Origin of the sequence: Rhizobium sp. SEMIA4064 (assembly GCF_003025035.1) — a bacterium.
Classification (GTDB): domain Bacteria; phylum Pseudomonadota; class Alphaproteobacteria; order Rhizobiales; family Rhizobiaceae; genus Rhizobium; species Rhizobium paranaense.
In genome coordinates this window covers 1-114,144 of sequence record NZ_PYJN01000019.1, presented here as the reverse complement: position 1 = coordinate 114,144, position 114,144 = coordinate 1, and the positions used below count along the sequence as shown (strand labels likewise).

General features: G+C 59.8%; 112 protein-coding genes and 1 pseudogene (1 of these 113 only partly in view). 60 read left to right on the top strand and 53 right to left on the bottom strand.

Annotation, left to right across the window (positions count from 1 at the left end):
* The 7 genes from C9E91_RS14300 to C9E91_RS14270 form a co-directional block, all read left to right on the top strand.
* Positions 1-435, top strand: partial view of a GcvT family protein gene (locus tag C9E91_RS14300; protein WP_107108966.1) — the end only. 1,992 nt of this gene lie to the left of the window's left edge; the window shows 435 of its 2,427 coding nt (coding positions 1,993-2,427); its start codon lies beyond the left edge, outside the window; it ends in the stop codon at positions 433-435.
* Between the two features lie 305 nt (positions 436-740).
* Positions 741-1,643: a branched-chain amino acid ABC transporter permease gene (locus tag C9E91_RS14295; RefSeq protein ID WP_107108965.1), complete on the top strand. Its 903-nt coding sequence runs from the start codon at positions 741-743 to the stop codon at positions 1,641-1,643.
* Between the two features lie 4 nt (positions 1,644-1,647).
* On the top strand, positions 1,648-3,039 hold the full coding sequence (gene livM, locus C9E91_RS14290; RefSeq protein ID WP_107108964.1) for a high-affinity branched-chain amino acid ABC transporter permease LivM: 1,392 nt from the start codon (positions 1,648-1,650) through the stop codon (positions 3,037-3,039).
* Positions 3,039-3,914, top strand: a complete 876-nt coding sequence (locus tag C9E91_RS14285) for an ABC transporter ATP-binding protein (protein ID WP_107108963.1) — start codon at positions 3,039-3,041, stop codon at positions 3,912-3,914. The genes livM and C9E91_RS14285 overlap by 1 nt, the downstream gene beginning before the upstream one ends.
* Entirely contained in the window at positions 3,911-4,639 is a 729-nt protein-coding gene (locus C9E91_RS14280) for an ABC transporter ATP-binding protein (RefSeq protein WP_107108962.1), read from the top strand. The genes C9E91_RS14285 and C9E91_RS14280 overlap by 4 nt, the downstream gene beginning before the upstream one ends.
* Before the next feature lie 24 nt (positions 4,640-4,663).
* Positions 4,664-5,017, top strand: a complete 354-nt coding sequence (locus C9E91_RS14275; protein ID WP_107108961.1) for a DUF6867 family protein — start codon at positions 4,664-4,666, stop codon at positions 5,015-5,017.
* Positions 5,018-5,198: 181 nt separating this feature from the next.
* Entirely contained in the window at positions 5,199-6,320 is a 1,122-nt protein-coding gene (locus tag C9E91_RS14270) for a branched-chain amino acid ABC transporter substrate-binding protein (RefSeq protein WP_107108960.1), read from the top strand.
* Between the two features lie 176 nt (positions 6,321-6,496).
* On the opposite strand, the gene C9E91_RS14265 is transcribed toward C9E91_RS14270, so the two are convergent.
* Positions 6,497-7,414 (bottom strand): response regulator transcription factor, encoded by a 918-nt coding sequence (locus C9E91_RS14265; protein ID WP_107108959.1) that lies wholly within the window; start codon positions 7,412-7,414, stop codon positions 6,497-6,499.
* Entirely contained in the window at positions 7,407-10,796 is a 3,390-nt protein-coding gene (locus tag C9E91_RS14260; RefSeq protein WP_107109437.1) for a hybrid sensor histidine kinase/response regulator, read from the bottom strand. The genes C9E91_RS14265 and C9E91_RS14260 overlap by 8 nt, the downstream gene beginning before the upstream one ends.
* Before the next feature lie 218 nt (positions 10,797-11,014).
* Between C9E91_RS14260 and urtA the strand changes: the two genes are divergently transcribed.
* From urtA to ureG, 15 genes are all read left to right on the top strand, one after another.
* Entirely contained in the window at positions 11,015-12,304 is a 1,290-nt protein-coding gene (gene urtA, locus C9E91_RS14255; protein WP_107108958.1) for an urea ABC transporter substrate-binding protein, read from the top strand.
* Between the two features lie 68 nt (positions 12,305-12,372).
* The gene (gene urtB / locus C9E91_RS14250; RefSeq protein WP_107108957.1) at positions 12,373-13,998 is read left to right on the top strand and encodes an urea ABC transporter permease subunit UrtB; all 1,626 of its coding nucleotides are present in this window, start codon (positions 12,373-12,375) and stop codon (positions 13,996-13,998) included.
* A complete protein-coding gene (gene urtC, locus C9E91_RS14245; protein WP_107108956.1) occupies positions 13,995-15,158 on the top strand; it encodes an urea ABC transporter permease subunit UrtC in 1,164 nt (387 codons plus the stop codon). The genes urtB and urtC overlap by 4 nt, the downstream gene beginning before the upstream one ends.
* Before the next feature lie 4 nt (positions 15,159-15,162).
* Positions 15,163-15,918, top strand: coding sequence for an urea ABC transporter ATP-binding protein UrtD (gene urtD, locus C9E91_RS14240; protein WP_107108955.1), 756 nt, complete (start codon positions 15,163-15,165; stop codon positions 15,916-15,918).
* Between the two features lies 1 nt (position 15,919).
* Positions 15,920-16,615, top strand: coding sequence for an urea ABC transporter ATP-binding subunit UrtE (gene urtE, locus C9E91_RS14235; protein ID WP_107108954.1), 696 nt, complete (start codon positions 15,920-15,922; stop codon positions 16,613-16,615).
* Positions 16,616-16,779: 164 nt separating this feature from the next.
* Positions 16,780-17,601, top strand: coding sequence for an urease accessory protein UreD (locus C9E91_RS14230; RefSeq protein ID WP_107108953.1), 822 nt, complete (start codon positions 16,780-16,782; stop codon positions 17,599-17,601).
* Positions 17,602-17,631: 30 nt separating this feature from the next.
* The gene (locus C9E91_RS14225; protein ID WP_028751899.1) at positions 17,632-17,934 is read left to right on the top strand and encodes an urease subunit gamma; all 303 of its coding nucleotides are present in this window, start codon (positions 17,632-17,634) and stop codon (positions 17,932-17,934) included.
* A 21-nt stretch (positions 17,935-17,955) separates the two neighbouring features.
* On the top strand, positions 17,956-18,261 hold the full coding sequence (locus tag C9E91_RS14220; RefSeq protein WP_107108952.1) for an urease subunit beta: 306 nt from the start codon (positions 17,956-17,958) through the stop codon (positions 18,259-18,261).
* Positions 18,262-18,278: 17 nt separating this feature from the next.
* Entirely contained in the window at positions 18,279-18,716 is a 438-nt protein-coding gene (locus C9E91_RS14215; RefSeq protein WP_107108951.1) for a lysozyme inhibitor LprI family protein, read from the top strand.
* Positions 18,717-18,733: 17 nt separating this feature from the next.
* On the top strand, positions 18,734-19,357 hold the full coding sequence (locus tag C9E91_RS14210) for a Urease operon accessory protein (protein ID WP_107108950.1): 624 nt from the start codon (positions 18,734-18,736) through the stop codon (positions 19,355-19,357).
* Positions 19,358-19,360: 3 nt separating this feature from the next.
* Complete coding sequence (ureC, locus tag C9E91_RS14205) at positions 19,361-21,073, top strand: urease subunit alpha (protein ID WP_107108949.1); 1,713 nt, start codon at positions 19,361-19,363, stop codon at positions 21,071-21,073.
* Between the two features lie 277 nt (positions 21,074-21,350).
* On the top strand, positions 21,351-22,211 hold the full coding sequence (locus C9E91_RS14200) for a GGDEF domain-containing protein (protein ID WP_107108948.1): 861 nt from the start codon (positions 21,351-21,353) through the stop codon (positions 22,209-22,211).
* A gap of 79 nt (positions 22,212-22,290) precedes the next feature.
* The gene (gene ureE, locus C9E91_RS14195; RefSeq protein ID WP_107108947.1) at positions 22,291-22,776 is read left to right on the top strand and encodes an urease accessory protein UreE; all 486 of its coding nucleotides are present in this window, start codon (positions 22,291-22,293) and stop codon (positions 22,774-22,776) included.
* A 5-nt stretch (positions 22,777-22,781) separates the two neighbouring features.
* Entirely contained in the window at positions 22,782-23,468 is a 687-nt protein-coding gene (locus C9E91_RS14190) for an urease accessory protein UreF (RefSeq protein ID WP_107108946.1), read from the top strand.
* Between the two features lie 95 nt (positions 23,469-23,563).
* Positions 23,564-24,175, top strand: a complete 612-nt coding sequence (ureG, locus tag C9E91_RS14185) for an urease accessory protein UreG (RefSeq protein ID WP_107108945.1) — start codon at positions 23,564-23,566, stop codon at positions 24,173-24,175.
* Positions 24,176-24,215: 40 nt separating this feature from the next.
* Here the strand turns inward: ureG and C9E91_RS14180 are convergent, their stop codons facing one another.
* The 7 genes from C9E91_RS14180 to C9E91_RS14150 form a co-directional block, all read right to left on the bottom strand.
* Positions 24,216-27,542 carry an efflux RND transporter permease subunit gene (locus C9E91_RS14180; RefSeq protein WP_107108944.1) on the bottom strand — a complete coding sequence of 1,109 codons (3,327 nt, stop codon included), beginning with the start codon at positions 27,540-27,542 and terminating at the stop codon, positions 24,216-24,218.
* 14 nt (positions 27,543-27,556) lie between these two features.
* Entirely contained in the window at positions 27,557-28,747 is a 1,191-nt protein-coding gene (locus tag C9E91_RS14175) for an efflux RND transporter periplasmic adaptor subunit (protein WP_107108943.1), read from the bottom strand.
* A gap of 397 nt (positions 28,748-29,144) precedes the next feature.
* Positions 29,145-30,113, bottom strand: coding sequence for an ABC transporter substrate-binding protein (locus C9E91_RS14170; protein ID WP_107108942.1), 969 nt, complete (start codon positions 30,111-30,113; stop codon positions 29,145-29,147).
* A gap of 56 nt (positions 30,114-30,169) precedes the next feature.
* Positions 30,170-31,303: an ABC transporter permease gene (locus tag C9E91_RS14165; protein ID WP_107108941.1), complete on the bottom strand. Its 1,134-nt coding sequence runs from the start codon at positions 31,301-31,303 to the stop codon at positions 30,170-30,172.
* Entirely contained in the window at positions 31,300-32,187 is an 888-nt protein-coding gene (locus C9E91_RS14160; RefSeq protein WP_107108940.1) for an ABC transporter permease, read from the bottom strand. The genes C9E91_RS14165 and C9E91_RS14160 overlap by 4 nt, the downstream gene beginning before the upstream one ends.
* A gap of 2 nt (positions 32,188-32,189) precedes the next feature.
* Entirely contained in the window at positions 32,190-32,525 is a 336-nt protein-coding gene (locus C9E91_RS14155; RefSeq protein WP_107108939.1) for a hypothetical protein, read from the bottom strand.
* A gap of 9 nt (positions 32,526-32,534) precedes the next feature.
* On the bottom strand, positions 32,535-33,326 hold the full coding sequence (locus tag C9E91_RS14150; protein ID WP_107108938.1) for an ABC transporter ATP-binding protein: 792 nt from the start codon (positions 33,324-33,326) through the stop codon (positions 32,535-32,537).
* A gap of 124 nt (positions 33,327-33,450) precedes the next feature.
* Here C9E91_RS14150 and C9E91_RS14145 point away from each other — a divergent pair, with 124 nt between their 5' ends.
* Positions 33,451-33,864 (top strand): cupin domain-containing protein, encoded by a 414-nt coding sequence (locus C9E91_RS14145; RefSeq protein WP_107108937.1) that lies wholly within the window; start codon positions 33,451-33,453, stop codon positions 33,862-33,864.
* 30 nt (positions 33,865-33,894) lie between these two features.
* Here C9E91_RS14145 and hydA read toward each other — a convergent pair whose 3' ends face one another.
* Entirely contained in the window at positions 33,895-35,349 is a 1,455-nt protein-coding gene (gene hydA, locus C9E91_RS14140; RefSeq protein WP_107108936.1) for a dihydropyrimidinase, read from the bottom strand.
* 49 nt (positions 35,350-35,398) lie between these two features.
* Complete coding sequence (locus C9E91_RS14135; RefSeq protein ID WP_107108935.1) at positions 35,399-36,652, bottom strand: Zn-dependent hydrolase; 1,254 nt, start codon at positions 36,650-36,652, stop codon at positions 35,399-35,401.
* 299 nt (positions 36,653-36,951) lie between these two features.
* Here C9E91_RS14135 and rutR point away from each other — a divergent pair, with 299 nt between their 5' ends.
* Positions 36,952-37,596: an HTH-type transcriptional regulator RutR gene (gene rutR / locus C9E91_RS14130; RefSeq protein WP_028751882.1), complete on the top strand. Its 645-nt coding sequence runs from the start codon at positions 36,952-36,954 to the stop codon at positions 37,594-37,596.
* A 95-nt stretch (positions 37,597-37,691) separates the two neighbouring features.
* On the opposite strand, the gene C9E91_RS20000 is transcribed toward rutR, so the two are convergent.
* From C9E91_RS20000 to C9E91_RS14105, 5 genes are all read right to left on the bottom strand, one after another.
* Complete coding sequence (locus C9E91_RS20000; RefSeq protein ID WP_245276515.1) at positions 37,692-37,778, bottom strand: SEC-C metal-binding domain-containing protein; 87 nt, start codon at positions 37,776-37,778, stop codon at positions 37,692-37,694.
* A gap of 306 nt (positions 37,779-38,084) precedes the next feature.
* Positions 38,085-39,398 carry an NAD-dependent dihydropyrimidine dehydrogenase subunit PreA gene (preA, locus tag C9E91_RS14120; protein ID WP_107108934.1) on the bottom strand — a complete coding sequence of 438 codons (1,314 nt, stop codon included), beginning with the start codon at positions 39,396-39,398 and terminating at the stop codon, positions 38,085-38,087.
* 13 nt (positions 39,399-39,411) lie between these two features.
* Positions 39,412-40,770: an NAD(P)-dependent oxidoreductase gene (locus C9E91_RS14115; RefSeq protein ID WP_107108933.1), complete on the bottom strand. Its 1,359-nt coding sequence runs from the start codon at positions 40,768-40,770 to the stop codon at positions 39,412-39,414.
* 544 nt (positions 40,771-41,314) lie between these two features.
* A complete protein-coding gene (locus C9E91_RS14110) occupies positions 41,315-42,271 on the bottom strand; it encodes a sensor histidine kinase (protein ID WP_181316102.1) in 957 nt (318 codons plus the stop codon).
* 225 nt (positions 42,272-42,496) lie between these two features.
* Positions 42,497-43,291, bottom strand: coding sequence for a response regulator (locus C9E91_RS14105; protein ID WP_107108931.1), 795 nt, complete (start codon positions 43,289-43,291; stop codon positions 42,497-42,499).
* 266 nt (positions 43,292-43,557) lie between these two features.
* Here C9E91_RS14105 and C9E91_RS14100 point away from each other — a divergent pair, with 266 nt between their 5' ends.
* Positions 43,558-43,764 carry a NepR family anti-sigma factor gene (locus C9E91_RS14100; RefSeq protein WP_107108930.1) on the top strand — a complete coding sequence of 69 codons (207 nt, stop codon included), beginning with the start codon at positions 43,558-43,560 and terminating at the stop codon, positions 43,762-43,764.
* A gap of 12 nt (positions 43,765-43,776) precedes the next feature.
* Complete coding sequence (locus C9E91_RS14095; RefSeq protein ID WP_107108929.1) at positions 43,777-44,328, top strand: RNA polymerase sigma factor; 552 nt, start codon at positions 43,777-43,779, stop codon at positions 44,326-44,328.
* 134 nt (positions 44,329-44,462) lie between these two features.
* Here C9E91_RS14095 and C9E91_RS14090 read toward each other — a convergent pair whose 3' ends face one another.
* From C9E91_RS14090 to hemP, 7 genes are all read right to left on the bottom strand, one after another.
* The gene (locus C9E91_RS14090) at positions 44,463-44,867 is read right to left on the bottom strand and encodes a hypothetical protein (protein WP_107108928.1); all 405 of its coding nucleotides are present in this window, start codon (positions 44,865-44,867) and stop codon (positions 44,463-44,465) included.
* A 9-nt stretch (positions 44,868-44,876) separates the two neighbouring features.
* Positions 44,877-45,227 (bottom strand): DUF883 family protein, encoded by a 351-nt coding sequence (locus C9E91_RS14085; RefSeq protein WP_107109436.1) that lies wholly within the window; start codon positions 45,225-45,227, stop codon positions 44,877-44,879.
* Between the two features lie 179 nt (positions 45,228-45,406).
* Positions 45,407-46,198, bottom strand: a complete 792-nt coding sequence (locus C9E91_RS14080; RefSeq protein ID WP_107108927.1) for a heme ABC transporter ATP-binding protein — start codon at positions 46,196-46,198, stop codon at positions 45,407-45,409.
* A gap of 7 nt (positions 46,199-46,205) precedes the next feature.
* Positions 46,206-47,297: a FecCD family ABC transporter permease gene (locus C9E91_RS14075; RefSeq protein ID WP_414124142.1), complete on the bottom strand. Its 1,092-nt coding sequence runs from the start codon at positions 47,295-47,297 to the stop codon at positions 46,206-46,208.
* 20 nt (positions 47,298-47,317) lie between these two features.
* Positions 47,318-48,250, bottom strand: a complete 933-nt coding sequence (locus C9E91_RS14070) for a heme/hemin ABC transporter substrate-binding protein (RefSeq protein WP_107108926.1) — start codon at positions 48,248-48,250, stop codon at positions 47,318-47,320.
* Between the two features lie 10 nt (positions 48,251-48,260).
* On the bottom strand, positions 48,261-49,328 hold the full coding sequence (locus C9E91_RS14065; protein WP_107108925.1) for a hemin-degrading factor: 1,068 nt from the start codon (positions 49,326-49,328) through the stop codon (positions 48,261-48,263).
* Between the two features lie 9 nt (positions 49,329-49,337).
* Entirely contained in the window at positions 49,338-49,511 is a 174-nt protein-coding gene (gene hemP, locus C9E91_RS14060; protein ID WP_107109434.1) for a hemin uptake protein HemP, read from the bottom strand.
* Positions 49,512-49,697: 186 nt separating this feature from the next.
* Between hemP and C9E91_RS14055 the strand changes: the two genes are divergently transcribed.
* The 5 genes from C9E91_RS14055 to hmuQ all read left to right on the top strand — a co-directional run bounded on the left by C9E91_RS14055 (position 49,698) and on the right by hmuQ (position 52,561).
* Positions 49,698-50,144: a hypothetical protein gene (locus C9E91_RS14055; RefSeq protein ID WP_107108924.1), complete on the top strand. Its 447-nt coding sequence runs from the start codon at positions 49,698-49,700 to the stop codon at positions 50,142-50,144.
* A gap of 4 nt (positions 50,145-50,148) precedes the next feature.
* Positions 50,149-51,432 (top strand): energy transducer TonB, encoded by a 1,284-nt coding sequence (locus C9E91_RS14050; protein WP_107108923.1) that lies wholly within the window; start codon positions 50,149-50,151, stop codon positions 51,430-51,432.
* Positions 51,433-51,554: 122 nt separating this feature from the next.
* Positions 51,555-51,953 carry a DUF2325 domain-containing protein gene (locus tag C9E91_RS14045; protein WP_107108922.1) on the top strand — a complete coding sequence of 133 codons (399 nt, stop codon included), beginning with the start codon at positions 51,555-51,557 and terminating at the stop codon, positions 51,951-51,953.
* Complete coding sequence (locus tag C9E91_RS14040; RefSeq protein ID WP_107108921.1) at positions 51,950-52,228, top strand: hypothetical protein; 279 nt, start codon at positions 51,950-51,952, stop codon at positions 52,226-52,228. Before C9E91_RS14045 ends, C9E91_RS14040 begins: the two co-directional genes overlap by 4 nt.
* Positions 52,229-52,246: 18 nt before the next feature.
* Positions 52,247-52,561: a heme-degrading protein HmuQ gene (gene hmuQ, locus C9E91_RS14035; protein WP_107108920.1), complete on the top strand. Its 315-nt coding sequence runs from the start codon at positions 52,247-52,249 to the stop codon at positions 52,559-52,561.
* 44 nt (positions 52,562-52,605) lie between these two features.
* Here hmuQ and C9E91_RS14030 read toward each other — a convergent pair whose 3' ends face one another.
* From C9E91_RS14030 to C9E91_RS14020, 3 genes are all read right to left on the bottom strand, one after another.
* On the bottom strand, positions 52,606-52,983 hold the full coding sequence (locus tag C9E91_RS14030; protein WP_107109433.1) for a DUF423 domain-containing protein: 378 nt from the start codon (positions 52,981-52,983) through the stop codon (positions 52,606-52,608).
* An 8-nt stretch (positions 52,984-52,991) separates the two neighbouring features.
* Positions 52,992-53,381: a group II truncated hemoglobin gene (locus C9E91_RS14025; RefSeq protein WP_107108919.1), complete on the bottom strand. Its 390-nt coding sequence runs from the start codon at positions 53,379-53,381 to the stop codon at positions 52,992-52,994.
* 90 nt (positions 53,382-53,471) lie between these two features.
* Positions 53,472-54,515, bottom strand: coding sequence for a substrate-binding domain-containing protein (locus tag C9E91_RS14020; RefSeq protein ID WP_107108918.1), 1,044 nt, complete (start codon positions 54,513-54,515; stop codon positions 53,472-53,474).
* A gap of 133 nt (positions 54,516-54,648) precedes the next feature.
* Here C9E91_RS14020 and C9E91_RS14015 point away from each other — a divergent pair, with 133 nt between their 5' ends.
* From C9E91_RS14015 to olsC, 16 genes and pseudogenes are all read left to right on the top strand, one after another.
* Complete coding sequence (locus C9E91_RS14015; RefSeq protein ID WP_107108917.1) at positions 54,649-55,683, top strand: Gfo/Idh/MocA family protein; 1,035 nt, start codon at positions 54,649-54,651, stop codon at positions 55,681-55,683.
* Positions 55,684-55,696: 13 nt separating this feature from the next.
* A complete protein-coding gene (locus C9E91_RS14010) occupies positions 55,697-56,590 on the top strand; it encodes a sugar phosphate isomerase/epimerase family protein (protein WP_107108916.1) in 894 nt (297 codons plus the stop codon).
* 248 nt (positions 56,591-56,838) lie between these two features.
* The gene (locus C9E91_RS14005) at positions 56,839-58,107 is read left to right on the top strand and encodes an ABC transporter substrate-binding protein (protein WP_107108915.1); all 1,269 of its coding nucleotides are present in this window, start codon (positions 56,839-56,841) and stop codon (positions 58,105-58,107) included.
* Positions 58,108-58,179: 72 nt separating this feature from the next.
* A complete protein-coding gene (locus tag C9E91_RS14000; protein WP_107108914.1) occupies positions 58,180-59,082 on the top strand; it encodes a carbohydrate ABC transporter permease in 903 nt (300 codons plus the stop codon).
* 1 nt (position 59,083) lies between these two features.
* Complete coding sequence (locus C9E91_RS13995; protein WP_107108913.1) at positions 59,084-59,968, top strand: carbohydrate ABC transporter permease; 885 nt, start codon at positions 59,084-59,086, stop codon at positions 59,966-59,968.
* 53 nt (positions 59,969-60,021) lie between these two features.
* Positions 60,022-61,122, top strand: a complete 1,101-nt coding sequence (locus C9E91_RS13990) for an ABC transporter ATP-binding protein (protein ID WP_107108912.1) — start codon at positions 60,022-60,024, stop codon at positions 61,120-61,122.
* A gap of 78 nt (positions 61,123-61,200) precedes the next feature.
* Positions 61,201-61,764 (top strand): TetR/AcrR family transcriptional regulator, encoded by a 564-nt coding sequence (locus C9E91_RS13985; RefSeq protein WP_107108911.1) that lies wholly within the window; start codon positions 61,201-61,203, stop codon positions 61,762-61,764.
* A gap of 18 nt (positions 61,765-61,782) precedes the next feature.
* Complete coding sequence (locus tag C9E91_RS13980) at positions 61,783-62,124, top strand: SMR family transporter (RefSeq protein WP_107108910.1); 342 nt, start codon at positions 61,783-61,785, stop codon at positions 62,122-62,124.
* A 75-nt stretch (positions 62,125-62,199) separates the two neighbouring features.
* Positions 62,200-62,885, top strand: a pseudogene (locus C9E91_RS13975) (IS5 family transposase); the annotation flags it as partial.
* A gap of 284 nt (positions 62,886-63,169) precedes the next feature.
* Positions 63,170-63,955: a ThuA domain-containing protein gene (locus C9E91_RS13970; RefSeq protein ID WP_107108909.1), complete on the top strand. Its 786-nt coding sequence runs from the start codon at positions 63,170-63,172 to the stop codon at positions 63,953-63,955.
* An 8-nt stretch (positions 63,956-63,963) separates the two neighbouring features.
* A complete protein-coding gene (locus C9E91_RS13965) occupies positions 63,964-65,007 on the top strand; it encodes a Gfo/Idh/MocA family protein (RefSeq protein ID WP_107108908.1) in 1,044 nt (347 codons plus the stop codon).
* 379 nt (positions 65,008-65,386) lie between these two features.
* Complete coding sequence (locus C9E91_RS13960; protein ID WP_181316088.1) at positions 65,387-66,406, top strand: helix-turn-helix transcriptional regulator; 1,020 nt, start codon at positions 65,387-65,389, stop codon at positions 66,404-66,406.
* A gap of 149 nt (positions 66,407-66,555) precedes the next feature.
* On the top strand, positions 66,556-67,380 hold the full coding sequence (locus C9E91_RS13955; RefSeq protein ID WP_107108906.1) for a class I SAM-dependent methyltransferase: 825 nt from the start codon (positions 66,556-66,558) through the stop codon (positions 67,378-67,380).
* Between the two features lie 258 nt (positions 67,381-67,638).
* Entirely contained in the window at positions 67,639-69,042 is a 1,404-nt protein-coding gene (locus tag C9E91_RS13950; RefSeq protein ID WP_107108905.1) for a voltage-gated chloride channel family protein, read from the top strand.
* Between the two features lie 132 nt (positions 69,043-69,174).
* Entirely contained in the window at positions 69,175-69,564 is a 390-nt protein-coding gene (gene crcB, locus C9E91_RS13945) for a fluoride efflux transporter CrcB (protein ID WP_107108904.1), read from the top strand.
* Between the two features lie 363 nt (positions 69,565-69,927).
* Positions 69,928-70,773, top strand: coding sequence for an ornithine lipid ester-linked acyl 2-hydroxylase OlsC (gene olsC, locus C9E91_RS13940; RefSeq protein WP_107108903.1), 846 nt, complete (start codon positions 69,928-69,930; stop codon positions 70,771-70,773).
* Between the two features lie 87 nt (positions 70,774-70,860).
* On the opposite strand, the gene C9E91_RS13935 is transcribed toward olsC, so the two are convergent.
* The 4 genes from C9E91_RS13935 to C9E91_RS13920 all read right to left on the bottom strand — a co-directional run bounded on the left by C9E91_RS13935 (position 70,861) and on the right by C9E91_RS13920 (position 77,078).
* Entirely contained in the window at positions 70,861-74,184 is a 3,324-nt protein-coding gene (locus tag C9E91_RS13935) for a thiamine pyrophosphate-dependent enzyme (RefSeq protein WP_107108902.1), read from the bottom strand.
* Positions 74,185-74,443: 259 nt separating this feature from the next.
* A complete protein-coding gene (gene olsE, locus C9E91_RS13930) occupies positions 74,444-75,445 on the bottom strand; it encodes an ornithine lipid hydroxylase OlsE (protein WP_107108901.1) in 1,002 nt (333 codons plus the stop codon).
* A gap of 251 nt (positions 75,446-75,696) precedes the next feature.
* Entirely contained in the window at positions 75,697-76,359 is a 663-nt protein-coding gene (locus tag C9E91_RS13925; RefSeq protein ID WP_107108900.1) for a GNAT family N-acetyltransferase, read from the bottom strand.
* 35 nt (positions 76,360-76,394) lie between these two features.
* On the bottom strand, positions 76,395-77,078 hold the full coding sequence (locus tag C9E91_RS13920) for a pyridoxamine 5'-phosphate oxidase family protein (RefSeq protein ID WP_107108899.1): 684 nt from the start codon (positions 77,076-77,078) through the stop codon (positions 76,395-76,397).
* 94 nt (positions 77,079-77,172) lie between these two features.
* On the opposite strand from C9E91_RS13920, the gene pdxR reads away from it, so the two are divergent.
* Positions 77,173-78,600 (top strand): MocR-like pyridoxine biosynthesis transcription factor PdxR, encoded by a 1,428-nt coding sequence (gene pdxR, locus C9E91_RS13915; RefSeq protein ID WP_107108898.1) that lies wholly within the window; start codon positions 77,173-77,175, stop codon positions 78,598-78,600.
* Here pdxR and C9E91_RS13910 read toward each other — a convergent pair.
* The 3 genes from C9E91_RS13910 to C9E91_RS13900 all read right to left on the bottom strand — a co-directional run bounded on the left by C9E91_RS13910 (position 78,575) and on the right by C9E91_RS13900 (position 80,213).
* On the bottom strand, positions 78,575-79,156 hold the full coding sequence (locus C9E91_RS13910; RefSeq protein WP_107108897.1) for a histidine phosphatase family protein: 582 nt from the start codon (positions 79,154-79,156) through the stop codon (positions 78,575-78,577). The genes pdxR and C9E91_RS13910 overlap by 26 nt on opposite strands.
* Before the next feature lie 98 nt (positions 79,157-79,254).
* Entirely contained in the window at positions 79,255-79,461 is a 207-nt protein-coding gene (locus tag C9E91_RS13905; protein WP_107108896.1) for a hypothetical protein, read from the bottom strand.
* The gene (locus tag C9E91_RS13900) at positions 79,458-80,213 is read right to left on the bottom strand and encodes a COG4280 domain-containing protein (protein ID WP_107108895.1); all 756 of its coding nucleotides are present in this window, start codon (positions 80,211-80,213) and stop codon (positions 79,458-79,460) included. The genes C9E91_RS13905 and C9E91_RS13900 overlap by 4 nt, the downstream gene beginning before the upstream one ends.
* A 203-nt stretch (positions 80,214-80,416) precedes the next feature.
* Here C9E91_RS13900 and msrB point away from each other — a divergent pair, with 203 nt between their 5' ends.
* Positions 80,417-80,905, top strand: a complete 489-nt coding sequence (msrB, locus tag C9E91_RS13895) for a peptide-methionine (R)-S-oxide reductase MsrB (protein ID WP_107108894.1) — start codon at positions 80,417-80,419, stop codon at positions 80,903-80,905.
* A gap of 37 nt (positions 80,906-80,942) precedes the next feature.
* Here msrB and C9E91_RS13890 read toward each other — a convergent pair whose 3' ends face one another.
* Positions 80,943-81,983 (bottom strand): LLM class flavin-dependent oxidoreductase, encoded by a 1,041-nt coding sequence (locus tag C9E91_RS13890; RefSeq protein ID WP_107108893.1) that lies wholly within the window; start codon positions 81,981-81,983, stop codon positions 80,943-80,945.
* Between the two features lie 211 nt (positions 81,984-82,194).
* On the opposite strand from C9E91_RS13890, the gene C9E91_RS13885 reads away from it, so the two are divergent.
* Complete coding sequence (locus C9E91_RS13885; RefSeq protein ID WP_107108892.1) at positions 82,195-82,572, top strand: cupin domain-containing protein; 378 nt, start codon at positions 82,195-82,197, stop codon at positions 82,570-82,572.
* Positions 82,573-82,638: 66 nt separating this feature from the next.
* On the opposite strand, the gene C9E91_RS13880 is transcribed toward C9E91_RS13885, so the two are convergent.
* Positions 82,639-84,300, bottom strand: coding sequence for a phosphoethanolamine transferase (locus C9E91_RS13880; protein WP_107108891.1), 1,662 nt, complete (start codon positions 84,298-84,300; stop codon positions 82,639-82,641).
* Between the two features lie 256 nt (positions 84,301-84,556).
* On the opposite strand from C9E91_RS13880, the gene C9E91_RS13875 reads away from it, so the two are divergent.
* Positions 84,557-84,967 (top strand): response regulator, encoded by a 411-nt coding sequence (locus C9E91_RS13875; RefSeq protein ID WP_107108890.1) that lies wholly within the window; start codon positions 84,557-84,559, stop codon positions 84,965-84,967.
* Positions 84,968-84,990: 23 nt separating this feature from the next.
* Here C9E91_RS13875 and C9E91_RS13870 read toward each other — a convergent pair whose 3' ends face one another.
* A complete protein-coding gene (locus C9E91_RS13870) occupies positions 84,991-85,755 on the bottom strand; it encodes a phosphatase PAP2 family protein (protein ID WP_107108889.1) in 765 nt (254 codons plus the stop codon).
* A 188-nt stretch (positions 85,756-85,943) separates the two neighbouring features.
* The gene (locus C9E91_RS13865; RefSeq protein ID WP_107108888.1) at positions 85,944-86,321 is read right to left on the bottom strand and encodes a VOC family protein; all 378 of its coding nucleotides are present in this window, start codon (positions 86,319-86,321) and stop codon (positions 85,944-85,946) included.
* 430 nt (positions 86,322-86,751) lie between these two features.
* Here C9E91_RS13865 and C9E91_RS13860 point away from each other — a divergent pair, with 430 nt between their 5' ends.
* On the top strand, positions 86,752-87,147 hold the full coding sequence (locus C9E91_RS13860) for a YciI family protein (protein WP_107108887.1): 396 nt from the start codon (positions 86,752-86,754) through the stop codon (positions 87,145-87,147).
* A 31-nt stretch (positions 87,148-87,178) separates the two neighbouring features.
* Positions 87,179-88,447, top strand: a complete 1,269-nt coding sequence (locus C9E91_RS13855; protein ID WP_107108886.1) for an RNA polymerase sigma factor — start codon at positions 87,179-87,181, stop codon at positions 88,445-88,447.
* A 92-nt stretch (positions 88,448-88,539) separates the two neighbouring features.
* On the opposite strand, the gene C9E91_RS13850 is transcribed toward C9E91_RS13855, so the two are convergent.
* Positions 88,540-89,940, bottom strand: coding sequence for an MFS transporter (locus C9E91_RS13850; RefSeq protein WP_107108885.1), 1,401 nt, complete (start codon positions 89,938-89,940; stop codon positions 88,540-88,542).
* Positions 89,941-90,061: 121 nt separating this feature from the next.
* On the opposite strand from C9E91_RS13850, the gene C9E91_RS13845 reads away from it, so the two are divergent.
* From C9E91_RS13845 to C9E91_RS19835, 7 genes are all read left to right on the top strand, one after another.
* Complete coding sequence (locus tag C9E91_RS13845; protein WP_107108884.1) at positions 90,062-91,057, top strand: LysR family transcriptional regulator; 996 nt, start codon at positions 90,062-90,064, stop codon at positions 91,055-91,057.
* A 20-nt stretch (positions 91,058-91,077) separates the two neighbouring features.
* A complete protein-coding gene (locus C9E91_RS13840) occupies positions 91,078-91,596 on the top strand; it encodes a GNAT family N-acetyltransferase (protein ID WP_107108883.1) in 519 nt (172 codons plus the stop codon).
* A 128-nt stretch (positions 91,597-91,724) separates the two neighbouring features.
* Positions 91,725-92,831 carry a hypothetical protein gene (locus C9E91_RS13835; protein ID WP_107108882.1) on the top strand — a complete coding sequence of 369 codons (1,107 nt, stop codon included), beginning with the start codon at positions 91,725-91,727 and terminating at the stop codon, positions 92,829-92,831.
* 396 nt (positions 92,832-93,227) lie between these two features.
* Positions 93,228-93,800, top strand: coding sequence for a PE-PGRS family protein (locus C9E91_RS13830; protein WP_107108881.1), 573 nt, complete (start codon positions 93,228-93,230; stop codon positions 93,798-93,800).
* 125 nt (positions 93,801-93,925) lie between these two features.
* Positions 93,926-95,671, top strand: a complete 1,746-nt coding sequence (locus C9E91_RS13825; RefSeq protein ID WP_107108880.1) for a type I secretion system permease/ATPase — start codon at positions 93,926-93,928, stop codon at positions 95,669-95,671.
* Entirely contained in the window at positions 95,668-97,110 is a 1,443-nt protein-coding gene (locus C9E91_RS13820) for an HlyD family type I secretion periplasmic adaptor subunit (RefSeq protein ID WP_107108879.1), read from the top strand. Before C9E91_RS13825 ends, C9E91_RS13820 begins: the two co-directional genes overlap by 4 nt.
* 115 nt (positions 97,111-97,225) lie before the next feature.
* Complete coding sequence (locus tag C9E91_RS19835) at positions 97,226-97,504, top strand: transposase (protein ID WP_028751823.1); 279 nt, start codon at positions 97,226-97,228, stop codon at positions 97,502-97,504.
* 1 nt (position 97,505) lies between these two features.
* Here C9E91_RS19835 and C9E91_RS13810 read toward each other — a convergent pair whose 3' ends face one another.
* The 15 genes from C9E91_RS13810 to C9E91_RS13745 form a co-directional block, all read right to left on the bottom strand.
* The gene (locus C9E91_RS13810) at positions 97,506-98,243 is read right to left on the bottom strand and encodes a LuxR C-terminal-related transcriptional regulator (protein WP_107108877.1); all 738 of its coding nucleotides are present in this window, start codon (positions 98,241-98,243) and stop codon (positions 97,506-97,508) included.
* Between the two features lie 755 nt (positions 98,244-98,998).
* Positions 98,999-101,416: a phosphoketolase family protein gene (locus C9E91_RS13805; protein ID WP_107108876.1), complete on the bottom strand. Its 2,418-nt coding sequence runs from the start codon at positions 101,414-101,416 to the stop codon at positions 98,999-99,001.
* Positions 101,417-101,486: 70 nt separating this feature from the next.
* Positions 101,487-102,671, bottom strand: a complete 1,185-nt coding sequence (locus C9E91_RS13800) for an acetate/propionate family kinase (protein ID WP_107108875.1) — start codon at positions 102,669-102,671, stop codon at positions 101,487-101,489.
* A gap of 190 nt (positions 102,672-102,861) precedes the next feature.
* The gene (cydX, locus tag C9E91_RS13795) at positions 102,862-102,987 is read right to left on the bottom strand and encodes a cytochrome bd-I oxidase subunit CydX (RefSeq protein WP_107108874.1); all 126 of its coding nucleotides are present in this window, start codon (positions 102,985-102,987) and stop codon (positions 102,862-102,864) included.
* A gap of 20 nt (positions 102,988-103,007) precedes the next feature.
* On the bottom strand, positions 103,008-104,162 hold the full coding sequence (cydB, locus tag C9E91_RS13790; protein WP_107108873.1) for a cytochrome d ubiquinol oxidase subunit II: 1,155 nt from the start codon (positions 104,160-104,162) through the stop codon (positions 103,008-103,010).
* Between the two features lie 5 nt (positions 104,163-104,167).
* Positions 104,168-105,769 (bottom strand): cytochrome ubiquinol oxidase subunit I, encoded by a 1,602-nt coding sequence (locus C9E91_RS13785; protein WP_107108872.1) that lies wholly within the window; start codon positions 105,767-105,769, stop codon positions 104,168-104,170.
* A gap of 80 nt (positions 105,770-105,849) precedes the next feature.
* A complete protein-coding gene (cydC, locus tag C9E91_RS13780) occupies positions 105,850-107,541 on the bottom strand; it encodes a thiol reductant ABC exporter subunit CydC (protein ID WP_107108871.1) in 1,692 nt (563 codons plus the stop codon).
* Positions 107,538-109,292 carry a thiol reductant ABC exporter subunit CydD gene (gene cydD, locus C9E91_RS13775; protein WP_107108870.1) on the bottom strand — a complete coding sequence of 585 codons (1,755 nt, stop codon included), beginning with the start codon at positions 109,290-109,292 and terminating at the stop codon, positions 107,538-107,540. The genes cydC and cydD overlap by 4 nt, the downstream gene beginning before the upstream one ends.
* Before the next feature lie 3 nt (positions 109,293-109,295).
* Entirely contained in the window at positions 109,296-109,871 is a 576-nt protein-coding gene (locus C9E91_RS13770) for a GbsR/MarR family transcriptional regulator (protein ID WP_107108869.1), read from the bottom strand.
* A gap of 147 nt (positions 109,872-110,018) precedes the next feature.
* Positions 110,019-110,540: an arsenate reductase ArsC gene (locus tag C9E91_RS13765; RefSeq protein ID WP_107108868.1), complete on the bottom strand. Its 522-nt coding sequence runs from the start codon at positions 110,538-110,540 to the stop codon at positions 110,019-110,021.
* Positions 110,541-110,714: 174 nt separating this feature from the next.
* Complete coding sequence (locus C9E91_RS13760; RefSeq protein WP_107108867.1) at positions 110,715-111,128, bottom strand: DoxX family protein; 414 nt, start codon at positions 111,126-111,128, stop codon at positions 110,715-110,717.
* A gap of 177 nt (positions 111,129-111,305) precedes the next feature.
* Positions 111,306-112,100, bottom strand: coding sequence for a polysaccharide deacetylase family protein (locus C9E91_RS13755; RefSeq protein ID WP_107108866.1), 795 nt, complete (start codon positions 112,098-112,100; stop codon positions 111,306-111,308).
* 184 nt (positions 112,101-112,284) lie between these two features.
* Positions 112,285-112,446: a hypothetical protein gene (locus C9E91_RS19830; RefSeq protein ID WP_181316086.1), complete on the bottom strand. Its 162-nt coding sequence runs from the start codon at positions 112,444-112,446 to the stop codon at positions 112,285-112,287.
* Positions 112,447-112,827: 381 nt separating this feature from the next.
* Positions 112,828-113,415 (bottom strand): hypothetical protein, encoded by a 588-nt coding sequence (locus C9E91_RS13750; RefSeq protein ID WP_107108865.1) that lies wholly within the window; start codon positions 113,413-113,415, stop codon positions 112,828-112,830.
* A complete protein-coding gene (locus C9E91_RS13745) occupies positions 113,405-114,010 on the bottom strand; it encodes an AAA family ATPase (protein WP_107108864.1) in 606 nt (201 codons plus the stop codon). The genes C9E91_RS13750 and C9E91_RS13745 overlap by 11 nt, the downstream gene beginning before the upstream one ends.
* Between the last annotated feature and the right edge of the window lie 134 nt (positions 114,011-114,144).

The window sequence follows — 114,144 nt, the reverse complement described above, 5'->3', positions numbered from 1 at the left end:
GCATTGAACGCGCTACGCCTCGACAAATCCTATGGCAGTTGGGCACGCGAATACCGCCCGCTTTATGGGCCGCTGGAGGCGGGGCTTGGCCGATTCGTGGCGCTATCCAAGGAGGCCGATTTCATCGGCAAATCGGTGGCGGCCAGGGAGAAGGCGGAGGGAGGGGCCTTGCGGCTGCGCACGTTTATTCTCGCAGCGAAAGATGCCGATGTTATCGGTGATGAGCCGATCTATCACAACGGCGCCGTCTGCGGCTGGGTGACCTCGGGCGGCTATGCGCACGCCTCCGGCGTCTCGGTCGCCGTTGGTTACGTGCCGAAAGAGATTGCCGACGAGACGCAGGGATGGTCGATCGAACTGCTCGGCGAAATACTGCCTGCGACATTGCAGTCGCAGCCGTTGTTCGATGCCGAAGGTGCGCGCATGCGCTCCTGACCGTCAGGTCTGAAGGGAAGAGAGCGGGCTTCTCAGGAGCCCGTTTCTGAAGAGATTTTTTTGACCGAAATACACAGGCGGATTGTCTTGGCTATTTTTGAGCCAGAGAATGCTGTTTTTCTATCTTTTCTGGCTCGAATTGCGTCATTGCGCCGCCTTTTGAAAAGATTTTGTCAATTTCCTGCCTTTTTGGCTTCACATTTCCTTCGAAAACAGTATGGAATCGCCCCTACGGGCCCTCTTGAAGGAAACCCTAACCAATAAGAGATGCGGTCGATGAACTCCGCATCCAGGGGAAATGACATATGGATTATTTTATCCAGCAGCTCCTTAACGGGCTGACTCTCGGGTCAATTTACGGCCTGATCGCCATTGGCTATACCATGGTTTACGGCATCATCGGCATGATCAACTTTGCTCATGGCGACGTGTTCATGCTCGGCGGATTCGCCGCTCTTATCACTTACCTGGTTCTCGTATCGCTGTTTGCAGGACTGCCGGTGGCAATCATGCTTCTGGTGATGCTCATCGTCGCCATGTTGATGACGAGCCTGTGGAATTGGGTGATCGAGCGTGTCGCTTATCGGCCGCTGCGCGGTTCGTTCCGCCTGGCGCCGCTGATCACCGCGATCGGCATGTCGATCGTGCTGTCGAACTTCATCCAGGTCGCACAGGGCCCGCGCAACAAGCCGATCCCGACGCTGGTGGGCGATGTCTACAACATCGGCGGCGTATCGCTGTCGTTGAAGCAGATCATCATCTTCATCTGCACGGTCGTTCTGCTCGCTGCTTTCTGGTATCTGGTCAACAAGACCGCGCTTGGCCGCGCCCAGCGCGCCACGGAGCAGGATCGCAAGATGGCGGCACTGCTTGGCATCAATGTCGACCGCACCATTTCCGTCACCTTCATCATGGGCGCAGCGCTCGCCGCTGTCGCTGGCACGATGTACCTGATGTATTATGGTGTCGCCAACTTTACCGATGGCTTCGTTCCCGGTGTCAAGGCGTTCACCGCGGCCGTTCTCGGAGGCATCGGCTCGTTGCCGGGTGCCGTTCTCGGCGGACTGATGATCGGTTTCATCGAGTCGTTCTGGTCGGGCAATTTCGCTATCGCGTACAAGGATGTCGCGACCTACGGCATCTTGGCCTACGTGTTGATCTTCAAGCCGACGGGTATTCTCGGACGGCCGGAAGTCGAAAAGGTATAACGCCATGGCAAGTTCAAATTTCGTTCCAGGCAAGACCGCGCCCGGCCTTGTCCAGAAAGGGCTTACCGACGCCCTTTGGACAGCGCTCATCGCATTCGGCATGTTCGTGCTCTATATCGGCCTGAAGACCGAGCAGAATATCGACAACCAGTTGATCATCATTCAGCGCTGGGGCCTGTTGGCATCCATCGTCGCGATCGCTGCAGTCGGCCGTTTCGTCATGACGGTGTTCGTACAGCCCAATCTGGCGGCCATGAAAGCCGCCAAGGCGAAGGCTCCGCCCGTCGAAGCCGAACCCGGCTTCATCTCGAAGAACTTTAACGCGATAGCGCTGGTCTTCCTGCTCGTCTATCCGCTGTTGGCGCTGGCGCTTTTCGGTGCGCAGGGATCGTTGACCTATGTCGACAATTTCGGCATCCAGATCCTGATCTATGTGATGCTTGCCTGGGGCCTGAACATCGTCGTCGGTCTCGCCGGCCTGCTCGACCTCGGTTACGTCGCCTTCTATGCGGTCGGAGCTTATTCCTACGCGCTTCTGTCGACGCATTTCGGCCTGTCCTTCTGGATCCTGCTGCCGTTGTCTGGCATCTTCGCCGGGTTGTGGGGCATGATCCTCGGCTTCCCGGTGCTGCGCCTGCGCGGCGACTATCTGGCCATCGTGACGCTGGCTTTCGGTGAAATCATCCGGATCGTCATCACCAACTGGACGGATCTTACCCGCGGCAGTTTCGGCATTTCCAACATCACCAAGGCCTCGCTGTTCGGATTTTATACCTTCGATCTCAAGGATCCGCACAACGTCATCAAGACTTTCGGCCTGCCGATCTCGTCGGCCTGGTACAAGATCTTCCTGTTCTACGTCATCCTGGCGCTCTGCATGCTGACCGCCTATGTGACGATCCGGCTGCGGCGGATGCCGATCGGCCGCGCCTGGGAAGCCTTGCGCGAAGACGAAATCGCCTGCCGCTCGCTCGGCATCAATACGGTGACGACGAAGCTGACGGCATTCGCCACCGGCGCGATGTTTGGCGGCTTCGCCGGCTCGTTCTTTGCCGCGCGTCAGGGCTTCGTCTCGCCGGAATCCTTCGTGTTCCTCGAATCGGCTGTCATCCTGGCTATCGTCGTGCTTGGCGGCATGGGTTCGCTGAAGGGCATCGCCATCGCCGCGATCGCCATGGTGGGCGGCACGGAATTGCTGCGCGACATGGGCTTCCTCAAGATAATTTTCGGTGCTGATTTCACCCCGGAACTCTACCGTATGCTGATTTTCGGGCTCGCCATGGTGGTCGTGATGATCATCAAGCCGCGCGGCTTCGTCGGCACGCGCGAGCCGACCGCCTTCCTCAAGGAGCGGAAAGCGGTCTCCGGCAGCTTTACAAAGGAGGGCCACGGCTGATGAACGCTGTGACCGCAATCCCCGACGACATCCTGCTGAAGGTCGATCACCTGTCGATGAAGTTCGGCGGCCTGATGGCGATCAACGACTTCTCATTCGAGGCCAAGCGCGGCGATATTACCGCGCTGATCGGACCGAACGGCGCCGGCAAGACCACTGTGTTCAACTGCATCACCGGTTTCTACAAGCCGACGATGGGGATGATTACGCTCAATCAGAAGAGTGGCAAGCAGTTCCTCCTGGAGCGGCTGCCGGATTTCCGGATCACGCGCGAAGCCAAGGTGGCGCGCACATTCCAGAACATCCGCCTGTTCTCGGGCCTGACCGTGCTTGAAAACCTGCTGGTCGCGCAACACAACAAGCTCATGCGCGCGTCCGGCTTTACCGTGCTTGGTCTGCTCGGCATCGGCAAATATCGCGCCGAGGCCAAGAATGCCATCGAGCTGGCACGCTTCTGGCTGGAGAAGGCCGATCTTGTCGATCGCGCCGACGATCCGGCCGGCGATCTTCCGTACGGCGCGCAACGTCGTCTGGAAATTGCCCGTGCCATGTGTACTGGCCCCGAACTCCTATGCCTGGACGAGCCGGCCGCCGGTCTCAACCCGCGCGAGTCGCTGGTGCTCAACGAATTCCTGCGCAGCATTCGCAAGGATGCCGATACGTCGATCCTTCTGATCGAACACGACATGTCCGTGGTGATGGAAATCTCCGACCATGTCGTCGTGCTGGAATACGGACAGAAGATTGCCGATGGTACGCCGGATGAGGTCAAGAACGATCCGAGAGTGATCGCGGCCTATCTGGGTGTCGAAGATGAAGAAGTGGAAGAGGTGATTGCCGAAGTCGAGCACCTCCAAGAGGGCGAACATCGATGACGGGGCAACCGCTTCTGAAAGTTGAAGGCGTCGAAACCTATTACGGCAATATCCGCGCCCTTGCCGGCGTAAATGTTGAAGTCAACAGCGGCGAAATCGTCAGCCTGATCGGCGCCAACGGTGCCGGCAAGTCGACATTGATGATGACGATTTGCGGCAGCCCGCAAGCCCGCACTGGTTCGGTGACCTTCGACGGCCGCGACATTACCCACATGCCGACCCATGAGATCGCCCGGCTGCGTATCGCGCAGTCACCCGAGGGGCGGCGCATCTTCCCGCGCATGACGGTCTATGAAAACCTGCAGATGGGTGCGAGCCTCGACAAGCTCAAATATTTCAATGAGGACGTCGAGAAGATCTTCACCCTGTTTCCACGCTTGAAGGAGCGTCAGTCGCAGCGTGGTGGTACGCTGTCGGGCGGCGAGCAGCAGATGCTGTCGATCGGCCGTGCGCTGATGGCGCGCCCGAAGCTGCTTCTGCTCGACGAGCCGTCGCTCGGCCTCGCGCCGCTGATCGTCAAGGGCATTTTCGAAGCCATCAAGGTTCTGAACAAGAGCCAGGGGCTCACCGTCTTCCTGGTCGAGCAGAACGCTTTTGCGGCCCTGAAGCTTTCCGACCGCGCCTATGTCATGGTCAACGGCCGGGTGACGATGAGCGGCTCCGGCCAGGAACTGCTCGCCAATCCGGAAGTGCGTTCCGCCTATCTCGAAGGCGGTCACCATTGAGCCCCGTTCTGCGGAGAATTTGATATGCAAGGACTTTTCTTCGAAAGCGATAGCGGCGGGCGCCTCGTCATTCGTGCCATTATCGTTTTTTTGGGTTTCTGGACGGCATGGCGTGCCGGCCGCGCTGTGGCGAGCAACTGGAACTCGTATCCGCTGGCGGTGATCTATACGTTCCTGATCGGCCTCGGGCTGCAATTCCTGCATCATGCGCTGTTCAACGGTCCGGTTTTCGACCTCGGCAACTATATCCTCGATGTGGTTCTTCTCCTTATTTTCTCGACGGCTGGGTATCGTTATCGCCGCACCTACCAGATGGTGAACAACTACTATTGGCTGTATGAAAAAACTTCTGCCTTCTCGTGGAAGAAGAAGAATTGACAGTGCGCCGAAACTAGGCTCAGTCTGAACACAAGGTGGGCTTGATCCTATCCAAAACAGCTCGACACTTTCGGGATCATGCCCTCCAGACTTCGAAATACAAGCTTACCGGCGCGATGATTGGTGGGTATTGCGCACGGCAAATCAAACGGAACCCGCTCAAAAAATTGGGAGTAACAATATGAAGAAGTATCTTCTGTCGGCCGTGGCTCTGTCGGCGATGATCGCGCTTAGCGGCGTTGCGAAGGCTGACATCATCGTTGGCGTTGCAGGGCCTCTGACGGGTGCAAACGCGGCTTTCGGCGCTCAGCTCCAGAAGGGTGCTGAACAGGCGGTTGCCGACATCAACGCGGCCGGCGGCATCAACGGTGAAAAGATCAAGCTCGAACTCGGCGACGACGTTTCCGACGCCAAGCAGGGCGTTTCGGTTGCCAACAAGTTCGTCGCTGATGGCGTGAAGTTCGTTGTCGGTCACTTCAACTCGGGCGTTTCCATCCCGGCTTCTGAAGTTTACGCCGAAAACGGCATCCTGCAGATCACCCCGGCTTCCACCAACCCGGTTTTCACCGAACGCGGCCTGTGGAACACCTTCCGTACCTGCGGCCGTGACGACCAGCAGGGTGCAGTTGCCGGCAAGTACATTTCCGACAACTTCAAGGGCGCCAAGGTTGCCGTCGTTCACGACAAGACCCCGTATGGCCAGGGCCTTGCCGACGAAACCAAGAAGAACCTCAACGCCGCTGGCGTGAAGGAAGTTCTTTATGAAGGCATCACCCCCGGCGACAAGGACTACTCGGCCCTCATCGCCAAGATGAAGAACGCCGGCGTCGACTTCGTCTACTACGGCGGTCTGCACACCGAAGCTGGCCTGATCATGCGTCAGATGGCCGACCAGGGCGTCAAGGCTCACTTCATGTCCGGTGACGGTATCGTCTCGAACGAACTTGCTTCGATCGCCGGCGATGCCGTTGACGGCACGCTGATGACCTTCGCGCCGGATCCGCGCAAGAACCCGGCTTCCAAGGACCTGGTCGCCAAGTTCCGCGCTGCCGGCTATGAGCCGGAAGGCTACACGCTCTATGCGTATGCTGCCATGCAGGTCATCGCCGACGCCGCAAAGGCTGCCGGATCTAGCGACCCGATGGCTGTTGCCGACGCGCTGAAGGCAAAGGGCCCCTACAAGACCGCCATCGGCCAACTCGGCTTCAACGAAAAGGGCGACATCACCCGTCCGGACTACGTGATGTACAAGTGGTCCAAGGGTTCCGACGGCAAGTACAACTACGCCGAAATCGAAAAGTAATCATCCGTATCGTCGGCTTACCGGCGGTGCGTTCGAACTGGAAGCCCGGTCATTGACCGGGCTTCTTTGCGTTCAGGCGGTAACGACGGCATTTCCGTGGTTTTTCGGAGGGCGCAAGCTGTTGGATCGAGAGGCCTAATTCCTTCCCTCCGCCATGCGGTGGAGGATGACCTCAGTTACATCTCATGCAGCACATGCGCTGCCTTTACCGCCGCGGATGCTCGGTTTTCGACGCCGAGCTTCACATAGATCTGCTCCAGATGTTTGTTCACCGTGCGGGCGGACAGTCCCAAGATTTCGCCGATATCGCGGTTTGATTTGCCTTTGGCGATCCAGAGCAGCACTTCGGATTCGCGCTGGGTGAGCGCGAAATGCTGACGCAGCACGCCGTCATCGGCGCGCTGGTTGGTGGCGGTCAGGCGAAAGAGATATTCGTCGGGGCCGATCGCGCCGAGGAAGGCGAGCTGCAGAGCGGCCTGACTGCCGTTGTTGATGGAAAATGGGTTGTCGCGCCCGAAGCCTGGCCGTTCGCGCATGAAGGCGGCGATGTGTTTCGCCACGAGATCGAGGCCGTCGTCGCTGCCGGTGGCGGCATTGACGAGGCGCGTCGCTTGCGGTGTCGACCAATGGATAGCGCCATCGCCTTTGACCGCCAAGAGGTGCCGGCCGGCGGCGTCGAGCGCCACCCTGGCGCTCTGGGCAGAGCGGGCATTGCGCAGATGGACGCGGATGCGGGCGCGCAGTTCGTCGACGTTGATCGGCTTGGTGAGGTAGTCGACGCCGCCGGATTCCAGCGCATGCACCACATGCTCGGTTTCGGTCAGTCCGGTCATGAAGACCACGGGCACCTGCGCGACGCCGGCATTGGCCTTGAGCCGCCGGCAGGTCTCGAAACCGTCCATGGACGGCATCACGGCATCGAGCAGGATCAGGTCCGGCGTGATGCGATCGACGATGTTCAGCGCTGCCTGCCCCGATGTCGCGATCAGCACGGAGAAGCCCGATTGCTCCAGGGCGTCGGTCAGGAATCCGAGCGCCTCCGGCGAGTCGTCCACGAGCAAGACTATGTCGCGGGGAAGGGCGGTCTCAGCCAATCGGTTCTACCTTTTCATTGTCGAATCTGCGCAGGAAATCCAGGAAACCGGCGAGATCGAAGGCTTGGACATAGGTGCGCAGAGCGTCGGTGAAGGGTTGGTTTTCGTCCAGCTTGGCAAGGTCCGCGAGCTTCGCTTCGATGCCTCTGACGTAGCCGATCTCGCCAAGCCGCATCAACTCGCGCACATGCTCTATCCCCGGGCTTTTCATCTGTAGGGCGGGTTTCGGCAGGACGGGGACGGAGCCGTCGGCATAGACCCATTTCAGGCCGAGATGCAGCGCGAGCTTGTCGCGAAGCTGGCGGATATCGATCGGCTTGGCGATGGCGTCATTATGGCTGTGGTCACTGTCCTTGGCGGCGGCACCGTCGCCGATATTGGCCGACAGCATCAGGATCGGCGCCATCTGGCCGCTCTCCCTGAGGCGCGAGACCAGTTGCCAGCCGTTCATGCCCGGCATGGAGATGTCGACCAGGAAAAGATCCGGTTTGATGCCTTCGATCAGCGTCAGGCAGTCCGGTCCGCCATTGGCCGTCAGCACGATGAAATCGAGCGGCGACAACACTTCGCGCATCAGTTCGCGATGATCCTCATTGTCATCGACGACGACGATGGTGCGGCGCGGGCCTTCATAGCTGACGATGCGCTGTTCCTGCGCCGGTGGCTTCATCGGCCGGATCACCGCCGACAGCATCAGCCGCACCTTGAAGGTCGAGCCCCTGTCCTTTTCGCTGACGACGGAGACTTCGCCGCCGAGCGTATTGGTGAGCAATCGGGTGATGGTCAGCCCCAGGCCAAGGCCCGGCATCGGGCGGACGCTGTCGGCCTCGCCACGTTGGAAGGGCTCGTAGATGCGGGTGAGGTCCTTTTCGGCGATGCCGCGGCCGGTGTCGGCGATGGTGAAGCTAGCGACCTGGCTGCGATAGCCGACCTCGAAGCGCACGCTGCCCGTATCCGTGAACTTGATGGCGTTGGAGAGCAGATTGACGAGGATCTGTCGCAGCCGTTTTTCGTCGGTGCGGACATAATCGGGCAGGGCAGCGGATCGCTCATGGACGAAAGCGAGACCCTTGGCCTGTGCCTGCGGGTGGAACATGTCGACGATCTGGTCGAGAAAATCCTGAATGTTGATCTCGTTGGAATAGACCTGCAGCCGGCCGGCCTCGATCTTGGAAATATCCAGCAGCCCGTCGATCAGACCGGAAAGATGTTCGGCGCTGCGGCGGATGACCTTCAGCGAGGATTGCCGCGGCGCCGGGATAGTCTCGTCGCGCTCGAGGATCTGGGCATAGCCGAGCACGGCATTGAGTGGCGTGCGCAATTCGTGGCTCAAGCCGACGACGTAGCGGCTCTTGGCGCGGTTGGCGGCTTCTGCGGCCTCCTTGGCACTCTGCAAAGCCGCGTCCGTCTTCTTATGTGCGGCAATTTCCTTGAGCAGCAGCGTGTTCTGGCGCGAGGATTCTTCCTCGGCGACGACCCGGCTGTCATGGGCGAGCACATAGAACCAGCAGACGACACCGGCAATGACGGCGAAGACGAAGAAGACGATCAGGATGGTGCGGTCGACCACCGCTGCGGTTTCCGGCGAAGCGGAGCCGACCTGATGCGCGATCATCGCCAGGATGGCGCCCACGGCCGTCAACGCCACCACAACAGCAATGCCATAACGGCCGAGACGGGTAGCAAGCTTGGCGACGACGGTCTCCGGCAGCAGGGTCTTGGCGACGGTGCCGACCTGCGTGTTGAGCCGCGCCTTCGGCTTGCACATGTCGTGGCAACGGCTGTCGAGCGAACAGCAGAGCGAGCAGATCGGCGCGGCATAGGCCGGGCACCAGGCCATATCCTCTGGCTCGAAAGGATGTTCGCAGACGGAGCAGGTGATGGTGGTCAGGCGCTTCCAGCTTTGGCGCGGCTTGCGAGCGAGGTAGAATTTGCCCTTGGTTGCCCAGGCGAGCGTGGGCGAGGCGATGAAGGCAATGACTAAGGTGATATAGGGAGCGAGCGAGGCGGCAACCGCACCGAGGACACCGAAATGGGCGATGAGGGCAATCGTCGCCGAGAGCGCCATGGCGCCTAAGCCAACTGGATTGATGTCGTAGAGATGGGCGCGCTTGAACTCGATGCCGGGAGGGGCAAGGCCGAGCGGTTTGTTGATGAAGAGATCGGCGGAAATCGTGCAGAGCCAGGCCATGGCGATGATCGAAAAGATGCCGAGGGTTTCCTCCAGCAGCTTATAGATGCCGAGTTCCATCAAGAGCAGGGCGATGGCGACGTTGAAGACCAGCCAGATGACGCGGCCGGGATGGCTGTGGGTCAGCCGAGAAAAGAAATTCGACCAGGCCAGCGAGCCGGCATAGGCGTTCATCACATTGATCTTAAGCTGTGAGACCACGACGAAAGCGGCCATCAACAGCAGCGCGGCGTTGTGCCAGGGGATCATATAGCCGAAGGCGGTCAGATACATCTGCGCCGGGTCGGCGGCGCGATCGGCGGGGACACCGGAACTCAACGTCAGCACGACGAGGAAGGAGCCGGCCAGTAGCTTCAGTGCACCGATGATCACCCAGCCGGGACCGGCAAGAAAGATCACCAGGTGATGCCGCCATTTACGACGGCCTTCCGGCGGCAGGAAACGCAGAAAATCGGCCTGCTCCCCGATCTGCGACATCAGCGCCAGGATCACGGCGGAAGCGGCACCGAATTCCACGAGATCGAAGGGAGCGGCGGTTCCGGACGCACCTGATGCATGATGTATGCCCGCAAAGGCACGCCAGAGATCGAATTTTCCCCAATCTGAAAAGGCGATGAAGACGAAGGGCAGGATATTGAGGACGATCCAGAACGGCTGCGTCAACAACTGAAACCGGCTGATCAGACGGACGCCATGGGTCACCAACGGAATAACCATGACGGCGCTGACGATATAGCCGATCCACAGGGGTATCCCGAGCGTCAGCTCCAGCGCTCCCGACATGATGGACGCCTCGATGGCAAACAGCATGAAGGTGAAGCTGGCATAGATCAGCGAGGTGATGGTCGAGCCGATATAGCCGAAGCTCGCGCCGCGCGTCAGCAGGTCGATATCGACCCCATGGCGGATGGCGTAGCGGCTGATCGGCAGGCCGATCGCGAGCATGGCGATGCTGGCAACGATGATGGCATAGAAGGCGTTGGTCGTACCGTAAGAGAGCGTAATGGCGCCGCCGATCGCCTCCAGCGCCAGAAAAGAGATGGCGCCGATCGCCGTCTGCGAGATGCGCTGTGACGAAAATTGCCGGGCGCTTTTGGCGGTGAAGCGCAGCGCATAGTCTTCCAGCGTCTGGTTCGCGACCCAGCGGTTATATTCGCGTCTCACCGGAATGATGCGTTGCCGCGCCGCCATGCCCATCCTTCAGCAGTCTTTCCAAGTCTAGCCGATGTCGTAACACGGAATGCAGCAGCCCTTAAGTGCATGGGCCGCTAATATGCTGCACATTTCGCCCCGTTTCCTACGTCATATTACGTATGTGGAATCCCCCGGTGCTGCCGGATAGTCGCGGCAGGCAACGGTTAATCTTTGTTTACGGGCCGTTGCAGCAGACAAAAAGAGGGGAACTACACATGAAACTGAAGACTCTTGTCTCCGGCGCGCTTCTGGGCGCCATCATGTCGACGACTGCATTTCATGGAGCTTTTGCGGCCGACGACACCATCAAGGTTGGCGTTCTCCATTCGCTTTCCGGCACCATGGCGATTTCGGAAACGACGCTGAAGGACGCCATGCTGATGCTCATCGATGAGCAGAACAAGAAGGGCGGCGTTCTCGGTAAGAAGCTGGAGCCCGTCGTCGTTGACCCGGCCTCCGACTGGCCACTGTTTGCCGAAAAGGCCCGCGAGCTGATCCAGAAGGACAAGGTTTCCGCCGTGTTCGGTTGCTGGACCTCGGTGTCGCGCAAGTCGGTCCTGCCGGTGTTCAAGGAGCTGGACTCGATCCTGTTCTACCCCGTGCAGTTCGAGGGCGAAGAATCCGAGCGCAACGTGTTCTACACCGGCGCTGCCCCGAACCAGCAGGCGATCCCTGCCGTCGATTACCTGATGCAGAACGAAGGCGTGCAGCGCTGGGTTCTTGAAGGCACCGACTACGTCTATCCGCGCACGACCAACAAGATCCTTGCAGCCTACCTGAAGTCCAAGGGCGTCAAGGACGAAGACATCATCATCAACTATACGCCGTTCGGCTTCTCCGACTGGCAGACGGAAGTCTCGAAGATTAAGGCCTTCGGCTCGGCCGGCAAGAAGACGGCGGTCGTCTCCACCATCAATGGCGACGCCAACGTTCCCTTCTACAAGGAACTCGGCAACCAGGGCGTCAAGGCGGAAGATATTCCGGTCGTCGCCTTCTCCGTCGGCGAAGAAGAGCTTGCTGGCGTCGACACCAAGCCGCTGGTCGGCCATCTCGCCGCCTGGAACTATTTCCAGTCCGTCGATACGCCTGCCAATGCCGAATTCATCAAGGAATGGCACGCCTATACCAAGAACGACAAGCGGGTCACGAACGACCCGATGGAAGCCGCCTATATCGGCTTCAACATGTGGGTGAAGGCCGTCGAAAAGGCCGGTACGACCGATCCGGACAAGGTGATCGACGCGCTCGTCGGCGTTTCCGTGCCGAACCTTACCGGCGGCTACGCCACGATGATGCCGAACCACTACATCACCAAGCCGGTGCTGATCGGCGAAGTGCAGGAGAACGGCCAGTTCGACGTTGTTTCGCAGACCCCTGCAGTGGTCGGCAAGGAATGGTCGGACTACCTGCCTGATAGCAAGGACCTGATCTCGGATTGGCGTATGCCGCTTAACTGCGGCAACTTCAACGTCTCCACCGGCAAGTGCGGCGGCAAGGGTTCCTGAGTTCAGCTTTTAGTGTGCGCTCGTCGCGGGCAGGCTCCTCTGCCCGCGACAGCATGAGGGGACGCGCGATGTTCGACAAATTCGTTTACCGCATGGCCGTGGCGCTTGCCGCCGGCTTTTGCCTGATGCTGGCGCTGACGGCGACAGCGCTGCGTGCCCAGGAGGATGCGCATAGTCTTATCAACGCGCTGGGTCCGGCGAACTTCCAGCAGGCGGATGAGATCGTGAAGAGCCTCGCCAAGACTGGCGATCCCAAGGTGGTGCCGACGCTGCAGGCCTTTTCGGACGGCGATCTTTATGTCCGCAAATCCGACAATCAGGTCTTCATCGCCAAATCTTCGGGCGATGTCATGGCCCTGATCGATCCGTTGACCGGACAGGCGGCGGGCCAGGAAGCCAAGGGCAACCTCGGCAAAATCAAGATCAACAACAATCTTCGTCGCTCGGTCCGCGCGGCGCTCGGTGGCCTGACGCTGATGAGCCCGGATCGCGGCGTCCGATTGGAGGCGGCGCAATCCGTGTTGAAATCGCCAAGCGCGGATTCGCTGGAGGCATTGGAGGCGGCGTTAAAGAACGAAAAGGACGGCGAAATTCGCGGCGTGCTCGAGAGGGCGCGCGCGGTTGCTGTGCTCGGCTCCGATCGCTCGCCGGAGCAGATGAAGGCGGCGATCGAGACGATCAAGAACGAAGGCGGACGTGACGCCATCGGCATTCTCTCTTCTGTCTCCGTAGACGACAGCCTGAAGCCCGATGTCGCGGCCGCCATTGCCGGCATCCAAAGCCAATTGGCGATCTGGGATGCGGTGCAGAATGTTTGGTACGGGCTTTCGCTCGGCTCGGTGCTGCTGCTTGCCGCTATCGGGCTTGCCATCACCTTCGGCGTCATGGGCATCATCAACATGGCGCATGGCGAGATGGTGATGCTCGGCGCCTATTCCACCTTCATGGTCCAGAGCGTCATCCGTAGCTCCTATCCTGAACTCTTCGACTGGTCGCTGGCGATCGCACTGCCGGTGGCGTTTCTGGTGACCGGCGCCGTCGGCCTCGTCATCGAGCGCGGCGTCATCCGTTTTCTCTATGGCCGGCCGTTGGAAACGTTGCTCGCCACCTGGGGCATTTCGCTGATCCTGCAGCAAGCGGTGCGCTCGATCTTCGGGCCGACCAATCAGGAAGTCGGCAATCCCTCCTGGATGTCGGGCTCCTTCGATTTCGGCTACCTCTCGATCACCTGGAACCGTCTCTGGATCATCGTTTTCGCGCTCGGCGTCTTCGTCGCCCTGCTGTTGCTGCTGAAGCGTTCGGCCTTCGGGCTGCAGATGCGGGCGGTGACTCAGAACCGGCGCATGGCTTCGTCCATGGGTATTCGTACGCCCTGGGTCGACGCTTTCACCTTTGCCCTGGGGTCGGGCATTGCGGGGATGGCAGGCGTTGCGCTCTCGCAGATCGACAACGTCTCGCCAAACCTTGGCCAGAGCTACATCATCGACAGTTTTATGGTTGTCGTCTTCGGTGGCGTCGGCAATCTCTGGGGAACGCTGGTCGGCGCTTTCTCGCTCGGCATCCTCAACAAGTTCCTTGAGCCCTATGCGGGGGCGGTGCTCGGCAAGATCCTGGTTCTCGTCCTCATCATCCTCTTCATTCAGAAACGTCCGCGCGGGCTCTTCGCCCTCAAGGGAAGGGCGGTGGAAGCATGATCACGGCCTTTCTCCTCCGCTCGCTCGACCGCCGCATCAGTATCGCCATCGCGATCCTGCTGGCTGTGGCCGTGCTCGTGCCGCTCGCCAATCTGGCCTTGCCGGAAACCAGCCCGCTGCATGTGCCGACCTATCTGATGTCATTGTTCGGCAAGTATTTGACCTATGCGCTGCTGGCATTGGCGCTCGATCTCGTCTGGGGCTATTGCGGCATTCTCTCGCTCGGCCATGGCGCCTTCTTCGCGCTCGGCGGCTATGCGATGGGCATGTATCTGATGCGGCAGATAGGACCGCGCGGCACCTATGGCAATCCCATCCTGCCGGACTTCATGGTGTTCCTGAACTGGAAGGAGTTGCCCTGGTTCTGGTATGGCTTCGATCATTTCTGGTTCGCCATGATCATGGTGCTGGCGGCTCCCGGTCTGCTTGCCTTCGTGTTCGGCTGGTTCGCTTTCCGCTCGCGCGTCAACGGCGTCTATCTGTCGATCATCACACAGGCGATGACCTATGCGCTGCTGCTCGCCTTCTTCCGCAACGACATGGGCTTCGGCGGCAATAACGGTCTGACCGACTTCAAGGATATCCTCGGCTTCAACATCCAGGCCGATGGCACGCGCGCCGTACTCTTCGCCATCACTGCGCTGTTTCTGGCGCTGGCACTGATGCTGTCCTCGGCCATCGTGCGCTCGAAATTCGGCAAGGTGCTGGTTGGCGTGCGCGATGCGGAGAGCCGGACGCGCTTCTTGGGTTACCGCGTTGAGCACATGAAGCTTTTCGTCTTCGTCGTGTCGGCGATGATGGCCGGCATTGCCGGTGCCCTCTATGTGCCGCAGATCGGCATCATCAATCCCGGCGAATTCGCTCCCGCCAATTCCATCGAAGTGGTCATCTGGACAGCGGTCGGCGGCCGGGCGACGCTGATCGGCCCGATTATCGGCGCCATCCTCGTCAATGGCGGCAAGACGATCTTCACTGGCCTGTTCCCCGATTTCTGGCTCTTCGCGCTCGGCGGCCTCTTCGTTGCAGTGACGTTGCTCCTGCCCAAGGGCATTGTCGGCACGATAGCGCAATATATCGGCGGCGATCGCAAGCCGGTCAGCGCAAAGCCCACGGTCGAGGAAGACGAAGCCGACAAGACGACCATCCAGGCGGCGGAGTGAAGCCATGATCCCGGACATCAAGCCTAACAGCATGCTTTATCTCAACAACGTCTCCGTCTCCTTCGATGGCTTCAAGGCGCTGAATTCGCTGTCGATCGTCATCGAGCCGGGGGAGCTTCGCGCCATCATCGGCCCGAACGGCGCCGGCAAGACGACGATGATGGATATCATCACCGGCAAGACGCGGCCGGATCAGGGCGAGGTGTTCTTCAACGGCCAGATCGATCTGACCAATAAGGACGAGGCCGACATCGCCCAGCTTGGCATCGGCCGCAAGTTCCAGAAGCCGACCGTGTTCGAAAGTCATACGGTCTGGGATAACCTCGAATTGGCGCTCAACCGCAAGCGCGGTGTTTTCTCGACGCTCTTCTACCGCCTGACGCCGGAAGATCGCGACCGCATCCACGAAATCCTCGACACGGTGCGCCTCTCTCACCGGCGCGACGAACTGGCGGCCAATCTCTCGCATGGGCAGAAGCAATGGCTGGAGATCGGCATGCTGCTCGCGCAGGAGCCGAAGCTTCTTTTGGTCGATGAGCCCGTTGCCGGCATGACCGACGCCGAGACGGCGGAGACGGCGGTGCTGCTGAAGGAGATCGCCAAGACGCGGTCCGTGGTGGTGGTGGAGCACGACATGGGCTTCATCCGCGACCTTGGCGTCAAGGTGACGTGCCTTGCGGAAGGCTCTGTGCTGGCCGAAGGTTCGATCGATTTCGTCAGCAACGATCCGAAGGTGATCGAGAATTATTTGGGGCGATGAGATGCTGACAGTCGAAAACGCAAATCTGCACTATGGCGCCGCTCAGGCACTGCGCGGCATCTCCATCAAGGCTGAGATGGGGAAGATCACCTGCGTGCTCGGTCGCAACGGTGTCGGCAAGAGTTCGCTGCTGCGCGCTGTTACCGGCCAGCATGCGTTATCGGCAGGTTCGGTCGCCTTCAACGGGGTAACGCTGAACGGCATGGCGCCCTTTGCCCGCGCCAAGCATGGCATCGGATATGTGCCGCAGGGGCGCGAGATCTTTCCGCTATTGACGGTGAAGGAAAACCTGGAGACGGGGTTCGCCCCCGTGCCACGCCGCGACCGCAACATTCCCGAGGACATCTACAATCTGTTTCCGGTGCTGAAATCCATGCTGTCGCGCCGTGGCGGCGATCTTTCCGGCGGCCAGCAGCAGCAATTGGCGATCGGCCGGGCGATGGTGACGCGCCCGAAAATATTGGTGCTGGATGAGCCGACCGAAGGCATTCAACCGTCGATCATCAAGGATATCGGCCGGGCGATCCGCTATCTCAGGGATTCCACCGGCATGGCGATCCTGCTGGTCGAGCAATATCTCGATTTCTGCCGCGAACTTGCTGATTACGTCTACATCATGGATCGCGGCGAGATCGTCCATGAGGGGCTGGCGGAGACGCTGGATACGCCGGAGGCCCGCAGGCACCTGACGGTGTGAAGCCATTGCCGTTCTTTTCATCATCTGGTGAAAAATGCAGCGGATATCCGCCGCAGCCGGCCAATGTTCCGTGTGGCTTCATAAGGCACGGAAATTGCTTGCTTTTGTTCTTCGACGGGTTTCAATGATCCGCGATGGCATGATGTGATGAGTGGAGAAGCGGAATGGTGATGGCAGCGGCGAGCACAAGACCGCAGAGGGCGCGCGGGCGCGGCCATCTGGCGGCTAAGGCGCTTGATGGGCGCACGCGCCTTGCCGAACTTTTCCAGGACGGTGCGGCGAAGATTCGTCTGCCCGATACGTTCGATAATTCCATGGAAGCCGTTATCATCAACACGGCCGGTGGCCTGACCGGCGGCGACCGGATGGATTGGAGCATCGTCGCTGGGCCGGGCACGCGCATCGATGCGACCACCCAGGCCTGCGAGAAGATTTACAAGGCATCCGCAGGCACCGCCGAAGTCGTGACTTCCATCAAGGTCGGCGCTGGCGCGCGCGTCGATTGGTTGCCGCAGGAAACCATTCTGTTTGACCGCGCCTCGCTGTCGCGCAAGCTCGCTGTCGATCTCGACGAAACCGCCGAATTTCTGGCCGTCGAAGCAATCCTGCTCGGCCGCAAAGCCATGGGTGAGGCGATGGCGCAGGGCTTGTTTCGCGACCGCTGGCGCATCCGCCGCGCTGGGCGATTGATCCATGCCGAGGAGCTGCGGCTCGACGGTGATGTCGCGGCGTTGACGGCCGAGCGTGCTGTTCTGAGCGGCCAAGTGGCTTTCGCGACCCTGCTCTATGCCGGACCGCTGGCGGAGACCTATCTCGCCAAGGTGCGGCCTCTCGTTGAGGGGCACATGGGCGGCGTCAGCCAATGGCGCGACAAGCTGGTGGTGCGGCTCGCGGCACCCGACGGCTTCGCTCTCAGAAAAATCCTGATCCCGGTCATTTCCGCCTTGCGCAACGCAGCGCCAGTGCCGAAAGTCTGGAATCTGTAGTTCAAGCAATAGCAATCACATAGGTAGGCGATGAACCTCACTCCGAGAGAAAAAGACAAGCTGTTGATTTCCATGGCGGCAATGGTTGCGCGGCGGCGGCTGGAGCGCGGCGTTAAGCTCAACCATCCGGAAGCCATCGCGCTGATCACCGATTTCGTCGTCGAGGGCGCTCGCGATGGCCGCCCGGTCGCCGAGCTGATGGAAGCCGGCGCCCATGTCATCAGCCGTGACCAGGTGATGGAAGGGATTGCCGAGATGATCCACGACGTACAGGTCGAGGCGACGTTTCCGGATGGAACGAAGCTCGTGACCGTGCACGAGCCGATCCGCTGAACGACGGCAAGGGAAAAAGCCATGATTCCAGGTGAAATTCTTGCCGCAAGCGGCGACATCGAACTGAACGCCGGCGCACCGACGGTAACGCTGGAAGTCTCCAATACCGGCGACCGCCCGGTGCAGGTCGGCAGCCACTATCATTTTGCCGAGACGAATGGTGGTCTCGCCTTCGACCGCGACAAGGCCAAGGGCATGCGTCTCGATATTCCTGCAGGGACCGCAGTGCGTTTCGAACCGGGCCAGACGCGCTCGGTGACGCTGATCCCACTCTCCGGCAAGCGCGAGGTCTATGGCTTCCGCCAGCAGATCATGGGCAAGCTCTGAGGCGTATAGGAGATAGCATGTCCTTGAGATTGCTTGCGTCCAGCGCGTTTGTCGCGACTGTTTTGATGTGCGGTTCGGCCTATGCGCAAAATGATCCGGACGAGCCGGAGGTCGACTGCGCCAATGCGCAAACGCAGATGGACATGAACATCTGCGCGCAGCGGGACTACGACAAGGCCGATAAGGCATTGAACGAGCAATATAAAAAGACGCGCGCGGCAATGGTTGCCACCGATGCGGATCTCGAAGACGACCAAAAGGGTGCCGAAAAAGCATTGGTCAAGGCGCAGCGCGCCTGGGTCGATTATCGCGATGGCCAATGCGAGGCGGAAGGATTTGAGGCGCGGGGCGGGACGATGGAGCCGATGCTCGTTACCGGATGCAAGGCGACGTTGACGGAGCAGCGGACCAAGGAGCTGAAGACATTGGCCGATGGGCCGGAGGGTGCGCAGTGAGCGCCAGACGCAGGATCATGATCGTCGGCAACGGCGAGATTGCGGAAGGAGCGGCGCCGGAGATCGACGCCGCCGATCTGGTCGTGCGTTTCAATGATTGCCGCTCCACAGAGACGGGCGGTAGCCGCACGGATATTGTCGCGGTCTGCAATACCGGCCGGCCGGCGCGTGCCATGCTCGGTTCTGCCGAGTGGCGCAACAGTGCGCCGGTTGCGGCGGCATCGGAAATCTGGAGCGTCCGCGATCCCCGCAAGTTCGCTGCCCTCCGTGCGCCGCTGGCATTGTCGCATCCGGAACTCGGTGATTTCTGCGACGATTACACCAATCAATTCACCGCCTTCTGCAATGCCACAGGCAAACGTCATGTGGTCATCGACCAGTCGGTTCATGAGAGTGTCGATGAGGCGCTCGCAGCTTACGACCCCGGTCCTTATGTCGTGCCGAGCAGCGGCATGGTCGCGATCGCCGAGCTGCTTTTGCGCTATCCCGGCGAGGGCATCGCCATCACCGGCTTCAGCCATACCGGATGGGATGGCCACCCGTTTGCGGCGGAGAAGCGGCTGGTCGATCATTATATTTCCCTTGGTCGCCTAAGGCGCATCGCCGACAAGACCCCTATTCTTTCCTCCCAAGGAGCTTGATTTATGCCTTATAAAATCTCCCGCGCCGCCTATGCCAACATGTTCGGGCCGACGACCGGCGATAAGGTGCGGCTTGCCGATACGGAGCTTTTCATCGAGGTGGAGAAGGATTTCACCACCTATGGCGAAGAGGTGAAATTCGGCGGCGGCAAGGTCATTCGTGACGGGATGGGGCAGAGCCAGGTAACGCGGGCGAACGGTGCCGTCGATACCGTCATCACCAATGCGCTGATTGTCGACACCTGGGGGATCGTCAAGGCTGATATCGGCCTCAAGGATGGCAGGATCGTCGCGATCGGCAAGGCCGGCAACCCGGACATGCAGCCGGGCGTCAACATCATCGTCGGTCCGGGCACGGAGGCGATCGCGGGTGAGGGCAAGATCGTCACGGCCGGCGGCATGGACAGTCATATCCACTTCATCTGCCCGCAGCAGATCGAAGAGGCGCTGATGAGCGGGCTGACAACCATGCTCGGCGGCGGTACAGGCCCGGCGCACGGAACGCTTGCCACCACCTGCACGCCCGGCCCCTGGCATATCGCCCGCATGATCGAGGCTGCCGATGCCTTTCCGATGAACCTCGCCTTTGCCGGCAAGGGCAACGCTTCGCTGCCCGGTGCGCTCGAGGAGATGGTGCTTGCCGGCGCCACCTCGTTGAAGCTGCACGAGGATTGGGGGACGACGCCTGGCGCGATCGACTGCTGCCTGACGGTCGCCGATGCATATGACGTGCAGGTGATGATCCACACGGATACGTTGAATGAAAGCGGTTTTGTCGAGGATACGATCGGCGCCATCAAGGGCCGCACCATCCATGCTTTCCACACCGAAGGGGCGGGCGGCGGCCATGCGCCCGATATCATCAAGATCTGCGGCCAGTCGAATGTCATCCCGTCTTCGACCAACCCGACGCGCCCCTATACGGTTAACACGATTGCCGAGCATCTCGACATGCTGATGGTCTGCCATCACCTGTCGCCATCGATCCCGGAGGATATCGCCTTCGCCGAAAGCCGCATCCGCAAGGAGACGATTGCGGCGGAAGATATTCTTCACGATATCGGCGCCTTTTCGATCATTTCGTCCGATAGCCAGGCCATGGGCCGCGTCGGCGAGGTGGCGATCCGCACCTGGCAGACCGCCGACAAGATGAAGCGCCAGCGCGGCCGCCTTGCCCAGGAAACCGGCGACAACGACAATTTCCGCGTCAAACGCTACATCGCCAAATACACGATCAATCCGGCGATCGCCCACGGCCTCAGCCATGAGATCGGTTCGATCGAAGTTGGCAAGCGCGCCGATCTGGTGATCTGGAACCCGGCCTTCTTCGGCGTCAAGCCGGAAATGGTTCTGCTCGGCGGCTCGATTGCAGCGGCTCCCATGGGCGATCCGAACGCCTCGATCCCGACGCCGCAGCCGGTCCATTACCGCCCGATGTTCGCCTCTTTCGGCAAGAGCCTGACAAACTCCTCGGTCACCTTCGTGTCGCAGGCGTCGCTTGATGCCGGTCTCGCCGGCAGGCTCGGCGTCGCCAAGAGCCTCGTTGCCGTCAGGAATACCCGCGGCGGCATCTCCAAGGCGTCGATGGTCCATAATAGCCTGACGCCGCATATCGAAGTCGATCCGGAGACCTACGAAGTGCGCGCCGATGGCGAACTCCTGACCTGTGAGCCGGCGACTGTGCTGCCGATGGCGCAGCGTTATTTCCTGTTTTAATGGGAACCGTGACGTTTCATCGCTATAATTACCGGGAACCCCTGAATTTCAGGGGTTTTTCATGAGTTCTTCGAACTAATACAGCATAATCAGAGACTTGCGCCGATGGTTGTTTATATCGCAACTTCACCTTGGGTGACGCAAGTGTTCAGTGCCAATTTCCAGCAGCTTATAAGTTGAGAAATGTCCGGCATTTTAACGATCGTATTAAAGACCTGGAAGAGCGTTCACCCCTATCTCACTTCATCGAATTCGTGGGCTGAGGAAGGTGATTCGCATGAAAAGGTGGATTTCGCTGCAGGCCGAACTCGGTAATTTTCAGCAGCGCCGCACGATATATATTTTCGCGCTAAAGATGAGTTTTCTTGCGGTTATCCTGTCCGTCGCCATCATTCTCGTGATGCTGCCTGTCCTCGAGTGGCTCGGCCTGTTGCCGTTGCGGATGCTGGACGCGATCCGGCTTGGTGTCCTGCTTGCCTGGTTCATTGGCGGTACGGTTTCCGGCGCATTGGCGCTGCTGGCCGGCTACGCCATTCATAAGCTTGCCGTCTCGCGCGCCGAATTCGAACGGCTAAGCCGCACCGACATGTTGTCGGGACTGCTGAACCGTCGCGCCTTTACCGAGGCGTTGGAAGAGGCGAAAGACGACGCCTCGCTGGTGATCTTTGATGTCGACCGGTTCAAGACGATCAATGATCGCTATGGGCACGCTTCCGGCGATGCCGTCATCATCGCGGTCTCACAGATCTTCTTCGGCATTTTCGAGGGCAGGGACGTGATCGCCCGCCTGGGCGGCGAGGAGTTTGGCGCCATCGTCCATGGTCGTGACATGGCCGAACGCATCGCCCGCATCGAGGGCGTGAAAACGCGGATTGCCGATCACGCTATCGCTGTCGAAGGCGGCTCGGTGAAGATCACTATTTCCGCGGGGATCGCTGATATTTGGGGCGAGCGCAAGAAAGAGGTGGTCTATGCCGCCGCGGACAAGGCGCTTTATCTCGCCAAGGCGCTTGGCCGCAATCGCGTCGTTCATGAAAGCGAATGGCTGAATCATATCTGGCAGCGCCCTCCGGCCGAGGAAGGGCAGGAAGAGATGCCCGACCGTGGGGAGCCGCATCGATACGGCCATGGGATATAGGTCTACGAAACCGGTACTGGCCCTTGCGCGGAAAGCGGCTATTTTGCATGCTCTGATAAAGTTTTGAACTGGACATGTCATGCTACGCGTCACCTCCTATCTGCCGGCCGGCACCCCATCCTCCAATCCGATCGATCGTGTCGTGTTGCCGCATGATCTCCGGCATTTGCGCCGCAAGCTGCTGCATCTCGAAAATGGCGAGATGGTCATGCTCGATCTGAAAGAGCCGGTTCTGTTCGCCAATGGCGATCTGCTGGTACGGGAAGATGGCGAATTGATCGAAATCGTCGCGGCAGCGGAAAAGCTGTTCGAGATCAAGCAGCGTGATCGCCGGCATCTGATCGAGCTTGCCTGGCACCTCGGCAACCGGCACCTTTCGGCACAGATCGAGGAAGACCGCATCCTCATCCTGCGCGACCATGTCATCCGCTCCATGCTCGAAGGCCTCGGTGCCACGGTGACGGAGGTCAGCGAAGCCTTCCAGCCGGCGCGTGGCGCCTATCATGCGCATGGCGGCCATTCGCACGGACACGGTCACGATCATCACGATCATTCGCACGATTGAGCGTGATGGCTAGGATTTCAGAGGCGGAGAATGGCGATCTGCAGGCGCTCTTGCGGCTGATGGCTTGGCTCTCGCCGGCGTTTCCCGTCGGCTCCTTCGCCTATTCGGGCGGCCTCGAGCGTGCTGTCCATGATGGCCTTGTGCAAGACGTGGAAAGCCTTCGGGATTGGGTCGCGGCGCTGATACGCCATGGCTCGGTCTGGAACGATGCCGTCTTGCTTGCCGAGGCGCATGGTGCGGCCGAGGATGCGGCGCGGCTGGCCGAGGCAGCCGAGCTTGCCGAAGCGCTAGCCGGCTCGAAGGAGCGCCATCAGGAAACAATGCTGCTCGGCGAAGCTTTCCTCTCCGCCGCCAATGCCTGGCCGCATCCGGTCTTTTCCATGTTGCCTGCGAAAGTGGCTTATCCGGTAGCGGTCGGCGCCGTGGCTGGCGCGCATGGTATATCCCGGGAAAAGGCGCTCGCGGCCTTCCTGCATGCGCTGGCATCGCAGATGCTGTCGGCAGGCATTCGGCTTGGGGTGACCGGACAGAGGGATGGTGTCGCGATCCTGGCGGCGCTGGAAGACGTCATCGCTGAGGTCGCCAAGCGGGCCGCACGATCGAGCCTCGACGATCTCGGCGCGGCGACGGTGCACGCCGATATCGCAAGCCTTCGTCATGAGACGCAGGGCACCAGGCTCTTTCGGTCCTGAAGGGCTCGAGCAAATATTGCGGTTGAGCTACGTCATTCGCCGCTGTGCGAGACGCGTCTGCCCCGCTATTCTATGTTTTTATCGGAGTTTCGAGCATGAAATCGAGAAATGGACCTTTGCGCGTCGGTATCGGCGGGCCTGTCGGTTCGGGCAAGACTGCGCTTACCGAAAAGCTTTGCAAGGCGATGCGTGACGATTATTCCGTCGCGGTGGTGACCAACGATATCTACACGACCGAGGATGCCGAGGCGCTGGTGCGTATGCAGGCGCTGACATCGGATCGTATCGTCGGCGTCGAAACCGGCGGCTGCCCGCACACCGCCATTCGCGAAGACGCGACGATCAACCTGCAGGCCATTGCCGGCCTCAACGAGCGGCTTCCCGATCTCGACGTCGTCTTCATCGAATCCGGTGGCGATAATCTGGCCGCGACTTTTTCGCCGGATCTCGCCGATATTACCATCTATGTGATCTCGGTCTGCCAGGGTGAGGAAATTCCGCGCAAAGGCGGTCCGGGCATCACCAAATCCGATCTTCTCGTCATCAACAAGAGGGATCTCGCTCCCTTCGTCGACGTCGATCTTGATGTCATGGACCGCGACGCCACCCGCATGCGCCAGGCCCGCCCCTTTGTGTTCTCCGACATGAAGCGCGGCGATGGTGTTGCAACGATCGTCGACTTCCTAAAGGAACAGGGCGGCCTGTAAGCCGCCCTGCCATTGTCATTCCGCTTACCGGCCTGCCGCTCTATTCGGCAGCAAACGGCGGCAGTTTCAGGATATTCGTCTTGGCCTTTCCGCCGCGCTGCGGGACGTCCTTGTTTTCCACGGCGTCGAGGCGCTCTTCCAGTGCCGTGAGCGACTTGCGGTTTTCGTCGACGGCGGTTGCCAGCTTTTCCTTGGTCACGACTTCGTCGTTCACATCCTTCTTGCCGACGAGATGGCCGAAGAGCCAGGCAAGCAGGCGCGACAGGTCGTCCATGATCAGGAAGAAGGACGGCACGACCACCAGGCTGAGGACGGTCGAGACGATGATGCCGCCGATCACCGCGATCGCCATCGGCGCGCGGAACGTGCCACCTTCGCCGACGCCGAGCGCGGACGGCAACATGCCGGCGGACATGGCGATCGAGGTCATGATGATCGGCCGTGCGCGCTTGCGACCGGCCTCGACCACGGCCTCCAGCCGGGGCATACCATGGTGCATCATTTCGATGGCGAAATCGACGAGCAGAATGGCATTCTTGGTGACGATGCCCATCAGCATCAGAATGCCGATCATGACGGGCATGGAGAGGGCATTGCCGGTCACGATCAGCGCCAGCGCCACGCCCCCGATCGCCAGAGGCAGCGACAGCAGAATGGTGAAGGGCTGGATCACATCCTTGAACAGCAGCACCAGCACGGTCAGCACCAGCAGGAGGCCCAGCAGCATGGCATTGCCGAAGCTCTGCTGCATTTCCTTCTGGACCTTGGTGTCGCCGCTTTCAGCCAGATGGACAGTGGCCGGGATCTTGGCGCTGTTGACGGTGGCGAGAAAATGGCTCGAAGCTGTGTCCAGGGCCACGCCTTGCGGGAGGTCGGCGCCGATCGCGACGACGCGGTAGCGGTTGTTGCGCTTGATCGAAGACAGGCCTTCCGAATATTCGATATTGGCCACGCTCGACATCGGCACTGACGCGCCGGTGGCGGTCTTGATGCGCAATGCCCGGATCGCGGCAAGGTCGCGGCGCATGCCGACTGCAGCCTGCACCCGGATGGGGATCTGGCGATCATCGAGCGAAATCTTGGCAAGCGACGCGTCGATATCGCCGATGGTCGCGACGCGCACCGTATCGGAAATCATCTGCGGCGTAATGCCGAGGCGGGCTGCCTCGTCCTTGCGCGGATAGACCTGCAGCTCCGGCCGGGGCAGGGCGCCGTCGGCGCTGACGTTGGCAAGCGCCGGATCGGTGCGCAGCTTGGCTTCGAGGATGCCGACCGCTTCGTTCAGATCCTTCTCGTTGCGGGAGAGGAAGTTGTAGGTCAGGTCACGGTCGCCGCGGTCATTGAGCTTGGTGATGCGGACGTCGGGGATCGAGCGCAGCTTGGCGAAGACTTCCTTCTCGACCTCCCACTGCGGCTTGATGCGGCCGTGGACGGTAACCTTCGGAAGGTAGGGGCCGATGATGGGCAGCGAACCCGCCACATCGTTGACCAGCTTCTTGACGAGCGATTGGTCAAGCTTGCCGAGCGTCAGCGTTACTGTGGCGCGGCGCAGTTCCAGATCGCCCTTGGGCGAGGCGCCGCCAAGGACGAAGACATTCTCGACGCCGTCGATGTCCTTCACGCGCCTGTAAATCTCGTTGGTTGCCTGCTCGGTGTCGTCAAGCCGGGCATTCGGCGGCAGTTCGGCCGACAGCACGATGCGGGACGAATCGTCCGGAGGGATGAAGCTGCCGGGCACGAACATGATGAGCGCGAAGACGGAGGCGACGGAGAATGCAAAAGCCGCAAGCAATGTCGGATAGCGCGTATACCACCGCTTTGTTGTGATCCGTACCAGCCAGCTATAGCCGCGCATGAACCGGCCGTCATTGTCGTGGTGGTCTTCGACGGCATCCTCGGCGCGCATGAAGTAGGCGGCCATCATCGGTGTGATCAGGCGCGCGACCAGCAGCGAGAAGAACACTGAGAAAGCGACCGTCAGGCCGAACTGGATGAAGTATTGGCCCGGAACGCCCGGCATGAAGGAGACGGGCACGAACACGGCAATGATGGTGAAGGTCGTGGCGATGACGGCTAGGCCGATTTCGTCCGCGGCATCGATCGCGGCGCGATACGGCGTCTTGCCCATCTTGATATGGCGGGCAATGTTCTCGATCTCGACGATCGCGTCGTCGACGAGAATCCCGGTCGCCAATGTCAACGCCAGGAAGCTGACCAGGTTTAGCGAGAAGCCGATCTGGTTCATGACCCAGAAGGTCGGGATTGCTGAAAGCGGCAGGGCAACGGCCGAGATCAGCGTCGCTCGCCAATTCTTGAGGAACAGGAAGACGACGATGACCGCCAGCAACGCGCCTTCCAGCAGCGTATGCATCGCCGCCTCGTAGTTGCCGTAGGTGTAATAGACCGCATCGTCGATCATCTCGATCGAGACGTTCGGGTTTTCGGCACGCACCTTGGTCAAAGTGCCAGCCACGGTATTGGCGACGGAGACTTCGCTGGCACCCTTGGCGCGGAACACGCCGAAGGTCACGACAGGCGTGCTGTTGAAGCGCGAGAAGGACTTCGGTTCCTGATAGGTATCCTTGATGACGCCGAGATTGGAAAGCTTGACGAAGCGGCCGTTGGTCAGCGCGATCGTGGTGTCGGCGAGTTGGGCGACATCGCGGGCGTCGCCCAGGACGCGGATCGCCTGTTCGCTGCCCGCCACCTGGCCGCGGCCGGAACCGAGATCGATATTGGTGCCGCGCAACTGCTGGCTCACCGAAAGCGCGGTGATGCCGTAGGCATTCAGCTTGTTCGGATCGAGCTCGATGCGCACTTCGCGATCGGCGCCGCCATAGCGATCGACGCGGCCGATGCCGACCTGACCCTGCAGCGCACGTTTGACGGTGTCGTCGACGAACCAGGACAGTTCTTCGAGCGACATATTGGGCGAGGAAACGGCAAAGCTCTGGATCGCCTGGCCTTCAACATCCACCTTGGAGACGATCGGCTCGTCGATGGTCGACGGCAGATTGCCGCGGATGCGGTCGATCGCGTCCTTGGTATCCTGAACGGCTTGCTGCGTCGGCACTTCCAAGCGGAAGATGACGACGGTCTGCGACTGGCCGTCCGTCACCGTCGATTGGATCTCGTCGATGCCGTTGATGCTGGCGACGGCGTCCTCGACCTCTTTCGTCACCTGCATTTCGAGTTCGGCAGGCGAGGCGCCGCTTTGCGTTACGGTCACGTTGACGACCGGCACGTCGATATTCGGGAAGCGGGTGATCGGCAGATTGAAGAAGGCGTGCGCGCCCACCACCATCAGCAGGAAAAAGCCGAGGAGCGGGGCGACCGGATTTCGGATTGACCAGGCGGAGAAGTTCATCTTGCCGTTCTCGCTCAGTTGGACGCTTGCGGAGCTTCTTTGACGGGCGTGATGTGGTCACCGTCGCGAACATAGGCGCCGGCTTTGGCGACGACTTCGTCGCCATCCTTCAGGCCCTTGACGATCTCGACGTAAGCGCCATCCTGAATGCCGGTCTGGACATTGACGAATTTGACGACGCCACCCTCTACCTTGCGGGCAGAAGAGCCATTTTCGTCGCTGTTGACTGCCGTCAGCGGCAGGGAAACACCTTGTGTCTCGCGGACGATGATCTCGGCGCTGCCATACATGCCGGCGCGCGCCTTTTCGTCGTCATCGATGGAGATGTGGACTGCGCCGAGGCGGGTCACCGCATCGACGATCGGCGCGACCAGGCGGACGGAGCCGGTGAGTTTTTCGCGGCTGCCGGAAAGCGAAATCAGCGCCTTCTGACCAAGGGTAATTTTGGTGATGTCGCTTTCGGAGACATCGACCACCAGCTCCAGATCGCTGTCGCGGATGATGGTGAAGAGCGGATCTCCATTGCCGTTGGCGATGGCTCCCATGCGGGCGTTACGCGAAGCGACGGTGCCGGCAACCGGCGTTTTGACGCCCGTGCGGGCGAGCTTCAGGTCCGTATCGGCGATCTGGCTGTCGATGACCTTGAGATCGGCTTCAGCAACTGCGATTGCCTGTTCGGCCGAGGCCACGCGCGCCTTGTTGGCGGCGGCCGCCGCATTCGCCTGCTCGACCGACGAGGTCGAGACGGTGCCCTTGGCGCCCATGGTGACGGCGCGGACGCGCTGCAATTCCGCTTCCTCAGCATTGGCGCGGGCCTCGTTGAGCTGCGCGCGAAGCTGGGCGAGGCTTGCTTCGCCCTTCGCCTTCGTTGCTTCCATCTGGCTCTTCTGCAGGATCAGCGCATCATCGTTCAGCGTGGCAAGCGTGCTGTTCGCCTCGACCTTGTCGCCGACGTCAGCGTTGAGCGAGCGGATCGACAGGCCGTCCACCTGCGGCTGGATATAGACCTCATCCACCGCTTTCACGGTGCCGGTGGCGACCACTTTGTCGGTCAGTTTGCGTGTTACGGCCTGTGTGACGACGATTGCAGGCAGGTTCTGCTTTGGCGCGGTGACGGTGGGTTCTTCGGCAAAAGCCGCCGGTGCCGTCAGGAGAACAAGCAACATTGCAGTCGTGCTCAGAAATCTATGCGGCGTGAAGGCCATGCGTTCAGTTCCAGTTCGGTATTTGTGTAACGGGATCTCGCTGTTTTCCGTCGCGAGCACGGGGGATCAATGCATGCGGGCCGGCTCTTCCGGCGGATCAACATCCGTCTGTCATGCCTGCAAGTCCCTCATCCTCAATTTGCCCCTTTAGGTGGGAACGATTTCCAAATCCTGCAAGATCACGAGAAAATGATTTCTACGTGGCGCGCAATTCTAATGGGCGTTGCATTGCAAATCAATTACGTGCTCGTGATGTCTGCATTACGATACTTGATCGAAGCATGGTTTTTTAGGCAAACGCGACGACAAAGCCAGTCTTTTATCACGGCTGTTACAAAATGAAAAAAACGCGCGTGGCGTGAACCGCGCACGTTTCTTCGGATTTTCGGCGTCGGGCCTATTTCAGCGCGGCGTCGGTGATCTCATGCGTATAGGCGCCGGTCGGCTTCTTGTTGATGATCTTCTGGTCGAGCAGGGCGGCTACGGTGCGATCGTAGAGTTTCCCGTCGAGCTTGCCGGTGCCGATGAGCTTGGCGACTTCGCCCATCATGCGCTTCTGGTGATTTTCGTCCTGGCCACCATTATCCATGACGATTTCGGCGGCTTCATCCGGATGTTCGACAGCGTATTTCCAGCCCTTCATCGAAGCACGGACGAACTTGACCATGTTGGCCTTGAACTTCGCGTCCTTCAGCTTGGTCTCGTTGACATAAAGGCCGTCTTCCAGAAGGTCGTTGCCGAGCTTGCTATAGTTGAAGACGATCAGATCTTCCGGCTTGAAGCCGGCATCGATCGCCTGCCAGTATTCGTTATAGGTCATGACGGAGATGCAGTCGGCCTGCTTCTGGACGAGGGGCTGAACGTCGAAGCTCTGCTTCAAGACGGTGACGCCATCCTTGCCGCCGTCGGTCTTCAGGCCGATCTTATGCATCCAGGCGAAGAAGGGGTATTCGTTGCCGAAGAACCAGACGCCGAGCGTATGGCCCTTGAAATCGGCTTCGGTCTTTACCGGACCGTCCTTCGGGCAGATCAGTTCGAGGCCGGACTTGTCATAGGGCTGGGCGATGTTGATCAGCGGCACGCCCTTTTCGCGAGCGACCAGAGCGCCACCCATCCAGTCAACGATGACATCGGCACCGCCGCCGGCGATTACCTGTTCCGGTGCGATATCCGGACCGCCGGGCTTGATGTCGACGTCGAGGCCTTCCTCCTTGTAGAAGCCCTTGTCCTTGGCGACGAAATAGCCGCCGAACTGGCCCTGCGCCACCCATTTCAACTGCAGCGTCACCTTGTCGGCAGCCTGCGCCGCCTGCGCTGCGGCCAACGCCATCGCGCTTGCCATCAATGCGACCATCAGTTTTTTCATATTTTTTGTCCTTTTCCCTCTGAAGTTATGCCCTGATCCCTTGGCAGGATCCTGAACTACGTCTTTCCACCACGGATAGACGGATGCCAGAACGTCGTCATCCGCTCGAGAACGGCGACGATACCGTAGAAGACGGAGCCGACGACCGCGGCGACCGCGATCTCAGCCCAGACCATATCGAGATTCAACCGACCGTTCTCGGTTGAAATACGAAAGCCCATGCCCGACATGGGTGTGCCAAAGAACTCTGCCACGATGGCACCGATTAGGGCCAGGGTCGAGTTGATCTTTAGTGCATTGAAGATAAAGGGAGCCGCGGCCGGCAGGCGAAGCTTGAACAAAGTCTGCCAATAGCTCGACGCATAGGTGCGCATCAGATCGCGCTCCATATTGCCGGCGGCGGCGAGGCCGGCGACCGTGTTCACCAGCATCGGGAAGAAGGTCATGATGACGACGACAGCCGATTTAGATTCCCAATCGAAGCCGAACCACATGACCATGATCGGCGCGACACCGATGATCGGCAGGGCGGAGACCAGATTGCCGATCGGCAGCAGGCCGCGGCGCAGGAAGGCGAAGCGGTCGGCGAGAATGGCGACGATGAAGCCGCTGGTGCAGCCGATAATGTAGCCGATTAGAACCGACCGGAAGATCGTCTGCTGAACATCCGTCCAAAGAATGGAAGCGGAGCTGGCAATGCGGGCAGCAATGGCGCTTGGTGGTGGCAGCAGGATGAAAGGGATGCCAAACCCGCGCGTTACGGCTTCCCAGATGATGATGATCCAGACGCCGAAAATCGCGGGAATGAGCAACCGTAGCGTATAGCTCCCGGCGGTCGAATGTGCCGGGGTGACCGACAGGATGGCGACGCAGCGCCAGGCCAGCAGCCACGCCGCGGCAAGCAGGATAAAAAACGAGGCGAGCGCGGTGCCTTCGTTGCCCGATATTCCATCCAGCAGAAGCAAGGCGGCTGCATGTGCGGCAAAGAAGAGGATCGACGCACAGAGGATTGCGGACAGGTTCATGAAAGAAACAAGGGCCGCGGCACCAATGAGAACGAAGATGACGAACGTGGTTCCGCTACTGATGGGGGTGGCGGCATCGGCGGCGAGCAGCGGCAGCGCCAATAGCGCCGCAAGACAGAGAAGAAAGGAGAGCGTGCCTTGCCACGACACATGAGAATTCTTCATGCCGCCCGACCTCCCATTGCACGATCGACGATACGTGCCGCGATGCTGACAACGGCAATCAGTGCCGCGGCTAGTATCGAGCCGGCAACGAGGGCCGCCCATATATCGATGGTCAAGCTTTGATAGGAGCCGGCGAGCAGTTTGGCTCCGATGCCGGCGACGGCGCCCGTTGGCAGTTCGCCAACGATTGTTCCGGTGAGGCTGGCTGCGATCGCAACTTTCATCGAGGTGAAGAGGAACGGAACCGATGCGGGGACACGCAGCTTCCAGAAGGTCTGCATCGAACTGGCATTGTAGGTACGCATTAGGTCGAGATGCATGATTTCCGGCGATCGCAATCCCTTGACCATGCCAACGGCGACGGGAAAGAAGGAGAGGTAAGTTGAGACCAGCGCCTTGGGAATAAGGCCGGTAACGCCGATCGAACCCAGGACGACGATGACCATCGGCGCGATGGCCAGGATCGGTATCGTCTGCGAGGCGATGATCCATGGCATCAGGCTGCGGTCGAGTGCCAAGACATGCACGATGCCGACGGCAATGAGGATGCCCAAAAGGGTCCCGAAAGCGAAACCGACAGCCGTGGAGGACAAAGTCACCCAGGCATTGTAGACGAGGCTGCGATTGCTCGTCAGCGGTCTTAGAAACGTGTTTTCGAAGACATTCTGCGCCACCTGATGCGGTGCCGGCAGGATCGGCTTCGGCTGCGCGAGCGTCTTGCCGATGAATTCCATCGTACCGGAAGTGACGTTGGCGCGGCGGCCGAGATCGCGCTGGAATGGCGCGTTGAGAATGACGGCAAAGGCGTACCACAACACGATAATTGCCACCAGGATGGCCGTGACCGGCAGGAATTTATGTTTGAAGAATTGCTCCTTCTCCATGGTCACGCGCCCCTTTCCACCGGAAACAGCATCAGCGCCATCGCGACGATGCCGAGCCCGACGCCGGCAAGCTGCGGCAGACTGAGCCGCTCGCCGAAGACGACGAAGGCAACGATATTCACGACCACAAGCTGAGCAATGGCAGAGGCGGAGATCGCCAGACCAAGCCCGCCCTCGCGCATCAGCCGGACCATCATCAGATTGCCCACGCAATAGAGGCTGAGCGCGAAGATGAGGATCAATATGTTGTTGTTGGCGATATAGGCCCGCGAAGCAGTCGCGCCACCGATGAAGACCGCCATGGCACCAGTGAGCCAGAGGAGAAATTGCGGGTTCATAGCGTGATCCTATTCCTCATAGCTATGCCCGGCTCTCAGCCCGTCGCGGACACGATGGGCGATCTCCAGAAATTCCGGGGTTTCGCGAATACCCAGTGGGCGTTCGTGCGGAAGGGAGGATTCGATGACATCGGTGACGCGGCCGGGGCGCGGCGACATGACGACGATCTTGGTGGAGAGATAAACCGCCTCCGGGATCGAGTGCGTCACGAAACAGATGGTCTTGTTCGTTCGCTTCCAAAGTTTCAGCAGCGCTTCGTTGAGGTGATCGCGCACGATCTCGTCGAGGGCACCGAAGGGTTCGTCCATCAGCAGCAGGTCGGCATCGAAGGCGAGCGCGCGGGCGATGGAGGCGCGCTGCTGCATGCCTCCGGAGAGCTGCCAGGGATATTTGTGCGCGAAGCCGGTGAGGTTGACCAGATCAAGCGTCTGCTCGATGCGCTTGGCCTGATCGCTCTTCGCATAGCCCATGATCTCCAGCGGCAGAGCGATGTTCTTTTCGATCGTGCGCCAGGGATAAAGGGCAGCCGCCTGAAAAACGTAGCCATAGGCGCGGTTGGTGCGCGCCTCTTCCGGCGTCATGCCGTTGACGGTGATGTCGCCGGAGGTCTTGCGCTCAAGATCGGCGATGACGCGCAGGAACGTGGTCTTGCCGCAGCCGGACGGGCCGATGAAAGAGACGAAATCGCCCTTCCGCACGTCGAGATCGACATTGCTCAGTGCATGCACCGGCCCGTCATTTGTCTCGTAGGTGAGGCAGAGGTTCCGCGCGGAGACGACGGAGGGAGCGGATGACGTCATTAACACCTACCAGTCATGTTTTCGCCGCGCAGCCGAGGCGGATTGCGTGTTATCCTATACGGCATCGCGGTGGTTTTAGAACCGGAGGATGCCGCAGATCTATCGAATTTTATGGAGGAATGGCATGAGCGTTTCATCGAAGCCAACCTGCCGCATCGTGCAGCCCGGCAGCACCTATGCCGGGAAACAAGGCTTCAACTATTTCGAAGGGATTGCCGCCGAGACAGTGGGTTCGACAGGCATCTGCATGCATCTCCTGACGATTCCCCCGGGCGGACGCGCCAAGGCGCACCTGCATGCCGCGCATGAGACGGCGATTTACGCTTTGTCCGGCGAGACGCATTGCTGGTTCGGCGATCAATTGGAAGAGCATGTTGTCGTTCATGCCGGCGAGATGTTCTACATTCCGGCCGGCGTTCCGCATCTGCCCGCCAATCTCAGCGACCGGCCGGCGACAGCCATCATCGCCCGCACCGACCCGAACGAGCAGGAAAGTGTCGTCCTGCTGCCGGATCTGGAGCGATATGTGCCGTTGTGAGCTGATGGACCGGAACGCCGTTGCCAAGCGTCACACCCCGCTTGCGGGGATGCCGCTGCGCTGAACCTTGCGCGGCGCGGTGACCTCTTTCCAGGTCGAGAGTGCGCGGTTGGCGGCGGTGAAAGGCTCGCGCTTGACGAACTCGCCATGCCCCTGCTGCGTCTTGACCGTGCCTTCCTCGATGGCAACCACACCGCGGGTTAGCGTGTAGCGCGGCAGGCCCGTCACCTGCTTGCCTTCGAAGACGTTATAGTCGATCGCCGACTGTTGAGTGTTGGCAGAGATGGTCTTCGAACGCTTCGGGTCCCAGACGACGATATCGGCATCGGCGCCGACGAGGATCGCGCCCTTCTTCGGATAGACGTTGAGGATTTTGGCGATGTTGGTCGACGTCACCGCGACGAACTCGTTCATGGTCAGGCGGCCGGTGTTGACGCCATGGGTCCAGAGCATCGGCATGCGGTCTTCCAGGCCGCCGGTGCCGTTCGGAATCTTGGTGAAGTCATTCAGGCCGAAACGCTTCTGCGCGGTCGTGAAGGCGCAATGGTCGGTGGCCACCACCTGCAGGGAGCCGGAAGCGAGGCCGGCCCAGAGGCTGTCCTGATGCTGCTTGTTGCGGAAGGGCGGCGACATGACGCGGCGGGCGGCATGGTCCCAATCGGCATTGGCATATTCGCTCTCATCGAGCGTCAAGTGCTGGATCAAGGGTTCGCCATAGACGCGCATGCCCTTCTGACGGGCGCGGCGGATGGCTTCGTGCGCCTGTTCGCAGGAGGTGTGCACGATGTAGACCGGGCTGCCGGCCATGTCGGCAATCATGATGGCGCGGTTCGTCGCTTCGCCTTCGACCTCCGCGGGGCGGGAATAGGCGTGTGCTTCCGGACCGTTATTGCCTTCGGCAAGCAGTTTCGCCTGCATCTGCGCGACCACGTCGCCATTCTCGGCGTGAACGAGCGGCAGCGCGCCGAGTTCGGCGCAGCGCTGGAAGGAGGAGAACATCTCGTCGTCATCCACCATCAGGGCGCCCTTATAGGCCATGAAGTGCTTGAAGGTGTTGATGCCCTTTTCGCGGACGACGGCTTCCATCTCGTTGAAGACCTGCTCGCTCCACCAGGTAATCGCCATGTGGAAGGAGTAATCACAATTTGCCCGCGTCGACTTGTTGTCCCACATGGTCAGCGCTTCGAGCAGCGATTGGCCCGGCGAGGGCAGGGCAAAATCCACCACCATCGTCGTGCCGCCGGCAAGGGCAGCGCGGGTGCCGCTCTCGAAATCGTCCGAGGAATAGGTGCCCATGAATGGCATTTCGAGATGCGTATGCGGATCGATGCCGCCCGGCATGACATAGCAGCCCGTGGCGTCGAGCACTTCATTGCCGGACAGGTTCTGCCCGATCTCGACAATCTTACCGCCTTCGACCTTGACATCGGCCTTATAGGTCAAGTCGGCCGTGACGATGGTTCCACCCTTGATGACTGTGCTCATGGTGTCTGCTCCCGATGTGTGAATGTCTGGTGCTGCGCGAGGATGGCCGTCACGCCACAATCTCCGCAGTCTCCAGGACCGCGTGGAACAGGACATCCGCACCTGCGGTCGCCCATTCCTTGGAAATCTCCTCGGCCTCGTTGTGCGACAGGCCGCCGACGCAGGGGCACATGACCATGGTGGCCGGTGCCACCTTGGCGGCCCAGCAGGCGTCGTGGCCGGCGCCGGAGATGAGGTTCATGTGGCTGTAGCCCAGCTTCTCTGCCGCGTCGCGCACCGCGGTGACGAGCTTCGGATCGAAGGTCACCGGTTCGAAATGGCCGATGGCTTCGACGGAACAGCCGACGCCGAGGGCGTCGCAGATACCAGGCGCTTCAGCCTCGATCTTGGCGCGCATGCGGTCGAGCTTCGCCTTGTCGGGCGAGCGGATGTCGACCGTGAAGACCACCTTGCCCGGCAGCACGTTGCGCGAATTTGGCGAGAAGAAGACCTGGCCGACACCGCCGACGGCGCCCGGCTGGTTTTCCATCGCCACACCCTGCACCATTTCGATGATGCGCGACATGGCAAGCCCGGCATTGACGCGCATGTTCATCGGCGTCGAGCCGGTATGCGCTTCCTTGCCGGTCAGCGTGAATTCCAGCCACCACAGGCCCTGACAGTGCGTGACGACGCCGATGGTCTTGTCTTCGGCTTCGAGGATAGGTCCCTGTTCGATGTGATATTCGAAATAGGCATGCATCTTGCGGCTGCCGACCTCTTCATCGCCGAGCCACCCAATGCGCTTCAGTTCCTCGCCGTAGGTTTTACCCTCGGGGTCCTTGCGGCCATAGGCATAGTCCAGCGAATGCACGCCGGCGAAGACGCCGGAGGCGAGCATGGCAGGGGCGAAACGAGCACCTTCTTCATTGGCCCAATTGGTGACCACGATCGGATGCTTGGTCTTGATGCCGAGATCGTTCATCGTGCGAACAACCTCCAGCGCGCCGAGCACGCCGAGCACACCATCATATTTGCCGCCGGTCGGCTGGGTGTCGAGATGCGAGCCGACGTAGACCGGCAGGGCGTTCGGATCGGTGCCGGGGCGGGTCGCGAACATCGTGCCCATCTTGTCGACACCTACTTTCAAGCCGGCCTCGTCGCACCATGTCTTGAAAAGGCTTCGGCCTTCGGCGTCGGCGTCGGTGAGCGTCTGGCGATTATTGCCGCCGGCGATGCCGGGGCCGATCTTCGCCATGTCCATCAGTGCGTCCCAAAGGCGATCGCCATTGATACGCATGTTTTCTCCTGGCGTTGCCACCATGATGCAATCCTCACCTGTTTTTCCCGGGTCATGCAAGGCGCATGCCCAATTGTTCCCGATGGTCGCTTCCGGCGCGCTTGCTTGTTTTTCTCGCCCCGGAAAATCGCCGGTTGCCTTTAAAAGACATCTGACGGATAATTTGACCGATTGGTAAACATTACAACTTCCGTGGCGGCGCTCAAGACGAAAAGCACGAAAATTCCCGACAAAATTACAGGCAGTTGCCCAAAATTAAAGCATGGGCAGGGGAATGAGAGCTTGGCCGAAGGGCTTGGATTTCAAGGAGAAACAAACCAGACATGGCCATCCCCAGAGCCGCCAAGACGCAACGCCGCACTCGAATTCAGGAAGAAAAAGAAGAAGTAATACTCGAGGCCGCGCTGGACGTATTCTCCGTGCATGGCTTTCGCGGCTCGACCATCGACCAGATCGCCGAGGTCGCCGGCATGTCGAAACCCAATCTGCTCTACTATTTCCGGACAAAAGAAGCCATGCACCGCGCGCTGATCGACCGGGTGCTATTCACCTGGCTGGAGCCGCTGCGCGCCTTCGACGCCAATGGCAATCCCGAAAGCGAGATCCGCTCCTATATCCGCCGCAAGCTGGAGATGGCCCGCGATTTTCCGCGGGAAAGCCGCCTGTTCGCCAACGAGATGCTGCAGGGAGCGCCGCATGTGGAGGATGAGCTCCGAGGTCCGCTGAAGAGCCTTGTCGATGAAAAGGCCGAGGTCATCCGCGCCTGGGCGAAGGCCGGCAAGATCGCCAAATGCGATCCCTATCACCTGATCTTCTCCATCTGGTCGACGACGCAGCATTATGCGGATTTCGACGTGCAGGTGCGCGCGGTGCTCGGGCAGGAACATTCAGGGGAGGGGCGTTTCGAGGATGCGGCACGGTACCTCGAACAGCTTTTCGTCGACGGGCTCCGCATGCGCCACACTTGAGCGGTGACGCAATCCTCGAAAGAAATTGCGTCACACATGCCAGGCTGATTGAACTCAGTTCCGATCTCTAAAAATAGTAGTCCCGCTCGATGCCGTCATAGCGGCCTGATTTCAGGCAGCAATTCTTGAAACCGCCTCCGAGAACCGCAGGGGCAGGGATCGTTGCGGCCGAGTTTTTCGATCAGCTCGACATCGCCATGAACGAATTGTGAGCCAGTCTTAACCCGCGATTCCGATGGGAAAGCCTTACGTCGTTTGGACGTGACCTCAAAAGCTCACGTCGTGGAGGGTGTGGGACTTGCGTGACATGGTCGCCTCCTTTGGATTGTTATTTTTGCGATTATTCGCAGCGCGTGCCCCATAGCTCGTTTTCTATGCTTCCGCGAGCCGCGAAACATGTTTTTTGAATGAGGCCGATGCCAGCTACGAAGAGGCGGCCGCAGCAAGCTGCGACCGCCTCTTTATGTTCAAGCGAATTGTCGCCAGTGTTACTCCGCCGCCTGCCGGGCCATCGGATTGTTCGGATGGGTCGTCCAGTTGGCATAGTTCGGGTCGACGGTCTTGCCGGTGCGCTTGTCGAGGCTGCCGGCCGGCAAGGCTTCCATGGTGATGCAGTTCTCGACGGGACAGACGCTGACGCAGAGATTGCAGCCGACGCATTCCTCATCCATCACCTCGAAGTGTCTGGCGCCGTCGACCATGTTGGTGATGGCCTGGTGCGAGGTGTCTTCGCAGGCGATATAGCAGCGACCGCATTTGATGCAGGCGTCCTGATCGATCTTCGCCTTGGCGATGTAGTTGAGGTTGAGATACTGCCAGTCGGAAACATTCGGCACGGCACGGCCGATGATGTCGTCCAGATTGCTGTGGCCCTTTTCGTCCATCCAATCGGAGAGGCCGGATATCATTTCCTGGACGATCTTGAAGCCATAGGTCATTGCGGCGGTACAGACCTGCACGTTACCGGCGCCGAGAGCCAGGAATTCAGCTGCGTCACGCCAGGTGGTGATGCCGCCGATGCCGGAGATCGGCAGGCCGTAGGTTTCGGGATCGCGCGCTATCTCGGCCACCATGTTGAGCGCGATCGGCTTGACGGCCGGGCCGCAATAGCCGCCATGGCTGCCCTTGCCGCCGACCGTCGGGTTCGGCGCGAAATTGTCGAGATCGACGGAAACGATCGAGTTGATCGTGTTGATCAGCGACACGGCGTCGGTGCCACCGGCCTTGGCTGCCCGGGCGGGCTTGCGGATGTCGGTGATATTCGGCGTCAGCTTGGTGATGACGGGCATGCGGGTGTACTGCTTGCACCAGCGCACGACCATTTCGATATATTCCGGCACCTGTCCGACCGCGGAGCCCATGCCGCGTTCAGACATGCCGTGCGGACAGCCGAAATTGAGCTCGATGCCATCCGCGCCGGTTTCTTCCACCAGCGGCAGGATGGCCTTCCAGGCCTGTTCCTCGCAGGGAACCATGATCGAGGCGATCAGGGCGCGGTCCGGCCAGTTCATCTTCACCTGCTTCATTTCGCGCAGGTTGGTGTAGAGGTCGCGATCGGTGATCAACTCGATGTTGTTAAGGCCGAGCAGGCGGCGGTCGGCGCCCCAGATCGCGCCGTAGCGCGGACCGTTGACGTTGACGACCGGCGGGCCTTCCTCGCCGAGGGTCTTCCAAACCACGCCGCCCCAACCGGCCTTGAAGGCGCGTTCGACGTTGTAGGCCTTGTCGGTCGGCGGCGCCGAGGCGAGCCAGAACGGGTTTGGGGATTTGATGCCAACGAAATTATTGCGGAGATCAGCCATGTTGGTTCTCCTTTCAGGCGACTGCAGCGGCCGGCTTGGCGGCAGCGAGCGCACGGTTGATGGATTCGGCCGCGTCGCGACCCTGTGCAACAGCGGAGACCGTCAGGTCGTCGCCGCCGAGCACGCAGTCGCCGCCGGCCCAGATGCCCTCGAGCGAGGTCCGGCCTTCGCCGTCGATGGAGATGCGGCCGGATTCCATGCGCAACGCGCCTAATCCGGAGGCCTCGAATGTCTGGCCGATTGCCTTGAAGATCTGATCGGCGGCGATGACGCCGGTATCGCCGGTGCCGGTCAGCTTGCCGTCGCGCAATTCGGTATATTCGACTTCGATGCCGGCGACCTTGCCGTCCTTGTCGAGAATGCGCTTTGGCGCCAGCCAGTGGCGGATGATGACGCCCTTGGAGGCGGCGAGATCCTGCTCGTATTCCGAGGCGTTCATATTCTCCTTGCCGCGGCGATAACAGATCGTCACCTCTTCGGCGCCGAGCAGCTTTGCCTGCACGGCGGCATCAATCGCGGTCATGCCGCCGCCAAGGACGACGACGCGGCGGCCGATGGCGATGTCTGCCTTGTTCTTGGCCTGGCGCAGATCGGCGATATAGCCGACGGCATCGGCAACACCGTCGAGATCTTCGCCTTCGGCACGCAATGCGTTGACGCCGGCAAGGCCGAGGCCGAGGAAGACGGCATCATACTGCGACGAAAGATCGGCAAGGCTGAAATCGCGGCCGAGTGCCTGGCCGTTCTTCACTTCGATGCCGCCGATCGACAGCACGTAGTCGACTTCCTTCTGGGCGAAATCATCGACCGTCTTGTAGGTGGCGATGCCATATTCATTGAGGCCGCCGGCCTTTTGGCGGGCGTCGAAAATGGTGACGTCGTGGCCATTCACTGCGAGGCGGTGGGCGCAGGCGAGGCCGGCTGGACCGGCGCCAACGACAGCGATCTTCTTGCCGGTGGAGGCGGCCCGAGCGTAGAACTGCTTGTTCTCGGCCATCGCCGTGTCAGTGGCATAGCGCTGTAGGCGGCCGATTTCGACGGGGCGCTCTTCGGCAGTGTTGCGCACGCAAGCCTGCTCGCAGAGCTGTTCGGTGGGACAGACGCGGGCGCACATGCCGCCGAGGATGTTCTGGTCGAAGATCGTCTTGGCCGAGCCAATCGGATTGCCAGTCGAAATCTGCCGGATGAACAGCGGAATGTCGATGGAGGTCGGACAGGCCGTCATGCACGGCGCGTCATAGCAGAAATAACAGCGGTCGGCAGCGACCAAGGCCTCGTGACGATCAAGGCGCGGATGCAGATCGGAAAAGTTCGCATCATATTCGGCCGGCGTCAGCCTGCCTTTATGAATCCCAGTTTCCAGGCGTCCCATTGAAGTTCCCTCATTATAGTAAACAGCCAGTGGTATGAACGGTAACTCAGGATAAAAAATTTATCAAACGGTAAAATTTTGGAGCGTTCTGCCATTGTCAGCACAGGCAGCGCTGTCGCGATCATGCAGTGCTGCACCCAGTCGAGGGGTCTCCGCTAAACATATGGTTCGATTTTATTTTCGAGGAACGGATGCCGGCTGAGCGGAGCGCAAAGCGGTAAGCTTCCGAGTTCAGCGCGGCCTCAAAGGTCCGTTGGCGCCCATTTTTGACATTGGCGATAGATGCTGGAGAAAAAATCGAAATTTTTTTAAGAAAGATGGAACCAAGGTTCGGCGCCATCGTTAAGGAGGTGTCCTGGTGATGATCGCATCAACCGATGCACGCCCCCAAAACTCATCACCGGGCATCTACTCACGGTCCCCTCCCGATGAGTGAAAAGCAGCCAGTGCGCCGCCCTCGCGCTGGCTGTTTTCTTTTGTAGCTTTGCCTAGAGCGGGAAAGCGTTTCACGGAATCGCTTTCCCGCTCCGGACAGAAAACTGCTCTAGGACCGGCGCTTCAGGATTTCATATTCGGTTTCGGGTATTGTCAGGCGATAGCCGATGCTGTCGTCGTCGATGGCGAACTGGGCGCGTCCGTTCATGGATGTGGGCACGACCCGCTCCAGCACGGTGCGGCTGAAGCTGTTGTCCTCGAACTCATGATCGGCGGGGAAAAAGAAGCGCTCCGACCAAGCCACCTCGATCGCCTTCTTACCATCGAGTTCTGCTTCCTTGCAGTTCAGCGTGATGCTGGTGGCGCCGGCGGAGATGGCGCCATGCGAGGCGGAATTGACGATCAGCTCATGCAGGGCAAGCCCGAGATGCACTGCGGCATTCGGGGTGAGATGCGCATTGATGCCGTAGATCGGCATCGGCACTCCCGCATCGGGCCAGTAGGGGGCGAATTGCTTTTCGGCGAGTTCGAACAGATAGGCGCCGCGCCAGCTTGAATCGGTGATCAGGTCCTGCGAATTCGATAGGGATTGCAGGCGGCCGCGGAACTTGATCAGGAAATTGTCGAGCGACAGCGTATGACGCGCCGTCTGCGTCGCAATGCCCTGGATGATCGCCAGAAGGTTCTTGGAGCGATGCGACAGCTCGCGCAGCAGCGATTTCAATACTTTTTCGCGGTGGCGGCTCTCGGTGACCTCGGTGATGACGGAGAGCAGGCCCTGCGGCTTGCGCCCTCCGATGCGCTCGATCTTCAGCTCGTAAATGCGCACGCCATCGCCGGTCACGAACTCCACTTCGGCGCTGACGGGCTTGCCGCTTTCCAGCACGCCGCGTTTCAACCGAGACAGGTGTTCGCCATCCTTCTCGCCGAAGAGATGGATGTCCGTGCCGCCGATGATGAGGGACGGTTTCAGGTGATCGGGCAAGTTTTCCGCATAGCGGATCGCAAGGCTTGGGTCTTGAAAGAGGATCGAGATACCGGCGCTGCCCAGCGCCCGCTCCATCATAGCGACCTTGCCTTCAAAACTTAAAGGCGTGCCGGATAATGGTTCAGTCGTATTCACCGGCTTGCCTTTCACTCCAATTTCGAGAACCCTGCCGACAGGGTATTCTCAGCCGGAAGAACTCGATCCGGTTTATACAATCATTCGCTATAACAGTCGGTAAAGCGTCCCTAAGCAGCCGGAACGTCCGGTTGCTTTTTTTGTTCCGCGACAAAATGTCGATTCGGGTCAGGCGGCCACCTTTGTGGTTTCGTTAAAGAAAAGCGCCTGGCTGATCAGAGCTTTCACCATGTCGGGATTGAATGGCTTGGTCACAAGGAAGGTCGGCTCCGGCCGCTCGCCGGTCAGTAACCGCTCGGGGAAAGCGGTGATGAAAATGACCGGTATGCTCGACGTCTTGAGGATGTCATTGACAGCATCGATGCCGGAGCTGCCGTCGGCAAGCTGAATGTCGGCGAGCACCATGCTGGGATTGGTGGCATTGTGCAGGGCAACCGCCTCCGCATGGGTGCGGGCGATGCCGGTGACCCGATGCCCGAGGCTTTCCACCATCTGCTCGATATCCATCGCGATCAGCGGTTCATCCTCGATGATCATGATGTCTGTCGCGACTTGGCGTGAAATTTCCTGTGATGCCTTGTCGAGCAGATTCATGGCTTCGGTCTCCGTCACGTCGAGAATGTCGGCGATTTCGCCGAGACGGAAGTTTTCGACGGAGGCGAGCAGGAAGGCCTGGCGCGCGACCGGCGAAACCTTGGCGAGATTGACCGAAGCGCGCTGTTCCCACGCATAGGGCGAGGTCGGCTCGGGAATCTGGATCGCCGTGGAACCGAAGAGTTGAGTGAAGAGTTTATAGAGTGCAACGCGGTCGTTGGGCGTGTCTGGGAAGATGGAAAGATCGGCAATGATCGCTTCCAAAACCGCCGCGACATAGGCGTCACCCGATGTCTGTGTCCCGGTCAGCGCACGGGAATAGCGGCGCAAATAGGGAAGATGCGGCGCAATGCGTGTGGAAAGTGTCATCAATGGCTCCCGCCCTTTATCAATTCCTAATTGAAACACAGCCTCCAAGACTGCAATGACAAACAAACGCAAATTCAGTAAAAAAGTTCCTCGGCATCGGAACTTTTTTTGAGGAAAGACATTACCCTGCCGACGAACAGTAGGCTTCAACCTCTCCGAATTCGGGCCAAGAAGGGACGTGAGGAGGGCAGCGGCCTCCACATTGGGGTGCATAGAGGTACACCCCGAATCCATGAACGCAAGAAATGCGGAAGTGAGCAGGCTAAATGACCACCCAGAATCAAGAGGACGCGGACCGCAAACGGCCTGACGTGCGTGCTGTCGATATCCTCGATCCTAACAATCAAATCGGCAACCGGTTGCGCTCATTCTATGCTGCGGCGCAGGATGAGGCTATCCCGGATCGCTTGCTCGACCTGCTCGAGAAGCTGGATCAGGCCGAACGTTTGGCTTCCGCAAAAGTCTCCGATTAAGGAGGAAGCGTTATGGAACCGCAACCGAGCTTCAAGCGCGAACTCCTGGCTGCCCTACCGAGCCTGCGTGCCTTTGCCATTTCGTTGACCGGCCGCCACGACCGAGCCGATGATCTCGTGCAGGACACGATCATGAAGGCTTGGGCCAAGCAGGACCATTTCGAGATGGGCACCAATATGAAGGCCTGGCTCTTCACCATCCTGCGCAACGAACTCTACAGCCAGATGCGCAAGAGCGGCCGCGAGGTGCAGGACAGCGATGGCCTGTTCACGGAATCGATGGCGACGCATCCCGCGCAATACGGTGCGCTCGACCTGCAGGATTTCCGCAAGGCACTGGACCAATTGCCGCCCGATCAGCGCGAAGCCATCATCCTGGTCGGCGCGTCCGGTTTTTCCTATGAAGAAGCTGCCGAAATCTGCGGCTGCGCTGTCGGCACCATCAAGAGCCGGGTCAACCGCGCCCGCCAGCGTCTGCAGGAATTGCTGCAGATTTCCGGAGAAGCGGACTTCGGCCCGGACGCCACTTCAGCGCCTTTGACGTCCAAGGCGTTTGCCTTCTAAATCATGTGATCTGCATCCCTGTCGTCCGCGCCTGGTGGCGCGGGCACGGCAACATTTCTAGGCGTTGCCGGCGGCTCATGGGATTTGAACTGTTTGCGGTGATGTGCTGCAATACGGGCCTGATCAAGCCGCTCTCAATCATCTCGCCTCTTTGTGCCGATCAGATTGCCGAACACCAGCGCGGTAGCGATGGCAGCGGTCAGCAGCGGTTGCGACTTTGCAAGGCCGAGCGCCGCGACGGCCATTGATTCCAAGGCGGCGCGGCGTTCGCGGGCACGCCGTTCTTCCTGCCTGTCGATGATGACCATGATGACGAGAAGGATCAGGGCGAGCAGCAGCGCGCCGGCGGCAATCAGCAGCGCCGAAACGGCTAGACCATAGATCGTTGCCAGCCAGATAGCGGCCGCTATGAGGGCAAAGGCATAGGCCGTCAGAAGGAGGACAGTGGCGATACCGATGAAAACACCGTCGCGCTTTGTACGCGCAACGGTGCGGCTCAATGTGCCCGAGAGAAACAGGCCGAGGAGCGGAGCTAGCATTGCAGCTCCTTAGCGGCGTGACAGAAGCAGGGCGAACGCCAATCCGAAAGCTGCAGCAGCCCCGATGGTGGCAATGGGATGTTGGCGCACGGTCCTGCGCATTTCGCGCGTGCCCTTCGTATAGCCGTGCTGCAAGTCACGCAGCAAGTCTTCGCCACGAGCCGCCAAATCTTCGAACCCGGTCTCGGCGCGCGCGCGCATCGTCTTACTCTGGATAGCACTGTTTTCACCGACGATCTTGGCGAAAGCGGCAATTTCGTTGCGCAGATGCTGGATCTGCTCCTCAATGCTGGCTTCGAGGTCGTGCAGGCTGCCGCCATTCCGTTTAGCTCGCGCCGAATGGAGGATGGATGTTGCCATGGTCTTGCTCCCTTGCGTCGTTAGCGTCTTTGGCCTGGCGCTGCAAAGCTGCGCCGGCTTTTGCGATGAGCGAATGCTGCCAGACATATTGCGCTGATGATCGCGCAGAACATTGATCTGGATCACCGATCATCAACGCGGCGATGCAACGAAAAGTTCCGGATTTGACGAAAGGAAGGTCAGTCCGCCAGTGCGCTATGGGCGAGAACGAATGGGACGCCGTCGATGGGAACACGATTGACCCTTAGCGCGCAGCCAAAGACATCCTGTAAATGCCGGTCGGTTAGAACGTCCCCCACGGGACCCGCTGCCCGCGACCGCCCGTTCTTGAGCAGGACCATTTGGTCGGCGAAGAGCGCGGTCAGGTTGAGATCATGCATGACGGCGATGACGCCGCCGCCGCGCCGGCAGAATTGCCGGGCGAGCGTCATGATGGTCAGTTGGTGGCTGATGTCGAGACTGGAGACGGGCTCATCGAGAAGCAGCCAGCAGGGCTTACCGTCGACGATAGGCTCGGAAATTTGGCATAGAACCCGGGCGAGTTGGACGCGTTGTTGCTCCCCGCCGGAAAGCTCCTGATAGAAGCGCCCTTCGAAGCCGGCAAGATCGACGGAGGAGAGCGCCTCGGCAGCGATGCGATCGGCCTGTTCGGGATGGCTGTTGCGCCCGCTGGTCAGCCCCATACGGACAATTTCGCGAACGGTGAAAGGGAACGAGATGGCGCTTGCCTGGGGCAGCACGCCGCGCATTTCAGCCAGTTGCCAAGCCTGAAGGCTGCCGATCTCCGATGCGTTGAGGCGCACCGAACCCTGATAGGCGATTTCCCCCGAAATGGCCTTCATGATCGTCGTCTTGCCAGAGCCGTTCGGCCCGCAAATCGCCGTCAGCGCGCCGGCCTTGGCGGTGAAGCAAACATCCTGCACGACTGTCTTGCCGGAGAGCCGGACGGAAAGGTTCGAGACGTCGATCATCGGAACCTCACAGGCTGAGGCGCGAACGCTGCCGAAGCAGCATCCACAGGAAGAAAGGCCCGCCGACACCCGCGGTGATGATGCCGATCGGCAGTTCGGCCGGCGAGACGACGGTGCGGGCCACCACGTCGGCGATGATCAGCAGCGAACCGCCGAGCAGGGCGGAAGCCGGCAGCAGGAAGCGATGGTCCGGGCCGATTGCCGTGCGCAGGATATGCGGCACGATGATGCCGACGAAGCCGATGCCGCCGCTGACCGCGACGGAAGCGCCAACCGCGGCCGCAACGCTGACGATGGCAATATTCTTCAGCCGCTGCACAGCGACGCCCATATGGAAGGCTGCTGCTTCGCCGAGCGTCAGCGCATTGAGGCCGCGCGCCATGAAGGGCAGTGGTAGCATGGAAAGGACGATGATCGGTCCGGTGGCGGCGATCTTGGTCCAGGTCGCGCCGGCGAGCGATCCCATGCTCCAGAAGGTGAGATCGCGCAGTTGCCGGTCATCGGCCATATAGATCAGCAAGCCGGTCGCTGCCAGCGCCAGCGCGCCGAGCGCAATGCCGGCCAGCAGCATGGTCGCTATGGATGTCAGTCCCTGTCGCGTCGCCACTCTGTAGAGAAGTATGGTCGTGACGAGGCCGCCGACAAAGGCTGCGATCGGTAGAGAGAAGATGCCGAAGACATGTGCGACCGGCGCGAGGATGCCGCCGAGGACGATCATCCCCACTGCGCCGAGGCTGGAGCCGGCCGAAATGCCGATCAGGCCGGGATCGGCCAGCGGATTTCGGAACAGGCCCTGCATGACCGCGCCGGAGACTGCGAGCCCGCCACCGATCAGGAATCCGAGAATGGCGCGGGGCAGGCGGATATCGAAGATGATGATGCGGTCGCGGTTGCTCAGCGCATTGTCGGCGCCGCCGTTCACCATGCTGCCGATGACGTCGACGATCGAGGCATCGGATGCGCCGGTGGTGATCGAAAAAGCGAACGCAAGAAGGGCGGCGATGACGAGGCCGGTCAGCACGAAGAGGGAGAGTGCAGTGCGGTCGCCCTCGCGGTGGTGGCGGTCCCTTCGGTGCGACATGCGCTTCAGCCCCGGCATGACCTCGTTGAGCGCCACCCTCAGCCTCCGTAGATCGCGGCATTCAGCTCGCGCACGGCACCTGCGGTGCGCGGCCCGAAGCCGAGCAGATGCAGCCCATCCATGCGGACGATCGCCTTTTGGCTGGCCGCGGGTGTCAGCGAAATTGCCGGCTGCTTCAACAGGTCGTCGTCTTTCATCGACAGCGGACCTTCGCGATCCATGATGAGGATCACGTCGGGCTTTGCCTCGATGATCGCTTCGTCGGTCATTGGCTTGTAGCCTGAGAAATTGCCGACGGCATTGATGGCCCCGGCAAGCTTGATGATGCCCTCGGCGGCGGTATTGCTGCCGGAGGCGAGGATCTTGCCGTTCTGGTTGCTAAGGATGAAAAGCACACGTTTGCGTTCGGCCTGCGGGCGCTTCTCGGAGTCTGCAATTGCCGCATCGAGATCGGCGGCAACCTTGTCTTCCAGTGCCTTCGCCTTGTCGGGCACACCGAGCAGTGAGCCGACGACGTCGATTTTCTTCAGGATGCCGGCGCGGTCATAGGTCTGCGGCACTGTCTCGAAAGGTATGCTGGCATTGCGCAACACTGCCAAAGCCTCCGGCGGACCGGAACCGTCCACGGCAACGATGGCGGTCGGATTGACGGCGAGGATGCCCTCCGGCGACAGCGCCCGCATATAACCGACATCGGGCAACTTGGCTGCCGCCTCCGGATACGTGCTGGTGGAGTCGCGGGCGATCAGCCTGCTTTCCTCGCCGAGCGCATAGATGATTTCGGTGACGTCGCCGCCGACCGAAACGAGGCGGGATGTATCGATCTTCGGCGCTTCCGCAGCATGAGCGCGCTCGACCAGACCATAGCCGCCCTTGACCGGGCTCGCGGGAACAAGCGGCAGAGCCATCACCAGCGCGGTCAGCGCGATTTCCCACGGCTTGATGCGCTTGAGGTTCTTCAGCATCGTCATGGCTCGATCCTTACGCGGCGACGCTGGCGTCGGCCTTCGGCAGATTTTCGATGATGGCGCGCCAGTCGGGACGCTCGTCGAAGCCTTCCTTCCGCTTGCCGAAGAACTGGATGATCATCTCGCCTTTGGCGTTGTAGGCTTCGAGCGAGGTGACGTGACCGTCTTTCGTCGGCTTACGCACGGCCCAGGCCTCGGCGATGTGATCCTTGCGCAGATGCAGATGGAAGGTGGGGTCCATGATGTTGATCCACGGACCCATGGCCTGCACGTTGAAGATCGGGCCGGAATGAATCTGCACGATGCCGTCATTGGCGACGAAGCACATGATCGGCAGACCTTCGCGAACGGCGGTATGCATCATCTCGGCGACCGCGTTCGTCTCCAGTTTCCAGGCATAATCGTCGCCGACCGTGCGGATTGCCGCCTGGCGGCCGATCTTCAGCTTTTTCAGCATGCCGAAGAATTCATGCGTGTCCGTCATGCGGCTCCAGTGGTCGCGCAGTTCGTACCGGCTGACGTCGCCGTCGATCTCGCCGTTGTCATAGCCGGAGCGATCCTCGACAAAATCCTGCGACTGGTCTTCGAGCCGCAGTTCGGCGACCATGGCGTGATAGGCTTCGACATCCGAGGCGGGGCGCAGATGCACCTTATGAACGGCGTCGCCGGCCTTATCGAAGAACTGCAGGCTGAGCCGCTGCTGGTCGCCATCGGTCTTGATGACGGCGAAGGCATGCGCCCAGCGCTTCGGGAAGATGCGCAGGTCGATATTTTCGCCGAGCACGATGGCCGCCTGCGCGCCTGATTTGATGTTTTCGTAAGCCCCGATCTTTTCGTGCACCGCGCTTTCGTTGCGCGACAGCGCCAGGACTTCGCCGAGGGAAGCAATGTGGGCAAGGAACCGGTGGGCATCGGCATCGATGCGGGTAGCGGAAATGCCGACTTCAGCGGCGACTAGGGCCGCTTCGGAAACACCCAAGCGAGCCGCGATATCGCGCTCGCGCATTTTCGAATTTTCGGCGCGAAAGGCGCGAATATCGGCTGGGGCCAATCGGGTCGTTTCTCTGGTCGTCTCAGTCATCTGCAATGCCTATTTGTTGAGAATGAGTTTGCCTTGGCGCGTGATTTTCATCCGGTAGATGACGCCCTCGTGCCTGATCATGATTTCAGTCTGGCCACGAAAAATATCCGTGCTCTCGACAATTCTAATGTGCGGTGCGGCAGTCGGCGGCACCGGCTGTATTGGTGTTTTCTCAGCAATCATCCTGCTTGGTTTTGCCTGAAAATTCATAGGAAGCCGGGCTCTGCTCCGGCCAGATTTATCTTGACTCACATACTCAAGGTTTCCTAAAGACGCAATAGAAGACTTTGAGAGTCAAGTTTTAATTTTGGGCGATGAACGCGCGGCATTGATCCGCGCTCGCCAGCAAAGATTCAGGAGAGATTGCCGATGCCGACGAAGACGATTTTGGCGGTGGCTGCCGGCGGGCTGTTCACCATTGCCTCCTGCCTCCCGGCCTTCGCTCAGGATTCGACTGCGGCTTCGACGAACGCGCCGAAGCTCAATGTCGAACTGAACGCGCTCGTGCCGTCTCAGAAGGGCTGCATGATGACCTTCGTCGCGGAAAACGATCTGGCGACGCCGATCGGCAAGATCTCCTTCGAGCTCGCCTTCTTCAACGACAAGAACGCAGTCGACCGTGTGACCGTCCTCGATTTCCGCGACCTGCCGGTCGGCAAGAAGCGGGTGCGGCAATTCGATATGCCTGGGGTGAAGTGCGAGAGCGTCAGCCGCATCATCATCAATGACACGCCGGTGTGCGATGGTCCGGCGGCGGGCGAATGCAAAGCAGCGCTGACGACACGTTCGCAGCTCAACGTTCCTTTCGAAGGCTGAGATCATGGCCTCCCGCTCGGTCAAGGTTTCCATCGAGCGTCGCCGCACTGGCGGTGACATGAATGACAATTATCCGAGCGTCCTTCCAGGCCACGAGCTAACCGGCCTAGATGGCTTGCCGAGGCCGCCAGCCGCCGAGGCGGTTGTTCATTATAGCCGCTTTGCCCAAATTGGTTCCTTTCCCGCCCATCCTGCCGAGCCTGTGCCAGATGCGTCAGAGCCGCCCATCATGGAGCTGCCGGCGGAGAGACCGAACCAGGCTCTTTCGACGGGCAAGAGAACAGTCACCTTCGCCTGCCTCGGCTCCTTCCTTTTTCACGCCGCCATTGTCGCCGCTTTGCTGGTGACGATGGTTGCTGCGCCCGAAGATGCCGTGGAAGAGGCGGGCGATACCGTCAGCGTCATCATGCTCGGCAGCTCCGATATGGACCAGATGTCGGCAGGTGAGGAAAGCAAGGACCCGCAGCCCGAAGAGATAACGGCAGATGTCGTGCAGCCGGAGACGGTGCAGCCAGCCGACGTAAAGCTCGCAGAAACGGAAGCTGTTCAGCCGATGCCCAAGACCATGGAGGTAGCGCAGCCGTCGCAACCGCTGCAACAGGTGTCCCCGGAAACCGTCGTCAGCCCGGAACCGGAGGTGCTGGCGACTGAGTCTCCGGCCGAGACAACAGTGGTTCAGCCGATGACGGCAATGGCGCAGCCGACGGATGCGGAGCCTGCCGAAGTCCGGCCCGCGGAGCCCGTTGAAGTACAGCCGGCGGAAACCGCGCAAGCAGCCGTGCCACCTACCGAAGTGGTGACCCCGGTCGAAAAACCGGTTCAGCCAGCCAAACCGGTCGAAAAGCCGAAGGATATCGTCAAGAAGCAGCCGCCGGAGGTCGCAAAGAAGGCTGGCTCCGGCGGTGAGAGCGAGCAGGATTCGAAGAAGGGCTCTGCCGAAGGGACGGAAACGGTGCAGTCGAATGGGAATTCGCAGGCCGACGGCCAGCGCACGGGCTCGGGCAGTGCGGCAGTCGCCAACTATCCAGGCAAAGTGCAGTCCCGCATTCGCCGCGCCGTCCGCCTGTCTTCGAAATACGAAAAGGGCATAACGGTTCGTGTGCGTCTGACGATTGGTGCGAGCGGTGAACTCAGTTCACTTTCCGTAGCGCGGAGTTCCGGCATTCCTGAACTGGATGATGCCGTCACGGACGGTGTTCGCCGCGCCGCGCCGTTTCCGCCTCTGCCTCCGGAATGGGGCAAGCCTAGCTGGTCCTTCACGCAAGAGGTTCAGGTGACAGGACGATAGGTCGCAATAAAATATGACATAAATTATCAACTTTATACTTTACTGCAAAAATCAACTTTAATATGGTCCGCTTGCGCTCGCCGGAATCGAGCGCGCAAGAGCAACCAGCAAACGGGTGACGCATGGCGCGTAAGGGGAAAAGGGATTTTGGCCGCGATAGCCGCGAGGCGCAAACGCCGGCGCAGGTATCGGCAAGGTCCAGTCTCGACGGGCGCAGCTTCCTTTATGTCGGCGGCCGCGATTGCCAGGTCGCTCATCTTCGCCAGATCGCCAGCAACTTTGGCGCCGAGCTGATCCATCACGACGGGGGTTTGCGTGAAGCAGTGTCGCGCATCGACACCGTGCTGCCTTCCGTCGACTGCGTCTTCTGCCCGATCGACTGTATCAGCCACGATGCTTGCCTGCGGGTGAAGACCGGCTGCAAGAAATTCGGCAAGGCTTTCATACCTTTGCGCAACGGCAGCAAGTCGAGCCTCGAGCGGGCGCTGCAGACCATGAACGAACGAGACAATTCCCGATGACTGACAAAGGCCCTGACGGGTTCATGATGATCGGCCTGCATAAGCTGGCCTCGCAGAATGGCGACGGCCTAGTGCCGGAACTCTACGAGTTGCTGATGCGTCGCGCCGAAGAGCAGCGACAGGCTCCAAACGTGACGGCTTTTCCCTTTTGGCAAGCGCGGCTTCCAGGCGAAGCACCGGATGCGCCGCTCGGCATTTCTGCGCGCGACGGCACGAATGTCATTGCCTTTACACAACAGCCGGGCAAAACTGCCGAGCGCCGCAAGAAGGTTTGACCGCCGGGAGATCCAGCCATGTACATTGCGATGAACCGCTTCAAGGTGATCATCGGTTCGGAGAGCGCTTTTGAGGCCGTTTGGAAAGGCCGCGATTCACGGCTGGAAGAGGTCCCCGGTTTCGTGGAATTCCGCCTGCTGCGCGGCGGCACGAATGTGGAAGAGGGCTTTACGCTGTTTTCCTCGCACACGATCTGGCGCAGCGAAGAGGATTTCCTCAACTGGACGAAATCCGAGAATTTCCGCATGGCGCACCGCAATGCCGGGGATAACAAGGCGCTCTATTGGGGACCGCCTCGCTTCGAGGGATTCAATGTGGTTGCCGGGGTTTGACGGCGTCGCCATATATCAGTCAGGCGAGATGAGCCGCCGGTTCTTCAAGCTTCCGCCGCGGCTCTTTTAAAGAACGCGCCCAGAGCCACTACGGCCCATCCCGCTATCATACCGAGCCCTCCTGTGGGTGCGGCAAGCGGGAAAAGCGAATCGCCGCCGAAATGGCGGCTGACGAGATCGCCGGCAAAGATCAGTGTTCCCAACCCAAGCAGCACCGCCGCTACCGGCGCGGTGCGGATACGGTCGTATCCGGCGTGGAGCGCAAGCAGGGCAGGGGCATGTGCCAGGCACATGATCGAGGCAGACCCGAGAAAATGCGCATCACCGCCATGGGATGCCGCGGCTGCGAGCGCGACACCGGCGCCGCCGAGAATGCCGGCAATAAACAGGGTGAGTGGACGGATTGGGGCGCTGAAGCTCATGTCTTTTGTCATTCCCGGTTCTGCATGTGAAAGGCAAGGCGCTCGATCGGCTCCCAGATGATGGCCCGAAGCTTCTCGTTTTCGATGGTTTCGTCCATGGCGCGGCGGAAGCAGAGCAACCATTCGTCTCGCTCTTTTGGGCCGATAGCGGCGATGAAATGGCGGCTACGCAGGCGCGGATGGCCGCGTTTTTCGATATAGAGCTGCGGTCCGCCGAGATAGCCGGTCAGATATTCGTAGAGTTTCTCGCTGGAGCCTTCGAGGCTTGGCGGATGCACGGCGCGGCAGTTCGCTGCTTCCGGCAGCGTATCCATCAGGTCATAGAAACGCGCTGTCAGCGCCCGCACGGTCCGATCGCCGCCGATTGCCTGGTAAAGTGTGATGGTCTCTTCGCTCAAATGCCGGCCCCTTTTTGCGATGTCCTACATGGCAACTGACAGGCTGTGCCGCAACCGTCGACGCGGCCGGTGCGGCGTTTCGGCGCTGCTTTATTTTTTGGTCCCTAGCTCGAAAGCGTCGCTTTCCCCAGGCATGAGTTCGAGCGGCCAGATCGTCTGGCGCGTCTTCCCGGGGTATTCCTCGCTGTAGGCGGGCATGCCGGAAAGCAGGATCTCCGCCAGCTCGACGCCAAGATCATGCAGCGAGGTGCGAAAGCAAGTGAGTGGCGGCTGCAGGAATTTGGCACGCGGCGCCTCGCGAAAGCCTACGACGGCGATGTCTCGCCCGGGAATGATGCCGGATTCCATTACGCGCCGGTAGAAGCCAATGGCCATCAATTCGTAGATCAGGATGACGGCCGTTGGCCTGTCTTCGAGGCGCAACAGCTCATCGGCAACCTGATAGCCGCCCTGTTCGCTCGATTTGGCGCGTATGACCAGGGCCGGGTCATGGATGATGCCATGCCGTTCCAGCGCCCGGCGATAGCCCTCCACAAAAACGAAACCGAGATTGATATCGCTGGAGGGCGCGCTGATGGCGATACGGCGGTGCCCATGCGCCACGAGGCGGTCGACTGCGCTGTTGACGACACCATCAAAATCCAGATCGATCCAGGAGGCGTTGCCGTCCGAAAGGCTGCGGCCAAGCGCTACGAAAGGGATTTTCGTCTTGGCGAGCAAATCGAAACGCTTGTCGACGCGTTGCGTCTCCGAAATGATCAGCGCATCGACGATGCGTCTTGCCACCATCCGCTTCAGATATTCATAGGGATCTTCATCATGCGGGCAGGGCAACATGACCAGATCGAGTTTGTGGCGCGAGAATACACTCTGCAGCCCGCCCGTGACGGTCAGGAAGAAATTGTCGCTGTTTTCAACGGTTTCCCTGCTGGATTGAATCATCAGGCCGATGACATTCGTCGTGCCCTGCCGAAGGCTGCGGCCTGATTGGTTCGCCACATAGCCAAGCTGTTCTGCTGCGGCGAGCACGCGCTTGCGGGTCTCTTCATTGACATCCGGCTTGCCGTTTAGCGCCCGCGACACCGTGCCGATCGAGATATCGAGATGTTCGGCAAGCTGACGGATTCCCTTCATAGACTGCGATTTTCCTTCCTGCGGCAATTTCCGGTCTCCCTCTATTGACACAGTAAAATCTTTTCGCATAGGATCGTAAACGTTTACGGGACGTGTGTCACGAGGAGTTTGGCGCCGTTCGCTGGAGGAAATCGTGAAATTTAACGCCATTCTGTGCGGGTGCGGAGCTATGTCCAAGGGCTGGCTCAGGGCCATCGCCTCGACCCCGGCGCTTGCCGAATCCATTCAGATCGTCGGTCTGGTCGATCTCAATCGAGCGACCGCTGAAGGCCTCGCGAAAGAGTTCTCTCTCGAGAATGCCGTGATCGGCTCGGATCTGGCCGAGGTCATTGCCGCGACGAAGGCCGATCTGGTGTTCGATGTCGTCATCCCCGCCGCCCGTTTCGGCGTCGTTTCGACCGCGCTGAAGGCTGGCTGCCATGTGTTGAGCGAAAAGCCGATGGCAACCTCGCTGGCCGAGGGCGCTGCCCTTATCGATCTCGCCACCGAGACCGGCAAGGTGCATGCCATCATCCAGAACCGCCGCTTCATCTCTGGCGTGCGCCGCATGCGCCGTTTCGTAGAGGAGGGGGCGATCGGCGAGCTCACCGGCATCCATTGCGATTTCTTCCTCGGCCCGCATTTTGGCGGGTTCCGTGAGGAGATGGACAATGTGCTTCTGCTCGACATGGCCATCCATACGTTCGATGCCGCCCGTTTCGTTGCCGGCAAGACGCCGCTTTCAGTCTATTGCGTGGAGAAAAATCCCGCGGGCTCCTGGTACAGGCACGGCGCGTCGGCGCATGCGCTATTCGAATTTTCCGACGATGTCGTCTTCAGCTATCGCGGCTCCTGGTGTGCCGAAGGCAAGCGCACGAGCTGGGAGAGCCAATGGCGGATTACTGGCAGCAGGGGCATGCTGACCTGGGACGGCGAAGAGCATTTCGAAGCTTCCGTTGCCGGCCGTGAGCCCGGCCTGCTGCACGGTTTTACCCCAATCGAAGTCCCCGGTCCCGAGCATGATGAGGAGACACATGGGCATGCCAGCGTTATCGCGTCGTTCATCGAGGCGGTGAAAACAGGCGAGCGGCCGGAAACCGATAGCCGCGACAACATCCACAGCCTCGCCATGGTCCTCGGTGCGATCGAAAGCGCCAAATCGGGCCGACGTATCGACATTTCAGCATAAGGACAGTGAGATCATGACAAATCCGGCAAAGGCCATCCGCATTGGCACGATGATCAGGGCGACCAACGAAGATGCCGCCGCGGGCATTGCCAAGATCGCCGATCTCGGCTTCGAAAGCTTCGAACCCTTCTTCTGGCAGACGACCAACGGCCAGAACCTTGCGGAACTCGGCAAGCGCTGCCTCGATGCGATCGGCAGCCGCGACATCACCATTTCGTCGATCGGCATGTTCGGCAATCCGCTCGAAGGCACCGAGCTTGACCAGCAGACACTGCAGGGCTGGAAGGATTGCATCGACAATGCCCATCATTTTGGCGCGACCTGCGTTGCGGGCTTCACCGGCCGCATCCGTAACAAGCCGCTCACTGACAGCCTGCCGCGCTACAAGCAGGTCTGGAGCGAGCTTGCCAAGCGCGCCGCCGACAAGGGCATCAAGATTGCGTTTGAGAATTGCGCCATGGACGGCAATTGGGCGACCGGCGACTGGAACATCGCACACAACCCGGATGCCTGGGAGCTGATGTTCAACGAGACCCCGGACGACAATCTCGGCTTGGAATGGGAGCCGTGCCATCAAATGGTCTATCTGATCGAGCCGCTGCCGCAGATTCGCAAATGGGCGAAGAAGATTTTCCACGTCCATGGCAAGGATGCGACCATCCGCTGGGACGTCATCAGGGAACACGGCATTTTCGGCAAGGAGAAGTTCGTCTTCATGCGCACGCCGGGTTTTGGCGACAGCAATTGGACGGATATCATCTCCGAATTGCGTCTCGCCGGCTGGTCCGGTTCGATCGACATCGAAGGCTGGCACGATCCGGTCTATCGCGATGAGCTGGAAATGACTGGCCAGATCCATGGCCTGAACTATCTCAAGAAGAGTCGCGGCGGCGAATTCGTCGAATAGCGCGCAGTCGCCTAAATCCGGATCGATTTAGGGGAGGAGTTGTGCGCTAATTCGGGACGCTGGAGCGGCTCTCTATAACGCTTCAGCCTAGCCCGGGCGTCGAAACGGAGGAGCGTTGCGAGGTCGAAGGACTGTTTGCCGGGCTCAGGTGGCGGACAGACATAAAGCCAAGAGGAAAACGCCGATCGGCATCGCGAGCCATGCCATCGGGCGGGTACCGTCACGGTTCGCAAAGTGGAGGAGAATATATGAACATGTTTTCGAAGCTGGCGATCACGGCCGGCATGTCGCTCCTGTTGGCTGCCGGCGTGGCGCAAGCCCAGAGCAAGACATTTAACGTCTGGTGGTTCGAGTTGCCGGACACGCCTCAGGCCAAGGCCTGGACCAAGGCTCTTGAAACGCTCAAGGCCAAGCATCCGGATATCACCATCAATTTCGAACAGAAGACCTTCGAGCAATTGCAGAAGGCAGGCAGTCTTATCCTCAATTCGGATCAGGCTCCGGACCTTCTCGAATACAACAAGGGCAATGCCACGGCCGGTCTCGTCGCGTCTCAAGGCCTGCTGACGCCACTTGACGACCAATTCAAGTCGCGCGGCTGGGACAAGATCCTCAACGAAACCAACACCCAGCTCAGCAAATATGATGCCAACGGCATTTACGGTTCAGGCCCGATGATCGGTGTTCCGACCTATGCCGAATTCGTCTCGGTCTTCTATAATATCGATATGTTCCAGGCCAACGGCGTGAAAGTGCCGACCACGCTGGAGGAATTCGAAGCCGCTCTCGACACCTTCAAGAAGAAGGGCATTACGCCGCTTGCCTATGGCACGGTGGATTCCAACGCGCAGCACCTGCTTTATACGCTGGCCCTGACGCAAGCCGACGACACCTGGGTCAAGAACTATCAGGGCCTCAAGGCACCGCTCGACACCAAACCCTTCCTGTTCGCCGCACAGAAGATCGTCGACTGGGTGAGCAAGGGCTATATCTCCAAGGATTCGACCGGCCTCAAGGGCACGGGCGGTGCCGACAACCTGTTCTCCTCCGGTAAATCGCCAATGTTTGTCAGCGGTACCTGGAACAATGGCAATTTCGCGACCAATATCAAGAACTTCAAGTGGAGTCAGTTCGTCTTCCCGACACCGAAATACAGCACCGGTTCGACCGGCAACCTGTTCATGGTGCCGAAGAGCTCCAAGAACAAGGATCTCGCCTACGAATTCATCGATCTGGTGCTAGGCAAGGAGAACCAGAATCTGGACGCCAATCTCGGCGGCGTCGCCATCGCCGCTGATCCGGCCGTGATCACCGACGAGGTCGGCAAGCGCAATGTCGAGCTCTTCAGCCAGATTTCCGGCAAGGGCGGTCTTGGCCTCTATCCGGACTGGCCGGTGCCGGGCTACTACGAGCTTCTCATCCAGGCGACCACCGGTCTGGTGAACGGCTCGACGACGCCCGACCAATTCGTCGCGCGCCTGAAGAAGGCCTATGACGACGTGCAGGCGGCTCAATAAAACCATCGGCAACAATTCACGGCGGCGGGACGGCTTCAAAGCCGCCTCGCTGTATCGAACTGGAGGAATTTGATGGAGAAGTCGCAGAACGCCGGGAGAGCAGGGTACTATCTTTATATAATCCCAGGCATGCTGGGATTTACCCTGGTGGTGCTCGTTCCGTTGATCGCCAACTTCGTGATCAGCTTTACCACCTGGAAAGGTGGAAACATTGCACCGCGCTATGTCGGACTTGAGAACTACCAGAGGCTGCTCGCCGATACGGTGTTCTGGAGTTCGATCCAGCACACGGTTCTGTTCATCATTTCGATGACGATCGTGCCCATTCTGCTTGGATTGGTTCTGGCGGCGGTTCTGTTCGACTATATCAGCGCGCAGTTTAGCGAGACTTGGTCGAGTTTCTTTCGCGCTGGCTTCTATCTGCCGCAGATTTTGCCGCTGACGGCCGCCGGCGTTCTCTGGGCGTGGATCCTCAACCCGGTCGGTATCATCAATGCGGTGCTGAAAGGGATTGGCCTCGATTTCCTGGCGAAGAATTGGCTGGGGGACGCAAGCTTTGCACTCTGGGCCGTGTCCGCCGTTATCGTCTGGGTCCAGGTCGGCTATTGCCTCGTCGTGTTCATGTCCGGATTGGCGCGCGTCGATCCCTCGCTCTATGAAGCTGCCGAACTCGACAACGCGAGCTGGTTCGGGCGTTTCCGCTACATCACGATCCCCATGCTCATGCCCGAGATTTTTGTCGTCGCCCTTACGACGCTGATCGCGGCCCTCAAGGTCTTCGCGCCGATCTATGTTCTGACGTCGGGCGGCCCCGACAACGCGACGACGGTGCCGTCCTATCTGTCCTACTATCATTTCTTCACGACAAACCGCGTCGGCTATGCAGCGGCGATCGCGACCTTGCAGACCGTGATGACGATCGTGCTCGGCATCCTCTTCCTACGCATGCAGTCGAAACAAGAGGGAGGGCGCTGACATGACGACCACGGTGTCGCTTTCGACTGAAGTTGCATCGGAAATGCATGTGCATCATGGCCAGAAGAAGGGCTTTGCCCGCTGGGTCGTCCTGGCTATCCTGCTCATTCTTCTTGCTGCCACGCTCTTTCCATTCCTGCTGGCGGCTTTGAATGCCATCAAGACGCCGGCGGACTATGCGGCCAATGGTCCGCTTGCCCTACCGCATAGTTTCGACCTGACAGCGCTCAAGAACTTCTGGACGACTGTCGATTTCACCCGCAAGCTCCTTAACAGCATTCTGATCAGCGGATGCACGGCCATCTTGGCCGTGGTCCTCAGCCTGCTCAATGCCTATGCCATCGGCATCGGGCGCGTGCGGGGCGGGAAAGCATTGCTGGTGATCCTACTGATTTCCATCATGGCCCCGCAGGAGGCGCTGGTTTACCCGCTCTACTATATGGCCAAGCAGACCGGTTTGTTCGACTCGATGCTCGCCGTCATCCTGATCTTCGGCGTCTTGCACACCGCGTTCGGGACTTATCTTTTGTCATCGGTGCTGACGACGTTCCCGCGCGAGATCATTGAGGCTGCGCAGCTTGACAATGCGAGCCGATGGCAAATCCTTTGGAAGGTGATCGTGCCGGTGCTGCGGCCGACGCTTGCCGTGCTGGCAACCTTCTTCTTCATCTGGACCTGGAATGAGTTCCTGATTCCCCTGGTTTTCCTGGTCTCCAACAATAATCAGACAGTCTCCGTTGCCATGGGCGTGTTGTCGGGCGCCAATACGCAGGACCCGACCGCGATTGCTGCGGCGTCGTTGCTCGGCGTCACGCCGACGGTGATCTTCTTCCTGATTTTCCAGCGCACGCTGACGCGTGGCGTAGCCGTTGGTGCTGTCAAATAGACCGAGGGAAAAGGCAGGTCTGACAAGGTTCAATTCTCCTGGAGGAGGAAAAAGTGGCAGGTATCAACATCAAATCCCTCAGCAAGCATTTCGGTGCGGTGCAGGTTCTCAACGACATAGACCTGACGATAGAGCGGGGAGAGTTTGTCGTGTTCCTGGGCGGGTCGGGTTGCGGCAAGTCCACCTTGCTGCGGATGATTGCCGGGCTGGAATCGATTACGAGCGGCGAGATCTGGATCGGCGGCAAGCGCGTCGACCAGCTTCCGCCGGGCGAGCGCGGCGTGTCGATGGTGTTCCAGTCCTACGCGCTTTATCCGCATATGACGGTTCGCGACAACATGTCGTTCGGCCTCAGGAACATCAAGACGCCGAAGGCAGAGATCCAGAAGCGCATCGATGCAGCCGCCAAGATATTGGAAATGCCGCATCTGCTCGACCGCAAGCCGTCCGAACTTTCCGGCGGGCAGCGCCAACGTGTCGCCATCGGCCGCGCCATCGTGCGGGAACCCGAGGTCTTCCTGTTCGACGAGCCGCTGTCCAACCTCGATGCCGGTCTGCGCACCCGCACGCGTGTCGAGCTTGCTCAATTGCATGAGCGACTGGGCGCGACGATGGTCTTCGTCACCCACGACCAGGTCGAGGCGATGACGCTCGCCGACCGGATCGTATTGCTGAACAACAAGAAGATCGAACAGGTGGCAACACCTGTGGAGATCTATACGCGTCCGGCAACGCGCTACGTCGCTCAGTTTGTCGGCTCCCCGGGCATGAACTTCGTTGGTGTGGCCGATGTCGGCGAAGCCGGCGGCTTTGCGACGGCGACCTTGCCGGATGGATCTGTCATCAAGACGGCCATTCCGCTGAATGGTATCATGCGGTCCGAACTGACGCTCGGCATCCGGCCCGAATATCTGGTGGTCACGACGGCGGAGAAGGGCGATATTGCCGGCACCGTCGAGACGGTGGAGAGATTGGGCGACCGCTCGCTCGTCCATGTCAGGCTGAAGGACGGCTCGAAGATCATCGGAACCGATCCGGGCATGACCACCATCGCCACGGGGGCGCCGATCGCCTTTGCCGTCAACAGCGCCAAGCTGACGATCTTCGACCAGAACGATGTCGCGCATCATTCCGCGATCGAGGGAACGCACTAACAGCCAGAATAACCGCGGGCGGCGGCCCCCACCAAACTTATCATTGACGAAACCGTCTAATTGGTATGTTATGTTGGCATGTCTGACGCGCACCACAGAAAGAAGCAGCCTTTGCTCGTCCGCCAGCAGTTGCTGGAGGTTGCTGCACGGCTGGCTTCGGAGAAGGGGATGACGGCGGTGACGCTGGATGCAGTTTCCGGCGCTTCCGGGGTCAGCAAAGGCGGGCTGCTGCACCATTTTCCCAACAAGAATACGCTTCTGGAGGCATTGTTCGATAGTCTGCTCGAGCGCCTGGACGGGGCAATCGAAGAGGCGATGCGCGCCGATCCGTTGCCGCACGGACGTTTTACGCGCGGCTATCTCCGGGCCTGCCTCGCGCTTCGCGATCAGCCGCAGGAAACGAGGGATTGGGCGCAGGTGACGATGGTGCTGCTCAGCGAGCCGCACTTGCGGCAGCGCTGGCGCGATTGGGTGCGCGAACGCAGCGAGGAATATGTCGGCACGGACTCTTCGGCGGATGCCGCGATCGTGCGTCTGGCGACCGATGGGATCTGGCTTGCCGACCTGCTCGGCAGCCATGAGATGGATGAGAGCGCCCGCGAGAAGCTGGTCGACCGGCTCATCGAACTCACGCAGCTTTAAAAATTAAGGAAGACCGTAATGGCGAATGCATCCGTCTATGCGATGCTGCTGGTGGCGATTGTGCTGGAGGTGATTGGCACGACGGCGTTGCAGATGTCGCAGCAGTTTACCCGCCTCGGTCCTTCGATCGTGCTTGTCCTATGTTATGTCGGCGCCTTCTATTTCCTGTCGCTGACGCTGCGTGTCATCCCGGTCGGCATCGCTTATGCCATCTGGAGCGCGCTGGGTATCGTGCTGATCTCTGCCGTCGGCTTGGTGTTTTTTCGCCAGAAGCTGGATTTGGCCGCTATTATCGGCCTCGGACTGATCATCGCCGGGGTGCTCGTGGTCAATCTTTTTTCGAAATCCGTGTCGCATTAGGCTGAAAACCCAATCATATAGTTGATTATATATTGTCTTTCTGATTCAATCTAGCTGTTTGAAGGAGATTGGATCATGGCAGGGGAATTCTGGCTCGATGATTATCAGTGGGCGGCGATTGAGCCGCTGCTGCCGACGAACCAACCCGGAGCGCACCGCACCGACGATCGCCGCGTGATCAGCGGCATCATCCATGTGTTGAAGTCTGGCTGCCGCTGGCAAGACTGCCCGGCCTGTTATGGACCTTCGACGACGATCTATAATCGCTTCCATCGATGGTCGGCCCGCGGTATCTGGCGTCAGCTATTCGATGCTCTGGTCAAGACGGATGACACCGATATTCAGATGATCGACAGCACAACCGCCAAAGTCCACCGCTCGGCTGCAGGTGGAAAAGGGGGGCGGATGCCCAGGCCATCGGGCGCTCGCGAGGCGGCAGAACGACAAAAATCCATGCTGTTGTCGATCGTTGCGGCCGCCCCGTCGCGGTCAAAATAACACCCGGCCAGCGCGGCGACGCTCCCGTCGCCATCAGCCTGCTCGAACCCCTACCGCCCAGTCGTCTCTGCGCTGCCGATACCGCCTATGACAACAATGCCCTACGGCTTTTCCTCATCCAGCGAGGAACCTGTCCCGTCATTCCCAACAACCCGACCCGTAAACGAATCCAGCCGTTCGATCCCCAGGCCTATAAACGCAGAAACATCATCGAACGCATGTTCTGCCGTCTCAAGGACTGGCGCAGGGTCGCTACGCGCTACGACAAGCTCGCCACAAACTTCGCCGCAACATGCTATATCGCCGCAATCATCATTTGGTGGATCTGATTGCGTCTCGACCCTAGTGCGGGTTACACGCCTTACATTCACAGTTTATATTATGTGACCGAAAACGTTTTCGGTCCGGCGTTTTTGCCTTTGTCAAATCGCTAATGAGGGGCTATGTCTTGCATCAGGATGCCGACAGGAGAGTTGAGCGGCTATTTCTCAAAGCGCTTTGGATCGGCCAACCTATTCAATCGAGTGTGTTTTAGAGGAGCACCGAAATGACCATTCGCACCGTCGTTTGGGGGGAGAATATTCATGAGCAAACCAATAAGGTCGTAGCCGAAATCTATCCGGAAGGCATGCATACGACGATTGCCAAAGCGCTGAATACCGATGCCGGCATAGAGGCGACGACTGCGACGCTGCAGGAGCCGGAGCATGGTCTGAGCGAGGCACGGCTGAAGGACACGGATGTCCTCGTCTGGTGGGGTCATAAGGACCACGGTGCCGTGAAGGACGAAATTGTCGAGCGGGTCGCCAAGCGCGTCTGGGAAGGCATGGGCTTGCTCGTGCTGCATTCCGGCCATTTCTCGAAAATCTTCAAGCGGCTGATGGGCACGCCCTGCGCGTTGAAGTGGCGCGAAGCGGGCGAACGCGAGCGCCTTTGGGTCATCAATCCCCGCCATCCGATCGCCGCCGGTCTTGGCGAGCATTTCGAGCTGGAAAACGAGGAAATGTATGGCGAACAGTTCTCCGTTCCCGAGCCGCTGGAAACGGTGTTCATTTCCTGGTTCCAGGGCGGTGAAGTTTTCCGCTCCGGCATGACCTGGCGTCGCGGCGCGGGCAATATCTTCTATTTTCGTCCCGGCCACGAGACCTATCCGACCTATCACAATGAGACCGTGCAGAAGGTGCTGATCAACGCCGTCAAGTGGGCGCACAATCCGCTCGGCACGCAGACAAGCATTCATGATGCGCCGAATGTCCCGGTCGAAAAGGCGCTGGAGCCGATCGTCGAGCGTGGCCCAAGACTCCACCAGGCCGGCGAAGCCGGTTATCGCTGAGGTACGATATGCGTCTCATAGTTGTTGGCACGGGCGGCATGGCGAAGAACCATGTAGAGCATTTTGCCCGTATTCCAGGAGTCGAGATCGTGGGCGCCGTCGATACGGATGCGACGAGGCTCACGGCCTTCACCGATATGTTCGATATCAAGAAGCGCTTTTCGTCGCTGGACGAAGCGCTGGCCTGGGGCGAGTTCGACGCGGCGACCAATGTCACGCCGGACCGGGCGCATCATCCGACCACCTTGCCGCTGCTTGCTGCCGGCAAGCATGTTCTCTGCGAAAAGCCGCTTGCGGAGAATTACGAAAAGGCACTGGAAATGACGGAGGCGGCGGAGCGCGCCGGCGTCGTCAATATGGTCAACCTCACCTATCGCAATGTCGCGCCGCTGCAGAGGGCACGCGAGATGGTGATATCGGGTGAGATCGGCACAGTGAAGCATGTGGAGGCGTCCTATCTGCAGAGCTGGCTCGTCTCACGGGCTTGGGGCGATTGGCGCAGTGAATCCAAGTGGTTGTGGCGGCTATCGACCGGTCACGGTTCGAACGGCGTGCTCGGCGATATCGGAATCCATATCCTCGATTTCGCTGCCTATGGCGCGGCGACGGATATCGACCATGTCTTTGCCCGGCTGAAGACCTTCAACAAGGCGCCGGACGAGCGCATCGGCGAATATACGCTTGATGCGAACGACAGCTTCTCGATGACGGTCGATTTCGCCAACGGCGCGCTCGGTGTGGTGCATGCGAGCCGCTGGGCAACGGGGCATCTCAACGAGCTGAAGTTGCGCATCTATGGCGAGCGCGGCGGGCTGGAGATCTCCCATAGCCCGTCCGGCTCCGAATTGCGGGCTTGCCTCGGCGACGATACGGAAACGGCGACATGGAAGGTTCTCGAGGTTCCGCCGGTGCCGACCAACTATCAGCGCTTTGCCGAAGCGGTCATGACCGGCAGCCATCAGGACCCGACCTTCCGGCATGCCGCTAACCTGCAGCGGGTGCTCGATCTTGCGATGGTCACAGAGTTGGAAAGACGCGAACTGAAGGTTTAACGGCGCCTCTATTTTGTCTCTGAGGTTTATGCGGCCGCCTTTGGGCGGCCGTTTCTTTTGGAGACAGTAGTATTCCGGGGCATATTTCGCCGGATTTTGGTAAAACAATGATATTGTTGATGATTTTTTGTATATTAGACAAAATAGATATTTAAAATATTCTATAAAATATCGATAATACCAAAAATGTTTCTTGTATTATTTGGAAATCATATCAATAAACTGATTCGGACATAATACTTATGGGTGTTGTGGGTGAAGTGCTTGGATCGGTCGATGAGGCCGAGGTGAGGGGACAATGCGGTTTGATCTCCATGCGCTAGACCGGGCAACGGACGGATTCTTCGGCGCTGCGCTGGATCCGACGCTGTGGCCGGTCGTGCTGGAGAAGGTCTCGGCCGCGACCGGATCCTACGGCGTCAACATCGCGCCGATCGAAGGTCGGTTGCTGAACACCTTCATCGTCACGGAAAGTCTTATTCCCGCGATGGAGAATTATTTCGCGGAAGAGTGGTATAAGCAGGATTTTCGCAGACTGAACGTGCCGATCATGCGACGTGCGGGAGTGATGGTCGAGCAGGATTTTGCGGGGGAGGACGAGTTCAAAACGCTCGACTTCTACCAATCCCAAGAACGTTTCGGCCTGCGTTGGTCGGCAATAGTGGGTTTTTCGTCAGGTGACGATCTCCTGGCTTTTGCCTTGCAGCGGCGGATCAAGGACGGTCCCTACAGTCGAGAAGAAGCAAGAAATTTATATCGCATTCGTCAGAAACTTATGATCACGGCGAGAATTATGCGCGACATATCCGCAAGTGAAGTGAAGGGCATGGCGGCCGCCTTCGAAATGGCCAATGTCGCCTGCGTCTTTTTCGATCGGATGGGTCATGTGACCACCGTCAACGAGAAGATGCGCCGATTGCTCGGTCCTGATCTGCAAATCACCCAGGGGCAAATGCGGCCGGTCCGTAAGGACGACGCAAACGCGTTCGACCGGCAGCTCAAGGCTATATTGGGCGAAGAGAACCTACTGACGATGGCGGAGCCCGATATCTTGCTGCTCAGCCGCAAAGGAAGGCGGCCGCTGATCGTACGCATGCAGCGCCTCGATGGCGATATGCAGGATATCTTCTGTCATTCCTGCGCCTTTGCGACCATCGAGGATCCCGAAGAAAAAGTCCACCAGCGCCCGGCAACGCTAACCAAGCTTTTTGGACTGACCCGCGCCGAAGCGGAAATTGCCCTGATGCTGGCGCAAGGCATGACTTTGCACGACATTGCCGCCCAACGCACCGTCAGCTATCAGACGGCGCGCGCCCATCTGAAATCGATCTACCGCAAGACCGACACGAACCGGCAACCGGAACTGTCCCTGCTGCTGGCAGGAATCAGGATGGGGTGAGACGCGGTCGGGCGAAGCCTGACCGGCATGCGTTACGATTTCTAGCGATCCGTCTCGTACACGCGAATTGCAACCGCTTGACGGAGCGGGGGCGGGGGCGCAGCATTCTTCCATGATCGTGTGAATGCGAGGTCATGGGAGAAGGGGTCATGTCCACCGAAGAAAAGGTTGCAAGCCACTATACGCATGGATCGCTGGGATCGACGATCCTTGGCGCGCTCACGGCCAGCGGCAAGGATATCGATCATCTCAGCACTGACGATCTCGCTGGTGTCGATGAATTCCATCTCGGACGGCGCGAGGCGACGGTGGAGTTCGCAAAGGATCTCGATCTGCTGGATGGCATGCGGCTCATCGACGTCGGATCGGGGCTTGGCGGACCGGCGCGCTATATCGCCAGCGCCTATGGCTGCATCGTCACCGGAGTCGATCTGACCGATGAATTCGTCAATGTCGCCAATGACCTGACGGCGCGCTGCGGCATGGCCATGCAAGTATCCTTCCATCAGGGAAGTGCTCTGGCGCTGCCTCTGGCAGATGAAAGCTTCGATCGCGCCACGTTGATCCATGTCGGCATGAACATCGAGGACAAGGCGGCATTGTTTGCCGAAGTACGGCGGGTGCTGAAGCGTGGTGGCCGGTTCGGTCTCTACGAAATCATGCAGGTCCGCGACGGCACGTTGCCCTATCCGATGCCCTGGGCGATGACGCCGGAGACGAGTTTCGTGTGCAGCCCAATGACCTATCGTCAGTTGCTCAAAGAGGCCGGCTTCACGGTGGAGTTCGAACAGGACCGCAGCGCTCTGGCAATCCGGATGGCGCAGGAGATGCGCGCGAGCGCCGCAAATGGCGGGCAGGGGCTGAGCCTCGGCGCACTGATGGGGCCGAGGGCGGCGGAGCGGATGGGCAATATCAGCACGGCGGTCGGAGGCGGGTTAGTCGCACCGATCGAAATGGTGGCCAAGGCCGGCTGATGGAGTCTCGCCTACTTTGTCCGGATTGACAGGAGCGTTCGCCTGTCTGTATGGAGAATCCAACGGTAATGGATTCTGCCGGGCCATGGTGGCCGAACCGCTGCTCTGAATTTCCAGGGACGCTAATGACTCCTACTCAACACGTCCGATAGGGCGAAGGAGTAGAGTCATGTCTGCAATTCTGTTGTTACCCCTTTCTTGCTCAATGATCATTTTCCCCGAAAGATCCACCGCTGGTCTTCCGGGAGAGGCGAACTGATGTCCGCATCCTTATTTTTTCATCATCGTTTTCAGCAACTGCGCAGCATATTCAAATGGATCGTCCTAGTGGTGCCGATGGCCGCCGTGGTCGGATCGCTCTGCGCGCTGTTTCTCTGGAGCCTCGACCGGGCAACGGCGGCGCGTTTCGATCAGCCCTGGTTGATCTTTCTGATGCCGGTCGCGGGCTTCCTGATGGTGCTGACCTATCAGCGCTTCGGCCGGGGGGCGGAGGGTGGCAACAATCTGATCGTCGAGCAGATCCATGAGCCCGGCGGCGGCGTGCCGCTGCGTATGGCGCCGCTTATCCTCGTCTCGACTGTATTGACGCATCTGGTCGGTGGTTCGGCGGGGCGCGAGGGAACGGCAGTGCAGCTCGGCGGCAGTATTGCCAGCGCCTTTGCTAAGCTTTTCCGTCTCAGCCATGCCGAAGTTCGTATCCTGCTGATGGCCGGCGTTGCTGCCGGTTTCGGCGCGGTGTTCGGTACGCCGATTGCCGGCGCGGTCTTTGCGCTCGAGGTGCTGACCATCGGGCGCATGCAATATGAAGCGTTGATCCCCTCTCTTGCTGCAGCCATTGCGGCCGACTGGACCTGCCATGCCTGGGGCATCGAACATGTTCAGTATCACGTCGCCTATCTTGCCGGCACGCCCGCGAGCACGTTTCATCTCGACCCGCTGCTGCTGGCAAAAGTCGGCGTCGCCGGCGTGCTTTTCGGACTGATGGCACGCTGCTTCAGCGAAATTTCCCATAGGATGTCGGCTCTCTTCAAGAGCATCTGCGCCTACGCGCCGCTGAGGCCGGTCATCGCCAGCGCAGTCCTGATCGGCCTCGTCTATCTGCTCGGCACGCGCGAATATCTGGGCCTCGGTGTCTGGTCGCCCAATATCGGCGATGCGACGATTCCGGGTTTCTTCGATCCGGCGCGTATCGACTACTGGAGCTGGTTTTGGAAGGCTGTCTTCACGATCGTGACGCTCAGCGCCGGCTTCAAGGGTGGCGAGGTGACGCCGCTATTCTTCATCGGTGCCGCACTTGGCAATGCCATTGCCGCCGTTCTCGGCGCGCCGGTCGATCTGTTTGCGGCTCTCGGTTTTGTCGCGGTTTTCGCAGGTGCCACCAATACGCCGCTCGCGTGCATGATCATGGGCATCGAACTCTTCGGCGCAATGCATACGGTCTATCTCGCTGTCGCCTGCTTTCTTGCCTACATCTGCAGCGGTCACACCAGTATCTATCTGTCGCAGCGCATCGGCATCGTGAAGAGTGCTGCCGCTAGTCACATTCCCGTTGACGTCACTCTTCGTCACGTTCGCGATCTCAACGTCAATTCACTCGGGGATATGGTCGGCAAAGTTCGCCGGGCGCCATCACAAACCCAATGGGAAGGCTCGGAGCCATGATCCGTCACGATCTGCTCTGAAAGGCAACGCGACAGGTTGCTGGCCAGGCATTGGAATGCGGTCGTCGCGACAGGACGGCTGAAGGTTTTCTGAAAGCAGATATCGTTGTGTAATTTCTACTAGGGGAGTTCCATGAATTATCTGATCGTCTTCCTTGGCGCCGGATTGGGCGGCGCCTTTCGTCTTGGCGTCAATCAGGCGAGCATCCGCTTGTTTGGTCTCGGCTTTCCCTATGGGACTCTCGTGGTCAATGTCGTCGGCTCATTGATCATGGGCTTGCTGACCGAATATTTCGTTCTCCGCAGTGGCTTGTCGCAGGAGTTGCGGCTCTTTCTGACCACGGGCATCCTCGGCGGCTTCACGACATTCTCGACCTTTTCATTGGATGCCATCGCTCTCTGGGAGCGGGGCCAATGGGCGAGCTCGTTGATCTATATCATGTTTTCCGTTTTCCTGTCATTGGCCGCATTGGTCGCCGGGCTCATGATCATTCGGCTGCTCGGGCAAAGCCAGACGGCATAACTCTGCGCCCGGATGTAAGCTGGAGACGCTTGGCGCGGCTATCGAAAATGTGAAGCTGCCTGCGGCAAAAAGCATTGTTGTCGGCCGTATTTTTGCCGATTCCGCGGTGCAGCATTTCGGGAAATTCGTTGGAATTTCATCGCACAACAAGACGCCGCTCTTGCGAACGGTTCCCCTTGCGAAATTCGACTAACGAACTCATATAATCGCCTATTGTGATCATTGCATAACAGAGGAGTCGCGCGTCGATCAGGGATGAGCCAGGCAAGCGCTGAATTGTCGGACCGTCGCCTCTCCAAGATTTCTACGCAATTTCTCCCGAGACAAGATTTCCTCCCCCAATACAGCCCCTATTAGACAGACATGACGGAGAGCACTTTGAGCGTACCAGCTCCCACAACCACCGAGCCGCGTGCTCCGGAACAAACCTTCGGCACAGCCGGCATCGCACCGATGGACCGGCCCAGCGCAATGACACGCTTTTTCATGGGCATCGTCGCTTGGGCCGAAAGCCTCAACCTGAAATATGCCAAGCTCGGCAATCCGCCGGTCTATGACAATGCGACCTTTCCCTGGGCCGCCGAGATCGAGAAGGACTATCCCGCGATCCGTGCCGAGCTGGAAAAGGTGCTGCTGCGCCAGAGCGAGCTGCCGACCTTCCAGGACATTTCCACCGATGTGAAGACCATTTCGACGGATAGCCGCTGGAAGACCTTCTTCCTTCTCGGTTTCGGCGTGAAGTCCGAACAGAACATCAAAGCCTGCCCGAACACCTGGGCGGCCGTGCAGAAAATTCCGGGTCTGAAAACGGCGATGTTCTCGATCTTCGAGCCGGGTAAACACCTTCCGGCTCATCGCGGCCCCTATAACGGCGTGTTGCGCCTGCATGTGGGTCTCATCGTGCCGGAGCCGAACGATCAGCTCGCGATCCGCGTCGACAGGCAGGTCTGCCACTGGCAGGAAGGCAAGGCGCTGATTTTCGACGACGCCTATGAGCATGAGGCCTGGAACCACACCGACAAGACCCGCGTCGTGCTCTTCGTCGATTTCGTCAAGCCGCTGAAATTCCCGGCCCGCGTGGTCAACTGGGCGCTGATGAACCTGGCGATCTTCACGCCGTTCATCCGCGAAGGCCTCGACAATCACAAGGAATGGGAAAAGAAGTTTTATGCCGAAGCCGAGGCGCTGAGAAACCGCCCGAAGGCATGACGCGTACCGGCATGTAGATCATACGGAAAACCCCGGAATCTCTGAGATTCCGGGGTTTTGTTTTGGCTGAACTGACGTTGTTTACAGCTATTTGATCGTTCGCACGATGGCGGCGCCCGATGTCATGCCGCCGCCGAAGGCGACGAGGCCGAGATTGAGCGGCTCGGGGTGTTCTTTGGCAACGTGCATCATGGCAAGCGGGATGCTTGACGAGCTGGTGTTGCCGTAGGTTTCGATGACGCTGAGCGCCGGCCGGCCACTGCGCTTGGCAATGGTGTCGATGATGCGCTGGTTGGCCTGATGCGGCACCAGAAGATCGAGATTGGCGAGTTCAAGCCCGGCATCGACGCAAGCGTCCTCGATCGAGCGCGACATGGAATGCACGGCTTCGGTGAAGACCGAGCGGCCGTTCATCGAAATGACGCCTTCGTCCGGCAGCGGCACATAGAGAAGGTCACCCGGCTCCGGACGGCCGCTGATGACCGGACGGCTCGCGGCAAACAGCGGATTGCGCGCCATGTCGCGGCTGGTCACGAGACATGCCGTGGCGGCATCGCCGAACAGGATGGCCGTCGAGAAATCGTTCATGTCGAGCAGCGGCGATAGCACTTCCGAAGTGACAATCAGCACCTTGGCGTCGTTCTGCTGGGCGATGAAGTCGTAGGCCTGCTGCAGGGCGTAGAGATAGCCGGAGCAGGCGGCTCCCATGTCATAGGCGGCAAGCGAAGGCCGCACGCCATCTTCGGCAACGGCAACCGCAACACGGCTTGCAAGCGACGGCGTGGCAATATCGGGCGTGCCTGTCGCTGCGATGACGAGGTCCATGTCATGGATCGTCATATTGGTCTGGCGCAAGAGATCGCGGACAGCCTTGGTCGCGAGGCTCAACGTGCCTTCGTCGGGGCCAATCCAGAAGCGGCTCTTGATGCCGGTCAGCGCAAAAATTTCCTCGGCGCGCCGGTTCGGCCAGTTATGGATGATGTCTTCGTTGCTGACGCGGCGGGCGCCGGTCGCAAAACCCATGCCGCTGACGGCAATTTCGGAGAAGTTGCCGGAATGACGGCGGAGCGCCGGGATCGAATGGGATTTCAGCCGCCGGAGCACGAACTTATTATGGGCTTCCGAGGCAAGCGCGAAATTGCGTTCGCTGAGGTCACGGTCGGCGTCGACGGTCAAAAGCGCGCTGTCGGTGGCGATCTGATCGCCGATCTTGGCGAAAACTTCCTGAACAACGCCGCCGATATTGGCGCAGATTTCGACCGAAGCCTTGGTTGCTTCGACCACGGCGACGAGCTGGCCGACTTCGATCGTATCGCCGGGCTTGACCAGCATATCGGTCACCAGCACGCTTTCATCGGCAGGGCCGGAGCCGATGGCCTTGATGGCTGCAGTCGGGCCGGACTTGTCTTCCTCATGCCAGGTAACCTCGCATTCGAGAACCTCGGCCATCAGATCGACCAGCTTGCTGTAGGATGGCAGCGTTTCCAACTGATTGCGGAAATTAAACGGCACATGCGCATCCGAACGGGCGAGCCGGCGGACGACGACCGGTACGTCGGTCTTCTCGGTGACGGTCGCGACGATTTCGGCGCCCATGCCGACCGTGCGATTGTCCTCATGCACGACGATCAGGCGCCTGGTGCGCTTGGCGCTCGCAAGCACTTCCTTCTCGTCCCAGGGCGAGATCGAGCGGAGGTCGATGACTTCAACCGAAAATCCCTGGGCTTCGAAGGCACTCGCCGCCTTGGCACAGAGCGAAACGGTGTTGCCGTAGGTGACCAGCGTCAGGTCGCGGCCGCGGGCGACGTAACGTGAGAGGCCGGGGCGGACGAAATGCTTATCGAGATCGGTGGATGTGCGACCGTCGGAATTGTTGAGCACGGCCTTTGGGTAGAGGAAAACGGTCGGGCGGCGTGACTCGAAGGCTGCGTTGAGCAGGCCAGCGGCATCGCCGGCGCTGGAGGGCATGACGACGTCGATACCGGGCGTGTGCGCCAGCATGCTCTCGAAGCTTTGCGCATGGAACGGTCCGAGGCCCGGCTTGTAGCCGCCACAGCTCACCATGAGGATGACGGGTGATTCCCAGGCGCCCTGGGTGCGCCAGAACATGCTGCCCATTTCCGAGACGATCTGGTTATAGGCGAGCGGCAGGAAATCGGCGAATTGCAGGAAAGCAACCGGGCGCTGACCGGCAAGCGCACGGCCGACCGCGGTGCCGACAATGGTGGATTCGCTGAGCGCCGCATTGTGCACCCGTTCGGGATATTTCGTGCTGAGACCGCGGGTGACGCCGAAGACGTCGCCCTTGGGGTCTTCGATATCCTGGCCGAAAAGGACGACATCCGGATTGTCGGCAAGCTGCTTGTCGAGCACGCCGTTCAGCGCCTCGCGCATGGTCAGCGTGGCGGCACTCTTGCCGCCGCGATATTCAGTCGTCTTGTCGAACGAAGCCGGGTAGGGCGCCTTCGCTTCCGGCTCGACATGCGGCGCATCTTCCTTGCGGGCAAGGGCTGCTTCCGCCTGCACCTCGGCGGTCAGATCTTTCTCGATCTGTTCCAGTGCGGCAGCGTCGACACCCGCTTCCAGCAGAGCGGCACGCAGATTGACGAGCGGATCGCGGACGGAGCCGGTCTCGATCTCTTCCTGGGTGCGATAGGTCTTCTGGTCATCGGCATTGGTATGGTCGGATAGGCGCTCGACATTGACAATTACGAGGCTCGGCGTGCGGTTGTTGCGGCTGTGGCGGACAGCTTTACGGAAAGCTTCGCGCGACGCCTGCAGATCATCGCCATCGGCACGGATGATATCGAGACCGTAGAAAGAAGAGGCGGGTCCGTTTGGCAGATCGAAGAAGGTCTGCTTGGTGGTGCGCGTCGAGATGGAGAAACTATTGTCTTCGACGATGAAGACGACGGGATATTGGCTGCGCACGGCTTCAGCCACGGCTTCGACAAATTCGCCCTGCTGCGTAGTGCCGTCACCGAGGCAGCAAATGGCGATCGGCATGCCGGACTTGTGTTTCAGCGCCGCGCCGACGCCGACGGCATGCAGTGCATTGTTGCCGACGGGGCCGACGATCGAGGTGATGTTGAGAGCGCGGGAGGAAAGATGCGCGCTCATCTGTCGGCCGGCGGAATGAGAATTGGCTGTGGCGAGAAGACTGGAGAAAAACTCACGAATGGGCATGCCGCGCGCCAGCATCAAAGCTTTGTCGCGATAATGCAGATGCAACCAATCGTCATCATGGAGGAATTCGTTGAGCAGCGCCGTCGACTCATGTCCGGCACCGGAAACGTGAAAATGTGCTATGCCTTGCTTGATGAATTCTCGTTCAAGCCGGTCTATTTCACGCGATGTGAAAAATATTCTATGAAGTTGCTTGAGATGATCTGGGGTAAATCTCCCTTCCATTTCAATGATTTTCCTAATCTGTCATGACCATCAATTTGCGTCGGATAGGTACCCCCGTGTGGTATCTTTTTCAATACACGTTAAATGACAATATCTTCTCGGTTTGAAATAGGTTTCCGAGCACTGGTTGCATCCTGGAATTTTACGGCGACGGTTTCGACCAAAAAAGTCTACGCCTCCCGCCATCGCTGGCGCGGTGAGCATCGCGGCACTATTCGCCGTGGCTAACGCTTCGATGCCAACCAGCGGATGCTGGTCGTCATCCCTCAGCTCGTTTGCGGATCGGCTCGTCGGCCTGCTTGCGTAGAGCGGCCTTCCTTGCCGCCAGCTCTTCCTTGGCCACCAGTTCCTTCGGCTTTTTCCCAATGATCTGCCTGCGTCCCTTGGTGGAGAAGGGTTGCACGAGCTGCGCCAGGAAACCCTTAGCGACCTTGCCGGTGATGCCGATGTCCGTGGAGGAGGGGCGGGGCGGGTTATAGTAAGTACCGAGGATCTGGTCCCAGATCACGAGGTTTTCGCCGTAATTGGTGTTGCCCTCGGAAAGCAGTTTCGAGTGATGCCAGCGGTGCAGGCGTGGCGTCGAGAGGAACCAATCGAGCGGGCCGGTACGCACGTCGATGTTGCAATGGGTGAGGAGGCCGATAAACGCGGTTACCGCGCCAATCCACAGGAAAACCGGCAGCGGCGCACCGAGGAGATAGAGCGGGATCTGGCCGAGCGCGATCTTGAACAGCGAATCGATGATGTGGAAACGTCCGGTATTGATGACCCACAACCGCTCGACGCTGTGATGCAAGGCATGGAAACGCCAAAGTGTCAGGTACTCATGCGCAAGGCGATGGGCCGCATAGAGGCCGAATTCGGCGATGATCAACCCCAGCACGACCTGCAAGGCCATCGGCCATTGCTCCGGCCAAATATGCGCCTGATGGCTCAGAAAAGGTTGCGCTACAGTCGCCACAGCCATTGGAAATGACGTGGCGATGGCTGCCGCGATCTGCACGCTGCCCTTGCTCAAAAGGGTGTGTGCGATGTTGCTAAACGTCTCGCCGTCGCGCTCCAGCCAGGTCTCCTCGTAGGGCATAAGCCGCTCGAAAAGCGCAATCGTCGCCACGGCGGAGAGATAGACGACATTGAACCAAAAGAGCTGCATATGCGACTGAAACGCAAAATAAGAGCCTGTCAGTCCGGCGCAAAAGATTGCCGGCCACAACAAGGATGAAACAGCAGCGTAGAGACGCGAACTGTTTTGAAATGTCATGCCATTATCCTCGGATTCTAGTCGATCGGGTGAGCTTGCGCGTAAAATACGCGCGATATGTACCGCGAGGATTGTGGGCGAGGAAGCGAAATTTTAATCCGAGATGGAAGCGTTGTATCTCGCCGTGTTGCGGTTGGTCGGCACGGGCCGCCGATTACGGAGGTTGTCGAGACGATACGAGGCGCATTCCGAATGGTTTGAGGGGAACACATCATCGTGCTCCCCCTGTGCAAGGTCGATAAGCTTCGTTTCTACCCGAATGCCAGCTTGCTTTTCTGCTGCCCGGCCTCGTCAAAATTCTCAGGCGACAGCCATCTTTCGTAACCGGCCTTCAGGCGCGGCCAGTCGGCGTCGATCATGGCGAACCAGGCGGTGTCGCGATTCAGGCCTTTGGCGACCATGTGCTGGCGGAAGATGCCTTCGAAGGTGAAGCCGAAACGTTCGGCAGCGCGCTTCGACGGCTCGTTGAGATTGTTGCATTTCCATTCGAAACGGCGATAGCCGAGCGTATCGAAGACGTAGGAGGCGAAGAGATAGAGCGTTTCGGTGGTGATGCGGCTGCGGGCGATCGCCGGTCCCCAGAGGATGCTGCCGATCTCGATGACGCCATGCACGGGATCGATGCGCATCAGCGCCTGCCGGCCTTCGGCCTTGCCCGTCCGCTTGTCGATCGTCGCAAAGAACAGCGGATCGGTGCCGGCGGCAGCTTTTTCGAGCCAGGGCGTGAAGGCGGCGAGGTCGGCCGGTGCACTCTCGAACAGATAGCGGAAGCGATCGTCGGCTCCAGGCGCTTGGGCCGAGGCGTAGAGATCGGCGCCATGGCGGGCCGCGTCGAGCGGCTCCAGCCGGACATAGCAGCCTTCCAGGGTGATGCGTTCTGGGCGCGGCACACCGTTCCAATTTTCGAGGTTCATGTCGAAGTCCTTTGGTATCAAATGCGAAAAATAATCTATCGAATCCGGCCCGATTGTATCAGTGCCGCGAGCGGTTCGGGTAGCTCTATCCCTTCGGGCAATCCGGACGCCGCTTCCGCCGGGGCCAGATGGCTTTGCACCGGCAGAACGCCTGCCCAGACGGGGAAATCCGCCTCGTCGCTATCGCCTGGCGGGCCGTTGCGAACCTTGGCCGTCGCCTCGTCGATTTCCATCCTCAGTACTGACGTCGCTTTCACCTCCTGGCGCGTCATCGGCCGCAGACTGTCCCAGCGGCCGGGAAACAGATTTTCGATGAAGCGGCGGAGCGCGTCGGCCTTTTCCTCGACATCGTCGACAAGGCGGGCTGTGCCGAAAACCATGGCGGAGCGGTAGTTGACCGAGTGGTTGAAGGCGGAGCGGGCAAGGACGTAACCATCCATGAGGCTGCAGGTGAGGCAAACAGGCATATCCTCGGCCGCGCGCAAAAAGCGGCTCGCCGCTGAACCGTGCCAATAGACATGGTCGCCTTCGCGCCAATGCAGTGTCGGCGTCACATAGGGTGCGCCGTTGATGACATAGCCGACGTGACAGAGGGGCGCGGCATCCAGAATGGCATGGACATCGGCACGGGCATGGCTGCCGCGATGATGTTCGCGCCGCACGCGTGAGCGTTCGGTAGTCGGATAGTCTTCTGTCTGCGGCGGGTAAAGGTCAGCCATGATGTCCTCATCGGTATCATTTCTGTTTATGCGCCAAAGAGGTAGGTTATAAACGGCCAGTTTTTCTATTTCTTGCAGACCAGTTGGAGATGTCATGACAGCCGTCGCACAATGGCCGACGCTCGATCGAGTGGCGGGCGATTTGGAAGGCCAGGTGTATCGCGTGATGCGCGATCGCATTCTCCAGGGGCAGATGCCGCCGAGCCAGCGGCTGCCGTCGACACGAACGCTGGCGATTTCGCTCGGCGTCGCACGCTCCACCGTGGTCAACGCCTATGAGCGGCTGAAGGCGGAGGGCTATCTGCAATCGACGACGGGTGCTGCGACCCGCGTCGCCGCATTCACGACACCACCTCTGCATGGGCAAGCTGCGTCGACGCCGCTCAGTCCGATGCCGGTGGCCGAGGGTGCCGCGGGCGGCCTGTTCGAGCCGGGCGTGCCAGATGTCTCAGCTTTTCCGCACGCTGCCTGGGCACGTTGCCTCGGCGCTCGCGGCCGTTCGCTGCGGGTGCATGATCTCGGCTATGGCGCTCACAGCGGTATTCGCGAGCTGCGTGAGGCGATCCTTGATCACATCTCCGCCACACGCGGCGTGATTGCCCGCCCCGAACAACTGCTCATCGTTCCCTCCACCGTGGCAGCGATCGATCTGCTGGCGCGCCTCCTGCTGCGGCCCGATCGTCCGCATGGCACAGTCGCCTGGATGGAAGAGCCGGGTTATGAGACAGCACAGGCCTTGCTGCGGATGGCGGGCGCGGATCTCGTGCCGGTGCCATGCGATCAGGCGGGTATCGATGTCGGCAGAGCGGTCGGTCCGCCGCCGCGGCTGATTTATGTCACGCCCTCGCATCAATATCCGACCGGCGTCACGATGAGCCTGCCACGCCGCCTGGCGCTACTGGAATTCGCCCGCGCCAATGGTTCGGTCGTGCTGGAAGACGATTATGATAGCGAATTCCAGTATGCCTCCCGCCCGATCGCCGCGCTGCAGGGCATCGATCGCGGCGAAGTGGTTGCCTATCTCGGCACTTTCTCGAAGACGCTGGCACCCGGCCTGCGCGTCGCCTACGCGGTCGTGCCATCCTGGCTCGTATCCGAGGCTGCGGCCGCGCAGCGGCTGAGAGGGGCTGTCGTGCCGATCCATATCCAGGCGGCGCTTGCCGATTTCATCCGCGAAGGCCGCTTTCGTGCGCATCTGAGGCACATGAATGCGGTCTATGCCGAGCGGATGGCAGCGGCTGTTTCGGCACTGAACCGTCATTGCGGAGATCGGCTCGAGATCGGCGGGGGCACTGGCGGGCTGCAACTGGCCAGTTGGTTCCGGGACCCTGGCATCGATGATCAGGCGGCCATACGGGAGATCAATGCCCATGGCTTCGCACTTCGCTCCATGTCTGCCCTGCATCTTGGTCCGCCGCGGCAGGGCCTGCTGTTCGGTATAGCGCGCATGGCGCCCGAGGCGGCGGATGCGGCGGCGGCAAAGATTGCCAAGCTGGTCAAACCTCATTCCAGCGGCGGATGACCGGTTCGCTCAGGTCGTGTTCATAGCCGAGGATGCTGATGCTGGTGGTGTCGAGCACGAAATGTGCGCCACCTTGCGGCGGCAGACTGAGCCAGCGGGCGGCGAAGACCCTCAGAAAATGCGCGCTGGAGAAGATCAGGACGTTGCCGGTTACCTCCCGAAGCTCGCTGATGATCCGATCTGCTCTCGCGCCGACATCGGCCGCAGTCTCGCCGTCAGGGCATCCGTCACGAAAGAGTTGCCAGCCGGGTCGCTGAGCCAGGATTTCCTTGGTGGTGACGCCTTCATAGGCACCATAATTCCACTCCGCCAGATCGTCCTTGACGACACGCGCATCGCCGAAGCCGGCGAGCGTGCTGGTGCTTTTGGCGCGCTGGGACGGGCTTGACCAGACGGCGGCGAAATCGATGGCGGGCAGGCGGCTCGCGACCTTGCGGGCGGCTTCTTCACCGGCGGCGGTGAGGGGAATATCGGTTCGCCCGGTATGCCGACCGGACAGGCTCCATTCCGTCTGTCCGTGCCGAACCAGATAGATTTCCGGATACGCGCTGCTCATCTGAACGCCTCTCGATCGCGCTGAAACTCCCGTAATTCTTCGCATCCGCGAGACGCTCTGTCGAGGGAGGATATCAGCGCTTGCAGAGGGATTTCAACTCATCGTTTCACGGCGCGGCGGACGCTGTGCATCAGAATGGCGAGGCAGCCCAGCAGCAAAAGAAGCCCCCCGATCAATGGTGGCAGGCCGAGAAGCTTGACCGCGACGGCGACGATGATCACCAGGATCAGGGAAAAAGCCGCGAGGCTGCCATCGTCGATGAACATGCCGATGAGTTCGGATATGGCGATGCGGATGACGTTCATTGGGCTGCCTTTACTGTGGATTTGCCGACGGAGCCGCGCAGGCCGCGGATGATGGCGAAGGACGCCAGGGCAACGATTGCGAAGATGGCGATAAGCGCAAGATCGGCGCCCGGCCAATCAGCGCCAATTCCTTCGCCGGTCCAGAAGATGCCGAAGCTGGTCAACATCAGCCCGACCACGAATTTGAGCGTGTTTTCCGGCACGGTGGCGAGGGGGCGATGCACCAGCAGGCCGATCAGCATGACCAAGATGAAGGCGGCGAGGGCGCCGATGCCGGCATAGAGCGTCAGGCCATGGGCACCGCCGACGGCGATGACGATGAAGACCACCTCGACGCCTTCCAACAGCACCGCCTTGAAGGAGGCAAGGCCGGCGAGATAGTCGGCGCGCCGGTCTTCGGATTGTTGGCGGAGCGCTGCCGTTTCCTTGGAGAAGGCTGCTTCCTCATCGTGCAGAGCGATAACGCCGAGCGAGCGCAGAATGGCCTTTCGCAGCCAGCGCATGCCGAACAGGATCAGCAGAACGCCGACGACGAATTGCAGCGTGGTGATCGGTACCAGCGCGAGCAGCGGCCCGAAGATCAGGACGAGGGCCGCAAGCACCGCAAGCGCGAGAGCGGCACCCGTCAGCGCCGGGCGCCAGCTTCGCGTGACCCCAACGGCAAGGACGATGGTGAAGGCTTCCACGACTTCGACGAAGGAGCCGAGGAAGGAGGCCGTTATGGTGGAAAGAATGGGTGTGAGACTGTTCATGCAGTGAATCCTGGATAACGGATAGCTGTTGATTTTGCGTGATCTTATCCGAAAGCCGCTCGAATTTTTCGAGTAAGACCATGCCGAAAGTCACATTCATGATCACGTTTCGGTGCTTCCCGCGCAGATATGTAACAAAATCCGCATTGGCGCCGTATATTTTGCGGGACAGGTGATCGTCCCTTCTACGGGAGGTTCCAGGAATGTTGAACAGACGACTTCTTCTCATCGCTGCCGGCCTCGGGGCGGTTGCGGCTCGATTTGGTTTGGCATCAAGCCCAGCCGTTGCGGCCGGGAAATTTCCCGTTACCCACACCGACGAAGAATGGCACAAGCTGCTGACGTCGGACCAATATTCCGTACTGCGCGAGGAGGGGACGGAATATCCGTTTTCCAGCCCGCTGTTGCACGAGGAGCGCAAAGGCAATTTCGCCTGTGCCGGCTGCCAGCAGGATGTTTTCTCCTCAAGCACGAAGTTCGATAGCGGCACCGGCTGGCCGAGCTTTTGGGCGCCGATCGATGGCGCAGTCGGTACGACAGAGGATCATTCCTTCGGCATGACGCGTACCGCGGTGCATTGCAGCCGCTGCGGCGGCCATCTCGGCCATGTCTTTCCCGACGGACCAAAGCCGACAGGTCTGCGCTACTGCATGAACGGCGTTGCCATGTCATTCCACGCGATTTCGGCCTGATTGCCGAAAATGAGCACCGTGATCCTTTTTCTGGATATCAGGCGTCGCCTAATGCTGCCCGTACCGCGGGGATCACTTTCTGGGCATAAAGTTCGATGCAGCGCATCAGTTTGCTGTGGCTGAGCGTGCCGGCGCTGTATTTCAACTGGAAGCGGCTGATGCCGAGCGTCTTGATGACAGGCGCGAGCTTGGCGGCGACCGTTTCGGGCGAGCCGACATAGAGCGAGCCGTTTTCGATCTCGCTTTCGAATTCGTCGCGCGTTATCGGCGGCCAGCCGCGTTCGCGGCCGATGCGATCGCGCATCGCCTTGTAGTTCGGCCAGAGCTCCTCGCGGGCCTGATCGTCCGTATTGGCAATATAGCCCGGCGAATGGATGCCGATCAGCTGAACAGGGCGGCCCAATTGCGCGAATGCCCTGTGATAGAGATCGATATACGGCCGAAAGCGATAGGGGCTGCCGCCAATGATCGCCAGCATCAGCGGCAGATTATATTGCGCGGCGCGGACGACCGAAGCCGGACTGCCGCCAACACCGATCCATGTTTTCAGGTGACCCTTCTCGATCGTCGGGAAGACGCGTTGATTGCTGAGCGGCGGGCGCGTCGTTCCCTTCCAGGTGACCGGCTCATTGGAAAGCAGAGCCGCGAAAAGATCGAGCTTTTCCTCGAACAGCTTTTCATACTGCGACAGCTCAAAGCCGAAGAGCGGGAAGGATTCTGTGAACGAACCGCGGCCGAGGATCACCTCCGCGCGCCCGCTTGAGGCGGCGTCCAGGCTGGAAAAGCGCTGGAAGACACGGATGGGATCATCGGAACTCAGAACCGTCACGGCCGAGCCGAGGTGAATCCGCGACGTGCGGCCGGCAATGGCGGCAAGCACCGTTTCCGGCGAGGAAATCGCGAAATCCTGGCGATGATGCTCGCCGATGCCGAAGAAATCGATCCCGAGCTGGTCTGCGAGCACGCCTTCCTCGATCACATCGCGGATGACCTGTGCATGAGATTCCGGGGCCTCGTTTTCGTCCTGCGTCACGTCACCGAAAGTATCGAGCCCGAATTCGACAGTGTTTGCCGTCATGATGTTTCCGTTGCCTATCGCAATTGCGTTGTGGGCATTTACGCGCGTTCCCGCAGGCGAACCATCCGCAAAGTTTCGGAGGTTTCCTTCGAAGAATTCGATATGGCCGTGATGGTAGCGGGAGGTGTGCCCCAAATGCCGGGACCGTTGCGTTTGGCGGAGCCGCCGTCGATAGTGTCCCTGGGCACCCGATCGTCGGAGGAAGAGGCGCATGTCAGAGCTGAAGAAAATCAATCTCACGAAGGCCTTTGCGGGGTTCAATGAGCCCTGGGTCCCGCGGATCTGCGGGGACATCAACGACTTTCAGATCAAGCTAGTCAAACTCGAAGGCGCCTTTCATTGGCACCATCACGAAGAGGAGGACGAGTTGTTCCTCGTTGTCAAAGGCACGCTTCGCATGAAGCTGCGCGAGGAAAATGGCGGCGATATCGTCCTCGGCCCCGGCGAATACATCATCGTGCCGCACGGCGTCGAACATTGCCCGACCGCGGAGCCGACATGCGAGGTCCCGCTGCTGGAGAGGAATACGACGCTCAACACCGGCAATGTCGAGAATGAGCGCACGGTGCGTCAGCCGGCGCGGCTTTGAAGGATGTGGGACGAATTGCGGCTTCGGTTTAGCGAGACCGCAATTCGGATTCGGGGCTGACAGCCATCAATTCAATTGTGCCAGCTTGTTCGGCGGACGGCATTCGGCGAACACATCGAGGCTGCGGTCGTAGACCTTCGTCGCAATATCCATCAGGCCGAGGACGCTGTGGAAGATGTTGTCGTGAGAATGGGTGCCGTCAGCGGCGCGTTTTGCCAGGCAGGTCATGTCATAGCCGCCGGTCTTCGCCAGATCGTCGGCCAGCCAGACCAAGAATGGCACATGGGTCTGTTGCGCAGGTGCGATGATGTATGGTGTACCGTGCAGGTAAATCCCGTTCTCGCCAAGCGACTCGCCGTGATCGGAGAAGTAGACGACCGCGCCGGACAGCGAGTTTGAGCGCTGCTTCAATTTATCGATCACCGCCGAAACGATATGATCGGTGTAGAGGATCGTATTGTCATAGGCGTTGGTGATCTCCTCCGGCGTGCAACTGCCGAAATCGTTGGCGCGGCAGTCGGGGGTAAAGCGGCGGAACTCGTCGGGATAGCGCTGGTAGTAGGCTGGGCCATGGCTGCCGAGCTGGTGCAGCACGAGGACGCTGTCTCCTTTGATATGGTCCAGCCAGTTATCGACCTTGTCCACCAGGATCGCATCCAGGCATTCGCCATCCTTGCAGAAGCGGGGATCGGCCGATGTCGGCAGATAGGTGTAGGGCACGCGGTCGGTGACGTGATAGCTGCCAGTATCATTGTCCAGCCAGGAGACATCGACCTTGGCATGGGTCAGCACATCAAGCAGGTTCTGCGTCTCGAGGCCCTTCAGGTGGGTATATTGCTCCCGCGTATAGACCGAGAACAGGCAAGGGATCGAGGTTGCTGTCGCCGTCCCGCAACTGCTGGTGTTGGGGAAATAGACGACATTCTGTTTCGCCAGCTCCGGATTGGTCATCTTGCCATAGCCGCCGAGGGAAAAGTTTTGGGCTCGCGCCGTTTCGCCGGCGACGATGATGGTCACACGCGGCTTGCCGTTGTCGTTCGTGCCAACCCTGTGGGCGTCCGTGCCCAGAGGCTGCGCGACGATGCTTGAATCCTTGCGCGAATTGATGGCGTAGCGCACGGCGCTGGTGATCGGCATGACTGGATTGAGCATATCCACGAGATCGGGGTGCGCACGGCCGACACCTGCGAACGTCTTGTAGAAGCTGGTGCCTGCGATCACGAAGACGGCGAGGCAGGAGAGGATGACAGCGGTATTATGAGCAAGCTTCTTGAGAAGGGGACGATGCGCAATGCGCACCCACGCAATCACCAGAGAGGGTAAAACGCCCGTCAGCAGCACATGTGTCGCAAAGCGCAGCGTGATCAGATGGCCGGCCTCGGCACCCGTCGATACCGCCGCATTGCGAATCATCTCCTTGTCGATGATGACCCCGAACTGATCGTTGAACCAGGAGGACACCGCCGCCACGAGAACGAAGAAAATCAGGATCGGCTTCGTGAGGTATTTGGCGGAGAAAAACGTGAAGAGCGCCATGATGGCCGCGGCGATGCCAATGGCGAAGGCGGCAAAGGCGGTGGGTTCCGCAATAAAATAACCGTAGGCCTTGGTCCAAAACGTCTGGTTCGTCACAAGAAGGATATAAATCGTGGTTAAAAGGCAAAGAGTGACGCTGCCGATTGCTGGCCGGACGCTTTGCCGGCCAGGCTGGATGTTTTTATCGTTCAATGTTTTTCTCCAAGGCGTTTCCTGAAAAGCGGGTCGGGAAACCGTAAACCGCAGCGCATAGGACGCGACTTTGACTATTTTAAAGCGCGGGACCGTGCCCACCGTTGCTGACATTTACCTGAACGATATTCGTTTGTGCACTACTGATTGGCGATCGCTGTCCCTTATCTACTCTTTTCCGCCTGCGGGCAGGCGAATTTCAGGTCGCCGTCAGAAATCCCGATCATAGCTTCATCTCTTGCATAAGGGAGAAGTCGTGCGGATTTTGCTGGTCGAAGACGATGCCACCATCGGCAATGCAGTGCAGGATCATTTGCTTGCCGAAGGCTGGGCAGTTGATTGGTCGATGGACCTGCGGTCCGCGATGGCGGCGGTTTCGGCCGGAGCTTATAACGTTGTTCTTCTCGACCTTCGCCTGCCGGACGGAAGTGGCCTGGAATTGCTAAGATATATGGGGCCGAAGGTCTCTTCGATGCCGGTGATCATCATGTCCGCTTATGATCAGCTATCGGATCAGATGGCCGGAATGAGCATCGGTGCGGTCGATTATCTCATAAAGCCGTTCGGGCTCGGCGAACTCGCGGCCCGCATCCGCAAGGCAACGACGCCTTCAAGCAAAGGAAAACCGGGAAATTGCCGCTCGCACGTTCTTCCGAAAGTCGGCTGAACGGCGCAGCCACAATCCTCTCCTCAATGCTGCTGCGATCTGGAGTTGAAGAACTCGAAAACGCTCAGCATGGCTGCGAACATGACCAGCGACAAAAGCCAACCGAGGACTGCGTCGGACAGATAGTGCGCGCCGGTCAGCACACGCATCGTCGGCATCATAATCGATGTCACGGCGAGGGGCACCCCTAGAGGAAGACGCCAGCGTGGCGGCAGCAGCAGGGCGAGACAGAGAAGCCATCCGGCCGATGACGACTCTCCGGAAACGAAGGAACAATTCCTGAGGCACTTGCCGGCAAACGAGCCCGCCTGAACGAAATCCAACGCTCCACCGAAGAGATCGGTATCGCGGGGGCGCGGCCGGCCGGAGAAGGCTTTCAGGATCAAGTTGACGATGAGGCCACAGCCAATCGCAAGCGACAACAGCGCCGCCATGCACTGATCGATTTTCGGCGTGCGCCAGTTGGGTCCGAGTTTCTTCCAGGAGAGGAAGGGAACTGCAAGCAGCACGATCACCGCGATATAGGGTAAAACGAGCGTGATCGAGCGCAGGATGACGAAGGGCCGATCCTTGTCGTAGGCAAACATGCCGCAGATGTCGTCGGCCGAATCGGTCCACGGACAAGGCTTACTCGTAAAGACGCTGCGGGCGACGGAAATATCGATCTCGGGAAATCTGTTGAAGAGAAGAAGGAGCAAACACCACAGTGCCGACAGCGCCAGGAAAGAGGCAAGCGGCTTGCCGAACGGCGCAGCACTTTTGGGGTAAGCAGCATAATTGTCGTACATCAGGAAAGGCCGTTTTCCGTCATCGCATATAGGAATAGGGCGAGATTCGGCTCTCGCGAAACGCGCTAACGATCTTCGCCCAGCTTTCCCTACGGTAGAAGCCTGACAGCAGCCTGAAACATCAGATGCTTAGGAAGTGCGGTTCGTCTTCTCGACGGGCAGCATTGTTATCTTGCTTTGCGCGCCCGTCACTCGCCGGTCTGGAAATAGGCTTCGAGACGATAGCCGTCGGGATCGATGACGAAGGCTGCGTAATAGAATTGGCTGTAGTCAGGCCGGATGCCCGGTTTGCCGTTGTCTTCGCCGCCATTGGCAAGCCCGGCGGCGTAAAAGGCGTCGACGGCCTCCTGGCTTGGTGCGACGAAGCAGAAATGCAGGCCGGAGCCGCGATCCGCCGGAACGGGGTGCTCCACCTCCATGACCCAGAACTGTGCCCGTTCAGCGCCATATCCGACCGTGCCGTCGAAATTCGACAGCCGCTCATAGCCGAGCGGCGCTAGCGTCGCATCATAGAATTGCCGTGCTCTTTCCAGGCTTTTGACGCCAATCGAGACATGATCGAACATAAATGCAGGCTCCTATTATCCGCTTCCTCGGCCTCATGATTGCCAAGGCTAAGGGTACGACATCCCTTCAAAATCCAATGGCTTCGGATGTTGGATCCAACCATCTTTCAACGACCGTTTGAAGTCAATGAAGAGTGGCAGGCGCCCATTTGGGATCTTGTGCACGAGACGCGCTCGATTCTCTGCATTGGGCAGATTGCCTGCACACAACTAGAATTGATAGGGTGGCGGTGCTGATGGATTTCGACGAATTGCAGGCTTTCGTGGGGCGTTTGATCAATCCGCTTGACTCACAATCAAGACTTGGCAACTCAGCCGCACATTTTTTTCAAATCGTCTGTCGATTTCCGAAGGGTTGCTTCGTCGTCGTATTGAGCGAGACAATTTCGCGGCAATGGCGCCAGCGGCTCGGCTCGAGAGGAATGGTCAAATGCGTTTCATGTCTATCATCACTTCTGCTCAAATGGGCATGCCGACGCCGGAGCTCATGGAAGCCATCGGCAAGCTCGCCGATCGCGAGATCAAGGCCGGCCGCATGATCGATACCGCCGGACTTATGCCGATGGAAACCGGAGCCCGCGTCAGCATCAAAGACGGAAAGCTCGTCATCGTCGACGGCCCGTTCGTCGAGGCCAAGGAAGTGGTCGGCGGCTATGCGATCTTCGAATTTCAGAACAAGGAGGAGGCTCTGGCGCTGACGGTCGAATTCATGCAGCTCCACATAGATCACATGCCGGGCTGGGAAGGCACCTGCGAGGTTCGTCCGTTCTTCACGCCGGATATGAACCCATGCAGCGCACACTCGGTCGCGGTCGCGGTCGCTTGAGGCGAATGGCTGAAAGAAGGGACGGGCGGCCGTGACGGCCGCCGACGCCCACCGCACGATCCTGGCTGTATGGCGGATCGAGCAGCCCAGGCTGATCACCAGCTTGGCAAGGATGCTGCGCGACGTGCCGTTGGCGGAGGACCTCACTCAAGAAGCGCTGTTGGCGGCGCTGGAACGGTGGCCCGAGACCGGCGTTCCGGAAAGGCCGGGTGCATGGCTGATGGCGACCGCCAAGCGGCGGGCGCTGGATCATCTGCGCCGCCGCCCGATGCTTGAGCGCAAGCATGAGATGATTGCCCTGGATATGGACGAGGAGCAGCAGGCCATGCCCGATGTAGACGCTGCCCTCGACGATGACATAGGCGACGAATTGCTCCGTCTCGTCTTCACCGCCTGCCATCCGCTGCTATCGCGGGAAGCCCGCGTCGCATTGGCGCTGCGGATGATTTGTGGCTTGACGACAGAGGAGATTGCCAGAGCTTTTCTGCTGCCGGAGGCGACGATTGCCCAGCGCATTGTCCGCGCCAAACGAACCCTTTCGGAGTCGGGGCTGGCCTATGAGACCCCCGGCGGCGAGGAACTCGCGCAACGGCTTGCCTCCGTATTGGAGGTCGTCTATCTGATTTTCAACGAGGGCTATACGGCGGCGCGCGGCGAGGACTGGCTGCGGCCGCAGCTCTGCAACGAAGCGTTGCGCATGGGCCGCATCCTCACCTCCATTGCACCGAATGAGCCCGAAGCGCATGCGCTGCTGGCGCTGATGGAACTGAATGCCTCACGCACCGCCGCGCGCACAGATGCCGTCGGTGAGCCGATCCTTCTGCTGGAACAGAACCGCGCCCTTTGGGATCAGCTACAGATCCGGCGGGGACTGCGGGCACTTGCACGGGCGCGGGACCTCGGCGGCGCGGGCGGCGCTTATGCACTGCAGGCGGCAATCGTCGCCTGCCACGCGGAGGCTCGAACGGCCGATGCGACGGATTGGTTACGTATTGCTAGGCTCTATGGGGAGCTGGCGGCGCTTATGCCTTCGCCGGTCATCGAACTCAATCGCGCGGTCGCGGTGGGCATGGCGGAAGGGCCGGAGGCGGGGCTGGCGATCGTGGATCATCTCGCAGATGAGCCGGCGCTCAGGGGATATCACCTGCTGCCGAGCGTTCGCGGTGATCTGCTCCAAAAACTCGCCCGCTACGGGGAGGCTAAAGCCGCTTTCGAGGCGGCCGCTGCTCTGGCCGGAAACCAGCGGGAACGCGACCTCTTGATGCGGCGTGCCGCCGAGGCGGCATCGCTGTTGTCATAATGGCATCCTCCGACAATCCGCTTCGGGACGATCGGAGCTGGGCTGATGACGAGTACCCGCACCCGAGGTGATGCGGGTACTCGCGACGCCGACTATTCCGCCGCCTGATAGACATTCGAACGCGATGTCGATGTCCTCGGGCCGACCGCCGCCAGCAATGTCACCGTAGCGGCCAATATCGCGACGAAGGCGGTGCCGGCGATATAGGGATTCCAGCCGAAGCTTGGTGCCGCGCCGAAGATGGCGGATGCGGCTGCCAACACGATGCCGCCGCCGATCTGGAAGGAGGCGAACAGCAGCCCGGAGGCCAGGCCCGACTTATCGTCTTCGACATCGGACAGTGCCGCCACCTGCACCGACGGATAGGTCATGGCATAGCCGACGCCAAGCAATAGCTGAGAGACGGCGACGAGCAGGATCGGATTGATATTTCCGACCGAGAGGACCCAAAAGACATAGCTGATAGCCTGCAGTCCGACACCAAGCGTCATCAGGCCGGTCGTGCCGCGATTTTGCCCGATCGCCGCAAATCGCGGTGCGAGGAACATCACGCAGACGCCGCCGAAGGCGAAGGAGAAGCCGGTGGCGAAAGCCGACCAGCCGACGACGTCCTGATAGTAGAGCGTCGCGATGAACTGGAAGCCGACATAGACGCCCTGGAAGAGCGCGGCGATGGCGTTGGCATGGCTGAGCTTTGCCCGCCGGAAGATGGCAAGCGGCACCATCGGATCCCTGTGCCGCGCTTCGACCAGCAGGAAGAGCAGGATGAGGACCAGCGCCGCGACCAATGCTCCCCAGGTGGGAAATGCCTGCCAGCCGGCGGCAGCGGCGTTGGTGATGCCGAAGACGAACAGCAGCAATCCGGGCGTGATCGTCAGCGCACCGGCCCAGTCGAAGTGAGGCCGCGGCCCGGTCCGCTGATGATCGGCAGGCAGGACGAAGGGCGCAAGCACCAGAGCGAGGATGGCAACGGGCGCTCCCATGACCAGCGTCGCCCGCCAGCTAATGATGGTTGCGGCTCCGCCAAGCACCATGCCGAGCACAAAGCCGGCGGCGCCAGTAGAGGAGAACACCCCGAGCGCCTTGGCGCGGGCGCTTCCTTCTCCAAACACGGACAGCAGTAGGGCGAGCGCGGCCGGCGCGGTGAAGGCTGCGGCAATGCCTTTGATCAGGCGTGCAGCGATCAAGGTCGGCGCGCTGTCGACGAACCCGCCGGCGATGCTGGCGGCGGCGAAGACGCCAAGCGACCAGAGGAAGACGCGGCGGTGGCCGAAAAGATCGGCAACGCGGCCGCCGAGCAGCAGAAAGCCGCCATAACCGAGCACATAGGCGCTGACGGCCCATTGCAGCGATGTCGCCTGTATGCCGAGCTCGGTTTGGATTGCGGGCAGGGCCACGCCGATGGTGGAGACATCCATGGCGTCCAGGAAGTTGGCGGCGCAAAGCAGCAGCAATGCCAGCCCGGCCCCACTTCGTGATTTGGAATAAGTCATCGGAATCGTTCCTTCCTATGCTGCCGTCTCTCGGGAGGTTGGCGGGCGGCAGGGAACGAGAAAATGTACAGCTTCTAACCCTATTGCAAATTGATAGTAACCATGCCAGGTATTACTGGTGATGATGAATGATGCTACGCTTCGAAAAATCGATCTCAATCTGTTGCTCGCCTTTTCCGTGCTCATGCAGGAACGGAATGTGAGCCGCGCTGCCGAGCGCCTGCTGCTTGGCCAGCCCGGCCTGTCGGCTGCGCTGCGTCGATTGCGCGAGACGCTCGATGACGAATTGTTCGTGCGTGTCGGGCGGGGTCTACAGCCGACGCCGCGCGCACTCGCCATTGCGCCAGCCATCGAGGATGCACTTTCGGGCATCGAACGCGCCATCCGCCCGCCAACGGCCTTCGACCCGGCAAGCTGGCAGGGCGAGTTCCGCGTCGGCATGTGCGACAATCTCGAATCCGCTTTCTTCGGCCCGCTGGTGGCGCGGTTGCGGCTGCAGGCGCCAGGGGCGCGTTTGATCGGCGTGGCTTTCGACAAGCGTGACGCCGGGCGTTTGCTGGACGAGGGCGCCTATGATTTCAGCGTCTCGGTGCATGACGAGCCGGCATCCTGGCATATTCGCGCGCCGCTGTTCGAGCAGGCATCGGTTTGTATCTACGACCCTCACCAGCTAAGGCTGACCGCGCCGCTGAGCTTCAAGGATTTTGTCGCCGCCGCTCACGTCACCGTGTCCTTTGAAGGCAATACATCGAGCAACGTCGATATTGCTCTCGCCCGCACCGGCGATCGCCGGCAGGTGGTGGCGACGGTGCCGCGCTTTTCGGCTCTGCCGACGGTTTTGCGGGCAATGCCGGCCATTGCCACGATCCCGGAATCCATTGCCCGCTGCATGGCCCAGCTTCATGGCCTCACCATTTCGGAGCCGCCGCTTGATCTGCCGGCCGAGCCGGTGACGATGCTCTACCGTCGCGTTGACCGGACGGACAGCCGGGCAGTTTGGTTCCGCCGGCTGTTCGTGGAAATCGCGGCAGAGTCATTGCAAGCATCCGGGTGCCGCATGGGCGTTTCCACGGCTGCCTGCTGCTTCGACCAGGTTCCTTTGGCTGAGGCAGTGTGAAGCTTCAAGAGAGCGGCCCCATGCCATCACCTTTGGTCAGACACACGAAACGCCTGCTGCTGCGCATGCCCGCGGAGGCGGATCTCGATTTCGTGACGGACCTCTTTGCCCGGCCGGAACTCGTTGCGCATCGGCCCGATCCCACACCGGATACGCGGGACGCAAGTGCTCAACGTCTCTCTCGTGACATGGAGCATTGGCGTAATCACGGATTCGGTCGCTGGGCTGTCGAGGCGGATGGCAGGCTGATCGGCTTCGGCGGCGTGACGGTGTCGAAGGAATTCGACGGTCTCAACCTGTCCTATCACCTGCATCCGGATAGCTGGGGACAGGGCTATGCGACCGAATTGGTAGATGATGTTTTATCTTTCTCGTTCAACAGCTTGCATGCCGAACGGATGATCGGTCTCGTCCGCTCGGCCAATGCCGCTTCCAGACATGTGCTGGAAAAATGCGGCTTCACTTTCGAGCGTGAAGTCATGCTGCACGGTGCGCCGACCAATCTCTTTGCGCTCACGGCTTGCGGCCAAATGGGATGACCGCCAAACGGCTGTCATCCCGCCCATATGGGCGTAGACGAATTGCAGGCTCTTCTTTTTGCCCGTCCCATTCCACAATGGGGTTCGACAATCCGCGCCATGCGCGAGAGTGCAAGGGGGAGACCGCGATGACGGAAACTCGTCTGACAGGGGAAGACGCGTCCAACGCGAGCATGAGTCAAAACGTGCTCTCCGGTGTCGGTGCAGGACATCTGGCGCTGGTTCCGACATGGATGCCGTTGGATCTTGCATCGAACCAGAACGTCAATTCCGCAGGAAGCGGCGGCGACGGAATCGCGACCGGCCTTATCAGCAGCAATCCCCTCGCGATCTTCATCCCATCCAACACGGCGGTAGCCGGCCCTCATTCGACAGTAGACGCCTTTCAGGGCAATGGTGCGCTTATCAATCAACACTCTACCGAAATGGCCGGCCTAGGCGGCGATGGCGGCAGCGGCAATGTCGCGCTCGGCGGTATCGGCAGCACCTCCGTCAACCATGCCGGAACTGGCGGCAACGGCCTGTTTTTCGGCGGTATCGTGAGCTCCGATGTTGCCGTCTTCGCTCCGGTGAATACCGCCGTCGCTGGCGGTGAGGGATCCGTCGCGCATTCGGAACAGACGAACAACGCAGCGTTTCTGCAAGGTGCAACCCAGATCGGCGGCGTCGGCGGCTCGGGCGGCGACCATAATCTGGCTGCCGGCGGGGGGCCGGAGAGCGGCGGTTCAAACGCCGGAAATACACTCATTTTCAACGGTGACAACTATGCGGGCCATGGTGGCGATGGCCACTTCATCGGCAGTATGATCGATGTGAACGTCGCCATTTTTTCGCCAATCAACATCGCGATCGGCGCTGCTGGCGGCTCGGCGGAAGCCCACCAGACGAACGATGTGGTTTTCGACCAGGGCGGTATCCAGATGGCGGGTATCGGCGGCAATGGCGGTAGTTTCAACTTGTCGTCGGACACGATCTTCACCGGACACAGCGTGGGTGGCGGCGGCGGATCGGGATCTTCGACCGGCAGTTTGGTCGATGTCAGCCTCGGATATTTCCATCCGATCAACATTGCTGTTCCGGCCGGCGGCACGGCCGACGCCCAGCAGATCGACCATGTCCTCACCGATCAGCATACGCTGCAACTGGCGGGCATAGGCGGTCACGGCGGTGAGGGTAACCTGACGGATGCCCATTCGGCTCTCGTCGATGACATCCTCAATTTCATGCACACCTAGATCGGCTGAGCCTTTCAGAGACTGCTTTATCTTTTGTTTTTTCGCAGTTGCGGATGGAAAAGCCGCTCAGCACTTTTGTAGAAATTGCGTCAGAAGCGCGTGTTCGCAGGAACACGCGCAGATCATTTCAGTTCCGCGTTCCAACTCTCAACGGAAGCGTTCGTAGAGAGCATGCCCCCTTTTTGCGAGCCCCGTGCCTGCTGTTATTTCGGCATAACCATTTGGGATACATCCTCTTTCCCGGCCATACCCCACCCAAAGGGACATCTCCGAATATCCGGCTGGTTCACCGGTTGAATTGCGAGCACTGTCTGCAAGCGGTTTTCTTGCCAGGTAATGACGTACCGGCATCGGGCCGTGGGAGACTTTCGGACCGAATAGGAGAGGAGCTACACTATGCCTATTCCACAGATAACTGACACGATCAATCTCACCGATCCGTCTGCAGGCAACGCAAATGCCGGCAATGGCGGCGATGGATACGGCAATGGTAATATCCATTATGATCCCAGTGCCTATGTCAATAACTACCAGGACGTCTACGGCGCCTCAACTGATCTCCATAATGGCGATCACGTTCATCAGACGGCTGACTGGGATGCCGGCGGTGGCGGAGCTGGCGGATTGGCCCAAGCTTATAACGCCGCGTTTTCAGCACTCACCAGCACCGGTGGAGCTGGCGGGAGCGCCACTTCGAACGGTAGCCAAGGCTCTGTGAGCGGCGGCGACGTAGCAGCGGTTTCTGCAGCCACGACAGCTACGCAAACCACCCAGTCGTTTGTCGACCAGCATGCCACTATCGTGTCCGGCGCCGGTGGTAATGGCGGTAACGGCAACCTGGCCGAGGGCGGCAGCATCTCGACGGCATTGGTTCATACGGACACCCTCAGCACGGCCGTATCGAATGCTTTCGATCATTTTGACAATTCTTTCGGCGGCAGCATCGACGTGCACCACCTCGGTACGTGATCGATTTATGCCAACCGGCCCGTTAATTCGGGTCCTGAGGATCGCAGGTTCAGGCCAGCGATCCTCGTATTTATGACAGTTCGACCAAGCATTCGCCTTGTCATAATCCGGAGCTGCGAGATCTGATGACGCCAACAAATCTTGCACAACCCCAGCGCCAGCAAACTCAACTGGTCATGGCACTACGGGCCTGCGCCGGGGCCTTCGGCTTGGTCTTTCTCTATAGCAGCGGCTATAATCTCTTTCTTCTCGCCCCTTCCATCTATCTTTTGCAAATATACGACCGGGTAATGTCGAGCCGCAGCGTCGATACGCTGGTGATGCTGACACTCATCGTCGCCGTTGCGGTGGTGGTCGGATCCACCCTTGATATCGTCCGCAGAGCAGCGCTTTCACGCATCGGCAGTTGGCTGGACCATCGTCTGCGTCCGGACGTCCTGAACGCTTCATTCGAATACGCGTCCCGTGCGGATACCAGTGTTGCGGCCGATTGTTATCGCGACCTTGCCTCGCTGCGTCAGTTCCTCGATTCACCGGCAAGTGCACTTCTTTTCGATATTCCCTGGGCTCCGGTATTCCTGCTGCTGCTCTTTCTCGTTCATCCTCTGCTGGGCGTGATCGGCCTTCTGAGCGCAGTCGCTCTCCTGTCGCTCGCCCTCCTGACGGAACTGGCGACGCAGCAGCCGATCGCACAGGCGAATCTTGCGCTGTCGCGGAGCTACATGCGGCTTGCGACGGCTCTTCGATATATTCAGGTGATCCGTGCCATGGGAATGCAGGACGGTGCGGCGCAGATCGTCTACCGCGATGCCGAGAGGGCCAGAAAAGCCCAGGACACCGCGATGCACCGCACCGAGATCATTCTGGGGTTCTCGAAATCCATCAGGACACTAACCCAGATTCTGGTCATGGGAGCGGCCACCTGGCTGGTGCTCGCGGATAACAGCAGCCCCGGTATCATCTTTGTCTCAAGCCTGTTGCTCGGCCGCGGTCTTGCACCCGTCGAGGGCGCGATCGGCGCATGGCGCTCGTTTGCGTTTGCGCGCAACTCCTTCAATCGTCTCAACAAGATGCTGATCCTTGTGTCTACGCAGGAGGATCCCAGAACGATCCCTGTTCCCGATCCGAGTGGCCTCATCCTGGACAATGTCGGCTACGCCTTGCAGTTTGCTGATCGGCCCATAGTGAAGGGCGTCACGCTGCACCTGTTGCCGGGTGATTGCATGGCGCTCATCGGCCCGTCAGGATCCGGCAAGTCGACGCTCGGCCGCATCATGGCCGGCGTCCTGCATCCGACAAGCGGATGCACCCTTCTGGGCGGCGTCGACATTTCCGCGCTGCGCCTTTGCGGCGATACTCGTCATGTCGGCTATCTGCCACAGGATATCGAACTTTTCGGCGGAGCCATCAAGGACGTCATCGGGCGCCTGGACGGCGCGGACCCCACCAGGGCCATCGAAGCGGCCAAGCTTGTCGGACTGCACGAAACGATCATGCGGCTGCCGCAGGGCTACGAGACCGACATCGGCGAGGGTGGGAACTTGCTGCTGCGCGCTCAGCGGCAGCAGCTCGGATTGGCACGCGCCGCTTACGGAAATCCCTCGCTCGTGGTGCTCGACGATCCGAATTCCAGTCTGGACTATGAGGGCGAACGCATCCTGTACAACGCGATCGAACGCATGAGATCCAGACGAATGATCGTCGTCATCATTACCCATCGGATGGGAGTTCTGCCCATCACCAACAAGATCGCGATCATGCGCAATGGCATGGTCAATGCGTTTGGGGAGAGCGAGCATATATACGACACCTATCTTCGCCCGCCGTCGCCGGCGCCGGCGCAGACACTGGAAGGAAAGGCTGCGTCATGACCACCGTCCTTCCTTCCGGCGCTTCAGCCAAATTCATAAACGCGTCAAACCCAAGCAGCCGGTCTGCACAGCGATTGGAAGCGGCCAAGAAGTTCCTGAGCTATGCCCCTGTCGTCGATACCGATTTCATGAGGCTGGCACCGCCGTCGCCGATGCCGGTACTACGGTCAGTGAAGCGGACGGGCAATCTGCTGATTTGCGTGTTCATTCTGGGTTTCGGGATTTGGTCGCTCCTGGCTCCGCTGAAGAGCGCGGCGGTGGCGTCGGGTGTCGTGGAGCCGGAGTTCAGCCGCAAGACCATCCAGCATCTGGAGGGCGGAATCATACGACAGATTCTCGTCAAGAACGGTGACGCCGTCACTTCGGGGCAGGTGCTCATCGAACTTGACGATACGAAGTCGCGGTCGGAACGGGATAGCGTTCAAGGGCAGCTCTGGGACGCCGAGGGCATGCATGCGCGCCTGGTTGCCGAAGAGAGTGGCACCGACCAGATCACCTTCCCACAGGACCTTATAGCGTTGATGAACGACACTCCGTCGGTCAAAGCCATCATGGTGGGGCAGCAAAGGATATTCGAGACGCGCCGCCAGGTGATGCAATCCGAGATCGGGATCACGCAGGAGAAGATGCGGCAGGTTCAGCAGGAGATCATGGGTCTCGGCGCGCAGAAGGCATCGCTTGCCGACAGGGCCGAGATCTCCCGGCAGGAGATGGAGTCGGCCACCAGCCTCGTTTCCAAAGGGGCGGAGAGAAAGAGCAGGATTTTCAATCTCGGGCGTGAGAAGGCCGACATCGATGGTCAGGCTGGTGAGGTGGACGCCCAGATATCGCGTGCCTATCAGGTGATCAGCGAGGCGCAGGCCAATCTGGTGAAGCTGCAGAGCGATCGGTTGAATGAGGTCGCTCAGGGTCTGCGCGACACGGAAAGTCAGATTCTGCAGTTGAGCGAACGTTTGCGGGCGATCGACGATCAGCTTGCCAGAACCGAAATCCGGGCGCCCGAGGACGGGGTGATCATGGACCTGCATTTTCATACGGCAGGCGGCGTGGTCGGCGCGGGTGAACCACTTGTCGATCTGGTACCGCGCGAAGCCCATCTCGTGATATCGGCCCATGTCCGGCCGGAGGATATTAATTTGGTGCGACCGGGGTTGGATGCACAAGTTCATCTTCTACCTTATAATCAGCGGCGGGTTCCGCTGCTGAAAGGTATCGTGGACTATGTCTCCGCGGATCGCCTTGTCGATAAGCAGACCGGTCAGGCCTACTATGCAGCGACGATCCGCGTGACAGACGAACGATTGGCGAAGATGCACGATGTCGCGATGGTTCCGGGCATGCCCGCCCAAACATTGATCGAAACGGGCAAGAGCAGTGTCGCGTTTTATGCAATCAGACCGCTTCTGGATAGCTTCAACAGAGCGTTTCGTGAGGATTGAAGTGAGCTCCGAAGCAGAAGACTCGGAAATGCGACGCGAATATGGATTGGTACTCCCACCATTCCTTCCTGGCGCCTCTGAATTTCTAGCATGTCGCCGTCGAAGGGACGCAGTGATGGGTAAGAGAAAATTCAATGATGACAGGATCATGGACATTCTGAAGGAGCATCAGGGTGGCATGACAGTGACGGACGTGTGCAGCAAATACGGGATCAGCGAGCCGACCTTCTATCGGTGGCAATCCCTGCAGCTCAAGAATGTCGGCTTCGACGTCAAAAGGCTCAAGGCCCTGGAGGAGGAGAACCGGAAGCTCAAGAAGCTATTGGCTGAGACCATGCTGGCTGCGGCAACGTTAAGCGAAATGCTTGAAAAGACGTCCAAGGAAAGCGCTTAATTTACGATGCCGCCACATCATGTCCGTTGGTTAGCCTATAACCTAGACGGGCAACGACTTCGGTCCGGTTCTGGACCTGCAACTTGCGCATAATGTGCTGCACGTGCATTTTCACCGTGTGGCCTGACAGGTTGAGCTTTCCCGCAATGACCTTATTCGAACAGCCGCGCTGCAATTCTGCAAGCACATCCGCTTCGCGCGGCGTGAAGTCGGCAAGATCGGGACTATGCGCCCGCGCCTCTATCATCCTGTGACCATCCTCATGAGAGTCGATGTGCCTGGTTGGGCCGGTCGTCAGCGTATCCAGCGGCTGCGGACAGAATATGCCGCCTGCGAGAACGAGCCGTAGCCCGGCAAGGGCAATCTCTATGGGAATGGACGTGGTGAAGAAGCCTCGAATGCCCATTTTCAGCGCCTGAGAGGCCAGCGAGGCGTCATCCGTACTCGACAGCAGCGCGATCGGTGCTTCGGAAAAACGTTCGGCAATCGCCGTAAGATCGTCAAGCAGACCGGCGCTCTCTACGCTCCTGCCCTCCAAACCCAAAGCAATCAGACGCACGTCCATTCCAAGAGCCCTATCAAGACTCTCAGTAGAGACCATATCAACAAATTCCCAGCCGGCGAGTTCGTGCTCAAGAAGTTTCACGATGGTCGTACGGGCAAGTGTATGGTGGTCTATTATGATGACCGTCGGTGCATTGCGACCGATCCGGCGTTTCGTTCTGGAACTGATGGACACGTGTCGCCCCCCAAGGATAAATGCGTTCCATCTCGGCGCGAATATTATACCGCTTGGTGTTTCATGTCATGATAAAATGGGGATTAATCCCCCTGCGACTCAATGTGACGTAATGTAAGCATCATCTAATCACAACTCTAAGGCGCGGTTTTGCAGGCCACCTAATTGATTGAGGGCGTGCCCGTAAAGCCTTTCCAGGTGCGGTTTTCTCGATTATCGGCGGTCCGAAAAGTGAGACCGCAATCGCGCGACAATGTCCGCAGTCGTTCGGTTTGAGGACGGTAGCTATTGAAAAATAAGGACTGTTCGGATCGCGCGGTGTAATCCTGGGGAGCGGGCTCTCTCAAGAGCGATGAGATCACTCTGTCTTCTATCGGCGCCCAGCCAGAAAGCCTCGGCTGGCGGAGGCTGGAATTCAACCGATGGATGGAAGGTTATGAGAGCCGGCTATCTTGCTCCTGTTATCGGCATATCGCCTCGGAGAGCGTGAGTGTGCAACGCAATGTAAGATCTGCACCTATCCTATCAACAAACTTGCTAGAATTTGATTGGTATCCGATCATTTATGGGCCGACACCGTGAAGATCGTTCTGTCACGATGCCGCGCATTCAGAAGATTAGCCTCTCCTGGCTACGGTGCAGGATCGTTTTCGCTCAATACCTTACGGCTGGCTTGACGCACATTGCTGTCTCGCCGCCGCAGGCGGATAGCGCCGGACGTGACCTCTCATTTCCTGCTTTTTCTGCCGATCCGCTCAGGTGATACGCGCACCTTTATTATCATAGGGCCATTTCCATCCGCTGATCTCCGGCATGTCCTCGCCATGCTGGCGGACGTAACGATGATGCTCTTCGAGTTTGTCGCGGAAAAGCTTGACCGCATCGGTGGCCTTTTCCTTCAGTCCCGGCACGCGCTCGATTGCCCCAATGGCGAGGTGGTAGCGGTCAAGTTCGTTGAGAACGGTCATGTCGAACGGCGTTGTTGTCGTTCCTTCCTCGATGAAGCCGCGAACATGAATGTTGCCATGGTTGGTTCGCCGATAGGTGAGGCGATGGATCAGATAGGGATAGCCGTGATAGGCGAAGATGACAGGCCGATCCGGCGTGAACAGCTTGTCAAAGATCTCATCAGTGAGACCATGCGGATGCTGCTCGTTGGATTGCAGCGCCATCAGGTCGACGACGTTGACGACGCGGATCGACAGTTCCGGAATGTTCTGGCGGAGGAGATCGACCGCGGCAAGCGTCTCCATGGTCGGCACGTCGCCGGCGCAGGCCATGACGACATCGGGCTCCACGGCGCTCTGTTCGTTGCTTGCCCAATGCCAGATACCGATGCCGGCCTCGCAATGCTGGACGGCTTCGTCCATCGGCAGCCACTGCAGTTCCGGTTGCTTGCCGGCGACGATGACGTTGATGCGATTATAGGTCTTCAGGCAATGATCTGATGTCCACAGCAGCGTATTGGCGTCCGGCGGCAGATAGATGCGCACGATGTCTGATTTTTTGTTGGCAACGAGATCGACAAAGCCAGGGTCCTGGTGGCTGAAGCCGTTATGGTCCTGCCGCCAGACATGCGACGTCAGCAGGTAGTTCAGCGAAGAAACCGGTTTGCGCCACGGCAGTTCGCGCGACACCTTCAGCCACTTGGCATGCTGGTTGAACATCGAATCCACGATATGGATGAAAGCTTCGTAGCAGGAAAACAGGCCATGACGTCCAGTCAGCAGGTAACCTTCCAGCCAGCCCTGGCAAAGGTGTTCGCTTAGGACCTCCATCACCCTGCCGTCACGGGCTAGACCGACGTCATAGGGCTTGATTTCTTCCATCCAGACACGGTCTGTCACTTCGAAGACGCTGCCGAGACGATTGGATTCCGTCTCGTCGGGACCGAAGATGCGGAAATTGGCGTTGTCTGCGTTGAGGGTCAGGATATCGCGCAGATAGCGACCAAGGATTTCCGTCGATTGCGCCACCGTTCTGCCGCGCTCTTCCTTGACGGCAACCGCGTAATCACCGATCGCAGGCGTTATGAGTTCGCGGCGCAGAAGGCCGCCATTGGCATGGGGATTGGCACCCATGCGCCGTTTGCCTGCCGGTGCAAGTGCACGCAAATCGCCCTTCAGGCGTCCGTCGGTGTCGAAGAGATCCTGCGGATCGTAGCTTCGCATCCAGTCTTCCAGGATTTTCCGATGGGCGGCATCTTCGCGGCAATTGGAAACCGGCACCTGATGGGCCCGCCAGAAACCTTCGACCTTCTTACCATCGACTTCCTTGGGGCCCGTCCAGCCCTTCGGGCTTCTGAATACGATCATCGGCCAACGCGGGCAGGAATTGCCGGGCGCGCCGTTGCGGGCCTCCTGTTGGATGGCGCGAATGCGATCAAAGGCCTGTTCGAAGGTCGCGGCCATGGCCTGATGCATCTGGTGAGGGTCAGAACCCTCGACAAAGAAAGGCTCATAGCCATAGCCGGTGAAGAGCTGGCGGAGATCCTCATCGCCGGCGCGGCCGAGAAGGGTGGGGTTGGCGATCTTATAGCCGTTCAGATGCAGGATCGGCAGCACGGCGCCGTCGCGGGCGGGGTTGATGAACTTGTTGGAATGCCAGCTTGCTGCCAGAGGGCCGGTTTCGGCCTCGCCATCGCCGACCACGCAGGCAGCGATCAGATCGGGATTGTCGAAGACGGCGCCATAGGCGTGGACAAGGGCATAACCAAGTTCGCCGCCCTCATGGATCGAGCCGGGCGTCTCCGGCGCCGCATGGCTCGGAATGCCGCCGGGAAAGGAAAACTGACGGAAGAGTTTGCGCATGCCGTCGGTATCCGCGGAGATATCCGGATAGATTTCGCTGTAGGTGCCTTCGAGATAGGTATTGGCGACCATGCCGGGACCACCGTGGCCGGGGCCGCAGATATAGATGATATCGAGATCGCGATTGCGGATGATGCGATTGAGATGGGCGTAGATGAAATTGAGGCCGGGGGTTGTGCCCCAGTGGCCGAGCAGGCGGGGCTTGATATGGTCGGCCGTCAGCGGCTCGCGCAGCAGGGGATTGTCGAGAAGATAGATCTGGCCGACCGAGAGATAGTTGGCGGCGCGCCAATAGCGGTCGATAAGGTCGAGTTCGGTGGTGCCAAGCACGGTGGCGGAGGGTGCGGTTACCTGCTCTTTCATGTGATTGCTCCAATTCAATGGGGTTGAATACGAAACTATCGCCGATAGAGCGGGGCACTTATGATCTGGATCATTCGCCCGCAAAAATCGACAGGGCTTCATCGGCAATAATCTGCTCTTCGTCCGTCGGGATGACGAAAGCCGTAGCAGAACTTGATGATGTGCTAATGATAGGCGCATTGGCTGCGTTCGCATGCCTGTCGATCTCAAGCCCCAGCCAGTGCAGGCGGTCGCAGATGTCAGCGCGAATTTCCGGCTGATGCTCGCCGACGCCGGCAGTGAAGACGATGCTGTCCAGACCCCCGAGCGTTGCCGCCATTCGGCCGACTTCGCCGCCGATGCGCAGACAAAACAGGGCGATCGCCTCTCGCGCCTCCGACCTCTGGCTCTTCAGCAGATCCCGCGTGTCGGCGCTGATGCCGGAGACACCGAGCAGGCCGGATTTGTGGTAGAGCATGTCTTCGAGCTCTTCCAGCGTCCCGCCTTTCGGCCCGAGCAGATGCAGCAGCACACCGGGATCGAGATTGCCGCAGCGTGTCGCCATGGGAATGCCATCCAGCGTCGAGAAGCCCATGCTGCAATCCCGGCTTTCGCCCCTATCGAGGGCGCAGAGGCTGGCCCCGCTGCCAAGATGGGCGACGACGACCTTGCCAGCAGCCGCCTTGGGTGCCCGCCGCCGCATCTCGGCGGCGATGAAGGCATAGGAAAGGCCGTGAAAGCCGTACCGTTTGATCCCCTGATCGTGCAGCGCGCGCGGCAGAGCTAAGCGGCGAACGAGATCGCTCTGTGTCGCGTGGAAGGCCGTGTCGAAGGAGGCGGTTTGTGCAAGCGTCGGTCGCAAATGCTTGACGGCGCGGATCAGGCGCAGCGCCTGCGGCTGGTGCAGCGGTGCAAGCACGGTCAGGCCGTCGATATCGCGGATACGGTCTTCATCGAGGCGCACGGGACCGGTGAACAAATCGCCTCCATGGACGACGCGATGGCCGACGGCGTAGACCGCCGACATATCGAAATGCTCGCCAAGGATGCCGAAAGTTTCGTCCACGACCTCATGCAATTGCTCATCCGCATCGGTTTGCAGGGAACGATCGAAGGCGGCAGGCCCCTCCGTCAAATGGAAGGTAAGGGGGCGGCGGCGAAAGTCGATCAGGCCCTTGCCGATGCGGTCGGCTTTGCCTGCCCGGATCTCAAACACGCCGATTTTGACGGTCGAGGACCCGGCATTGAAAGTCAGAAGCAGGTTTCCGTTCGTCATGATACCGGCATCCTCGGAGGAGTAGGGAACGCAGACTCGCCGCTATGTGCAAAGCGAAGACTGGAGCGCCGTCAAACTGCAGGATTTACGGCGGCAAAAGGCAATTCGGCGGCTGTTTGTTCCATTGAGCCGAACCGTCAGGCCAAGCGCGACGAAAGGATCGCGCCCGGCGAAATCTGCAAGATCGAGCTTAGGGAGCCTGCTTCGGCAATCCCTGCTTCTTTGCATCGTCGTCAACGATTTCGTACCACATTGCATTGAGGACAGCGAAGGCGGCGGCGAGGGGGAAGCCGAGGAGCCAGGCGAAATACCACATGTTCTTTCTCCTTTTCGAGATCAGTAGGCGTGGCCGCTCTTGTCGTTGACCGTATTGGTGTCGATCTTGCCCCAGAGCACTCGGTAAACCCAGGCCGTATAGAGGAAGATGATCGGCAGGAAGATCAGCGCCACGACCAGCATGATGAACAGCGTCATATGGCTGGACGATGCATCCCAGACCGTGAGGCTGGAGCGCGGGTCGAGTGAGGATGGCAGGATGAAGGGGAACATCGAGAGGCCGACCGTCGAAATGATGCCGATGATGGCGAGCTGGCTGAAGAGCAGCGGCGCCAGTTCACGACGGGCAAGCATCGACACAAGTGCCGCGATAGCGCCGAGAAAGCCCATGGTCGGCGCAATCATCATCCAGGGGTGGCTGTGATAATTGCTGAGCCAGGCATCGGCAGCATGATCGACGGTCTTCAAAAGCGGATTGGACGGCCCGATCGTGTTGATCTCACTGGTGATGCGGTAGCCGTCGATGCCGTACCACAGGGCGAGGCCGCCGAGGGCAAATAGCACGATCGTCGCGAGCGCCGCCATGATGCCATAACTGCGGGCCCGCTCCGCTACGATGCCATTCGTCTTCAACTGCAGCCAGGCCGCGCCATGCATGGTGAGCATGGCGACGGAGAGCAGGCCACAAAGCAGGGCGTAGGGATTAAGCAGCTCGAAGAAAGAACCCTCGTAATAGATCCGCATGTCGTCGGCAAAGCGGAACGGCACACCTTGCAGCACATTGCCGACGGCGACACCGAAGATCAGCGAAGGAACGAAGCCGCCGATGAAAAGCGCCCAGTCCCAGCCGGCCTTCCAGCGGGCGCTGTCCCGCTTGGAGCGGTATTTGAACGCCACCGGCCTCAGGATCAGCGCGAAGAGGATCGCGAACATCGCCAGATAGAAGCCGGAGAAGGAGACTGCATAAAGCGGCGGCCAGGCGGCGAAGATGGCACCGCCGCCGAGGATCAGCCAGACCTGATTGCCTTCCCAGGTCGCGCCGATCGAATTGATGGCGATACGCCGCTCGGTATCCGTCCTCGCGACGAAGGGCAGGAGGGCGCCGATACCGAGATCGAAGCCGTCGGTCACCGCAAAGGCGATCAGCAGAACGCCGAGCAGCAGCCACCAGATAATGCGCAGGGTTTCGTAGTCGATCAATTCATGCAGGATCATGGTGGTTACTCCGCAGCGGGAACGAGAGTTTCGGAGATGAGGTCGGCTTCCGGCTCGTCGTCCGGTTCCGGGCCTTTGCGGATGGCCTTCAGCATGAGGCTCATCTCGATGACGATCAGCACCGTGTAGATCGCGGCGAAGCCGAGCAGGGTGAGAAGCACGCTACCGGCTCCGAGATTGGAAACAGCGGCGGCGGTTGGTAGCACGCCTTCGATAATCCAGGGCTGGCGGCCGAACTCGGCGACGACCCAGCCGACCTCGATGGCAACCCAAGGCAGCGGGATGGCGAATACGGCGATCCTGAGCAACAGACGGGAACGGTTAAGCTGGCGGCGGGCCGAGAGCCAAAAGAAGGTTGCCGTCAGCAGAATGAAGAACATGCCGAGACTGACCATGATGCGGAAGGACCAGAAGAGGGTCGGCACGTTCGGGATGGTATCGCGGGCGGCCTGATCGATCTGGGCGTCGGTCGCCTGACGGGGATCATCGACATAGCGCTTCAGAAGCAGGGCGTAGCCGAGCTCATGGCCGATATCTTCGAAGGAGGCGCGTGCCTGCTGGATGGAGGTGTCCTGGGCCGTGGCGCCGGCGGCGGCCGGTTGAGCGGCGCGGATCTTCAACAGCGCGTCGTAGGCCTTGATGCCGTCGCGGATGCGGGTCTTCGCCTGCTCCTCAAGTTGGTTGATGCCGGGGATTTCGGTGGTCAGCGAGCGCGTGCCGATCAGGCCCATGACCCACGGTATGTGCACGGCATAATGAGTCTCGCGCGCCTGCTGATCCGGAAAGCCGAAGGCCGTGAAGGCTGCGGGCGCCGGTTCAGTTTCCCACATGGCCTCGATTGCCGCGAGCTTCATCTTCTGATGCTCGGTAGACAGATAGCCGCTCTCGTCGCCGAGGACGACGACCGAAAGGGCCGAAGCCAGGCCGAAGGAGGCGGCGACCGTCATCGAGCGCTTGGCGATCTCGATGTGGCGACCCTTCAACATGTACCAGGCGGAAACGCCGAGCACGAAGATGGAGGCGCAGACGTAGCCGGCCGATACCGTGTGAACGAACTTTGCCTGGGCGACAGGGTTGAAGACGACATCGAAAAAGCTGGTGATCTCCATACGCATTGTCTGCGGATTGAGTGCCGAACCGATGGGATTCTGCATCCAGCCATTGGCAATGAGAATCCAGAGTGCCGAGAAGTTGGAGCCGAGCGCGACGGCCCAGGTGGCAATGAGATGCCCGACCTTGGAGAGCCTGTCCCAACCGAAGAAGAACAGGCCGACGAAGGTCGCCTCCAGAAAGAAGGCCATCAGCCCTTCGATTGCCAACGGCGCACCGAAGATATCGCCGACGTAGTAGCTGTAATAGCTCCAGTTCATGCCGAACTGGAATTCCATGACGATGCCGGTGGCGACGCCAAGCACGAAGTTGATGCCGAACAGCGTGCCCCAGAATTTGGTCATCTGGCGCCAGATCTGCCGTCCCGTCATGACATAGGTCGTCTCCATAATGGCAAGCAACACGGAGAGGCCGAGCGTCAGCGGTACGAACAGGAAGTGATAAAGCGCCGTCATCGCGAACTGCAGGCGCGATAGCGCCACGATGTCGAGTTCCATAGTCTTTCTCCCACGGTCCAACGGGGTTTGGTCGCGCGGCGCTATTCGGGGCGCCGTAATTGTACTTTCAGTTTGCCGCCTCAGTCCGGCCGCAGCCGGTTCAGGATGGCGTCGAATTCTGGTTCGCCGCGCCGCGCCGTTGCCGTGACGCGGCCGTGTTCGAGCATGACGATGCGATCGGCGATCGCGGCTTCGCGGCGTATGTGCGTGGCGATGACGAGGCTGCCGCCGGTGGCGTTGCCGGCGATCTCGCGTAAAACGGCGCGCGCGGTTTCGCTGTCGAGCCCTTCGGTCGGTTCATCGAGCAGCCAGAGCGGCGTGTCGCGCAGGAAAAGCCGGGCAAGTGCCAGCCGGCGCGATTGGCCGCCGGACAGGCCGATGCCGCCTTCGCCGAGGCGAGCCGAAAGCCCTTTCGGCAATGCCTTGATGTCAGCAAGGAGGCCTGCAGCCTCCAGTACTTGGTGAAGCCTTTCGTCGCTTGCACGCGGGTTGGCGAGCAACAGGTTGCCGCGGATCGTATCGTCGAAGAGTTCAGTGCGTTGCGTCAGCGTGGTCGCCTGGAGAGAGGCGACCGTGCCGGACGCCGGAGCGATTTCGCCGGCAAGCAAAGCCAATATCGTGGATTTTCCGGCGCCGCTGGCCCCGACAAGAGCAAGTGGTTCGCCGACGGCTAGCGACAGGGAAAGGGTCTCGATTGCCGGATGCCGGGCGCTCTCGTAACGAGCGCTGACGACGTCCAACTGGAACGCATAACCTTTATGCGGTCGTGCGATCTCAGAGGCTACGTTTCTAGGGGCGAGGCGCGGGGCAATACGCCTGGCGGCAAGCAGCGTGCGGCCGAGCTCCAGCGCGCCACGACGCAGTGCTGCGAAAGGCTCCGTGGCGGCAAAGGCGATCAGCAAGCCGAAGGCGGCTGCCGGAGCGCCGATGACGCCCTCTTTTGCCAGAATGGCGACAGTCAACAGCGTGGCTGTCAGCAGAAGGGTGGAGGCGAGCGAGAAGCCGATGCCAACGACGTTTTCGATCCTGTTCAATGCGTGGTCCGCTTCCGCGAGACGCCGGTCAGCCTCGCCGATGGTGACGCGTTGCGCCCGCAGGCGGCCGGTCATGGCGAGATCTGTCTGGCCGGCGACCAGATCGATGATGCGCGCGCGGAGCGCTTCCATCGCGTGGGCACGGCGACGTCCGGGTTTCATTGCCATTCGGCCGGCGATCAAGGGGATGGCGAGGCCGGTGGTGATGAGCCAAAGGCCGATCACAATCCCAAAGAGCGGCTGCATCAGGCCCAGCGCTACACCGACGGCAAGCGCCGACAGCAGGGCGACGCCTGCAGGCAGCAGCACCCGCAGGTAAAGCGAATCCAGCGCGTCGATGTCGGCTGTGAGCCGGAACAGTAGCTTGGCCGGGCGACGCATCATGGCTGCGGCGCTACCGGGCGTTGCCCAGCCGCGAAAGAGCCTTTCGCGCAAGGCCGCGAGAACGCGCAAGGTTACGTCATGGGTTACCAACCGCTCGCCATAGCGTGCTGCCGTGCGGCCGATGGCGAGCAGGCGGATGCCGGCCGATGGCGCGAAGACGTCGAAGACGATGGCGGTCGTTGCCGAGGCACCGGCGAGCGCCGTCGCGGTGATGAACCAGCCGGAAAGGCCGAGCAATCCGGCGCCAGCCAACACGGCCACCGCCGATAGCACCGCGCCGAGGCAGAGACCGCGTCCGCGCTCGGCATGGAACAGGCGGATGACCGGGAGAAGCGTTGCGAGGCTCCGTCTCACGCGGCAATCTCCTTGCGGTCCGCTTCGAGCCGAATGACGCGGTCGAGGCGCGATGCAAGCATCGGGTCGTGCGTCGCGACGATCAGGGTGCGGCCCTTCGCCAATGCCAACAAAGCTTCGGTCACCTCGGCCGCGGTGGCGGCGTCGAGATGACCGGTCGGCTCGTCGGCGAGGATGATGCTGGCCTCCCGGTTGGCGGCTACACGGGCCAGTGCCAACCGCAGCGCTTCTCCGCCGGAAAGGCCAAGGCCGTTTTCGCCGACTGCGGCGATCTCGTTCGCAGCAATCACGCCGTCCAAACGCACGCTGCGAAGTGCATCGTCGATGGCGCGGTCATCGATATCGGCGCGTCCGAGGCCGACATTTCTCTTCAGGCTGCCGGAGAAAATATGCGGCCGTTGTCCGATCCAGGCCATGCGACGGCGAAGGGAGGCGGCGTTATTGTCAGCCAGCGGGATGCCGCCGATCCTGATCACACCGGCTTCCCGTGGCGCGAGCCCTGCGATCAGCGAGAGGATCGTGGTCTTGCCGGAGCCGCTGGCGCCCCAAAGCGCTACATGTTCTCCGGCCGCAACGTCGAGACAGAGATTGTCGATGACCGCCGGAAGGTCCGGCGCGTAGCGGAAGGCAAGCCGGTCGATCTCAACGGAGGGAGCGGCAGGCAGCATCTGGCCATCGCCGATATCTCGTTCATCGCCACCAAGAATTGTAGGTCCTTGCGAGGATAGGGCGTTCAATGCCGCAAGCGCCGCTTCGCCATTGGCGCGATCGTGCCAAACGGCTGAAAGTTCGCGCAAGGGTTCGAAAAAGGTCGGGGCGAGCAGAAGGATGAAAAGCCCTTGCGTCAGTGTGAGCCGGCCATGCCATGTACCGATATCGATCGAGCCCAACAGGCTGAAGCCGATGTAAACGGCGGTTGCGGCAACGCCGAGGGCGGCGAAAAGCTCGAGAACGGCAGAGGACAGAAAGGCGATCTTCAACACCGCCATCGTACGCTGCCGCAGCGAATCCGCATCGGCGCGCAGCCGTGTGGCCGTGACATCGACGGCGCCGAGCGCGCGGATCGTCGTTAGCCCACGCAGGCGGTCGAGCAGAAAGGCGTTGAGGCCGCCGGTTTCGGCCAGTTGCTTTTCACTGGCAGCTTTGGCGCGCCAGCCGATCAAAGCCATGAAAATCGGGATGAGCGGTGCCGAGATAAGCAGGATGAGACCCGCAATCCAGGAAACGGGAAAGACGCAGGCAAGGATGACGAGCGGCACCGCGCTTGCCTTCATACGTACCGGCTGGAAACGGGCGAGATAGGGGACGATCGCCTCGGCCTGTTCGCCGACGACACTCGCGGCGAGACCGGAGGCCGGCTTGCCGATATCGAGCGGTGAGCGGGCCGCAAGCGCTGCAACGGCGCGATTGCGCCGCGATGTCAGTTCGCATCTCGCCGTACGGAAGGCGGTGCGTCCGCCGGCGGCATCGAGAGCGGCGCGAACGATGCCGAGCGCCAGTATTGCAAGCGCTGTAAAGGCCACATCCATCGTGCTGTCGCCATCGTTTATGACGCCAACGCTGAAGGCGAGGAGGGCTGCCTGCGGAATCCAGACCAGAGCTGCCGCGGTCTGCAGGGCTGCGGCAAGCAAGAGCCCTGCCGGCTTTCGTGGTCGGACTGGCCGATTTCGCTTTGCCGCCGGCCCGGCATCGGGCGCTACCGTCTGCGTTTCTTCCGGGCTGAGGTCGGGATCGAAGAAAGCCGTCGTCATCGTTCAATCCTCTTTCGCCGTTTTGGAACGGCGGCGGCCGAGCGAGACGACACGGTCCTTGGCCTCCAGCAGCTTCGTCACCTTCGAGCCGAGCAGCAGCAGAGTGGCGAGCCGCTCGGTCTCCAACTGCTTGACGTCCTCGTACCAATTGGTCAGGCGCTCGATCAGGCCGTACATCTCGCTCATCCGCGCCTGCGCATGGCGTTCGGCATCGCTGGCCGGCTGTTGCATCAGGATTTCGCGCAGCATCGAAAGGGTGGGGTCGACCTCGCGTTTCTTGCGCTCTTCGGCGAGCGTGCGCAGGATCTGCCAGACATCATCCGGCGTTGTGAAGAAGTCGCGGCGGTCGTCGGGCTTGTGTTTGAGCAGCACGAGGTTCCAGGCCTGCAACTCGCGCAGGCTCATGGAGACGTTCGAGCGGGAAATGCCGAGGGCTTCGACGATCTCTTCCGCGCAGACGGGTGTCGGGGAGACGAAGAGCAGGGCATAGATCTGCCCGACCGTGCGGTTGATGCCCCAGCGCGAACCCATTTCCCCAAAATGAAGCACGAAGGATTGTACGAGAGGCGGAAGATTCATGGTTGCACCCCATTGTCAGTGATTTCAGAAATTTCTGAAATCACTGTATTTGCAAGCCGACCCGCCTTGCAATCGCTATGTCATCCATGCGTCAATCTGCGCGGGAAAGCCCCGCTCGCCCTTGAAATGCGTCATGAGATCATCCGCTTAGGCCTCCAGCGATGTCGAGCCTTCTATCTGGCCGATCTCGTGCAGATGCGCTTCCAATGCCAGCCGGTCGACCGATGTAATCGGCAGGTTGACCAGGAGCATGATCCGATTTTTCAGGTAGCGGGCAGCCTGTGCAAAGGCGCGGCCCTTGTCCAGTTCGGAACCTTCGACGGTGGAGGGGTCCTCGATGCCCCAATGCGCGGAAGCGGGATGGCCGGGCCATACCGGGCAGGCTTCCCCTGCTGCGTCGTCGCAGACGGTAATGATAAAATCCATCTGCGGTGCGCCCGGCTCGGCAAAGACATCCCAGCGTTTCGAGCTGAAGCCGGAAGAGGGATAGCCGAGAGCATCCAGTGTCCTGACGGCCCAGGGATTTATCTTGCCCTTGGGCGTGCTGCCGGCCGAAAAGGCGCGGAAGCGGCCTTTGCCTTCGGTGTTCAAGATCGATTCAGCCAGGATAGAACGGGCGGAATTGCCCGTGCAGAGAAATAGAACATTGTAGACGCGATCATCGCTCATTGCGCTTTTTCCCCCATGTATCGTGTCACGCAAATGACGGTCACAGCAGCGGATTTCCGAATGGCCGGCGCCGCAACCCTTTTTCAGGAGGCGCGCCAACCGCCGGAAGCATCGCAACCACAATTATACACTACAGGGCGAGAGATGCGTCACTCTTGAAGAAAACGGCTGCGATCAGATGCCGGTATCCGATCGCAGCATGCCGACGCGAATGGCAAATCTTTCGCCAGGCCCGTGAACCGCGGCAAACAGCAGCCCGGCAAAGAAGGTTAAGTGATCGATGAAAAAACCGAATTCCGCCTGAGCGCCGGTCCAGCGGTTGGGTCCATGGAAGCTGAAGGCCAGAAAGATGACATAGATGCCGGCAAGCAGCGCGGCTTCGGAGAAGAAAGCGCCGGTCAGCAGGCAGATCGCCAGCGCGCTTTCGAAGAAGGCGGCTATCCAGGCGAGGGGTAGCGACAGCGGAAAACCGGCCGAGGCGATATAGTCGGCTGTCGATTGCATGCCCGCGAATTTGAAGGCGGCCGCCATCACGAAGACGCCGCCGAAGATCAATCTGGCCAGGCAGATTGCGATTGTCTTACCCATGTCGATATCCTCCGTTGTTCGACTGTTCGGCGATGCAGATTATGGTATCGCCGATCTTGCCCAAGGACGGAAGACGGGCCGCATTCCCGACATGATGCGCTAAATGTTTTTGCATTGGCGGTCAGATTGCGTGATCCGGACTCTCATGATGCCCGGTCCCGCGTTGCGATTGCCAGATCACTTGGACGACGAATGCATCGGGGTTCCGGTATAGGGGTTCGGATCATATTGCTTTACGTCGCCAAAGGTATAGCCCCGTTGCCTCAATTGCCGGATGAGTGTCTGGAGTTTTGCCTTGCCGTCAAAACGATCCTGAAACATCTCATCATGCATCAAGAGGATCATCTCGTTGCGTTTCATGAACCGGCCATAGGCGAAGAGATGATCGATTTCGCTGAGCAGGAGATCGACGGATTGCACCGGTTTGCCATCTCCCGAATGCGCCCATTCGAAGTCCCAGCCATAGATCAGGAACTTCATCGCCGCCACATAGTCGTAGTCGACCACTTCGCGCTCGTAATGGGCGGGGTCCATTGAAAGATCGTCCTTGGAATAGTCGATCAGGCGAAAGACGTCGCGCCCGGGCAAACGGGCATAGACCCAGGGCGTCAGGCCAAGCACGCTATTGGCTTTGAGCATATCTGCAACGACGGCGTCGGTGTTGGAGTAAAAGTCCCTGTAGCGATTGTTGGCGTGGCTGTAGCTGTGGTTTCCGACAGTTACTAAGGGCAGCGCCTTGGCGCGCATCAGCAGCGCTTTTTGCTCAACGCTGGAATCGACATGCAGCCCGACCATGAACATCGCCGCCGGCACCTGCTCTTCGGCCAGCACATCCAGAACATTCGCCGTCCCCGACAGCGGGCCGTCATCGAAGGTCAGATAGATAACCCGCCCGGCCGCCCCGGCCGACAAGGCGCTGCAAAGCAATGCGAGCGCGGCGAGTATCGTGCGAAGGTAATTCCCAATGGACATGGATAGTGGCCCTCGTTTCCCGGCTCGTTATCGCATGTCTATAGCGGCTGTTCCATTAAGACCGGCTTATACTCTCCCCATCGGCCGGCGGACCGGCGCTTGCTTTCGAGGCAGGTTCGAAGGAGGCGCCGGCGCGAAGATATCAAAGCTCGAGCCGGCGAAGGTGATGCATGCGCAATTCGGCTTAAGAATTCCGATCGCGCGAAACCGTATGGGGAGCATTCGCCTGCGCGGCGTCCATGCTGTTGAAGAGTTCCTGAACGAGTTGCGTTATCCGCTCCGGGGATGTCCCCTTGGCCCGCTCTTCTTCAATCCGGCGTCTGACGAGCATTTCCAAATTCGACATGTCTATCATCTCCGTTATCCGGCGCGATAGAAGTGTCATCCCGTAGGGGCGGGGAGGCAAGTTACGGTTTGTTCATGGATGTTTGGGGGGAAGGGGGTGGAAGAGGTGGTGCCGGTTGCTGTCGAGTCCAGCCCGGACCGGACATTCTAGCTTAAGCCAAGAAGCGCCGTTCTGAGGACGGAGTTTCCGTTTCAGAGGTGGTTTTCTCGGCGGATAGCGAGCTGAGGAACCACAGAAATAAGAGCGACCTCGCCCATGCTGGGCGGCTTATGTGGTTTATAACGGCGCGTGACCTGCGGGGCTATGGCTCACAGCCTCGTTGTCTTGCGGCTGGTCCTTAACGATCCGAGAAAGACTTGTTTAGTTGGCAAGGACAATTGCTTACACGAGACCGAAATTCGCGTCATTGTTAGCATCTCGCTGGGTTTTGCGGATAGTAGCAGCTTGATTCAGCGGCAACAGGCACCGTTCTTTTTCCCACTCAGTTGCGCCGCCGACCGGATTTGGAACCCCCACAAATGGTTTGATCAAAATCATATCAGCAGATTTGTCCGGATTCATCGCATCCTCTGTGTAGGCAATATAACAAGTTACAGAGGTAAAGCTTTCAATGCCGAGTATTCTTGCGGTCGCTAAGGCGGAAAGATACATCCCATTGAACTGCAGCAGGACTTTCGCCCACGTACCTTGAGTGAGTTTACTTTTCATTTCGACAATATGAAGTCTGCAGCCATCAGCATCAAAGGTGACAAATGCACCTTCTGCGCATTTACGATTATTTAGGGCCCAGAGTAGCGGCGCTTGATTCGTCGCTCTCATCACAACGCAAGGCGCGTTAGAAGAAAAATAAGCTTTACCAGCTCCAGCGACATTCTTTTCTTCAAAGTGAAAATTCGCGTGATGGTCAGGGTAGTAAACAAAGCTTTTTGAAAGGTGCAGCATCCCCGTCTTGCATGCTTCAGTTATCATCGGCATCTCGTAATTGAAGCGTTTCCGTCGCGAGGGCCATCAGAGTTTCATTCAGGCTTGGCACGACGAATCCGTCTTGGGTCCTCTCGAGTTCAACAACCTCCGTGCCGGTTTTCGATGCGCGAAATTCGTACGCTCGGGCAACCATCGGATTGATTAAGTCTGCTTCATCATAACCGAGCGCTGGCATTAACTCCTCTTTGTTCGACAACTGATGAAGCTTCATTAAGTTATTTATTTCTTGAACAAACGTGTCGCTATGGGTGGTCAACGTGACAAGCCAACCACTACCAACCAAACGTGCGATGAAGCGAGCCATCTCACGTTGTGCTTCCAAATGCAGATGAGCTTCCGGCTCCTCAAATACGATATGGCGCGAGCTGAAGCTTCTTTCCAAAGCTATCAGGAGCGGAGCTAGTTCCGTAATCATCGACGAAGTCGCATGAAAAGGAAGCTCTAATGGAAGGCCGCTGGGGATATACCGATAATCGCCAGTTCGTCCACTTTTTGAAGCAATCGTCCCGGTGAGAATGCGCTCCGAGAGCCACTCCGCGATATTGGGGCTATTTTCAAAATTGGGTCGAGCACGCAACATCAGTCTCACAAAGCTCCTTAGGAACTGTTGATAAATAAAGGAATCGCAGCTTTGGATTTTTTGCGGCGCCGGGATTCCCTTTTGGTTTGAAGCCTATAGAATCGCGGTGTGATTGACGAGGCCGCCATCCAACT

Bases quoted from the DNA above. Each gene is read 5' to 3' on its own strand.
- C9E91_RS14295 (WP_107108965.1), top strand. From the start codon at position 741: ATGGATTATTTTATCCAGCAGCTCCTTAACGGGCTGACTCTCGGGTCA.
- livM (WP_107108964.1), top strand. From the start codon at position 1,648: ATGGCAAGTTCAAATTTCGTTCCAGGCAAGACCGCGCCCGGCCTTGTC.
- C9E91_RS14285 (WP_107108963.1), top strand. From the start codon at position 3,039: ATGAACGCTGTGACCGCAATCCCCGACGACATCCTGCTGAAGGTCGAT.
- C9E91_RS14280 (WP_107108962.1), top strand. From the start codon at position 3,911: ATGACGGGGCAACCGCTTCTGAAAGTTGAAGGCGTCGAAACCTATTAC.
- C9E91_RS14275 (WP_107108961.1), top strand. From the start codon at position 4,664: ATGCAAGGACTTTTCTTCGAAAGCGATAGCGGCGGGCGCCTCGTCATT.
- C9E91_RS14270 (WP_107108960.1), top strand. From the start codon at position 5,199: ATGAAGAAGTATCTTCTGTCGGCCGTGGCTCTGTCGGCGATGATCGCG.
- C9E91_RS14260 (WP_107109437.1), bottom strand. From the start codon at position 10,796: ATGGCGGCGCGGCAACGCATCATTCCGGTGAGACGCGAATATAACCGC.
- urtA (WP_107108958.1), top strand. From the start codon at position 11,015: ATGAAACTGAAGACTCTTGTCTCCGGCGCGCTTCTGGGCGCCATCATG.
- urtB (WP_107108957.1), top strand. From the start codon at position 12,373: ATGTTCGACAAATTCGTTTACCGCATGGCCGTGGCGCTTGCCGCCGGC.
- urtC (WP_107108956.1), top strand. From the start codon at position 13,995: ATGATCACGGCCTTTCTCCTCCGCTCGCTCGACCGCCGCATCAGTATC.
- urtD (WP_107108955.1), top strand. From the start codon at position 15,163: ATGATCCCGGACATCAAGCCTAACAGCATGCTTTATCTCAACAACGTC.
- urtE (WP_107108954.1), top strand. From the start codon at position 15,920: ATGCTGACAGTCGAAAACGCAAATCTGCACTATGGCGCCGCTCAGGCA.
- C9E91_RS14230 (WP_107108953.1), top strand. From the start codon at position 16,780: ATGGTGATGGCAGCGGCGAGCACAAGACCGCAGAGGGCGCGCGGGCGC.
- C9E91_RS14225 (WP_028751899.1), top strand. From the start codon at position 17,632: ATGAACCTCACTCCGAGAGAAAAAGACAAGCTGTTGATTTCCATGGCG.
- C9E91_RS14220 (WP_107108952.1), top strand. From the start codon at position 17,956: ATGATTCCAGGTGAAATTCTTGCCGCAAGCGGCGACATCGAACTGAAC.
- C9E91_RS14215 (WP_107108951.1), top strand. From the start codon at position 18,279: ATGTCCTTGAGATTGCTTGCGTCCAGCGCGTTTGTCGCGACTGTTTTG.
- C9E91_RS14210 (WP_107108950.1), top strand. From the start codon at position 18,734: ATGATCGTCGGCAACGGCGAGATTGCGGAAGGAGCGGCGCCGGAGATC.
- ureC (WP_107108949.1), top strand. From the start codon at position 19,361: ATGCCTTATAAAATCTCCCGCGCCGCCTATGCCAACATGTTCGGGCCG.
- C9E91_RS14200 (WP_107108948.1), top strand. From the start codon at position 21,351: ATGAAAAGGTGGATTTCGCTGCAGGCCGAACTCGGTAATTTTCAGCAG.
- ureE (WP_107108947.1), top strand. From the start codon at position 22,291: ATGCTACGCGTCACCTCCTATCTGCCGGCCGGCACCCCATCCTCCAAT.
- C9E91_RS14190 (WP_107108946.1), top strand. From the start codon at position 22,782: ATGGCTAGGATTTCAGAGGCGGAGAATGGCGATCTGCAGGCGCTCTTG.
- ureG (WP_107108945.1), top strand. From the start codon at position 23,564: ATGAAATCGAGAAATGGACCTTTGCGCGTCGGTATCGGCGGGCCTGTC.
- C9E91_RS14180 (WP_107108944.1), bottom strand. From the start codon at position 27,542: ATGAACTTCTCCGCCTGGTCAATCCGAAATCCGGTCGCCCCGCTCCTC.
- C9E91_RS14175 (WP_107108943.1), bottom strand. From the start codon at position 28,747: ATGGCCTTCACGCCGCATAGATTTCTGAGCACGACTGCAATGTTGCTT.
- C9E91_RS14170 (WP_107108942.1), bottom strand. From the start codon at position 30,113: ATGAAAAAACTGATGGTCGCATTGATGGCAAGCGCGATGGCGTTGGCC.
- C9E91_RS14165 (WP_107108941.1), bottom strand. From the start codon at position 31,303: ATGAAGAATTCTCATGTGTCGTGGCAAGGCACGCTCTCCTTTCTTCTC.
- C9E91_RS14160 (WP_107108940.1), bottom strand. From the start codon at position 32,187: ATGGAGAAGGAGCAATTCTTCAAACATAAATTCCTGCCGGTCACGGCC.
- C9E91_RS14155 (WP_107108939.1), bottom strand. From the start codon at position 32,525: ATGAACCCGCAATTTCTCCTCTGGCTCACTGGTGCCATGGCGGTCTTC.
- C9E91_RS14150 (WP_107108938.1), bottom strand. From the start codon at position 33,326: ATGACGTCATCCGCTCCCTCCGTCGTCTCCGCGCGGAACCTCTGCCTC.
- C9E91_RS14145 (WP_107108937.1), top strand. From the start codon at position 33,451: ATGAGCGTTTCATCGAAGCCAACCTGCCGCATCGTGCAGCCCGGCAGC.
- hydA (WP_107108936.1), bottom strand. From the start codon at position 35,349: ATGAGCACAGTCATCAAGGGTGGAACCATCGTCACGGCCGACTTGACC.
- C9E91_RS14135 (WP_107108935.1), bottom strand. From the start codon at position 36,652: ATGGTGGCAACGCCAGGAGAAAACATGCGTATCAATGGCGATCGCCTT.
- rutR (WP_028751882.1), top strand. From the start codon at position 36,952: ATGGCCATCCCCAGAGCCGCCAAGACGCAACGCCGCACTCGAATTCAG.
- preA (WP_107108934.1), bottom strand. From the start codon at position 39,398: ATGGCTGATCTCCGCAATAATTTCGTTGGCATCAAATCCCCAAACCCG.
- C9E91_RS14115 (WP_107108933.1), bottom strand. From the start codon at position 40,770: ATGGGACGCCTGGAAACTGGGATTCATAAAGGCAGGCTGACGCCGGCC.
- C9E91_RS14110 (WP_181316102.1), bottom strand. From the start codon at position 42,271: ATGATGGAGCGGGCGCTGGGCAGCGCCGGTATCTCGATCCTCTTTCAA.
- C9E91_RS14105 (WP_107108931.1), bottom strand. From the start codon at position 43,291: ATGACACTTTCCACACGCATTGCGCCGCATCTTCCCTATTTGCGCCGC.
- C9E91_RS14100 (WP_107108930.1), top strand. From the start codon at position 43,558: ATGACCACCCAGAATCAAGAGGACGCGGACCGCAAACGGCCTGACGTG.
- C9E91_RS14095 (WP_107108929.1), top strand. From the start codon at position 43,777: ATGGAACCGCAACCGAGCTTCAAGCGCGAACTCCTGGCTGCCCTACCG.
- C9E91_RS14090 (WP_107108928.1), bottom strand. From the start codon at position 44,867: ATGCTAGCTCCGCTCCTCGGCCTGTTTCTCTCGGGCACATTGAGCCGC.
- C9E91_RS14085 (WP_107109436.1), bottom strand. From the start codon at position 45,227: ATGGCAACATCCATCCTCCATTCGGCGCGAGCTAAACGGAATGGCGGC.
- C9E91_RS14080 (WP_107108927.1), bottom strand. From the start codon at position 46,198: ATGATCGACGTCTCGAACCTTTCCGTCCGGCTCTCCGGCAAGACAGTC.
- C9E91_RS14075 (WP_414124142.1), bottom strand. From the start codon at position 47,297: ATGCCGGGGCTGAAGCGCATGTCGCACCGAAGGGACCGCCACCACCGC.
- C9E91_RS14070 (WP_107108926.1), bottom strand. From the start codon at position 48,250: ATGACGATGCTGAAGAACCTCAAGCGCATCAAGCCGTGGGAAATCGCG.
- C9E91_RS14065 (WP_107108925.1), bottom strand. From the start codon at position 49,328: ATGACTGAGACGACCAGAGAAACGACCCGATTGGCCCCAGCCGATATT.
- hemP (WP_107109434.1), bottom strand. From the start codon at position 49,511: ATGATTGCTGAGAAAACACCAATACAGCCGGTGCCGCCGACTGCCGCA.
- C9E91_RS14055 (WP_107108924.1), top strand. From the start codon at position 49,698: ATGCCGACGAAGACGATTTTGGCGGTGGCTGCCGGCGGGCTGTTCACC.
- C9E91_RS14050 (WP_107108923.1), top strand. From the start codon at position 50,149: ATGGCCTCCCGCTCGGTCAAGGTTTCCATCGAGCGTCGCCGCACTGGC.
- C9E91_RS14045 (WP_107108922.1), top strand. From the start codon at position 51,555: ATGGCGCGTAAGGGGAAAAGGGATTTTGGCCGCGATAGCCGCGAGGCG.
- C9E91_RS14040 (WP_107108921.1), top strand. From the start codon at position 51,950: ATGACTGACAAAGGCCCTGACGGGTTCATGATGATCGGCCTGCATAAG.
- hmuQ (WP_107108920.1), top strand. From the start codon at position 52,247: ATGTACATTGCGATGAACCGCTTCAAGGTGATCATCGGTTCGGAGAGC.
- C9E91_RS14030 (WP_107109433.1), bottom strand. From the start codon at position 52,983: ATGAGCTTCAGCGCCCCAATCCGTCCACTCACCCTGTTTATTGCCGGC.
- C9E91_RS14020 (WP_107108918.1), bottom strand. From the start codon at position 54,515: ATGAAGGGAATCCGTCAGCTTGCCGAACATCTCGATATCTCGATCGGC.
- C9E91_RS14010 (WP_107108916.1), top strand. From the start codon at position 55,697: ATGACAAATCCGGCAAAGGCCATCCGCATTGGCACGATGATCAGGGCG.
- C9E91_RS14005 (WP_107108915.1), top strand. From the start codon at position 56,839: ATGAACATGTTTTCGAAGCTGGCGATCACGGCCGGCATGTCGCTCCTG.
- C9E91_RS14000 (WP_107108914.1), top strand. From the start codon at position 58,180: ATGGAGAAGTCGCAGAACGCCGGGAGAGCAGGGTACTATCTTTATATA.
- C9E91_RS13995 (WP_107108913.1), top strand. From the start codon at position 59,084: ATGACGACCACGGTGTCGCTTTCGACTGAAGTTGCATCGGAAATGCAT.
- C9E91_RS13985 (WP_107108911.1), top strand. From the start codon at position 61,201: ATGTCTGACGCGCACCACAGAAAGAAGCAGCCTTTGCTCGTCCGCCAG.
- C9E91_RS13980 (WP_107108910.1), top strand. From the start codon at position 61,783: ATGGCGAATGCATCCGTCTATGCGATGCTGCTGGTGGCGATTGTGCTG.
- C9E91_RS13970 (WP_107108909.1), top strand. From the start codon at position 63,170: ATGACCATTCGCACCGTCGTTTGGGGGGAGAATATTCATGAGCAAACC.
- C9E91_RS13965 (WP_107108908.1), top strand. From the start codon at position 63,964: ATGCGTCTCATAGTTGTTGGCACGGGCGGCATGGCGAAGAACCATGTA.
- C9E91_RS13955 (WP_107108906.1), top strand. From the start codon at position 66,556: ATGTCCACCGAAGAAAAGGTTGCAAGCCACTATACGCATGGATCGCTG.
- C9E91_RS13950 (WP_107108905.1), top strand. From the start codon at position 67,639: ATGTCCGCATCCTTATTTTTTCATCATCGTTTTCAGCAACTGCGCAGC.
- crcB (WP_107108904.1), top strand. From the start codon at position 69,175: ATGAATTATCTGATCGTCTTCCTTGGCGCCGGATTGGGCGGCGCCTTT.
- olsC (WP_107108903.1), top strand. From the start codon at position 69,928: ATGACGGAGAGCACTTTGAGCGTACCAGCTCCCACAACCACCGAGCCG.
- C9E91_RS13935 (WP_107108902.1), bottom strand. From the start codon at position 74,184: ATGGAAGGGAGATTTACCCCAGATCATCTCAAGCAACTTCATAGAATA.
- olsE (WP_107108901.1), bottom strand. From the start codon at position 75,445: ATGACATTTCAAAACAGTTCGCGTCTCTACGCTGCTGTTTCATCCTTG.
- C9E91_RS13925 (WP_107108900.1), bottom strand. From the start codon at position 76,359: ATGAACCTCGAAAATTGGAACGGTGTGCCGCGCCCAGAACGCATCACC.
- C9E91_RS13920 (WP_107108899.1), bottom strand. From the start codon at position 77,078: ATGGCTGACCTTTACCCGCCGCAGACAGAAGACTATCCGACTACCGAA.
- pdxR (WP_107108898.1), top strand. From the start codon at position 77,173: ATGACAGCCGTCGCACAATGGCCGACGCTCGATCGAGTGGCGGGCGAT.
- C9E91_RS13910 (WP_107108897.1), bottom strand. From the start codon at position 79,156: ATGAGCAGCGCGTATCCGGAAATCTATCTGGTTCGGCACGGACAGACG.
- C9E91_RS13905 (WP_107108896.1), bottom strand. From the start codon at position 79,461: ATGAACGTCATCCGCATCGCCATATCCGAACTCATCGGCATGTTCATC.
- C9E91_RS13900 (WP_107108895.1), bottom strand. From the start codon at position 80,213: ATGAACAGTCTCACACCCATTCTTTCCACCATAACGGCCTCCTTCCTC.
- msrB (WP_107108894.1), top strand. From the start codon at position 80,417: ATGTTGAACAGACGACTTCTTCTCATCGCTGCCGGCCTCGGGGCGGTT.
- C9E91_RS13890 (WP_107108893.1), bottom strand. From the start codon at position 81,983: ATGACGGCAAACACTGTCGAATTCGGGCTCGATACTTTCGGTGACGTG.
- C9E91_RS13885 (WP_107108892.1), top strand. From the start codon at position 82,195: ATGTCAGAGCTGAAGAAAATCAATCTCACGAAGGCCTTTGCGGGGTTC.
- C9E91_RS13870 (WP_107108889.1), bottom strand. From the start codon at position 85,755: ATGTACGACAATTATGCTGCTTACCCCAAAAGTGCTGCGCCGTTCGGC.
- C9E91_RS13865 (WP_107108888.1), bottom strand. From the start codon at position 86,321: ATGTTCGATCATGTCTCGATTGGCGTCAAAAGCCTGGAAAGAGCACGG.
- C9E91_RS13860 (WP_107108887.1), top strand. From the start codon at position 86,752: ATGCGTTTCATGTCTATCATCACTTCTGCTCAAATGGGCATGCCGACG.
- C9E91_RS13850 (WP_107108885.1), bottom strand. From the start codon at position 89,940: ATGACTTATTCCAAATCACGAAGTGGGGCCGGGCTGGCATTGCTGCTG.
- C9E91_RS13845 (WP_107108884.1), top strand. From the start codon at position 90,062: ATGATGAATGATGCTACGCTTCGAAAAATCGATCTCAATCTGTTGCTC.
- C9E91_RS13840 (WP_107108883.1), top strand. From the start codon at position 91,078: ATGCCATCACCTTTGGTCAGACACACGAAACGCCTGCTGCTGCGCATG.
- C9E91_RS13835 (WP_107108882.1), top strand. From the start codon at position 91,725: ATGACGGAAACTCGTCTGACAGGGGAAGACGCGTCCAACGCGAGCATG.
- C9E91_RS13830 (WP_107108881.1), top strand. From the start codon at position 93,228: ATGCCTATTCCACAGATAACTGACACGATCAATCTCACCGATCCGTCT.
- C9E91_RS13825 (WP_107108880.1), top strand. From the start codon at position 93,926: ATGACGCCAACAAATCTTGCACAACCCCAGCGCCAGCAAACTCAACTG.
- C9E91_RS13820 (WP_107108879.1), top strand. From the start codon at position 95,668: ATGACCACCGTCCTTCCTTCCGGCGCTTCAGCCAAATTCATAAACGCG.
- C9E91_RS19835 (WP_028751823.1), top strand. From the start codon at position 97,226: ATGGGTAAGAGAAAATTCAATGATGACAGGATCATGGACATTCTGAAG.
- C9E91_RS13805 (WP_107108876.1), bottom strand. From the start codon at position 101,416: ATGAAAGAGCAGGTAACCGCACCCTCCGCCACCGTGCTTGGCACCACC.
- C9E91_RS13800 (WP_107108875.1), bottom strand. From the start codon at position 102,671: ATGACGAACGGAAACCTGCTTCTGACTTTCAATGCCGGGTCCTCGACC.
- cydX (WP_107108874.1), bottom strand. From the start codon at position 102,987: ATGTGGTATTTCGCCTGGCTCCTCGGCTTCCCCCTCGCCGCCGCCTTC.
- cydB (WP_107108873.1), bottom strand. From the start codon at position 104,162: ATGATCCTGCATGAATTGATCGACTACGAAACCCTGCGCATTATCTGG.
- C9E91_RS13785 (WP_107108872.1), bottom strand. From the start codon at position 105,769: ATGGAACTCGACATCGTGGCGCTATCGCGCCTGCAGTTCGCGATGACG.
- cydD (WP_107108870.1), bottom strand. From the start codon at position 109,292: ATGACGACGGCTTTCTTCGATCCCGACCTCAGCCCGGAAGAAACGCAG.
- C9E91_RS13770 (WP_107108869.1), bottom strand. From the start codon at position 109,871: ATGAATCTTCCGCCTCTCGTACAATCCTTCGTGCTTCATTTTGGGGAA.
- C9E91_RS13765 (WP_107108868.1), bottom strand. From the start codon at position 110,540: ATGAGCGATGATCGCGTCTACAATGTTCTATTTCTCTGCACGGGCAAT.
- C9E91_RS13760 (WP_107108867.1), bottom strand. From the start codon at position 111,128: ATGGGTAAGACAATCGCAATCTGCCTGGCCAGATTGATCTTCGGCGGC.
- C9E91_RS13755 (WP_107108866.1), bottom strand. From the start codon at position 112,100: ATGTCCATTGGGAATTACCTTCGCACGATACTCGCCGCGCTCGCATTG.
- C9E91_RS19830 (WP_181316086.1), bottom strand. From the start codon at position 112,446: ATGTCGAATTTGGAAATGCTCGTCAGACGCCGGATTGAAGAAGAGCGG.
- C9E91_RS13750 (WP_107108865.1), bottom strand. From the start codon at position 113,415: ATGATAACTGAAGCATGCAAGACGGGGATGCTGCACCTTTCAAAAAGC.
- C9E91_RS13745 (WP_107108864.1), bottom strand. From the start codon at position 114,010: ATGTTGCGTGCTCGACCCAATTTTGAAAATAGCCCCAATATCGCGGAG.